The sequence below is a fragment of the Fructobacillus papyriferae genome, assembly GCF_018437225.1.
Classification (GTDB): Bacteria; Bacillota; Bacilli; order Lactobacillales; family Lactobacillaceae; genus Fructobacillus; species Fructobacillus papyriferae.
This window is the reverse complement of sequence record NZ_JAAMFI010000002.1, coordinates 226,007-318,648: the sequence shown is the minus strand read 5'-3', so window position 1 is coordinate 318,648 and position 92,642 is coordinate 226,007. Positions and strand designations below refer to the sequence as shown.

The window sequence follows — 92,642 nt, the reverse complement described above, 5'->3', positions numbered from 1 at the left end:
GTTCAAAGTTTTGTTCAGTTTTCAATGTGCGTACCCGATTGGGCAACTCATTTATCATAGCAGTTTAACCTCTTTCGGTCAACTACTTTTTTGAGTTTTTTTATCGCGCCTCGCAAGTTGCCTTGCTTAGCGCCGTCCCTCGTAAGGAACAATAATTAGTATACGGTCTTTGCTGCTTCAGGTCAATGCTTTTTTACAAGTTCTTCTTGAAAATATTCAAAGCCGAAGAAAAGCAAGATCTTTTGATGATTCGTTCACTACTTTCCATACAATCGCCGAATTATCGAACAAACTATTCGTCGAATGCCGTAAAGGTCGTTGGTTGAACCGTCATTAATAAGCGTTGGATTTCGTCCCCTGATTTGAAAACCAACCCTTTTGGCATATCCTGGATTACTTTATCAAAATCCGTTACATGAAAGGAATACAGTGGCGCGTGTCCTTCTTCTGGCAACTTGATCGTTTGCAGTTCACCCAATCGCCAAGAGTCAAAATCCGTTACCCCCAATTTGGCAAATGATTTCAAAATCATACCAAGCGATGTTTCCTCGTGATGTTGATGAACTTTGACTGCCAGAAATTGATCCTTTCCATCCTTTTCTTCTACCAAAAAGTAAGGCAAATCATCGCGATAAGCAATCACAGTTGCTGCAACCATTGTCATGACAACACTCCTTTATTAATCTTCCAATCCCAAGCGCTTTTTTGCTTCTCGTTTCCACCCCGGCATAGCCAAGGCAATCGGTTCAAAACCAAAAGTCAGATGGTAATTCGTCCAGAAACGACGTTTGACATTATTGTTCTTAATAATCGGCGTCTTCGCCAAATCCATTAGCGAAAGCTGCCGAACAGACAGCGATATCTTTTGGCTATACTGGTCGATATCTAAAATGATCGCCGTGACCTGTTGACCAACGGATAATTCATCTTCCAAGTTTTTAACAACACCTGACTTAAGTTCAGAAATGTGAATCAGCCCTTGCGTTTGCTCATCTAGTTTAACGAAGGCACCATAAGGTTGAATGCCAGTCACGACACCCGTCACCTTTTGTCCAATTTGATAAGTCATCTGCTTTTCCTTTCTACTCATTGCTAATAAAAAAGTCCCCGCCAAAGGCTAGAGGACTACTTGCTTAATCACAATGTCTTTTACTGGGCGATCAGCACGATCGGCTTTCGCGGAGGCAATCTGATCGACCACTTCCATGCCTTCGACAACTTGACCAAAAACCGTGTGCTTTCCGTCAAGCCAAGGTGTCCCACCCTGCTTCTTATAGAAGTTTGCAACTTCTTCTGAGTAGCGACCCAAATAAGGCTTCATCTGCATTGGAAAATGCTTATTTTGAACGATGAAGAACTGGGAACCGTTCGTGTTAGGTCCAGCATTGGCCATCGACAAAGCGCCACGAATGTTGAAGAGTTCTTTTGAAAACTCATCTTCAAAGGGCTTTTTCCAAATACTTTGTCCACCACGCCCCGTTCCTTCGGGATCGCCTGTTTGAATCATGAAATCATTGATCACTCGGTGGAAGATAACATTGTCATAATCCCCATTTTTAGCATGGGTCAAAAAGTTTTCAACAGCCTTCGGTGCTTGTTTTGGAAACAAAGCCAAAGCAATGTCTCCAACACTGGTTTTCAAAGTAGCTTTAACATCGTTTGGCCCGACAGCCAATTGTGGAAAGTCGCTCATCTTAGTCCTCAGTATCTTGTACAACCGGATTGATGACAACGTCACCAGCTTCGATTTCTTCCAACGCTTCGCCAACGGACTTAACGGAGTTAAATTTCACTTGCGTAGCAGGCATGCCAGCGTCCAATTCGCGGGCCCTTTTTGATGCTAATGCAATCAACTTATAACGTGAATCAACTTTTTCAAGTAATTTATCAACTGATGGGTAAAGTAACATGGTGTTCTCCTTTTTAATCCGTAATTTGGTCAATCACACGAGACACGCGGAGGCGTTCGGCAGTGATGATGGCCTTAATGCGATCAACCGCCTTTTCAACCACGTCATTTTCAACAGCGTAATTGTAGTTGATCATTTTCTTCAATTCGTCTTTGGCAGCAGCAACTCGCTTTTCGATAACGTCAGCTGAATCCGTTCCACGGCCTTCCAAACGCATACGCAAGTTCTTAATATCGGGCGGCGTCAAGAAAATGTAAACGCCCTCTGGCATCTTAGCTTTCACTTGCAAAGCACCCTGGACATCGATTTCCAAGAAAACATCCTTGCCCGAAGCAAGCGTTTCTTCGATGAATGAACGCGGCGTACCATAGTAATTGCCAACGTATTCCGCATACTCTAGCATATCACCTGCTTGGATCTTCTCTTCAAACTCCTCACGAGAAACAAAGAAATAATCCTTCCCGTTTTCTTCCCCTGTACGGGGCTTTCGCGTGGTTGCGGAGATGGAGTAACGGAAGTCAACGCCATCATCTTCAAAAATTGCCTTTCGAACCGTTCCCTTACCAACGCCTGACGGCCCTGACAAGACGATTAACAAGCCCCGTTCAGTCATATGCATCCTCTTTATCGTTTAATCTCTAATATAGATATCTTACCAGGAAAAAGGTCTTATTTCAATTATGAGATCCGGCCTGCTCCTTGAAGTCAAGGGTATTTTTGCAAATAACGCGTCACTGTTTTTAACAAAAGACAGTAGGCGAATAAAAAAGCGAAAAAAGAAAGGATGTTCCCTTTTTATTATTTGTGGATAAATGCCTTATTGGCGGTGTTTATCCACATTTTATAGCGAATGAGGCAAGAAAAGCACTTGCTTTTCAGAACATTTGTTCGTATACTAAAGTCAACAGATAAAGAGGAGGCGGTCTGATGCAAGTAAAGCTTTCAGCCCAACCACAAGTCAATTTCATGAACCAGTTCAAGCAAGGCTGGACGAAAATCAAGGAACACTTCGAGGTGGTCCCATTAAAAGAACAGCAAACGAGCACTGTCTTAATTACTCGTTTAGAAGAAGCTCTCCATAACGGACAACCAACGGCTGTTCAGATGAACTACGGCTTCGATCAAGAACGCATTCAAGACTTTTTCGGTGTGCTCTTCGAAGACCAAACCGGCGCCCTTTTGATCGATGATCAGATCAGCAAGCGCTGTCAGCTACTTTCACCTGCTCTACTTCGCCACATCGGTTAGTCATTTCGATATAGCGCATAAAAAGCCCCAACAACCTTTCCTCTTGGTTGTTGGGGCTTTTTCTTTTACTTTTCTGCACGCTTTGGTTCCTGCAGCAATTCTTCGACTCGTTGGTCGGACAATTGACCGAGAAGCTTATTAAGCGCCTGAATGTCGACAAAGTGGTCGAGACCAGATCCCTCAAGTTCAGCGATTCGAACCGTATCAACCGCTTTCTTTCGGTCTAAGAACTTGACGTAGCGCGCAATTTCGCCACCCAAGCCGTCTAGGGAATCCCATTTTGGTTGCCAGTAGTCCATCAAGTGCTTCTTGGCAAAGCTCGTCAGCAAATCGTTGGTCCACTCACGGTGTGTCACCTGGTACTGTTCAGCCAAGCCCTTGTGGAAGGACAAAAGCATCTGCACTTCTTGGTCGGATACCACGTCTTTGATCGCCGTCTTTTGGAAAGTTTCGACCATGCGCTTTCCAAAGGCGACTTCCTCTTCGATGGCCCCAGCAGATAACTTATCAGCCTTTGGCCCAACATCCTTACCTGACAGTTTTGGCTCAGTAACCGACAAGCCCTTATAGACTTCTTCGATGGTAGCCAAAGCAAAGTCGTCATCCTGCTCGTTTTGGTTTAAGAACTTGAATTGCAAGTCGTCGATGGCATTGCCTTCTGACATGACCTTGGCCACGTCTTGTCCCTGAAAGCGGAAGTAGTTGACGGCCAGAACTGTTCGAACAATCATTCGCCAAAAGTTTGGATCAAACGGCGTCGTCTGCAATGAGAAGCGGTCGGATACCGACGCTTCTTTGGCCAAGAAACTTTGAATGTCGTACAAGACCGGCATCAAGGTGATGAAGTAGCGCCAGTCTCGGTCGGCTGACTGCACCAGCGTAGCCTGCATGACTTCGTTCATTTTCACGATGACGTGCTTATCAGACGTGAAGTCCGAGAAATTCTGTTGGACCATTGTAGCAATCAAGTCATCCAAGAAAAAGGAAGCGACTTCGAAAGTTTCCTTCTGATAGCTGTGCTGCTTGGTCAAAAAGAAACGGGCCCGCAAGAAACCAGCAAATTCGTTGTAGTCAAATGGGGATAACTTCTTCTTTTCTTGGAACTTTTGCAAGCTCTTTTGCTTCTTAAACTTTTTGATTTGAGCTGATTTTCCTTGTTTCATGACAACTCCTTAAATACTTAAGTCCAGCAAATATTTGCCGTGGCCGAATTCCTTTAATTTAAACTGGAAGATCTGATCCTGCCGTTCTAAGTCTGGCGTTTTCACCGTCGCTTGACGGTCACCCTCTAACTCGGCGATTTCGATCGCTTGATTGATCGCTGACATCACTTCCGCAAAGGCTTTTGGGTCAGCAGAACTATAGAAAAGATCTGCATTTCCGTAAGTGTTCGAACGGCGCTGTAAGATCACCGACACTTTGAAGCGGTTGGCTTCAAAGACCAAGTGATTGTAGTTAAAGTCGCGGGCATAACCGAACAGTGCTGACAAATACTGGCCTGCTGGATATTTTTTCTCTGCCATAAGTCTCCTTTTGGGCGCTGCCCTTTTGATTAAAATTACTGAATAAAATACACTAATAAATCTTCCGCATTATTTCAACGTCACGATTGTGGCACCATCCCCACCCGCATTCGCGGAGGCAAAATGATAATCTTTTACGCGACGGTCTGAACGGAGGAACTGGGTCACGCCCTGCCGCAAGGCACCGGATCCCTTTCCGTGAATGATTTCAACAGAAGATAGGTTGGCCAAAACGACGGAATCGAGGTAGCGGTCCAAGTCAGCAAGTGCCGCTTCATAGCGTACACCACGCAAATCAAGCTTGGCCTGTACCCGACCGGTGTTGCCGGATCGAGCAGCGTTATTTTTAACCTTTTGGCGCTTTGTTTTCTGCTTTTCTTGCTGCGCTTTGGCGGTCGCTTCGGTCTTCTTCAAGTCGTCTTCGTCAACGAGCATCTTCAAGATGCCCATCTGGACTTCCCACTGACCGTTCTTGTGCTTTTTGACCAAGGTCCCCTGCTGGTTGTAAGACGAAACAACAACGTCATCCCCCTCATTCAACTCCTTGGCCCGCTTAGCCTTCTGCAAGACCTTGTTCTTTTCCAGCTTATCGGATTGCTGCAAAGAGGCAATCGCTTGCTTTTGTTTTTGCAAATCCTGTTCGGAAAGCTTGTTTTGCTGTCCACCAGCCAAGCGTTCCGAACGAATTTCTTTAATCAGCTTGTCTGCTTCACGCCGGGTTTTAGCAACCAGCTCGTTGGCCTGCTTTTTAGCAGCCAACATGAGTTTTGCCCGCTCTTTTTCAAGCTTGTCTTGTTTGTCGTCCAGCTGTTCTTGCTTATCGTCTACTTGCTTTTGTTCTTCTTGCAAATGCGCCCGTTCAGCCTTGACTGCCTGACGTTCGGAAACCAAATCCTTGATCATATCGTTTAACTGCTGATCTTCTGGATTAACCATCGTCTTTGCATCATTTAAAAGGGCTTGATCAAAGCCCAAACGTGACGCAATGGCCAGGGCATTTGACTGTCCTGGAACCCCGATCAAAAGCTGATAAGTGGGCTTGAGCGTTTCGACATCAAAAACCATCGAGGCGTTTTGTGTACCGGCACGTTCGTTTCCATAGAGTTTCAACTCCGGGTAGTGAGTCGTGGCAATCGTGTTGGCCCCAAGCGACTTCGTCCGGTCCAAAATAGCCATGGCCAACGCAGCCCCCTCGGAAGGGTCGGTCCCCGCTCCCAATTCATCGAAAATGACCAAACTGTTCTCATCCGTTTGACTCAAGATACCCTTGATATTTTCCATGTGTGAAGAGAAAGTCGATAAGTTCTGCTCAATCGATTGCTCATCTCCGATATCTGCAAAGATGTCGTCAAAGACCGTCACCGTTGATGGGCGACCAACCGTGATAAAAAGGCCGGACTGGGCAAGCAATTGCAAAAGCCCCAATGTTTTTATGGTAATCGTCTTACCACCGGTGTTTGGTCCCGTAATAATTAATGTCTGATAGTGTTCACCCAGCAGAATGTCATTTTTGACCGATTGCTCTTCGCCAATCAACGGGTGCCAGGCACGGTGCAAAGCCACCGTCTTATCCTTTGAAAGTTCGGGTGCCATGGCGTTTTGCGACTTAGCCAACAATGCCTTGGCGTTAATGAAGTCTAACCGTCCAAGGATGTCCGCATTCTGCAACAAATCCTCCCGGTGGTCAGCTAGCAAAACTGATAGTTCGGAAAGTACCCGATCCTCTTCGGCCAAAGCCAAGACGCGAACTTCAGACAAATCATTGGCCAGCTCAACAACGGCCTGTGGCTCAATGTAATAAGTCTGGCCGGACTGGCTTTGGTCATGAACGATACCTGGGATTTGATGGCGGTATTCGACCTTGACAGGCAAAACGTAGCGATCGGCTCGTTTCGTCACAATCGTTTCGGACAAATAACGAGCGGACTTGCCCCGGGTGTAGTTGGCCAATTGATCGCGGATAGCCGCTTCCTTGCCAGCCATTTGCCGGCGGAAAGAAGCGAGCGCAGACGATGCGGAGTCCAAAACTCTTCCTTGATCGTCGATTGTTTCTTGAACCTGCTTCGTCAGTTCTGGCAAAAGCACCAATTGATCGACCTTAGCCTGTAGAAGAGGCAAGGAACCCTGCATGTCGTCTGCTTGGATTCGCTGAAAGAAGTGGGCGATAGCAGCCGTTGCCTGTAAGACCTTAGCCAAGGATACAATTTCACTTCCGTTCAAAGAAGCTTGGATTTGCAAACGACGCGCCTGTTTTTGGATATCTTCCAAATTGGGCAGGGCTAAGCCACCGTGTAAGCGCAGGACCATTGCGGCCTCGGCCGTTTCCTGGAGCCACTCTGCCACTTCGTCATAGGAAGATGACGGCGTTAGCGTGTCAACCATTGCCTTTCCTTGAGCCGTTTGGACAAACGGTAGCAAGAGTTGCTTTACTTTTTCGTATTCAAGTGTTTGAAGAACTTTCTGATTCATAATACCTCAATATAGAATTAGAGCCACCATTGATAGATTTGGTTAGAAATGATGGGGAACTGATCCAAGTAGTGATTTAAGAATTGGTTTTCTGCAAATTGCCCTTGCAGCCAGGCGTTTGGAATGACGGACAAAATCTGCAAGCAAAAGAAAATCAGCACCAAGCCCAAGACCAGTGACAAAGCTGCCCCCAGTAATCCGTCTAATTTGCCCAACAAGGGAATGCGGCGCACAAAGTGAATTGAGCGCAGCAAGAAATGGCCAACAAAAGAGCCAAGCGCCAGGATCAAAGCAAAGGCCAGGCCGGATGCCAAAAAGCTCGTTCCGGAATTTGCCCAGGACGTTGGTACCGTTGGTCGGGCAAACTGGCCAGAGATGAAACCAGCAAAGACCGTCGAAAGCGGTTTTGACAAAACCAATGCGACGTAGAGCACCAAGCCCCACAACACAATGCGGGCCAGGCTTGTCGTAAAGCCCGTCTTATAACCCGAATGCACCATCAAAACCAAAAACAAAATGCCAATCCACATGAGTACCATGGGCGTCCTCCTCCAAAGTCGACAAGCTAAAAAGCTTGTCTCGAATACCGTCAATTATACCATTAAAACTGCTATAATTAAGGCATGCAAACTGTGATTTTACTGACAAAAGAAGGACTTTCAAAGGCCAAGGCAGCCTATGAAAATGACTTAGTCCCATGCAAGGCCAAAAGCGCCCTTTTTCAGGCGAAGAAAAACGGCGTAACGATTACAGCCTATCGATCTGGTAAGGTGCTTTTCCAAGGAGCCAATCATGATCGAGAGTCTTCTCGTTTTCAAGGATTTGAAAAACAGCGGACACCCGGCCCAAGCACGGTCACTTCGTCCAAAACAAAGAAGAAGCGCCCAACCCTTCCCCAAGGCTTTGCCGACTGGGGCGTGATTGGTTCTGATGAAGTCGGCGCCGGGGCTTACTTTGGTCCCCTAACAACAGCCGCTGTTTACGTGCCAAGAAACAAAGTCGATGAGCTCCGCCAAATGGGCTTTGCTGATTCCAAAAACTTGACCGACGATAAAATTGAACAGTTGGCCCCCTATATCATCAAAAACCTTCCCTACCACATCGTTAACTTAACACCAGACTTTTATAACCAAAAACAAGAAAGTGGGCAAAACGTGGTGGCCATGAAGGCCCTTTCCCACAATTTTACGCACAACCAGGTTTTGGCTAAACTAGACGGTTTGCCTCGACCCGACGCGATTTTAGTCGATCAGTTCGTTCAGGGATCGTCTTATTACCGTTACTTGACGAAAAACCAGCAAATTCGGCCTGACCTGCCCACTTACTTCATCACTAAAGGGGAGAGTGAGCACGTGGCCGTGGCCGCCGCTTCCGTTTTGGCTCGCTTCGTCGAGCTGAAAAGTATGCAAGAATTAAGTGCAGAAGCCGGTGTCACATTGCCTATCGGTGCAGGCAAAGAAGCAGATCGGACGGCAGCAAAACTAATGAAGCAAAAAAAGGATCTCAGGCACTTTGCCAAGTTACATTTTGCAAACACCAAAAAGGCCCAGGCACTCTTATAGTCTTCAGACAGATCTCGTTTATTTTCAAGGGCACCATCGCCATTTAAAAACACCGTTTCTTTTCGAAACGGTGTTTTTTTACTTGTTCAAATCGAGATCTTTTTCTTCGATCTCAATATCTTCATCTTCTTCGTCATCCATTTGGGCAACGGAGTCGGCCAGCGCTTCTTTTGACGAGCTGATGGAAGCTTTGGCTTGATCAACATATGGGGCAACCTTTTGGGAAGCTTTTTCCATCATGTCTTGTAGTTGTTCTTGGGCTTGACCCAACTTTTTCTTCAAGTTTTCTTGGTCTTTTTCAGATTTTGACAGCTTATAAACAGCTGAGGCACCAAAGGCAAAAAGAAATCCTGCCATTACTTTCGTGGGTGTTTTCATAATAAGTCCTTTCACTTGGCTTTTTTAGAAGACTTGCTAAAGAGCTTTGACAAAACGAGCGCAAATCCTGTCTTAGCAGCCGTTCCAAAGCCTGAAACGGAACTCGACGTCTTTCGTACTGATTGGTTCAAGTCAGAAATGGTGGCTGACAAATCGGCTGCTGCTTGCACCGTCACATCCAACGTCGCCATTTTGTCGTTAACATCATCCACTAAGAGGTTCGTGTTGGCAATTAGATCATTAGATGACCGAACCACCGTATCCAAATCACTAGTCAAAACGGAAACCGACCGAGTTAAACGAAGCAAGAAAATCGTGATTGCTAAAACCAAGAGCAAAAAGGCCAAAGCAAAAATTAAGAGTGAAATCTGTCCTACCGTCATACTTTCTCCAATCAGAATATTTATCGAATAATCATGTCTATTGTATCAAAATTCTAAAAGATTACCAATTTTTCCGACGCTCCAAAACATTTTATGATCCTTTTATTTTTTTGCCATTAAAAAAAGCCCGAACGGGCTTTTCTTAACGTGCATAATCGACCGCTCTTGTCTCTCTGACAACGGTCACTTTGACGTGGCCAGGGTATTCGAGCTGATCTTCCACTTCCGCCTTGATATCGTGAGCTAAGACTGTGGCCTGGATGTCTGAAACCTGGTCTGGTTCGACAATCACGCGCACTTCGCGTCCAGCTTGGATAGCGTAAGCGGATTTGACACCTTGGTAATCTCCGGCAATCTGTTCCAAGTCCGTCAATCGTTGAACATAATTTTCAAGCGATTCCGAACGAGCACCCGGACGTGCAGCGGAAATAGCATCCGCTGCCATCACAAGGTCAGCCAGTGGTGATGTTGGTTCCGTATCGCCGTGGTGGGCGGCGATCGCGTTAACGACATTAGGCTTTTCATGATATTTTTCTGCCATTCGAACGCCGAGCTCGACGTGAGAACCTTCGACTTCGGCATCGATGGCTTTTCCAATATCATGCAAGAGGCCGGCACGCTTTGCTTGCGCGACATCCATTTTAAATTCGGCAGCCATTAAGCCGGTTAGCTTAGCGACTTCCAAAGAGTGTTGTAAGACATTTTGTCCATAAGAAGTACGGTAATTCATCCGACCAACCAACTTAATTAAGTCAGGGTGCAAACCACGAATACCGAGTTCAAAGACCGCTTCTTCACCCTTTTGACGAATGTTTTCATCCATCTGACGACGAGCCTTTTCAACCGCTTCTTCAATTTTGGCAGGGTTAATTCGGCCATCTGCAATCAACGCTTCTAACGCGTTTTTAGCAATTTGACGGCGAAGAGGATCAAAACCAGACAAAACAACCGACTCCGGCGTGTCATCGATGATCAGATCAATGCCCGTTAAGGATTCAATGGTCCGGATATTCCGGCCTTCACGACCAATGATTCGTCCCTTCATGTCTTCACTTGGCAAATTGACAACAGAAACGGTGACGTCTGAAACCATGTCAGCAGCTGACCGCTGAATAGCAGCCACAATCAAATCGCGAGCCCGCTTTTCACCTTCGCTCTTAGCATCTTGTTCATATTCTTGAATCAAGGCAGCGCGTTCTTTTTCAAGTTGCGCCTTCGAGCTATCCAAGATGATCTCTTGGGCTTGGTCCTTGGTCAATTGACCAATTTCTTCCAGCTTTTGTTCCTGTTCAGCTAACTTCTGTTCAGCCGCCTCTTCTTTTTCAGCAGCAGAATCTAAACGATTCTGAAGCTTGGTCTCCTTCTTGATCAAAGAAGCATCACGTTCATTTAACGTGACGTCTTTTTTGTCCAAGGTCACCACGCGATCCTGAAGGCGTGATTCCTGATCTTCAACACGTTTTTGTCGATCAGACAGTGATTCTTCCACCTGATGTCGATATTCTTGGGCGTACCCTTTGGCATCGACCTCAGCGGACTTTTTGATACTTTTTGCTTCGTCTTGTGCTTGTTTTAAAATGTTTGTTGCCACCTGCTTAGCGTTATCTAAACGAATGCGATCAACGATCTTTTTCGTGAGATAACCACCAGCTAAGCCGGCTAGAAGAGCAAAGAGTGCTGAAATAACGATCATCAGCATATTCTTTTCCTTTCAGTCGTGAATTTTATTTAATTCACAGGTCTAGTATAGACAAATTAAGCGCATTGGTCAATTAGAGCGATCATTAAAAAAGTCCTAGATTTTAGCGATAAAAGCCATTCTCGTCGTCTTTTTAGCAATCTAAATTCCATTAATTTTTTTCTGTTGCTCTTCCTTTCATGTTGAAAGTTAAAAACGGGATCAGCCAAGGCAAAAGCCTCGGTCGATCCCGTTTTACTTACTTTTTGAACTGACGGTTTAAGTCCCGTTCCATGTCACGCTTCTTAATGGATTGGCGCTTATCATACTGCTTTTTCCCGCGCCCAACACCGATCAAAACTTTGGCAAAGCCCTGTTTTAGATATACTTTGAGTGGGACAACGGTCACCCCGCTCTCTTTGACAAGTGCTGCCAAATGATTGATTTGGCGCTTATGCAAGAGCAAGCGACGAGAGCGCAACGGATCAACGTTAAATTGATTGCCCTGCTCATAATTGGCAATATGAACATTATCAAGGGACGCTTGTCCGTTTTTAAAACTGACAAAACCATCTCCAATCGTGATTTGACCGGCACGAACGGACTTGATTTCCGTTCCTGTCAGCGCCATCCCCGCTTCAAAAGTCTCTTCGATTGCGTAATTAAAGCGCGCCTTTCGATTGGTTGCCAAGGCATCATCATGCGTTATTTTTTTCTTGGCCATGGCGGCTCCTTTCAATCGTGTCTTACTTCTGCTTCATTTGAAATGGATGCTTGTGATTTTGGTTGCTTTTACCCTTTTGGGGATTCGAACGGCCAGCTAGACCAGTTTTTTTAGGACGATGTGGGTGATTGGCCCCATTTTTGGCTTTTGAGGAGGCATTTGATCGATCGTTTTGCTTGTGGCGCTCGTTACCGCCACGACCATTACTACGCTTGTTGCCATTGCGACCACGATCCTTGCCCTTCCGATCGCGACCGAAACTACCGCGGCTTGGCTGCGGCACCTTAATGTCAGTCGTTGGCGCTTCTTCTGGATTAGTCAAAATAAAGTCGACCGTTGAATCCTTCTTGGAAGCACGAATCACCTTAATTTTCACCTTTTGTCCAATTTGGAAAATGTGGTGCTTGGAACGACCAATCAAGGCTGCGTGCTTCTCATCATAATCATAGTGATCATCGGTCAGGTTGGAGATGTGCACCAAACCTTCAACCGTGTTGTCCAAGGAAACGAAAAGGCCGAACTTAAGAGCCGCGTTAACAACCCCTTCGTATTCGTTTCCGACCTTGTCTTCCATGTACTCGGCCTTCTTCATGGCATCAACCAGACGTTCCGTATCGACCGCCCGTCGTTCACGAGTCGACGTGTCGATACCGATTTCATTCAATGAAGAGGCGTACTTTTCTTGCGCTTCCTTACCGTAACCATTTTCCGTATACCACTTGATCAAGCGGTGGACCGTCAAATCAGGGTAACGACGAATTGGTGATGTGAAGTGGGTATAGTACTCGGCACCCAGACCAAAGTGGCCCAGTGGTTCCGGCGAATACTTGGCTTGCTTCATAGCGCGAAGCATCATCGTTGAGATCATCTGTTCGGCCGGATCGTCCTTGACCTTCTTCATCAAGGTCTGCAGCATGATCGGCGTCACATTTGCCGGATCACCCTTGACTGGGTGACCCAAGGCCTTGGCAAATTCAAAGAAGGATTGGGCCCGTTCCTCATCCGGCGTTTCGTGAATACGGTAGAGGAATGGCACTTTCTTCTTATCGAAGTGCTCAGCCACTGTTTCGTTGGCAGCCAGCATGAAGGATTCGATCATCCGTTCAGCCGTTCCACGTTCACGAACAACCACGTCAACAGCCTTGCCGTTTTCATCCACAACAATGGAAGCTTCAGGCGTATCGAATTCGATCGCGCCGCGCTTTTCACGTTTCTTGGCCAAGATCTGATGCAAATCACCCATCGTGTCAAACATATCGGCTAAGCCGGCGTATTCTTCACGGGCCGCTTCGTCTCCAGCCAAAATTTCGTTGACTTTATCATAAGTCATCCGCGCATGTGATTCGATCACTGATTGGGCTAAGCGGTGCTTGACCACTTCGCCCTGTGGGTTGATTTCCATTTCAACAGACATCGCCAAACGAGTGACGTTTGGATTCAACGACGCAATTCCGTTCGACAACTTCTGTGGCAACATCGGAATAACACGATCCGTCAAATAAACGGAAGTTCCTCGGTTGTAGGCCTCTGCATCAATGGCCGTCCCCGGACGAACATAGTGCGAAACGTCTGCAATGTGCACCCCGAGATGATAGTTGCCATTATCTAATTTCCATGCCACAACGGCATCATCAATATCCTTCGTATCGGCCCCATCAATCGTGACTAAGGGTTGATCCGTAATGTCTTGCCGATCTTCCCATTCAGAAGGAAGCACTTCGTTTGGAATAGCGTCCGCTTCTTTCATCACCTCATCTGGGAAGTGATTGGGCACTTTTTTATTTTCAACAATCTGCATGATATCCATGCCAGGTTGGTTTTCATAACCCAGCACTTGAGTCACCGTGGCAACCAACTGCTTAGGATGAATGGCATCCGCATAGGATTGAACCTCGGCGACAACCACTTGACCATCGTGCAAATCTTCGTCGGCCGTCGAGGCATCCACAATCACCTGATAAGACAAGGCCTTCTTATCGGATAAACGAATTTGACCAAGGGTTCCTTGAAATGGCGTACTTGAGGTGTAAACGCCGACCAGCCGAGAATAGGCGTGTTCGAGAATTTCTTCAACTTTTCCTTCTGGTCCGCGGTCAGCCGATTGCGCTGGCTTAACCATTGAAACTCGGACTGTATCGCCCTGCATGGCCTGCAGGGTGTTATCTGGTCCAACGAAATAGTCGGGAAGGTTCTCATCGTAGCGAACAAAACCAAAGCCCTTGTCGTTGGCTTTAAATTCGCCGACGATGTCGCCCTTTTGCCCCTGGAATTGGTAGCTGTCCTGGTCGACTTTTTTGACAATCTGGTTATCGGCTAGATTTTCCAATACCCCGAGTACCTGTCGGTAGCCGGCTGCTCCTTCTAAACGCAGGCCGTCAGCGAGGTTTTGGGCGGAAAAGGCCTGCTTAGGGTTGGCTTTCAAGAAACCTTGGAGCTGTTCTTTTACTTGTTTTGTTTCCATGAATGATTCTTTCTAAAAAATGCTAATAAAAAATCAGTCTACAAAAAAGTAAACTGACCTTATTCATTAATGAGCGGCAATATACATCAGCACAAGGGCGATGATAAACCATAGTGCGCCAAGAACTGTCGTAATTCGACGCATAATGGCTTCGAAACCGCGAGACTTTCGTTCTGTAAATAAATCGGTTGCCCCACCAGACAAAGCTGATAGTGCATCTTGTTGTTTACTAGGCTGCATCATCACTGAAACGATCAGCAAGAAGCCAACGACTAGCAAGAGAATGGTTAAAATATTAGTCACAAGGACGCCTCCACTCGCAATTCATACTTATTAGTATAGCAAAGTTACCATTAATTTCCAAGAGACAAGCGGAACATCAAAACACCACCAGCAACCGCCACATTCAATGATTCAGCTGAACCAATGAGTGGAATATACAAGTTAGCCGTCGTCTGCTTGGCTAATTCAGGATCCAAACCTTGCCCTTCATTTCCAACAATCAAGGCCCCGGCTGACAAACCGTGGATGTCTTGATATGGCTTCGCCTCTTCGTTCAACTCCGATCCATAGACTGGCAGATCGTTATCCTTAAAGGCTTTAATCCAGTCATTGAGATCAGCTTGGAGTACTTCCAAATGGAAGTTCGACCCTTGCATGGCCCGAACGACCTTAGGGGCGAAAAGATCGGCTGTACCATTTCCCAATACCACCCCTTTGAAACCTGCAGCATCCGCCGTCCGGACCAAGGTCCCGACGTTTCCAGGATCCTGGATGGCATCCAAGAATAGCCAAAGGCCGTCATGCACATAAGAAGGGTCGAAGGTCTTTTCAGGCAAGGTCACTTCAGCAAAGATGCCTTGCGGCGTCTTTGATCCCGCAATGTGTGCCGCAACTTCTTTTGAAATTTCAAAGGCCGGTACGCCGTGTGGCACATCCGCTAAGTGTTCTTGCATTTGTTCTTCTGTCGCCATAATGGCGTGGAACTTGGCCTTAGCCTTAATCGCTTCTTGAACCAAGTGCCAGCCATCCAAAAGATAGGTCTTTTGATCTTGGCGGCCCTTCTTCGTGGCCAATTTGGCCCAGGCTTTCACCTTGTTATTTTGCTTTGATAAAATGCGTTCCATAGTACTTCTTTCTGAATTAAATTCGTCTTATGAGCGACGTTGCTTGCCTGCGTTACGGCCTGTCTTAGACCCTTCTTCTGTCACATCGCGCGGACGCAAATCTTCGGGACGAACACGTTTTTCTTCGGTTTTTGCTTGTGCTTGTTGCCCCATCGTTGCGGCGTTGTTGAGCAAATCATCAGCCGTCTTTTGAATGACGAAGTCGCGATCAACTTGGGCCTTTAACTTTTGATAGATCATATGTGTGATAAGCGCTTGGATGACCACAAAAAATCCACCGACCAAGAAGTAAAGTGCCAAAGCCCCGGAAGACACAATGGTGAAGCCAGCAATCACGACGGGCATCAACCACATCAAAGCTCCTGTCTGCTTCTTCTGAGCGGCTGGTACGTGCAACTGCGTCAAGTAAGACTGCAGGAGGTAAACGGCCAGCACCATGATTGAGAAAACGAGCTGTGGCGAAGACAGTTCAAAGCCAAAGAAAGTTGCCGTCTTCAGTCCGTTGGCATGGGCAATGGCGAGGTACAAACCAGAAAAGATCGGCATTTGAATCGCCATCGTCAGCCAGGAAATGCCACCGGTCATCGAGACATTATTTTCCCGATAAAGCGACATGGAGGCCATGGAAGCCGCTTGCTGTTCAGCTTGACTTTTGGCGGATTTAACCGCCGCTTGAACTTTTTCAAATTCCGGCCGCAACTTTTGCATCTTCAATTGCGAAATTGTTGTGTTTTTTGATTGGCTCACCATAATTGGCAGCAGAATCAAACGAATAATCGCTGTCAAAATAATAATTGCCCAGCCAATCGCGTTCACACCCCCGACAGCCTCGGCAAGTCGCAGCAAAGCCTCAATGATGGGCTTTGATACTAAGTTATAAATCCGCCCGTTAACACCAGTTCCACCTGTAAATAAGTAAATGTCAAAGAGAACAAAGGCAATCGTCGCGTAGCGTTTCAGTAATTTCATGTGGGCTCCTAAAAAGCTTTAGTTGTTTATCATTATAAGGAATGAAGTCACACCAATTATAGCAAGATTCACTCCAAGACGGGTCATGAATCTGTCAAATCAGACTGTTTTTCTTCTAAAACCTCTTCTTGGCTCGGATCAACTAAGGGAAAGCGCAGTCGAAACGAAGAGCCTGACCCTAAGGCTGATTCAACTTGTACCTGACCGCCGTAGGCCGCCACCATCTTTTTAACGATTGATAATCCAAGACCATTTCCGCCCGGTTGATGTACCCGTGCTTTATCCACCCGATAGAAACGATCAAAAATGCGATCCAAGTCATCATGAGCAATCCCTTGACCAAAGTCTTGAACACCAATTTCAACCCACGCACCTGCCTTGGCTAAGGCTAAATGAACTTCCTTTCGATCGGTTGAATATTTGATGGCATTATCGAGCAAAATAATCAAAAGTTGCTCCAAATGATCAGGACGGATGGCCACCTCGATTGGTTGACTGACTTCGCCGTCATAAGTCCAAGAAAATTCAGGGTGAACAATTTGAAAATCATGATACACCCGTTCCACAACCGCTGCCACTGATGTCGTAATCTGTTCCTTGTTGACAATCAGTTTTTCGGCACGGGTCAATTGAAGCATCTCATTGACGAGGACTTCCATTCGTTTGATTTCAGAAAGCGAAGAAGAAAGGGAATCCGCCAAAACTTCAGGATCATCCTTTCCCCAACGCGCCAACAAATTCAAATGTCCCTTCACGATGGTCACCGGTGTTCGCAATTCGTGTGAAACATCTGACACAAAATCTTGCTGGGACTGCACGAGATTTTGCACTTGGCCCATCGTTTGATTTAACAACTGGCCAAGTTCATCTAATTCCTGATTGTAGGCAGAAACGTCCACTCGTTTTTTGGTCATGGGATCCTCCTCAAAGGCCCCCATGACCTTGGTAATTCGCTTCACCGGCAGTAAAAACAATTGGGCTAAAAAGAAGGCTAAGAGTCCAATACCAAAGACCGCAAAGAGCAAAAAAGACCACCACCAATGGCCAATGGCCAAAAAGACTTGGTGCGTCAGATTCGAACCCTGAACGGCCATTAAGCCAAGGATAATACCGCAGGCAATTAGCAAAAAACCCACCGTCAAACCAAGCGATAAGATTGCCTGACTCTTTTTTAACGGTGAGTATTTTCGATTGTTTTCAGTTTTTTCTGTCATCCTAGCTCCGCATCACATAGCCCGTTCCACGGACCGTTTGGATATAAGAAGTCTTTGATTCAGGATCATCCAACTTATTACGTAGATAACGAATGTAGACGTCCACCACATTGGTTTCGATCTTGGTGTCAAAGCCCCAAACCTTCTTCAACAGCTTTTCTCGCGCCTGCACGACGTCGATGTTTTCAAGCAGGATCAAAAGTAGGTCGTATTCACGCTTTGTTAATGAAATAATCTGGTCATCGCGACGAACCGTCCGATTCTCTTTTTCTAATTTCAGATTTTTGAATGTAATCACGTTCAAAGAAGAGCCAGAAGGTTCTTTTTCGATATCAATTCGGCGCATCAACGACCGCACCCGAGCCAAAAGCTCTTCGATGGCAAATGGTTTAACAACATAATCATCCGCCCCGTAGTCCAGACCAGAAACACGGTCAATCACAGAATCGCGAGCCGTCATCATAATGATCGGTGTTTTCTTTTCTTCGCGCAAACGACGAGCCACTTCAAAGCCATTTAATTCAGGGAGCATCAGATCTAAGAGAATTAGATCAAAATCTTCATTTAAAGCCAAGTCAAGCCCTTCGCGACCGTTTTTGACGGTTTCCACCTGGAAATTTTCGTGTTCCAGTTCTAATTTGACAAATTTGGCCAAATTCTCTTCATCTTCAACAATTAAAATACGACTCATAATTTTCTCCGCTGGTAACAAGGCAAAAGAACTAAAGCAGTCACTCGTTACCCTTATAAATGAATATCTTTTAATGGTATTTTACCATAAGCTCGTTCATTATCTCATTTTTTAAAGAAATCGTCTAATTTGGCCAAACGAGGGTCCAATTTCTGATCTTTTTTGGCCCCTTCTTCTCCGGATGCTGCTTCATCAGGGTGTTCTTCCAAGAATTCGTCTTCCGAGATTACCTGCCAGTCTTTTCCTTCTGGCAAAGGCGCACCAGCCGCTTCTTCTTCCGTCAAAATCTGAAATGGCAAGGCTGCAACCAGGTTATCCAAAACCACCTGGTCCAAATCAATCGCATTGTCCTTCAAGGCAAAGACCGGCTCTTCCTCGTCGAATTGCGCGATCTTTTTCGGATCTTCCACAAAAGTTTCGTGGATGGTTACATCCGTTGACCAATCCACCGGCTCCAAGGAACGTGATGATGGCAACGTCAAATCAGCATGGTAGGAAGCTAAAAGCACATAGTCATCGTGGTCGTCTTGTTGTACAGAACCCGTGACTTTGATGGGTTTGGCAGACAAAATCAGATCGGAAAAGCGCTCTTGAATTCGGTCATTTAGATCCAACACTTCCTCGAAATGCAAGGGTTCGTTACGGAACTTTTGGAGTTGTTGCTTGGCAAACTTCATAACTAGTCATTCTCCTTCATATAGTGAATGGGCCGACGAGACAAATCTTGGCCCTCTTGACTGCCTGCTTGTCCGGCTAAGAGCTGCCAGATCAGACCGGCCTTGTAATCGAGTCGCAGGTTAGCCTTGGCCAAGCCCTGATCGACTCTTGAAATAATGGGCAAACGCGCCTTGCGCTTGACCTCAGACAGGTAAGCCTGCCCCTCATCGGTAAAACCGAGCAAACGAATGTAGGAATCCGCCATAGCGGCCTGCATTTGATCGACCTTAATGTTCAACAACGTGTAGAGCATCGTCCGTTGCATGCGGGCAAAGGTGTAGCGCTTGGACTTGACCGCCTTAATGAAGGACTGGTAGGACTGCGGCGCTTCCTTTGCCGTGGCTACACCAACTAACCGGTGTTCCAAGCCTTCGGCCATTTGGTAAACCTGACCCAACTGGCCCACCGTGTCCGTTAACAAACGGTAGCGCAACAAGTTGAAGAAGACGCCCTCGAAGGCCAAAGTGTTTGGCTTTTCCTTTAAGGCCTGCAAGGTATCAGCCGGCACGACGCCTTCAACGCGGTCCCACTTGCCCTTGTGCAGCGCGAGTCGGATGGAAGAAGCCGAAGCAATCGCTTGGTCGTCATCGATATCTTGGTCGTGGTAGGCGGCTGCCTTTCGAGCGATTGGGTGGAGTTTCATGTCCACACCGAGTTTCAAAACCGCCTTGGCATAAGAGAAGGCCAAAATATCGTTGGGATCTTCCAACTTGAAACCGGTCTTTTCTTCCAAATCAGCAGCGTAAGCCGCCGCATAGGTCTGCGTCTTATCCGCGCTTGCGCCTGCTTCTTGGATTTCTTCTGCTTGCTTAGCCAAATCCAAGAAATCGACTTCCGGATGCTCCGAGCCAAAGACCAGCTCATCGACGCCAAGGGCAGCCAAGATGCGAACCGCGCCTTCAGCAAAAAGGTGACCAGGCTGGACCGCCGAAAAAACGGGCAGCTCGACCATCAAGTCCGCCCCGTTGTGCAAGGCCAACTTGGTCCGTTCCCACTTGTCCAAAATGGCGGGTTCGCCCCGTTGCACGAAGTTTCCAGACATGACGACAACGGCCGCGTCAGCGCCCGTTACCCGTTTGGCTTCCTGCAAGTGGTAGGCGTGCCCATTGTGAAAAGGATTGTATTCCGCAATAATGCCAACTGCTTTCATCACTTTGCTCCTTTTTTACAAATGAAGAACCAACGACTGTCTGAGTCGTCCGCGTCCTTTTGACCAAAGTCCGCCTTGGCCAAAACGGATTCAAAGCCAACCGATTGGAGCATTTCCAAATACTGAGCCATTTCATAAGTCTTTTCATGGTGCACTTCGCGCACAAGCTTGAAGGCGTCGACGTCTTCTTGATACAAGAAGAACTTCAGATCGTGATCAACCGCGTTTTGCCCCTCTTCGACAAAGGCCGTCCACATGAAAATTTTATCCGGATCCTCGTCGTTGTTGTAGCAGAAGTCCAAGTAGTCCTCATTAACCATCTTTGGCGTAATCACGTCGAAGAGGAAGGTTCCCCCGTCTTCCAAGTGATCGTAAGCCTGCTTCAAGCCGGCCAAGAAGTCTTCTTTTTCTGGTAAATAATTAAAGGTATCGGCAAAGGACACAATGGCCGGATACTTTTCTTCCCAGTCAGAGAACTCGCGAATATCGGCCTGGAGCAAGCGCAAATCAACATCGGCAGCAGCCGCGTGCTCCTGAGCCAATTCCAACATTGGTGCAGACAAGTCCAGCAGGTCCATTTGGTAGCCTGCTTTAGCCAGCAAAACGGCTAAGCGACCAGCACCGCCACCCAAGTCGAGGACTTTGCCAGCTGATACTTGGGCTTTTACAAAAGCCGCCCAATCCTCGTACAGTTCCCCGTCAAATAGCTCGTCATAGAGCGAGGCAAAGGTCTGGTAAGGCTGTTCTTCTTCGGCCATGCTGGCCCCCTTTCTGGTAGAAAGGGCCACTTGGAATATCCCCAAATGGCCCACAATCAATTAATCGCTAATGTATTCGGACAAGTCGACCGGCTTGGCATCAAACCAGAGCTTGTCCAAGTGGTAAAAGTCACGGGATTCTTCGTCGAAGACGTGAACGATCACATCCCCCAAATCCAAGACCACCCAGTTCGCCTTTTCGAACCCTTCGATGTGGTCCACTGGATAACCAGCTGCGACAACTTCTTCCTTGACCTCTCGAGCAATCGCTTGAGCCTGACGACTCGATCCAGCCGAGGCCAGAACAAAGTAGTCTGCCAAAAGGGAAACTCCCTGCATGTCCAAGGCCGTCACGTTCTCACCGCGCTTATTATCAATGGCTTCTAAAACCGTTTTCAAGAGTCCTTTGCTTTCGTCAACCATGTTGGCTCCTTTTACTTCTTCAAATAATTTGCCCAATCATTATAGGCGTCAAATGTCTTTGGATAAATCACCTGACCCTTGTCAGCCAGGAAGGCTAAGGTGTGGCTCAATTGGTAGAAGACCCCTCGGTCAAGCGACTTCTCCGTAATGGCACGGGCTTCTTTGACACCAGGAAAATGCCGACCTTCTTCCAAGTAATCGGCCATAAAGACAACCTTGTCCAACGTCGTCATTTCATCGTGCAAACCACCGGTTGTGTGTAAACGAATGGCCTGCAGAATTTCAGGATCTTCAATTCCCAGTTCGTCTTTGACGAATTCTGCACCGACAACCCCGTGCCAAATGGGATTTCCCCACGCCTTCAATGACTTCGGCAACTTGGCTTCATCGATCTTTTCCAGGAAGTCTGCTTCTGAACGTTCCTTGGCATAGTCGTGCACCAGGCCGGCCAAAGCCGCCTGCTGCTCATCCAAGTTATTTTGTTTGGCGAGTTTGACCGCATAGTCCGAAACACGCAAGCAGTGCTCATAACGATGCGTGGAAAGGTGGGCTTTCACTTGCTTCTTGGCAGCTTGATAGATTTCTTCAAAATTCTCGGTCATGTTGGCTCTCCTTATGCTAATTTGTTGATTTCTAAGGAGTACTTCACGTACTTTGCATCCTTGGCTTCTTCGTACAAAAGCACCGTCTTACCAATGACTTGCGCCACCGTAATCGTCGATTCCTTTTCGATGAAGGCAGCCAAATCCTTGGCTGACCATTCAGAACCTTGTTGGACGTTGACTTTAACCAATTCGCGTTTGGCCAAGGCCTTTTTCACTTCAGCCAACCATTCCGCTGACGCACCAGCCTTTCCAATTGAAAAGATCGGGCTCAACGTATTGGCTTGTGAGCGCAAGTAGCGCTTTTGCTTTCCTGTTAATTGCATTAGATCATTGCCTTTCTCAAGAATACGGAAACGGCCTTCGGCGCATAGCCTTTAACTGTGACACCAGCTGGTAGGGTAATAAAACCAAGTCCAGCAATCACTAAATCGGCTGTCGTCTTAGTCGTGAATTCATGCCCAACAAGGCCTTGCTTGTCCTTTGGAACAGGTGCCAAGAGTTCGCCTCGGTGTTTCTCGTAAAAATCATCAGCACCAGCTAGCTTCGTCCGGTGCAAGTTCAAGTTGTTTTCAAAATAGAAGGTCGCAGAGGTCTTCTCGTCTGAGTGACTGGCAATCAAATCAAAGCGGGCCAAGCCGCCGATAAAGACCGTCTGTTCTGGATTCAGTTGATACGTCCGGGCCTTAATCTCGTTTTTTGGCAAAACGTATTTGAGGTCCTTGTCTGCTACTTGGTGAGCGTACTGATCCGCCTTAATGATTCCTGGCGTGTCGATCAAGGACTGGCCGTCGTCCAATGGGATGGCAATCTGATCCAAGGTCGTGCCTGGGAAACGAGAGGTCGTGATCAACTCCTGCACACCAGTTTTTGACTTGATGATTTGGTTGATCAAAGTCGACTTACCCACGTTAGTTGTTCCCACAACGTAGACGTCGCGATTTTGACGCAAATCATCAATCGTTGTCAAAAGCGCATCGAGGTTGGCGGGGTGAGCTGCAGACGTCAGCGCCACGTCAACCGGCTTAATGCCCTGCTCCTTCAATTGACCACGAACCCAGTCCTTGATTTTGTTTGGCTTCAATGACTTTGGTAGCAAGTCCACCTTATTTCCCACCACAAAGATCGGATTGCCCTCGCCAACAAAGCGGGGAAGCCCAGGAATTGTCGAACCAGAAAAATCGAACAGATCCAAAACGTAGACAATTAAGGCCTTCGAGTCAGACACTTGGTGCAAGAGTTTGATAAAGTCGTCATCCGTCAACGAAACCGGTTGGATTTCGTTGTAGTGACGAAGGCGAAAGCAGCGTTGGCAGAGCAGCTGATCAGAATTCAGCTGCTTTTGTAAGGCTGACATGGGCAGATAACCCGCCTCTTCTTTGTCACTACATTGCATCAAAGCCCCGCAACCGATGCAGTATAGCCCTTCTTGCAAGGCTTCTTGCACCGCTTCTTTTGTTGCCGGAGTTGGTTGTTTTTCTACCATATAGGCTTAATCTTCCTTTGCTTGGACGGCTTTTTCAAAGGAGTCATAAAAGACCGGGCCATCCTTTTTATAAATCATTTTCTTTGCTTGGTTTTCGATAAAGCGATTCAGCCAAGTCTGCCACATGTCAGATTCGATCAAGCGCTTCACTAAGACCGAAGGCACCCCTGCCAGATGAGAGGCCCAAACATCCGTTAACATTTGATCGCCGACCATCAAGACGTCATCTTTGTTCAGATCGCGGTCGTGTAGCACTTTCAAAATGCCACGTGGGAGTGGTTTCAAAGACCAGGCTACGTAATCAACATCCAAGCCGCCAACCGCCTTTTTCACGCGGTCCCAAGTATTGTTCGATACCACGATCACGTCAATCCCAGAAGCCTTGGTCTCCTTCAACCATTCATGAAGTTCAGGAGTCCCTTCCGGATTATTCCAAGCCAAAAGCGTGTTGTCCAGATCAGTCAAGACAGCTTTGATACCGTTTTTCTTTAGCTCGTCAACGGATAAATCATAAACCGATTGAACGCAGTATGTGGGTTTTAAAAAGTTTAGGACCATGGCGTTTACTCACTTCATTCTTTATGTCCATTATATCATGGATAAGTCATCTTCTTAGACAAAAAAGGACCCCAGCGGGGCCCTTTTATTTGAAAAATTCAGATTAATACCAACCGTTTGATTGGAAATGTGAAATGGCATTCGCCACCGTACCATAACGGGCAGCGATATAGCCTTGCATCGCCTGCAGTTGGACGGCGTAATTGCCGACATAGTCTTGTCCGGCTGCATACGTGGCGTAAGCAGAAGGTGACAATTGTCCGATTCCATAGAATGAACCGTTTGACGCATTCACGTTACCAGATGATTCGCGTTGGATCAACCAGTTGATATCACCGGTAGCTTCCGTGACGGTTTGAACAGGGGCGCTCACCGTCGTCACTTGGGCAGCTGTCGTGTTATCGTTTGATGATGACGTATCAGCAGAAGTATCTTCTTGCGTGTCTTCTGCTTGCGCATCGTCGTTAGAAGCCACTTCTTGGTTGGCAGCTGAAGTTTCTAAGCTCTTAATGTTGTCCAATGATGAAACAGCCGTCTTAACTGTCTGACCATTGACAGAACCAGAAACCTTAACGGCCTGGTCAGTCGTTGATTTTGAATTATTAAATTGTGAGTTGACAGCAGTTAGTGCAAGACCAACGACTGCAACGCTTGTAAGTAAAATTTTATTAAACATCATGTCTTTTATTATTCCGGAACAAGATTACATGAACATTAAAGTCATGTAAATTCTTTTTAACATTCCGAAAATAACATTCAAACCTCCGTTGAATTCCGTGAAAACAACCGCGAAGAGCGGGCGTTTGCTTGGTGTTGTTCGTTATTTCCTGTTATTTAACCAGTAGTAGACCGGTAAACCTAATAATACTATGATAACGGAAATCAACACACCATGCAAATCGTTCATTAATTCGGACACTTCAACATAGAGTGAACCAAGAATGGCGATGATGGGAATCACTGGATATAAGGGCATCGAAAAGTCGCGCTTTTCCCCTTTGGGGTCACGGCGACGCAAAATGAAGGCGCCGATAAAGGCCAAGATGTAAAAGAGGAAGGTGATAAAAACAGCATAATCCGTCAGCTGGTTAGGATCCGTCACCCACATCATCAGATAACCAATCCCAATCATCAACCAGATGGCCGCATTAGGGGTCTTAGAAGAAGCATGTAACTTGGCAAAGGTCTTGGCAAATGGGAATTCGCCCTGTTGGGCCATCGCATACAAGACTCGTGGAAAGGAAAGCACCTTGCCATTCAATGTACCAAGCAAAGACACCAACACAGCAAGCGAAAGCAAGCGACCACCAAAAAGACCAAAGGCAGCTTCGGCGACGTGAACCGTTGCTTGTTCCCCATAGGCAACAATCTGATTAGCGCCCAACGACGAGAAGGTCCCGTAAGAAACGCCAACATAGGCGACGATTACAACTAACAAGCCATAGACGATGGCTTTTGGTAACGTCTTTTGCGGATTTTTGATTTCACCCGAGATGTTGGCCAAGGTCACCCAGCCATCATAGGCGAAAAGCGTGGCCAAGACAGCCACACCAAAACCGCCACCATGTGAAGAAACGGTGTGAACCGTTTGTCCGAGCGCATCATTTTGACCGAAGAAAAGGCCAAAAATCGTCAAGCCTACAATCGGCAACAACTTAATCGTGGTGGTAAGCACTTGGAAGAAAGCGGAATTTTTGTTTGGCAGTGAATTTAACAAGCCAATCAAACCAAGACCAACCATCCCCACAGGAATCGACCACATTTTTGGTAGGTTAAAAAGCGCGGTGAAAAGCAAGCCAAAATATGAGGCAATCGCCCCCATCATGGCAGGCCCATAGAAAACAACCTGCATCCAACCTGACAAAAAGCCGATCGTCTTTCCATAAAGCTTAGTCAGATACAAGTACAAGCCACCGGTTTCTGTCATCTGTGAACCAACTTCGGCAACCGTCATGCCCGCTGTTAATGTCAAAACACCACCAGCTAGCCAAGCCAAAAGAGCCATCGATGTCGAACCGGCCGTTTGCAAAATCGCTCCTTGTTTGAAGAAAATACCGGAACCAATGATCGTTCCAATCACCAAGGCAAGCGATGACCAGAGGCCAAACCCGCGATTCAGTTCTTCCTTTTCCATACGTCAACCTCCTTCAAAAAGTCCATAATACGATCTATTTTACCATGCTTTGAAGCAAAAAAAGCGATTCGAAGAAAAAGTTCACTACGGCCATTGGCTGAAACGCCAGGCTTTCCTCCGCTAATCCTTTTAAGACCAGAGGGGCAGTGCTTGAACCAATTGGCAAATCAATGCGAAAACGGTCCCTAACAGCCATCTATTCAGCCATCAAAAAAAGCACCGATCGACGACCGATGCTTTCATTATCTGTTATGTTGCCGACTGCTGCTGTTCACGTTGCAGATCGCGTGCCATAATTTCCTTTAAGTATTTAGCCGTATATGACGCCGTACTCCTTGACACCTTCTCAGGCGTTCCGGTCGCGATAATTTGGCCACCTAAAGCACCACCTTCAGGGCCAAGATCAATCAACCAATCGGCTGATTTGATCACGTCCAAGTTGTGCTCGATGACCGTGACGGTGTTCCCGTTATCGACCAAACGGTTCAACACTTCGAGCAGACGCTCGATATCATCTGTGTGCAGACCGGTCGTCGGCTCATCCAAAATGTAGATGGTCTTGCCGTTCGTGCGACGGTGCAATTCTGAAGCTAACTTCATCCGCTGGGCTTCACCACCAGACAAAGTCGTAGCAGACTGTCCGAGTTTCACATAGCCTAACCCGACATCGACCATCGTCTGCAAACGACGGGCAATTTTAGGAATGGGAGAAAAGAAATCAAGCGCTTCGTCAGCCGTCATGTCTAAGACATCTGAAATCGTCTTTCCCTTATAGGTCACTTCGAGTGTCTCAGAGTTATAACGTGTGCCATGACAAACCTCACAATCGACGTAGACATCGGGCAAAAAATTCATCTCAATCTTAATGACCCCATCCCCGCGACAGTTTTCACAGCGACCGCCCTTGGTATTAAAAGAAAAGCGGCCCTTAGCATAGCCACGCAACTTAGCCTCATTGGTTTGGGCAAAAAGGGTCCGGATGTCATCGAAAACGCCCGTGTAGGTTGCGGGGTTCGAACGCGGTGTCCGACCGATGGGTGACTGATCAATGTCAACGACTTGCTCAACGTTTTCAACACCCTCAATTTTTCGATAAGCCCCGGGCTTGTTCGAATTCTTGTTCAGCTTTTGTTTCAAGGCCCGCTTTAAAATCGTGTTGACCAAAGTCGACTTTCCAGAACCAGAAACGCCGGTAACCGCCACGAATTTACCAAGCGGGAACTTAGCCGTCACGTTCTTCAAATTGTTTTCTTTGGCTCCTCGAATGACGATTTCTTCGCCATTACCCTTGCGGCGGGACTTGGGTACCGGAATAAACTTCTTACCTGAAAGATACTGTCCGGTTAATGACTTCGGATTAGCCATGACCTCTTGTGGCGTGCCCGCAGCCATGATCTGACCTCCCAGGTTTCCAGCACCAGGACCCACATCGATCAAGTAGTCGGCTGCGTTCATCGTATCCTCGTCGTGTTCGACAACCACTAAGGTGTTGCCAAGATCACGCATCGCTTGCATCGAAGCTAAGAGCTTATCATTATCCCGCTGGTGCAGCCCAATCGATGGCTCATCTAAGACGTAGAGTACACCGGACAAATTCGCCCCAATCTGCGTGGCCAAACGGATTCGCTGCGATTCACCACCAGACAAAGTAGCAGCAGAACGCGACAAAGTTAAGTAGTCTAAACCAACAGACTGCAAAAAGCCCAAGCGATCCTCGATTTCCTTTAAGATTGGCTGGGCAATTTCTTTATCTTGTTGACCCAAAGTTAATCCAGCAAAGAAGTCGATCTCATCGTTAACAGGCAAATTCGAGACGTCTCCGATGTTTTGACCGCCAACTTTAATCGATAAGGCGGCCTTGTTCAGGCGGTACCCATGACAGGCTGGACAAGTCAGTTTGGTCATGTATTGGGCCATGACGTCACGCGTGAAATCCGAATTTGTTTCTTTGTAACGGCGAGCAATATTGTTCATTACGCCTTCGAATGGCTGATCCACATCACGAACACCACCAAAGTCCGAATTAAAGTGAAAATGAAAGTTTTGATCACCAGAGCCATACAAGATCATTTCCTGCTGCTCTTTTTTCAAGTCCTTAAAGGGCTTGTCCATCGGAATCTTGAACTGCTCACAAAATTGCTCGAGCAAAGCTGGGTAGTAGTTCGACGAAATGGGATGCCAAGGCGCAATCGCCCCATCTTTTAAAGTCAAGGAGTCGTCTGGGATAACCAAGTCGATGTCGACTTCCTGATTAGCCCCCAGTCCCTGACAGACCGGGCAAGCCCCATCTGGCGCATTGAAAGAAAAGAGCCGCGGCTCCAAACGACCTGGACGAAAGTCCTTCAACTCCCCCAAATAATGGTCGGACATCCGAATTGCTTCCTGCTTGTCCTCCCCTTCTCGTGCAACTGGCTCTAAGACGACCAGGCCATTGGCCAATCCCGTAGCGGCTTCGATGGAATCAAAAAGCCGCGAACGCGAACCATCGCGCAAGACGACACGGTCGACCATGATCGAGATATCGTGGAATTGATTGCGTTCGAGTGAAAGCTCGTCTTGCTCATCCAATTCGACAATTTCGCCATCCACTTTAGCCCGCAGGTAGCCTTGCTTTTGCATCTTTTCGAAGGTCTTTTGGTGACTCCCCTTCTTATGTTCAATGATCGGCGCAAAAACTTGCAGCCGAGTGCCCTCAGTTAATGTGTGTTGGACATAATCGACCATTTGATCAATCGTTTGGACGATCTTTGTCCCGTCGGCTGGGTCATCTGGCTTTCCCACCCTGGCAAACAGCAAACGGAAGTAGTCCGCAATTTCGGTCACCGTACCAACCGTCGAACGGGGGTTATTGGACGTCGTCTTCTGATCAATCGAAATAGCAGGCGATAACCCGTCAATTGAATCAACGTCTGGCTTATCCATTTGTCCCAAAAACTGCCGAGCGTATGCGGAGAGCGATTCGACGTAACGGCGCTGTCCTTCGGCATAAAGCGTATCAAAAGCCAAAGAAGACTTTCCTGAACCCGATAACCCGGTGACAACCGTCAGCGAGTCTTTTGGAATATCAACGTCAATGTTTTTTAAGTTATGAGCGCGAGCGCCCCGAATTTCAATGTTTTTCTTAGCCATGTTTTCCTCTACTTGCTAAAAAGCCCATCCCTGGGCTTTTTCGTTCGATTGCAAAGCGACCGGTGCGATTAGCGCCCTGCCTGCTTTTTTAATTTCATGATATTATCGCGAACCTTGGCAGCCGTTTCAAAGTCCAATTCCTTAGCAGCGGCCCGCATTTGGGCAGCCAAGTTTTCCAAGATATCAGTCTGATCAGACTTAGGCAAGTCGGCAAAGTCGATTTCGGTCATATCAACCGCTTCGGCTTCCTCGGTCGGCTTCGTGGACGAGATCAAATCACGAATTTCCTTCTTGATAGTCTGCGGTGTGATGCCGTGTTCCTTGTTATAAGCCATTTGAATTTCACGACGACGGGCCGTCTCATCGATGGCTTCCTGCATCGCCTTGGTCGTCTTATCGGCATACATGATCACATGACCGTCCGCGTTACGGGCGGCACGACCAATTGTTTGGATCAAAGAACGAGGGTTACGCAAAAAGCCTTCTTTGTCGGCATCCAAGATCGCCACTAGGGACGTTTCCGGCACGTCGATTCCCTCACGAAGCAAGTTGATGCCGACCAAGACATCGTATTTGCCAAGGCGGAGCTCACGGATAATCTTGGTCCGCTCCAGAGTCTTGATATCCGAGTGCAAATAAGCCACCTTGATCCCGACATCCTTCAGGTAATCGGTCAGATCCTCAGACATTCGTTTAGTCAAAGTCGTGATGAAAACGCGTTCGTTTTTCTCGATGCGCTTATTAATCTCACCCACCAAATCATCAATTTGTCCCATGACTGGTCGAACTTCGATTTCTGGATCGAGCAGACCAGTTGGTCGGATGATTTGTTCAACGACGTCTTTTTTCGGTACGCGTTCGAGTTCGTAATCACCCGGTGTGGCCGACATGTAAATAATTTGGTTCACGTGATCTTCGAATTCAGGCAGTTGTAATGGCCGGTTGTCTAAGGCCGATGGCAGACGGAAACCATAGTCAACTAAAGTCTGCTTGCGGGCCCGGTCCCCGTTATACATCCCGCGTACTTGTGGCATCGTCACGTGACTTTCATCCACGACAATCAAGAAATCATCTGGGAAGAAGTCCAAAAGGGTAAAGGGCGCTTCGCCTTCTTTGCGGCCATCCATCCAACGGGAATAATTTTCAATTCCCGGTGTAAAGCCCATTTCTTGAAGCATGGCCAAATCGTATTCGGTTCGCTGACGGAGGCGCTGCGCTTCGAGCAACTTGCCTTCTTTTTCCAGCTCCTTTAGCCGTTCGTCCATTTCCTCTCGGATGCCGACCAAGGCTTCTTTCATCCGTTCATCATCGGTCATAAAGTGCTTAGCCGGATAGATGGAAACAAAATCCTTTTCGGCCATAATCTGGCCAGTCAAGGCATTAATTTGCCGGATGCGATCGATCTCGTCTCCAAAGAATTCGACGCGCAGTGCCAGTTCGTCTTGTGACGATGGGAAAATTTCGATCACATCACCGCGAACACGGAATGTGCCACGCTGAAAATCAATGTCATTACGGGCAAATTGGACATCCACCAAGTCGTGCATCAGCTGATTTCGTCCGTATTCGTTGCCCACGCGTAAATTAATGACGTGATTTTGATACTGATGGGGATCCCCCAAACCAAAGATAGAGGAAACTGAGGCCACGACGATCGTATCATTTCTTTCGAAAAGAGAAGCCGTCGCAGAGTTTCGCAACTGGTCGATTTCGTCATTGATGGCCGAATCTTTTTCGATGAAGGTATCAGAAGAAGGCACATAGGCTTCCGGCTGGTAATAGTCATAGTATGAAACGAAGTATTCAACGGCATTATTTGGAAAGAATTCCTTCAACTCTGAGTAGAGTTGTCCTGCCAAGGTTTTGTTATGGGACAAAACCAGGGTTGGTTTGTTATTTTGGGCAATGACATTTGAAATCGTAAAGGTTTTTCCGGTACCGGTTGCCCCCAAAAGCACCTGTTCTTTCACACCCTCTTTTAGGCCTTTCACCAGCTTGTTGATCGCCTTCGGCTGGTCACCAGTGGGCTTGTATTTCGAGACAACTTGAAACTTTCCATCCTTTTTCTCTGCCTCAACCATGGCGGCCTCCTTTTTTGTATCGTGACATGTGTTCAATCTATTATAACAAATGAGACAAAAAACGAACAGATGTTCTATAAGACACATCTGTTCGTTTCAATGAACCCTCAACCGTCCTACTTTAATTCAGGAGCGCTCGTTTCATATTGGTCAACCGTACTTTGCTCGTTGTTCTTAGCAAAAAGCGAGGTTGGGTTTGATTTTTGGTTTTGCTTCAAGGTCTTAAGAGCCGATGCTTTTTGGTAATCATACTGTGATTTATCAACAGTATACGCATTCAGTCGGTTCTTATCGAAACGAAGCAAATCACCCGTGATCACCTTATCAGAATAAGACAATGATTTGTCAGCATAAGCCTGAACACGTTTGGCCGTTGCCTTTAAAGCCGGATTAGCATTCATCGACAACTGTTGGCCCGTCTGCGTGTCGTAATATTCGTTTCGATACTTGGTATAGCGTGGCGTGACCCAGTCTCCGTTTCGGAAGATAACGGTTTGTTGGTTCTGCTGGGAGAGCAAATCATGGCCGAAAAGCGTCAGGCCATCGGTTGAAACACCAAGCAAGTGCAAAAGCGTTGGCATCATGTCGATTTCACCACCATACGTGTGGTTAATGCCTCCCTGAAGACCAGTTCCATGAATCATAAAGGGCACTTTTTGGAAGTTGGCCAAATCATAATTGTTAACCGATTCCTTACCAAGTAATTTGGCAATGGCGTCCTTGTGGTTTTCAGAAATACCGTAGTGATCCCCATAAAGAACAAAGGTCGACTTATCGTACAGGCCAGTCTTCTTCAGGTAATTCATGAGTTCTCCGAACGCCTCATCGAGGTAGTGGGCCGTTTGCACGTAGCCATCAACCGTCGAATCCCCTGTTTGTGTGGCTGGGAAGTCGATGTTTTCCTTATCCAAAGTGTAGGGATAGTGGTTCGTTACGGTAATCAACTTCGCATAGAAGGGCTGAGGTAACTGTTCGATGTATTGGGCCGAGTCCTTCAAGAAAATCTTATCCTTCAACCCGTAGCCAACCGAATAGTTGGCTTTGTCAGAATTTGGATAATAGTTCTTCGAGAAGAAGTAGTTATAACCAAAGGACTTGTAGGTGTTGTTTCGGTTCCAAAAGGTCGAGACATCCCCGTGGAAGGCCGCTGACGTATAGCCCTGCTGACCCAAGATGCCCGGCATGGATTCAAAGGTGTTGGAGGTCCCGTACTTTGTCATGGCTGAACCCGTTGATAGCCCATACAAGGAGTTTTCCTGCATCATTTCGGCATCGGATGTCTTCCCCTGACCAACCTGGTTATAGAAGTTATCAAAGGACAACGTATTTTGGTCGTGATAAAAAGCGTTTAAGTTTGGCGTGACTTCCTGACCATCAACCTTGTAATCCAAGAGGAATTGTTGGAAGGACTCCAAGTGGATAACAAAGACGTTTTTGCCCTTTTGTGTGCCGTAATAAGAAGTGTTAGCCGGCACATTATTTTCATTCAAGAAGTTCTGAACGTTCTTTAAGTCCTGCGCCGTTGCTTCTTTACGAGAATCGGACTGCTTCTTGGTTTGAAAGGCGTTAAAGGCTGCATATTCATTCAAACCCATGTATTTGACAATGTAGTTGTTGTCAAAAGAACGCGTCAGCAAGCCCGAACGATCAACGGAAGCGATACCAAAGTTCACCAACATCAAGGCTAGGCCCAAAGCAGTGGTTAATAAGGCATAACGCTTTTTTAAGCCGGCCTTTTGAATGGGCCAAAACTTGAACAAGAGCAAAACCGCCAAGACGATCAAATCAAGATAGACCAAAAAATCAGTTGGCTTGATGATGGCGGCAATCGACTTGCTCAAATTATTGCCCGTCGACGAACCGGAACCAAGAATACCAAAGGACAAAAAGTCCGAGAATTCGCGATAGTACAAAATATTTGCAAAGAGCCAAACCGTCTGAATGAGGTTAAACAACCAGACCAAAAAATAAGCTAACCGCCCCCGGAAGTAAAACGCGATTCCGAGCAAAATGATCGCCGTCGGAATTGGGTTTACAGCTAACAAAAAGAGTTGAATGGGACCGCTTGCCCCAAGGGAAAAGTTAAAAAAGTAGTTCAGGTAGGTCTTGAACCAGACCAAAATCAGGTTCAGGACAAAAAAGCCCGTCAAACTGCGCCACCAAGGCCCTGTCTTTTTCATCGACGACCAGGTCAACTGATCTTTAACCGAGCTCATGAAATTTTTCAGCATCATTCATTCCTCATAAAAACTGACCTAGAAGGTCAGCTGTACATCACGAAGCAAATCGTAAATCTCAATGGCGACCAAGTCAACATCGTCAAAGTGGTAGTGCTTTTTCAACCGGTGGTCCAAGAGATCCCATTCTTGATTTTCTTGGTCATAGGTCACCTGAAGCAACTCCAGACCGTAAAGATCAAAACGACGTTTTTGAAAACGGCCATCCTTTGCCTTTTCCATGGCAAACAGACGCTTCAAAATATCTTGTAATTGACTCTTTTCTTCAGACATGGCGCCCTTCTTTTTGTTCCTTTGTCGGAATGACATAGGCCAAAATTCCGGCAAAAAGACAGAAATAGTAAGTAATCAAGCGCCAGATCAAAATCACTAAGATCAAGGTCGCTGGATTTTTAACAAATGGCGTAAAGAGGAGCTGGAAAGAAAGCTCCGCTCCACCAACGCCACCAGGGATTGGAAAAAGCGAGATAACCATGACAATCATGATATTCATGGCAATAATTAGAAAAGGATTGACACTCACATAACCAAAGGCGCGAATCACAAAGTATGGGACCACGTATAAGGCGATTAGTTGCAAGCCGGTATAAGCCGTGGCAACCGCTAAAGCGCGACTCGATTTAATCACCCGTTTGGATTCCTCATGAAAGCTTACAATCTTTTGGTGCGCCTTTTCTTGCATTTGCTGCAGATTGTCACCTTTATAGATCCCTTTGATTAATTTAGCACCAAGGTCGACGACTTTCAAGGACAAAGCCGGCCAGAACATTACCAATAAAATCCCGATGATCACAACAGCGTGGATACCAATGGCAAATGGAATAAAGGTGGCAAAAGCTGGGTTGACATTTTCATAGATAAAATCTTCGGCAGCGAAGTAACCGATGATAAAGAACAAGACCACCACGATTTGATAGACCAAAAACTTCATCAAAATAACGGACAACGCCCGTGAGGCCGGCATCTTTCCACGAGTTAAAGCGTAGAGCTGAGCTGGCTGCCCGCCCGTTGCAAAAGGTGTCAGGCCGACCCCTAACTGGTTCAGCAAAGGAACGCGCAGCAAGGTGCCCCAGGACGTCTCACGGCGGTCCTCTTGACTCAGCAAGGCGTGCGTGGCAAAGGCCTCAAGCAAAAGGGATAAGACCATCATCAAAAAGCCGATCAACAAAAAGCGCCAATCCAAAACTTTAAGCGCGGCTTCCAATTGCTTGCCGCGACCCGCTAATTCATTTGTGAGGTAATAAATGACCAGGCCCGTCATTAAAAGGACGATCAGCGCAGACAATTGATTCCGACGTGACATAAAGAGGCTCCTTAAGCGTTTTGATCAGTGAAGTGAATCCCCACTGTTCCGTTTTCGTTCAAAGGTAAAGTCTTTTCATCGAGTACTGCCCGGTAGACGTGGTTCAGAATTTCACCAATGCGATGCAAATCGCGATCCTTGGCGACTTCATAGCCCGCTTTTGTCAGATCCGGACGATTTCCCGCTAAGATCGCATCCATTTGCTGATCAAAGTCGTCCAAGTCAGTGGCTTTATAGCAGTTTTTTTGATCATAAAGCCAGCCGTCATAGACCGGAATATCTCGTACCAAAAGTTTTTGCTTAGAGGCCAAGGCCTCCAAGACAACGATTCCTTCCGTTTCTTCATAAGAAGGATATAAGAACAGGTCAGCGCCAGCAAAAGCGCCTTTAATAATGTCTCCCGTGATGTAGCCTGGGAAACTCAAGTTTTTAGGATGATCTTCGATGGCTTTTCGAACCTTGGCCGGTACGATAGCCAAGTTGGTGTGGCCAAACCAGATAAAGGTCACTTCGGGATGGCGCTTGGCCAGCTCAATAAAATCAAAGAGTCCCTTTCGTTCGAAGAAAAGACCGACGGCCATCACCACCTGCTGGTTGGCTTTAATTCCAAAGTATTCCTTATAGGCCTGAATTTTTGATTCGTCTGGCGCGTATTTCGTCAGATCAATCCCGTTTGAAACCGGATAGATTGGCTGGGTTAAGCCATAATTTTCTAACAACGACTTGGAGTATGGCGTTGGCGTAATTAAGGCATCAGCCTGCCGGTACAAAGCCACCAGGTACTTCTTGTACAAGGGGGCCAGCAGATTCGATCCGAAGAAAGAATTACGGAAATCTTCATAAGTTGAGTGAGCATGGTAGACCACTTTTTTTCCAAGACGGTGGGCCTTTTTGACCATGTGCATCGACCGCACCCCATACGTGTTGATGTGGAGTACGTCATAGTCCTCACACTTTGGATCAGTTGTCACCGTTACATCGGCCACTGGACCAAGCGCCGCTTGCTGCAAGCGAAGCGCCCGGCCAATACCCGATTGGGCAATCCATTTTTGATTTTCAAAGTATAATAGGACTTTCAACGTCAATTTCTCCTAAAGGGATTTCGTAAAAGACGCTTGATATAGCCAATTTCATCATCATTTAGCTGATCAGAGTCGTCTTCGGTTTCATCTTGTTCGTAGTTATGGATGATCGTTTCGTAGAAATCAAAGACACGCTTACCAAAGGTTGTGGCATCAACGTTTTTCACCGCTTGCTTGCGGATTTCCTCGTCTTCTTTCGAAAATGGTCGCTTTAGATAGCTTTCCACCGCATCCCGAAATTCATCATAATCATCCACTAATTGACCGATGGCTGGGTCTTTTACTAACTGATCCAAATAAGGCGAATGGATCGCCACAAAAGGTCGATCAGAAGCCAGCGCCTCGATAAAAGTCAACCCTTGCGTCTCCGAATCTGATGACGAGACAAAGACTGTGGCCAAGCGGTAATAGTCCGCCACCTGATCGTGGTCCACCATTCCAACAAAGGTAATCGAGTCCTGCAATTCGAGATCCTCGACTTGTTCTTGCAAAGACTTTTTGGCCGGACCATCCCCTGCAATCACCAAGCGGGCATTGGGCACGGTTTCTAAAATCTCAGAAAAAGCCGAGATGGTCATGGCGATGTTCTTTTCAAAAGCCAAGCGGCCAAGTGATAAGACAACGGGCGCATCCTTTGCAATGCCATATTTGGCATGCAAATCTTCTTTACCATCCCCAAGCTCTTTAACCGCTACACCAGTCGGAATAACTGGAATGGGAATGTCATCAACGCCATAAGAAAGCAAGCTCTCCTTGACACGTTCAGAAGGCGCAATCACACCATTCATTGACTTCAGATAGGCTTTCACCAAATGGGAGACAGCTGATGGCCGAAGTAAGATGCCTTTGGCCACGTAGTGCGTGTAATCTTCATACATCGTGTGGTAGGTGTGAATCGCCGGAATCTTTAAACGGCGGGCCACATACTTACCGATTAGACCTAAGGAGAATTCCGTTTGCGTATGAACGATGTCCAAATCGACTTCCTTGGCGATCTCGACGGCTCGAATCAAGCCACGGAAGGTCAAGCGACGGTCCTTAAAGCCAAAGTATGGCAAAGAAGAGAAGCGGAAAATCCGCTCCTCTTTTTCATCCTTTGAAACCTTAGGATCCGTGGTCGTGAAAATGTAGACTTCGTGCCCCTGTTCTTCCAAGGCGTCTTTTAAAGTTTTAATGGACGTTGCTACGCCAGAGACCTGTGGAAAATAGGTATCCGTAAATAAACCAATCTTCATTCTTTGCCTCCATTGCTTCCGATTTTGAAGCATAATGCCAATATTATACCATTTTTGCCTTCTTCAGCCAAAGCTGCTCTGCTGAATTAAAAGACCATTTGATTGTAATAGAGCTCTGCATAGAACCCATTTTGATCAAGCAGTTCCTGATGCGACCCCTTTTCAATGACTTGTCCATCCTTTAAGACAACGATCTGATCGGCTGACAGAATGGTCTTCAAACGGTGGGCAATGACAAAGGAAGTACGGTTTCTCATCACGTTTTCCATGGCTGTTTGAATTTTTGCTTCCGTCACCGTATCAACATTGGCGGTCGCCTCATCCAAAATCAACAGATCCGGATTGGTCAAAATTGTGCGCGCAATCGACAGAAGCTGTTTTTGACCGGTTGAAAAAAGCGTGTCCGCTCCCTTGACCATCGTGTCATACCCATCGGGCAGTGACATGATGAAATCGTGAATATTGGCCTGCTTTGCAGCCGCCTCCACTTCTTCTTTTGTCGCATCAGGCTTACCATAAGCAATATTGTCCCGAATTGATTTAGAGAAAATAACAGATTCTTGCAAAACGATCCCCACGCGGCGGCGCAACGAAGCTAAGTCAAAATCGGTCAGCGGCGTGTCATCGTAAGTAATGCTACCGGCATCCAAATCGTAGAAACGGTTTAATAGATTCATCACCGTTGTCTTTCCTGAACCCGTTGGCCCAACCAAGGCCACCATCCGGCCTTTTTTTACATCAATTGACACGTCTTTTAAAATTGGCCGTCCTGGATGATATGAAAAGTCGACGTTTTTTAGACGTACCCCTTCTTGTAAGGCGCCTGCTTCTTTATTTCCCGTGTTCACCTCATTTGGTTTAGCCAAAACATTAGCGATCCGGTTAGCGCCGGTAATCGCCAGTTGGAGAGGATTGTAAATGGCCGTCAATTGTGAAATGGGCTGGAAATACTGCTGTGAATACGTGACAAAGACCACGATTAAGGATAGGCCAGAAGCCTTATCCATGCCGTTATGCAAGACCAGCCAAGAACCAAAGAAAATCACAATAGCCAAATTCAAGAGCGAAAAGCCCTGCATCAACGGCGAAAGCAAACCCGAATAAAATTGACCTTTTTGACTAGCCGACCGAACTTTTTCGTTATATGGGGCAAAATTTTGAATCGACTCTTGTTGTCGCCCTTCAGCCAAAAGAACAGCCTGACCAGCCAATTGTTCGTTGATATAACCGTTCAGGTCCCCTGTTGCTTGCTGTTGTTGCTCAATTTGCTGACGGGCCTGATTCACAATGATCAAAGCCACAATGATCGCAATGGGTGATAGAGCCATCGTCACCAAAGCCATCGTCAATGACTTGCTTAACATCATCCAAATAATTCCCAAGAAAAGCAAACCCTGGGAAAAAATTTGGAAAACCGCATTGTTCATCGCGTTAAAAACGTTATCTAGATCCGAGGTAAAAAGTGACAAGATCTTGCCGTCCTGGTGTGAATCAAAATAACGGATCGTCTTTTTTTGCAGATTAGCGAATAGGCCAAAACGCATCTGTCCAACAGCATCTGAGGAGACGCGCGAAACAATAAAGCCTGACAGAACCAAACCAAGTTCTGAAAGCAGGTAAAAGAGCACCATGCTCCAGACTGCTTGGTAAAAATCAGAAAGTGTCGCGTGAGCACCGGGTGTCATCAAAGCCGTCAAGTAATTTGTCAACTGAGCAACCGCATCCCCCATATACAAAGGGGCCTTGATCTGCGCATAGGTTCCAAGTAGGATACAAAAAGCCGCCACGGTCAAGCCTTTCCAGTATGGCTTTAGATAGGCTAAAAAGTAAGCAACCGCCTGCTTCAATTTATTCATGGTTGCCCTCCTTTCCCTTTTGGCTGTTAAAGATTTCTTGGTAAAAGGGACTCTTTAAAAGCAATTCTTCGTGGGTCCCCGATCCAACAATACGTCCTTCATCTAGGACCAAAATTTGGTCGGCGTGAATGATCGAGGTAATCTTTTCAGCAATAATCACTTTAGTTGTCTGAACAAAATCCGTTGCCAAGACCTCTTGGACGCGCTTTTCCGAACGGGCGTCCAAAGCGGATGTCGCATCATCTAGGATCAACAAACGCGGCTTTTTTACTAGGGCACGAGCCAAGGATAGCCGTTGTTTTTGACCACCAGATAGATTAGCGGAACGCTCTGAGATCTCATGCTTTAAGCCATCCGGGTAAGCTGAGACAAAATCAGCTGCCTGAGCGGCCTCGACTGCAGAAAGCAGCTCTTCTTCACTGGCATCTTGCTTGCCCATCTTTAAATTCTGCTCAATCGTTCCAGAGAAAAGCACCGGTTTTTGCATCACGATGCCAACGTTTTGATGCCAGACAGCAGCTTTCAACTTGTGGATATCCTGTCCGTCAATCGTGATTTTTCCACCATCGTCGCCTTGATAGAGTCGCGCAAGCAAAAGAGCCAAAGTAGACTTTCCTGAACCAGTCGAACCGACAATGCCCAGTGTTTGACCAGCTGACAGCGTAAAGGAAAGATCCTGTAAGACCGGCTTTTTAGCATTGGGATAAGTAAAGGAGAGCTTGTTAACAGAAAGCTTATCCGTTAAAAATGTAGGGGTTTTTAAATCAACTTTGTCCGTCTGATCGGTTTCTGAATCCGTTTTTTCCTCTAGCACCGCACGAATCCGCTTCAGTGACACAAAACCGCGAGAAGCAAAAGTCGAGATCATACCAAGCATTAACAACGCCATCAAGATTTGATTCAAATACGTGATAAAGGGGGTAATCTTTGCCAATTGATCCGGTGCTTCTTTGATCGTTGTCGAGATCAAAAGCAAGGCCCCGGCGATGGCGGCATATGAAATCAACATGAAAATCGGAAACATTAGATTAAAGAGATAACCGATCGTTCGATTGACAGTCGTTAGGTCATCCGTGTTTTTACCAAAGGTCGCTTCTTCTTGCCCCTGCTGATTAAAAGACTTAACAACGCGGACACCCGCCAAGTTTTCCTGAGCCAAGGTATTGTTTTGATCAATTAATTTTTGAATTTTTCCAAATGAACGGCCCATCATGGCAAAAAGACGTTTGGATGAGAAAACAATACAGAGAATCATCAAGAAAATAATCCACCAAAGCGATGGTAAGGTCCAGATCGCTAAAATAATGGCCCCAATAAAGAGAATTGGCACGCGAATCACCATCTGCAACGCTTGCATCACCAATTGCTGCACTTGGTTAATATCGTTTGTCAGGCGAACAACCAGATTCGCTGACGAATAATCTTGAACCTGCTGTAAGGAAAAGGATTGAATTTTCTGATATTCGGCTAAGCGAATATCAGCAGCAACACTTTGCGAGACTTGCGAAGCAAAGTATGTCCCCGTGATACCAGAAATAATCCCAACAAGGGCAAAGAAAAGCAAAAAGAAGCCATTTTGCAAAATCACTTGCTGGTCATCTTTAATAATGGCGTTCATCATTTTTTCCAAAAACTGGGGTTGAACCAGCGTTGAAGCGGCCATCAAAACGACGGCCAAAAGAGTGACGCTCACCTTTTTCCAGTATGGTTTTGCGTAGGTTACAAGTAATCCCATCATCCACTTCCTATCCACATTGTTTTAAAAAAAGCCCTCAAAAAGGGCCTCACATTTGATTCTTACCTTAAAAAGGAAAAAACACCTTGTGCTCAACAGCATAACACCATTTTTAGCATCGATAAACGGCCGATTTAACACATGCGCAGCCATTCGTTTTAATCGTCTTTGATCAAAACGACTTTGGCATCGCTCTTTTTTTGTTATCAAAGTAGCGGTCTTTTAGTCTCTGCCCCGATTATAGCATAGGTCCTTTATTTTTTTGGCCAACAAAAAAAGTCCCGCATGACTGCGGAACGATAAGCGCCAAAAGGTAAATTAATCTTCCTTCTTTTCGTCAGCGGTTTCAACTGGCTTTGCTGCTTCTTCATTCTTAACTGAACGGATAGCTGTCAACTCGAAGGTCAAAATAACGCCTTCGCAATCCAAATCAACGGTCTTTGCTTCTTCGTTGACACGATCAACCTTGGCGTGCAAACCACCAATGGTCACCACATCAGAACCCTTTACCATTTGGTTCTTCATTTCAGCTTGACGAGCTTGTTGCTTCTTTTGAGTCCGTGACATCCACCAAATCATGGCGACGACAACGATAATTGGCAAGATTAAACTTTGCATGGGGTTACTTCCTTCTTTTTGATATTTGTTACATTGTACCAGATTTTAGAACAAACGGGCATTCTTTTTGTTATAACCGTATTTTTCTAAGACTTCCTCACGGAATTCAAGCAACCGGTCCTCTTCGATCGCCGTGCGCATTTCTTCCATTAAATGAAGAAGATAACGCAAGTTGTGCTCCGATGCGATCTGCTCGCCAAGACGCTCGTTGGCATTAAAGAGGTGGTGGAGATAAGAGCGCGACAGGTTCTGGTAAGGACTGTAGTTTGGCAGATCGTATTGAGCCAAATTGCCAAACTGCTGCTTTCTAATCGGATTATCCGAGTAATAAGTCAAATCCGGATCAATCGGTGAAAAGTCCTTCTTATACTTCGCGTTCTTAATGACCACCCGTCCCTTGGAAGTCATCAGCGTTCCTTTTCGACCAATACGAGTTGGCAGCACGCAATCGAACATGTCGATGCCGCGAATGACGCCATCAATCAGGGAATCCGGTGCGGCCACGCCCATCAAATAACGGGGTTTGTCATCTGGCAACAGCGGGACGGTAAAGTCTAAGACACGGTTCATTTCCTTCTTAGATTCACCAACGGAAAGGCCACCAACGGCATAGCCTGGTAAATCCAAGTCAACCAAGCCCTTAGCGGATTCTGTCCGCAAATCGCGGAAACCAGCCCCCTGAACAATGCCGAAAAGGGCTTGTGAATCTGGTTTTTTGTGGGCGACTTTGGCTCGTTCAGCCCAGCGAAGCGACCGTTGCATCGACTCTTTGACATAGTCGTAGGTCTCAAAGTACGGGATGGCCTCGTCCAATTGCATCATCACATCAGAACCGAGGTTGTTTTGAATACGCATCGCCACTTCAGGTGACAAGAACATCTTGTCGCCATTCACATGGTTTTTGAATGTCACGCCTTCTTCTTTTAATTTCCGGGCATCAGACAAGGAAAAGACCTGAAAGCCCCCCGAATCGGTCAGAAGCGCCTGGTCCCAGCCCATGTACTGGTGCAACCCGCCAGCTTCTGCGATCAATTCATCTCCAGGTCGTACCCACAGATGATAGGTATTTGCCAAAATAAACTGGGACCCAATTTCCTTTAACGTTCGAGTATTAACCCCTTTAACCGCCCCTTGTGTACCGACAGGCATAAACATCGGCGTTTCATAGACCCCGTGAGGCGTGTGAAGGCGGCCACGACGGGCCCCCGTATCTTTTTCCGTATGAAGATGTTCGTACCAAACGGCTGGTTTTTTCTCAGTCATGCTCCACCTACTTGCTTCATTTACTTCTTCTTATTGTATCACGGACTGGCCATTTAAATGATCACTCAGTTGTAACGGACTAAAATCCGCGTTATGATAAGCAAAGATTAAACTCCATCGAATGGAAAGGAAGCGCAACATGGAACAAAATTATATCGCCCGAATGCGCCAAAAAGTCGGTCACGAAGGCATGATCTTCAATTCAGCCTTTGGTGTTCTTTGGAATAAAGAACACGACGCCATTTTGCTTGAAAAACGTGGCGACAGCAAAGTTGGCTACGGCTTTCCTGGCGGCTTTTTGGAATATGGTGAGTCACCAATGCAGGCCGTTGTCCGGGAATTCAAAGAAGAAACAAATTTGAATGTCGAAGTCGTTCGCCTGCTTGGCATGGCCACTCATGTGAACCCTAAAAACTCTTGGGGCGATGCACAAGAAACCATTTCAATGGGCTTTGAGGTTCGCCTGGTCGAAGGTGAGGATGCCAGCGCCTTAAAAGCTGACGGCGACGAAACGTTGGCCGTCCAATTCGTAGCAGTTAACCCCCGGCCACAGATGTTTGTTCCCGCTGCCCAAAACACGTTAGAACGCATTTTGACATGGAACGAAGAAAATGATCAACCTTGGTTGCGTGAAGCTGCCAAAAACGAGGATTAAGCCCGCATCAAACCGCCTTGGCTCAGAAGGACCAAGGCGGTTTTTATTAAACATATTTACAAATAATGTATAAAATTTAAAATATTTGCTTTTATTTTAAAATTCTGATAAACTAAATGCATCAAAGAGCGTGGCAGAACTCCTAATTTTCTGTCGCTACTAGTGCCCATCATGTGATTCACTCTTTATTGATTTTCATTCGATGACTGTCGAAAGTAGTCACACTTCAATGAATCTTTCTAGACTTTGGATTCGAATTGATCAGCCTTCCAAAACTTCCTAAAATTTTTGATCCATGATCCGTGCCTAGCGAAACACAATGCTTGATTTATCGCCACGCTTTCTGAAAAAAACGGTCGCTTCTTTTCGACCGTTTTTTGTTTTGTCTGCCATTGACTGGTACACTAATAAAAAGCGGTGAGTTCACCTCCTTTTCTTATAAAAGTGGACCTTCACCCTGTTATCTCAAACGAATCGAGTCACCACATGCTGATTATTTTTTATGGTTTTTTAATTGGTTGCTTTGTCACCCTAATCGGTGGTGGCGGTGCCACCTTTTACCTTGGCGTTTTGACCTCTTCTCTGGCCATGTCAACCGAGATGGCCGTCCCCACTTCCCTCTTCATTGCCGTCTTCGCCCTCTTTTCGGGTTTCTTAACCCAGTTAAAATTAAAAAACGTCGAGATTCGGGTCGGCAATCGCCTGATCTTAGCCGCCATCCCCGGCATTTTAATCGGGACTTACCTTTCCCGCTTCATTCCGGCTGCACTCTATCAACATGCCGTTGGTGTTATCTTAACCATCATGGGTTGCATCGTTTTATATAAGAACGTTTTTGCTAAGAAACAGGAAAAGAAGACGAATTCAAAAGCCAATGTCGCCCTGCTCTTTGGCCTGATTTCTGGCTTAATGGTTGGTTTTGGGGGACTTTCGGGTGGTTCGGCAACGGTTGCGGGTCTTTCCATTATCGGCCTACCAGCCGTTAAGGCCGCCGGCACAACGACTTACATCCTCTGGGTTCTAGCTGTGGTTGGCTTAATCAGTCACTTGGTTGCCGGTTCCCCCATTTCCTGGACAGCCGGACTCTTCTTAATGTTAGGTGGGGTGATTGGTTCAATCTTAACGCCTCTGGTTCTCCGCCTCTTTGATCAAAAGAAATTGAACAAGGTCCTCTCGCCTTTGCTTGGCCTCGTGATTATCTACTTCGGATTAAATTTGATTTTTTAATAAAAAAGCCACTAACTTGATCGTTAGTGGCTTTTATTTAACATTATGAAGCGTTTTATGAGTATTTGATTAAAATTTACTTGTCATTTCTTCATTTTCGTGTTTTAATAAAAACAACTTCAGGAAAGGAATTTTGAACATGACATCAATCGACTTAAACATGATGAACCGTTATTACGGCTTTTATTACTTTAGATAGCACGTCCGAATCAGATGCGGACGTGCCGATACGTTCGCATCTAGGTAGTAAAAGTCATTTTTAACTTGGCTGACTAGGTGCCCCCTAGTCAGCGATTGATGAATGTTGTTTGAAATTTTTTCCGACACATTTCTTAGGCCGACTAGGTTTTCCTAGTCGGTTTTTTTTATTTCCAAAAGGAGTCCTCATGAAAGAATCCAACCCCCGCTTAAAAATCGGTCTCTTCTTCAACTACTTTGTCCATGGCTGCGGCCTGATCATTCTCACGCAAAACCTTGGTCAACTTGCCAACAACTGGCATTCCTCCATCGCCAGCGCCTCCTTTGTTCTTTCCGGCATTGGCATCGGTCGTCTGGCTGCTTATCTTTCCATGGGCTTTCTATCCGATCGAATCGGCCGCAAACAAATTCTTCTCTTTGGGATGCTGTCCTACCTCCTCTTCTTTTTAGCCAGTCCGATTAATCAAAGCATCCCCCTGGCTTATGGTCTTTCCATCCTAGCCGGGATCGCCAATTCCGCTTTGGATTCAGCCACTTACCCGATTCTTTCAGAATTAAGAGGTCATCAAAAGGCCAACTCAGTCAGTCTAAAAGCCTTTATGTCTTCTGCAGAATTCATTCTTCCGGTTATCGTCCTAACAGCCAACCGAGCAAATTGGTGGTTCGGCCTTTCCTTCCTCTTTCCAGCAGTCATTTTGCTGGTCAACATCCTAAACGTCGCCCTGCTGCCTTTCCCAAAGTCGGTTAAAAAAGCCGCCACAAAGGTCAAAAAAATTACCTTGACCAAGGGCAAAAAAGCCCTCGTCACCGGTGCTTTACTCATCTACGGTTACACCTCCATGGCCGTCATGATTTGGTTCACCCAGTGGATATCCATCTTTGCCAAGAACATCGGCTTTACCGACACCACGGCCCACTTACTGCTGTCCCTATACAGCCTTGGTTCCATCACCGGTGTGCTGCTGGCTATCGTCTTACTGCGGGTGCAAGTCATTGCAAGACGCCTTTTCTTAGTACAAAACGCCCTGTCTTTTATCAGCATGTCAATCGTCGCCCTTTCAAAAACGGAAGGCCTCTCGATGCTTGCCTGCTTCACCTTCGGCTTCTCGGCAGCCGCCGGCTTGATGCAAATGGCCTTAAGCACCCTACTGAGCCTCTATCCTGAAAAGAAGGGCTTGCTAACCGGTCTCTTCTTCTCATTTGGTTCACTCGCCTCCTTTACGGTCCCTCTAATCACCGGGATTCTAGTTCGCATGAAAGACGTCAACCTCATGGCTGGCGATATTCTCATTGCCCTAATTGGCCTGGTCGTTGCCGTCCTTTTGCAGCAGCTACTGCCTCAACAAGGCGCCTCTTTGAAGGAGGCCAGAAAAAGAATCGACCAAATCGATGACAAGCTTTTAGCCTTATTGGAAGAGCGCTTTACCGCAGTGGAAGAGGTCATCGCATTTAAGAAGGAAAAGGCCTTAGCAGTTGAAGATCTCAATCGTGAAAAAAAGGTTCTTGAAAAAGTTGCTAGGCAAACAAAGAATCGGGCGCTTGTTCCTTACAACCAAGCCATCTGGCAGGCCATGATGGACCAATCAAAAACATACCAAGCAACCAAACAAAAAAATTAACTAAACGGACAAATAAAGGAGCTTTATTATGATGAACTACATTACCGCAGGCGAATCACACGGACCAGAACTTTCCGGTATTTTAACAGGCATTCCCGCCGGCCTTCAATTAGACATTGACGAAATCAACGCCGCCCTTTCCGCCCGTCAGGGTGGCTACGGCCGGGGTAACCGTCAAAAGATTGAACATGACCAAGTCATCATTACCGGGGGTGTTCGTCACGGCGTGACTTTGGGCTCACCGATTGCCTTGACGATTAAAAACCGTGACCACGCCCAGTGGTCGAAGATCATGGACCCCGTTACGCCTGCAAACGCTGAAAACACGCTGCGTGCTGTTTCCCGTCCACGGCCCGGCCATGCCGACCTTGTTGGTGGCATGAAGTACGGCCATCGGGACATGCGCAACGTCTTGGAACGCTCATCCGCCCGTGAAACGGCCATGCGTGTGGCGATTGGAAACATCTGTAAGCAGGTTCTAAAAGCACTTGACATCAAGATTGTCGGACACGTCGAATCAATCGGCGGCATTCAGGCCGCAGGCGACTTGACCACTGACGTTGCCACAATCGAACAAGCCATCCAAAAAAACGACCTCCGAATCTTGGACCAAAGTAAGGTCGAAGAAATCCACGACCGGATTGACCAGGCCAAGCGCGATGGTGACACCCTTGGTGGTGTCATTCGTGTCGTTGCCGAAAACCTGCCAGCCGGTCTCGGTTCCTACGTCTCATGGGACACGAAGTTAGATGCCAAAGTCGCAGCCGCCGTCATGGGTGTCAACGCCATGAAGGGTGTTGAAATCGGTGACGGTTTCGAAAACGCCGTTCGTTCTGGATCACAGGTTATGGACGAAATCGACTGGGAAGAAGGCAAGGGATTCTCCCGGAATTCCGACCACTTGGGTGGCTTTGAGGGTGGGATGACAAACGGGATGCCCGTTATCGTCAAGGCAGCTATGAAGCCAATCCCAACCCTCTACAAGCCTTTACAGTCAGCAGACATCAACTCAAAGGAAATCAAGAAGGCAACGGTGGAGCGTTCCGATACGACCGCCATCGTTCCTGCCTCAATCGTGATTGAATCCGTTGTCGCAATCGAATTGGCCAAGGCCATTTGCGAGACTTTCGACGGGTCACAAATCGACCGCTTGAAGAAGCAAGTGGCCGACTACCGCGAAGAGCTCAAGAACTTCTAAGGAGTGCTTATGACTACCCCGACTTTAAAAGGAACTATCCAGGTCCCTGGTGACAAATCCATCTCCCACCGCGCCATCATCTTTGGATCCATTGCCGAAGGACAGACCACCGTTTCAAACTTTCTTCGCTCAAACGACTGCTTGGCAACCCTTCAGGCCTTTCGCCAAATGGGTGTCCACATAAAAGAAGACGGCAACAGCCTGACTATCGACGGTGTCGGCATGCTGGGCTTACAGGAAAGTCAAGAACCCCTGGACATGCAAAACTCCGGTACATCAACAAGACTCATGGCCGGCCTCTTGGCAGGACAGCACTTCGACAGTCACATGGTCGGTGATGCCTCGCTTTCAAAGCGCCCCATGGGCCGTGTCATCACGCCCCTTTCGGAAATGAACGGAACGCTTGTTGCCACCGACGGCCACCTGCCAATGGATATCTACGGTGAGGTCCTTCACGGCATTCACTACCGCCTACCCATCGCCTCTGCCCAGGTCAAGTCCGCCATCATCCTGGCAGCCTTGACGGCACAGTCCGATACAACTATCGAAGAGCCCCTTCCTTCCCGAGACCACAGCGAAACAATGCTCAAGCTCTTCTCCCCTGAGTCCATCGACAAGGAAGACGGCTTGATTACCATCCACCCTGACCACCCACTAAAGGCCCAACACGTCGAAGTGCCCGCTGACATCTCATCAGCCGCCTTCTTCCTGGTTGCCGGTGCCATCGTGCCTGGTTCTGAAATTACCATCGAACGAGTTGGCCTCAACCCAACCCGTGACGGGATTATCCGTGTCCTCGAACAAATGGGCGCCGACCTCACCATCGACCGCATCGACCAGCCAGGTGAGCCAATGGCTAACCTGACCATCAAGGCCGGACCACTCAAGACCTTCCACATCGAAGAAGCTGACATCCCCGCCTTGGTCGACGAAGTGCCTATCCTGGCATTGCTTGCAACTGCTGTCGACGGCGTTTCGACCATCTCTGGTGCCGCCGAGCTCCGCGTCAAGGAATCCGACCGACTGGCCGCCATTGCCTCTGAATTGGGCAAGCTTGGTGCTTCCATCGAAGAAAAGCCAGACGGTCTCATCATCACCGGTGGTAAGCCCCTGACTGTTCAAGACGAGCAGGTCGACTCATTCGGTGATCATCGCATTGCCATGACACTAAAAGTCGCCTCCCTCCTCTTAGACAAGGAGATCACCATCAAAGACGAAGACTGCATGGCCGTCTCATACCCAACTTTTTCAACTGATTTGAATACACTCATAAGGAAATAACCATGACCACTGTCTTTATCGACGGACTAGGGCTGATTGGCGCTAGTCTGGCAACCTTCATCAAGGAAAACAATCCCAATACACGCATTGTCGGCAATGACCTGAACCCAGAAAACCTGGCCTATCTGCAAGAGCAGGGTCTCCTTGATGCAAGCTGCCCCTTTGAAGACGGTGCCAAAGAGGCCGACGTCATCATCCTAGCCTCCCCCGTCGCTGTCATTTGTCAGCGTCTAAAAGAGCTAGCAGACCTCCCCCTAAAAGACGGCGTGCTGGTCTCAGACGTTGGTTCTTCCAAAGTCCAAATCGAACAAAGTGCTCAGGCACTGATTAAAAAGGGTGTCGCCTTCTTGGCCGGACACCCCATGGCCGGTTCCCACTTAACGGGTGCTAAAAACGTCGATACCAATCGACTGGTTAATCACAGCTACTTCTTGATTCAAGAAAACACTAGTCAAGAACAGATGGCAACCTTCAAGGAACTGCTATCCGCAGCAAACTTTGACTTTCGGATTGTCGATGCCGCCAGCCACGACCAAATCGTGGCCGCCTCTTCCCATCTGCCACACATGGTTGCCTTTGCCCTGGCCTCAACGGTTAACAAAGCCCGCGAGGCCTCCTCAGTTGACTGGGGAAAGCCCGCTGCTGGTTTTCTCGATGCCACCCGTATCGCCAAAGCTGACGCCACCATGTGGACCAGTATCTTCTTGTCCAACCCCAAGCAGATTTTGTCGGAACTCGATGACTTTGAACAAGAAATCGGCCGTTTAAAGCAGGCCATTCAAGACAAAAACGCTGACGAACTATTTGACGATTTGAAGGCTGCTCAGGCGGCCCGCCTCCGAATGGAAAAGGAGTAAGACATGCAAAACCCCATCCTAATCGGCTTCATGGGCGCCGGAAAGACAACCGTCGGTAACGCCCTTGCCAAAGTCTTAGACCAACCCTTCTGTGATCTCGATGACGCCATCGAAGAATACCTTGGCCAAAGTATCCCCTCTTACTTTGAAGAAAAGGGCGAAGCGGCCTTCCGACAAGTGGAAAAAGAGCTCTTAGCTAAGCACTTATCCACGGATAACGTCTTAGCCACTGGTGGTGGAACGGCCTGCCAGAAAGCAAATCAGGCCCTCTTAATCGCTGATCAACGCCCCGTCGTTTGGCTTTTGGCCTCTGATGATACAACCCTTCAGAACCTTTCCGGCGAGGACTGGGACAAGCGTCCCATCCTAGCTGATAAAACTGATGAAGACTTGGCCAAGCTCAAGGCTTCTCGTAAGCGTTTCTACCAAGACACAGCCGACATTATCGTCCAGGTCGACCAAAAGAATCCCGAAACCATCGCAGAAGAAATCATCGACAAGATTCAAACGGCCGAATAAAAAAGAAAGGAATCGCACATGGTAACAATTCACACCCTTGGTCCAAAAGAAACCGACTCCAATCTTGTTGCAAGCAAGCTCGAAGCAGAAGACCCAAACTATCAAGGCCTAAGTATTCAGCTCCACTTCGACTTTGCCACCATTTATGCCAATCTGGACAAGTACCAGGGCGACTACTTCCTAGTTCCCGTGGGTTATCAAGGGCCTGCTGGTGACACCTGGACCAGTCAGCACTACGCCAACTGGCAAAAGCTTTCAATTCAAAAAACCTGGGCCAGCCCCACCATGGAAATGCTTCTGGTCGAAAACAGCGAGCAAAAAAACGGCAAAGCCGTCAGCCACAAAACCACCACTGCCCTGCTGAAAGACTTTGCCGATCGAAAGCAAATAACTCTTGCTATCGACTACGTGCCAGCAAAACCAGTCGCTGCTAATTGCTTTCTAAATGGCGACTATCAATACGCCATCTTCAGCCAAAACGCTGAAGCAGACCTTAAAGCAACCCATCACATTATGGAACGTTTTCAGCCCGAAATGATCTGGTGTCTCTATCAAATCAAATAAAAAAAGCGAACGCTCATGCGTTCGCTTTTTTAACGACGTCTTCTAACTAACCAAAGAACAAGAATAATCAAGAGGAGCAGGCCAAAGAAACCAAAAAACGAGGCCAGTTCAGCGCCAATATGCCAACCAATGCTCCAAAAGATGGCCCGTGAGACAAAGCGGCCAAAGGAAGAACCAAAACCACCACTATGCCGATTGAAGGAGCGACCAGTTGTCCGACGCGATGTCCGCATCGGCCGAACACCGCCGCGGCTACCACGCAATAAAACCAGTTGGAATAATTCTGCCATCATTTGTCTCCTTTAAAAAGCAATGCTAGTGTCACTATATCAAAAAAAGCCGCTCCAAGAGCGACTTTTTAATTAACCGATTACAATTCTTGCTCAAAATCAGCTGGCTTGTAAAGCTTCAACATCTTAGAGAAGATCAGTTGTGCCAAGATACCGGCAATGATTGGAATGATAAACCAAGCAAGAACAGCGATCAACGGTGAAATGAAGTGTGACATCACCGTTGAAGGGATAGCAGCATCTTGAATCACTGACTGCAAAGGTGAAACCATACCGATATAACCGAAACCAGCCGTAGTGGCCGTTCCTTGGATATCAAAGAGCGCAACCGGAATACCTGACAAGGCAGCGGCAAACATGAATGGTAGTAATGTGACCGGCTTCTTGAAGACGGATGGCATCATTCCCTTCATGGCACCCAAGAAGATGGCAACCGTGGTTCCCTTCTTGTTGACTGACCATGAATTAATCAACAAAACAACCGTCGTTGCCACGATTCCCATACCAGCGGCACCAGAACCGATTCCAGTCAAGTTAATGGCCAAAGCAATCCCAACCGTTGAGACAGGCGTCACAATAATCACTGCAAAGGCCATGGCAATCAAAATGGCCATTGGTACGGGAGCCAACTTGGTAAAGGATTCAACCATGTCACCAATCCAAGTCGTCAACTTACCAACCGTTGGGGCAATTTCCTTACCAAGCAAACCAACCCCACCACCAATCAAGATTGGGGACAAGATGATGGCAACGGAACCAAAGCCATTCAAATAACGAGAAACCAACCAGATCACCAAGACCGCAATAGCCGCGACCAACATCGCGTTGATCACGTCACCAGCACCGGCCGCCATGTAAAGACGGGTTGGTGCTGCCAAAGTCTTATGGGTTAGTGGGTTGACCGTACCGGCCTTTGCCATTCCCCAGGTAACCGAATTGGAAGCCATCATCGTGGCCAAGGCAACAACACCGGTATCCAAAACCTTCATCTTGAAGTTCATGGCAACCGCCATTCCGATCAAGAAAGGAATCATGGAGGTAAAGAGTGTTAGGATGGCTGAAAAATCAGCCCCCCAAGCCGTATTGCCCATTCCAGAATACTGGATGATGTATTTCATCACAGCCGATGGCAATACACCGATCAAAATTCCGTTTGCAGATCCAGACAAAACTTTGAAAAAGAAATCCTTCAAGTGCAGGTTTTCTTTTCCAGAAAAGACAGGCAATGGCTTGCTTTCTGGCATTACATTTTCTGACATTTTTCTCTCTCCTAAAGAAAAGACCCCAAGATTTCGCTTGGAGTCAAAGCTCGCAATTAGTACTTAACAGCGATGGCAGGGGTTTCACCCTTTGCAAATGAAACAGCTGCATCAAAGGATTGGTGAACCATTTCAGAAACAGCCTTCGTCGTGTAGAACGCGATGTGTGGCGTAACCAAAACATTGTCACGAGCAATCAAATCAGCAATCTTTGCATCAGGGAATTCCTTACCTGACCAGTCCTTGTTAAAGAGACCAACTTCGTTTTCGTAAACGTCCATGGCGAAGTCAGAAATCTTTCCTGAGTTCAAACCATCGATCACCGCGTCGATGTCCATCAAGTTACCACGGGCAACGTTGACGATGACAACGCCATCCTTCATCTTGGCGATGGAGTCCTTGTTGATCATGTGATCGTTTTCAGGAACACCAGGTACGTACAATGAAATGGCATCGGCTTGTGCGTACAAGTCATCCAATGAATCAACGTACAACCCTTCCTTTTGCAATTCAGGGTTTGGGAACTTATCATAGGCGATCACTTTTGCGCCAAATCCCTTCAAGATGTTGATCGCAACACGACCAATGTGACCAGTACCAATGATACCAACCGTTTGCATACGCATTTCACGACCGATAGTTGGTGCCCAACGCAAATCGTGCTTAGCAACCTTAGCATCCATTGGCTTCGTACGACGAAGCAAACGTGACAATTGGATCATTGAGTGTTCCGCAATGGCGTTTGGTGAATATACTGGGACGTTTGAAATGTTCATGCCCAATTCCTTGGCAGCGTCGAAATCGATGTTATCGGTTCCAACGTTACGAAGTGACATGTTCTTGACACCGGCTGCTGCCAATGCTTCCAACGTTTCCTTCGTGTAGTCCAACTGTTGGTATACAACAGCTGAATCAGCACCCTTGGCCATTGCAGCCGTTTCAGGCGTCAACAATTGGTCAGTGTAGTCCACTTCAACTTCGGGGTTGTTGGCTTCCCAATCCTTCAAAGCTGGTTTTTCATCTTCACGAATTCCGTAAGCAAAAACTTTCATAATTCGTCCTCCAATATTTTTCTATATGTTCATTATACTTCAAACAGTAGGCCTATGCCAGATTTCGTGCTTATTTCTTCAAAGTAATTGGCTTTTGGCCGGCCTTTTCCATGATGCCATCGATCAGCCCGTATTCTAGCGTTTCTTCTGCAGACATCCAGTAATCTCGCTCCGTATCGCGGGCAATCGTTTTCAGATCCTTACCGGAATTATCTGAAAGGATTTGGTTCAGTTTGTGACGAGTTTTCGTTAATTGTTCGGCAATAATCGCCATGTCCGATTGTTGCGTACCGCCGGCTGCGCCACCCATTGGTTGGTGGATCAAGTACTCAGCGTTTGGCAACATGAAACGGTGACCTTTTTCACCTGATGAAGCGATAATCGTCCCCATCGAAGCGGCCAAGCCCATCACAATGGTCGTCACCGGTGCCTTAATAAAGTTCATGGCATCCACAATCGACAGGCCGGCAGTCACCGAACCCCCTGGCGAGTTGATGTACATGGAAATTTCCTTATCCGGATCTTGCGCTTCCAAAAAGAGCAATTGGGCAACGATTGACGTCGCCATGCTGTCTTCGACCTCGCCTTGAACCAAAATAATCCGGTCCTTTAATAGTCGTGATGGCAAATCATAGGACTCACGTCCATTTGCCGTTTGTTCAATAACACCTGGCCACATAGTAAACTCCTTTTATCTCTTTAGTACTCTATTGTAACGCAAAAGCCCATTCTTCTAAAAGAAAAAAAGGGTTGCCCCTTTTACATTTGATCGGCATCAAAGGTACCTTCTTCAATTTGTTTAGCCAATTCCTTTAGCTTGCGCATGCGGTGGTTAGCCCCTGATTTGGAAATTTCCAAATAATCCCCAATCTCGGTCAGAGAGGAATCCGGGTGTTCCAGCCGCGCTCTTGCAAAGTCCGCCAATTTTGCTGGCAGTTCGTCCAAGTCACCAATTTCGCCTTGGATCGTTAAAATCGTTTGGACTTGGCTATTGGCCGCATCCGCTACTTTTTGCAAATTCGCCATATCCGCGTTCATCATCCGGTTGGCAGAATTGCGCATGTCTTTTGCCAAACGCAAATCTTCAAAGTGCAGCATGGTCGCCGTCGCCCCAATCAGCTTCATGAATTCGACAATCTTATCCGAACGCTTCATGTAAATGACATAGTGTTTGGAACGATTGATCATTTTGGCTGGCATTAAGAAGTCTTGAATCAAGTCAAGCAACTGTTCTGCCAAGCCCTCTTGGCCTGTCGAAATCTCGAGATGATAGTTGGATTTATCAGGCGAATTCACCGAGCCAGAAGCCAAGAAAGCCCCCCGCAAAAAAGCCGCCCGCTTGTCTTCAGTATTTAATAGCCAATCGGGCACCGATTGATCAATACCAAATGGATCCACGCCAAGATCGTCAAGAATTTCTTCAACCGCCGAATGCAAGACAACCGTCACCACCTTATGCTCCGATAAGGCGAACTGTTGCTTGACGTTGTAATCGACTTCAGCTTTTGGATAGGATTGGCGAATCAACGAAAAGATACGTCTGGCAATGGCCGGGTTATCCGTTTGAACGCGGACTTCTTGTTTTAAGCCTAACGTCGTCACCCCGTTCATTTGAAGCAAGGCGGCCAATTCTGGCTTGGCCGCTTCATCTGACACGATTCGCCCCGTTAATTCTTTTTTTACATCAGCAGCAAAAGACATTCTTACCCCTCCAAGAGCGAGAAGATGAGGTCAGCCACTTTTTGCCCATCGTGAAAGGCCCCAGCATCGCGAAGCAACAGGAAGTCACGCGATACTACCTCGGCTCCCTCCTTCTCGATAGCTTTCGGATCCTGCTTAACCTGTGTTGAAATTTCACCCCAGCGTTGATAATCAACGAAATCGGCAGGAACTTGGCTCTGGTTAGTCAACACCGCATCAATCATTTTTTTGCCAAGATGCCGATTCAAAACCGCCAGGTGTTCGGCGTCAGTATAGGCGTCCGTTTCCCCTTTTTGGGTCATGATATTGGCAATGTAGACCTGCTTTGCCGGTGTGGCCTGGAGTGCTTCTTTAATTCCCGGCACGACAATGTTTGGCAGGATGGAGGTAAAAAGCGAACCAGGTCCATAGACAATCATATCCGCTGACAAAATGGCATCGACAGCTTCAGGGTTAGCCGTTATTTTTTGCCCCTTTGTCGAAGGGCTAACCCAAACGTGATCGAGTGCTTGGTGGGCCGCCGTAATGGCAGCTTCACCAGATAATTTTTGACCGTCAGTCGTCTCCGCTTGTAAAATCAATGGTTCTTTTGCAACCGGATAAACTTGACCCTTAATCTTCAAATATTTGGCGAGACGAGTAATCGCTTCTGAGACATCCCCCGTCATTTCCGTAAGCGCTGCAATCAGCAAATTACCAACCGCATGCTTCGCTAAAAAATCATCCTTTGTCTGAAAACGGTATTGGAAAAGGGCCAACAATTCTTGGTCAGCTGTGGACATCGCCACCATAATGTTTCGAATATCCCCAGGTGGAATGATGTTAACATAGTCGCGCAATAAACCAGACGATCCACCATCGTCTGCGACCGTTACAATGGCCGTTAGATCAACCTCTTGCTTAACCAATGGCTTAATAATGACGGGTAATCCCGAACCGCCACCGATCATCACGATTTTTGCAGGCATCCTATGGCCCCTTTCTGTAAACTACTTTCTTAGTTTACCATTTTTCATGCATCAGTCGAATGGTCAAGGCCTTTTTTTGCTTAACTTTTTTCTGCAAGTGGTCCCTCTTCTTCAGCCATTGACCAGTAGGCTTTTTTGGTGACCACAAAAGAATCAATCAAGGGCAGTCCCAATCGCTCCCCTAAGTCGACCAAGCGGCTAGTAAACGCCCGATCTTCTTCAGATGGCTGCACGTTTCCAGAAGGATGGTTGTGCGCCATAATCATGGCATAGGCATTTTGTTGCAGCGCGCGTTGAAAAATTTCTCTAGGTGACGTTGAAACCTCAGTCAATGTTCCAACAAAGACAACTTCCCAGCTAATCAAATCGAGCTGCGTGTCCAGCAAAGCCAAAAAGACCTGTTCTTGCTTCAATGCGCCCAACTCCGCTTGCGCGAAACGGCCAAAAGTCTCGGAATGCCTGGCCGAAATCAAATGTCCTTTCTGGTGTTTTTCCATCAAATAACCAGCAAAAAGGGCATGCAACAGGGCGGTGTTCACGCGTTTATTCTCCGAAAGAAAAGCGCTTTTTGTTTTTTCGTCTAGGGCGTTAAAATCATAGCCCGCTGGAAAGTGCAGGAAAAAGCGTGCGGTTTCCCGTGCAGCATCTTCTCCCAATGCTTCGTAATATGAAAAAACCTGCTCTTTCATGTCATCATCTCCTTTACAGAGTGATACGAAAAAACAGGTTCTTTTTAACAATATTTTTTTATTATTTTAGGGTAGGCCCTTAACGGAAAAATCGTTATTGTTGATCCGTCTTGTGCCATTCGACTTCTTGATTAACTGGAATGGAATGAGCAACCGGATTGGACTTTTTAATGACAGAAAACGACATCAAAGCCGCCCCGATAATCAAGACAGCGTCCATGATGTAGGTCACACGGATTCCAAGTCCAGTTCCCTTCGTCATATCAGCGGCATTGTTTTGGAAAATGGAAACAATGCAGGCAGCCAAGGCAATACCGACCGCGGCAGAGTAGTTCTGCATGGCGGCAAAAATCGAGTTGGCAGCATTGTGATAGACGCGATCCATGTTGGAAATCGTGTTTGTCATGTTGTTTCCGTTGAAGAATCCAATTCCTGTTTGCATGAGGGCAAAGCCAATCATGAAAAGGACGAAGCCAAATGGCAGGATGGCCATCCAGAAGCATCCGAGAATCAGGAAGAAGACCCCCAAGCCGTTTGGCAACTTTGCGCCATAACGGTCGTACAAAGCACCGGAGACGATGGCCATCAAGGCCTGTAGCAATGCGCCTGGGAAAAGCGCGATTCCAGCCATTGAGGAGTTCTCGTGCAAGACCACTTGCAAGCCCATTGGAATGACATAGTTAAAGGTCAGGTTGATCATCTGAATGATGAATCCTGAGAACACCGCCAAACGAAACATTGGTCGCGCAAACATCGATGGGGCCAAAAGTGGTTCGGCTTCCTTACGAGCATAAAAGTAGTAACCCAGGATACCAAAGACAAAGGCCGAAAGGGCAATCAAGCTCGTGACGTTAAAGAGGCCGTCTGTCGCCAAGCGGTCGATGGTGATCAAACCACCGATGAAGAAGGCAGAAAGCAACAACCAACCAATGAGGTCGAACTTGACATGTTTCGTTTCAACCGTTGTCGTGATGGTCATCCATCCAAGAATCAAGGCAAAAAGCTGAACGGGCACAACCACCCAAAAGATCATGTGCCAGCCAAAGGCGTCTGTCAGAAAACCACCGAAGGCAGGTCCAAGAGCTGGTGAGAACGAAACGATCAAGGATGCCAAACCAACCATCGTTCCACGACGGTTCATGGGTACCTGCTCGAAGATGACGTTGTTCATCAAGGGTAATCCAACTCCGGCACCGACACCTTGCAGCAGGCGGCCAAACAAGATGATTGGGAATTGGTTGGAAACAGCGTCAATCAGGATTCCAAGAAGTGAAATCAGACCAGCAGCCAAGAACTGCGTGCGGTTCTTGAAGCGGTCTTTCAACCAAGATGACATGATAATGACCATCGTCGTCAGCAAAATCACGCCCGACGTCAGCCATTGAACCGTTGACGAACTCACGTGCAATTCGCTCATCAAAACTGGAAAGGAAACGTTCAAAGCCGTTTCCAACATGATGTCCGTAAAGGCGATTAGGGCAATCGAAAGAATGCTCAAAATCAGCTTTGGACTCAGAACTTTTTCTTCGTCTGACATAGATGCCTCCTAACATCAGCTATAAAATATAAGGACCCGGTGAAAACCAAGGCTTTTCCTTGCTGTTTAGCGTATTCTAAGACCTGGTCCAGCCTATCAAAAGCCAGGTTTATGAGACCCGCTTTTTGATAGTCCTCTTTGGCTAGTGCCGGGCGTCCAGGAAGGCCCATGTATGAAAGGGTGACCAGCTCGATCCGTTCGTCTTTGGCCAATGGCTTTAGCCCCGAAATCAACTCTTTGTCGGCAAGGCCGGCAACACAGAGAATGACTTGCTCTTTAACGTTCTGGTCAACAGTCTGCTGCAGGGCTTTCAATCCGGCCGGGTTGTGCGCCCCGTCGAGATAGACCGTCGGCCTTGTTTCATTTTCGGCCCACACTTTCTCAAAGCGCCCCGGCAAAAAGGCCCTGTCTAGCCCAGTCTGAATCACTTCAGGCGTCGTGTTTGGATCGAGCGCTAAATAGGCCGCAACCGCCGTCTGCAGATTATCTTCTTGAAAAGAGCCGTGAAGAGCAGAACGGTAAAACTGCCCGTCTTGCCTTCGCCCATTTTTTGGGCCCGCCAGAATCAAGGGGGCCTCTTTCAACGCCGCCTCCTCTTCCAAAACCCGCTTTGCGGGACCCGAAATGCGAGGACCAAGAACGACCGGCTTTTCATCCTTGATGATCCCAGCCTTTTGCTTGGCAATGGAAAAAAGGCTATCACCAAGCATGGCCTGATGGTCAAGGGCAATACTGGTCACCACCGAAACAGCGGTCGACTGCAACAAGTTCGTTGAGTCGAAGCGTCCTCCGATGCCGACCTCAATGACGGCGAGGTCAAGTTCTTCTTCTGCGAAGTAGCAAAACATGATGGCAGTGACGGCCTCAAACTCCGTTGGGACAAGTTCACCGCCCGAATCGGCAGTGACCTGGGCAGCCGCTGCAGAAACCCGCTTGGTGTACCGGGCCAAATCAGAATCCGAGATATCCTCACCATTGATCTGAAAGCGGTCGTTGAAGCGGACAATGTAGGGAGAAGTGAACAGACCAACACGTTTGCCAGCCGCTTGCCCGATGGCAGAAAGCATCGTCGCAGTGGAACCCTTCCCGTTTGTTCCAGTGACGTGAAAGGATGGTGGCAACAGCGTTTCTGGGTGCCCTAATGTTTTCAGGAGGGCTGCCATTCGAGCCATGGAGTTCTTTTTTCCACCCTTTGGCCGACCGTGAATATAAGCAAGTGCTTCTGTTACATTCATTGCCACTCCTTTTCGCTTCGTTTACTTTCATTATAAACAAAAAAAGCATCTGATAACAGACACTTTTCTAAATTTCGTCTAACTTTTTTCGATTTAGCCCTTTTCGCGAACCGTAAAGTCGCGCTTACGACCTTGACCATTGCCACGACGTTCGTTCGAACGGTGGTTATTGCCCTTGTAGCCACCACCGTTTGAGCGACGTTCGCCATCACGACGACCACGGTAGCCACCGCCACCATTACCACGACGATCACCGTCACGGCGGCCACGATAGCCACCACCGTTACCACGACGGTTTCCGCCACGATAACCACCGCGAGAACCGCCCTTACCACCCTTACGGCGTGGCAAAGGACGTTCCCGTGACAAGGTTACGGGAGCGTTTTGCTTTTCCAAGCCAGCAACGGAAGCCAAAAGTCCAGCTGCCAATTGTTCTGGCGTGAACTGGCTCATCAAGGCTGCCACTTGAGCTTGCATTTCTTCAGGGTTCGTTTTTGACATCAACGCTGCCGCTTCGTCCAATGACCCGTTGATTCGGCCCAAGCGTGCTTCTTGCAACGTGGCTGGTTGCAAAGGCGTCATGCGCTTCTTCGTCAAATCTTCGATGGCACGCAAGTAGTCCATTTCGTTTGGGGCAACGATCGTCACAGAAGTACCTTCGGCACCGGCACGACCCGTACGACCGATACGGTGCACGTATGATTCAGGGTCTTGTGGAATATCGAAGTTATAAACGTGGGAAACGTCCTTCACGTCCAAACCACGAGCCGCCACGTCGGTTGCAACCAGCAAGTTGATTTCGTGTGACTTGAATTGGTCCAAGACACGGGAACGCATTTGCTGTGTCAAATCACCGTGCAACCCTGCGGCCTTGTAGCCACGTGCTTCCAAACCGCGGGCCAACTCTTCGACACGACGCTTCGTCCGACCAAAGACAATGCCCAAAAATGGTTCTTGAATATCGATGGTACGCGTCAAGGCATCGAACTTTTCTTCGTGACGACAGCGGATGAAGAATTGTTCAACCAAATCAGTCGTCAACTGCTTGGCTTCAATCTTCACCATTTCAGGATCCGTCATGAACTTCACCCCAATGCGGCGGATTGATTCAGGCATCGTTGCTGAGAAGAGCAAAGTCTGACGGGAATCAGGCACTTGAGCAATGATCGCTTCGATGTCATCCAAGAAGCCCATGTTCAACATCTCATCGGCTTCATCCAAAACAAGAGTCTTGACACCTTGCAGCTTAGCCGTCTTCCGGTTGATGTGATCGAGCAAACGACCAGGCGTCCCAACCAAGATTTGTGGCTTTGACTTCAGGCCTTGAATCTGGCGACGAATATCTGAGCCACCAAAGACCACTTGCACATTCACGTGCTTGTCTGAGCCCAACTTCTTCAATTCATCAGCCGTTTGGATAGCCAATTCACGCGTTGGGGAAATGATCACGGCTTGGATGTTAGGGTTATCCAAGTCGATGTGTTCCAAAATTGGCAAACCAAAGGCAGCCGTCTTCCCAGTTCCCGTCTGGGCCTGGCCGATGACGTCTTTACCGGCCAAAGTCAACGGAATCGTTTTCTCCTGGATTGGTGTCGCCTCCACGTAACCGTGGGCTTGGATGGATTGCAAAATGGCTTTTGATAAGCCGAGTTCTTCAAACTTCAAAATTTTCTCCTTTGAAAGCACGTTCGAGCGCGCCTAAAGACCAATTGGTCTACTTCTATGATAACGCGCTCCCTGCGCGTTTTAAAGGCCAAGCAGTTTATAGTCTAGCTGGGCTGACTGATTTTTTTGGGGGCTGCTCATTTGGCACGCCTATGGTGCTTGCTCACCCGTCAATTCCGTAAAGAACTGTTGGCCAAGCTTTTGAAAGGAATGGTCACTATCGTACTGGTTCGACAGCAAGATGACAGCATCTTGCCCATTGTGACTCAACACGACGTTCGATTCGTAGCCCGAGATAATCCCGTGTCCTTCATAAACCGACCCATAGCCGTAGAGACCAGCCGCATAGTGGGCCGGCAGACGTTGCTCGAGCAAGCTTTGGTGGTGCTTAATGAGCTTATCTGAAAAGAACTTCTGGTACAGCAAGTAGAGTTGCCCAGTGGTCATCGACACATTGCCAGTCCCTGTCTCCCGCTGGTATTCAACAGGCGTAATATCTCGCTCAGTCTCAGATCCAAAGGTGTAGGCTTTGGCAAAGGCGGTTGTTTTCTTAAAATCAGGGTAGAAAAGAATACCTAAATCGGCTTTCTTATTAAACAAGTCATTAACCAAAGTCTGATAACTCTTACCCGTGACCTTCATTAAAATTCCGGCCAAAAGGCGGTAATTAACGGGTTGATAGGTCCAGCCACTGCCCGTTCCAAGAACACCACCTGAACTCTCGGTGTTTTCTGCTGAGAAATCAACGTTATCCTGTTCAGAAGTATACTGATCGGGTTGCTTACTTTGCTTTAAATCAGATGTCATCGTGAGCAGGTCGCGAACCGTAATTTGATCGGCATTTGGCACCATTGGATAATAGTTTTGAAGCGGACTATCGTATGATAGTTTTCCCTTTTCGACCTGCTGGCCAATTAAGATAGCGGTTAGGATTTTAGCCGTGGAAGCCACTGGAAAAGTCGTCTTCGGCTGATTTTTACGATCCTTTAAAACATCTGCTTGACCATAACCCTGACTAAGCTTAATTTGACCATTTTTTACAACTAAAGCCGTTCCGGAAAAACGTTGTTTTTTTAACTCTTCATCGAGCTTTTCAACCGTCTTGTTCTGCGCAGTGACCTTTTTGCTCAAGTCATTTTTAGTCAAAACTGCTGTTGTTGCCTTCTTTTTGGCACTGACTTTATCAGGTTTAGCCGCCCCCATGACGGTTAAGGTTACTATTGATAAAAGCAATAAAGAAATAACAGAAAAATAAAAAACAGGACGATGATACCAAGAAAGCTTAATTTTCTCAGGAAATAAATCCGTCCGTTTAAGCATGGTCCACCGGCTTTCCGATGAGCGAAGCCAGCACCTTTTCTAAATGAATCCCGTGTGACGCCTTCAAGAAGACAAGGTCCTCTTCACTTAATTCAGCTTTTAGATCAGTGATCAGCTCGAGAAGCTGATCCGACTGATACCCCTTAACATTGAGAGCCGGCGCTTTTTCTTTCAAAACCGGCAGCAAGTTGTCCACCATGAGCGGCCCAACCAACTTCACCTCTTTTGGCTTCGTTTTCAAAATAGAAGAAGCTAAATCCGCGTGCAAGGCCGGTCCCTGCTCACCCAATTCGAGCATGTCACCCAACACAATCATTGGCTCCTTGACGCCATCTTTTGCAATCGCTGCTAACACTTCCTTTGTTGCAGTCGGGTTGGCATTATAGACATCAGAGATGATCTTGGCACCATTTGTCGCCGTTAGGATTTCTGTTCGATTTTTCGTTAAATCAAAATGTGCCAAAGCACTTGCCATAGTCTTCAACGTCAAGCCACATGCCTGACCGACCATAATCGCAGCTTCTGCATTCTTAACATTATAGCGGCCAAGCATGGGAATTGCAAACTGCTGGCCCGCTTCGGTCCAGACCGTTTCTGACAAGGACTCCTTTATGTCTGAAGGAACCGGACCAAAGGTTTTTGTATTCGCAGGCAAATTCTTTGCTTTTGTCAGCAAGTCCTCGTCTGCTGGAATCAAGAAGAGACCGTCTTTTTTCAAGCCAGCCGTAATTTCAAGTTTCGCTTTGGCAATGTTCGCCCGGGTCTTGAAGAATTCCAAGTGAGCCTCGCCAATCATCGTGATGACGGCGATATCTGGTTGGGCTAGAGTTGACAAAGCGGTCAACTGACCGGGACGGTCCATCCCCATTTCTAAGACCAAGATTTCCGTCTCTTCTGGCATCGACAAGATGGTGACGGGCAGGCCGATTTCGTTGTTGAAGTTGGCCGGCGTCTTGAAGGTCTTGTATTGTTCGGACAAAATGGAAGCGACCATGTCCTTAGTCGTTGTCTTCCCATTAGAACCAGTGATGGCGACCACCTTGGGGGCCACTTCCTTCAAATAGTACTGGCTTAATTCTTGCAAGCCAGTCAAGGAATCGGGCACGACAACGGCCGAAACGGCTGCAGGCAGCACGTGGCCCTCTTGGGCCAAAACAGCCTTGGCGCCCTTATCCATGGCCATTTGGATGTAGTCGTGACCATCGTTTTCACCAACTAGGGCGACAAAAAGGTCGCCTGGTTGAACTTTTCGTGAGTCGAAGGTAACCCCTTCAACTACTGTCTTCTCATCGCCCTGAAGGACGCCATTTGTGGCAATCGCCAACTCTGCTAAGGTGAGCTTCATGAATCATTCCTTTTTGCATTATCAAAGTATTGACAGTGAGTTAAAAAATTTTTGTTATTCTGCCAAATCGGCTCGAACATCTCACTCCATTTTACCTCTTTTTTTGCAGAACCGTCACCGTTTCAATGTGGGCAGTTTGGGGAAACTGGTCGACTGGCACGACCGGGCCGGCAATTTCGTAGCCGACTTGGTCAAATAAGGCACAATCACGGGCGGCCGTCAAAGGGTTACAAGAGACGTAGACCACGCGATCCGGCCCCATTAGGGCCGCTTTTTTGATCAACTCTTCGGTCAAGCCTCGGCGAGGCGGATCGACAAAGACGACGTCGGGGCGTACCCCTTCTTCCTCCCATTCGACAAATTGCTCTGGCGCGTCCTTTAAAATATAGGTTGCGTTCTCAATACCGTTTAAGGCCAGATTTTTCTGCGCGTCCGCCACTGCACCGGGGACAACCTCGACGCCGATGACTTCTTTTACCCGGTCGGCAACGGACATCCCAATCGTCCCGATTCCAGCATAAGCGTCGACGACCAGGTCCGACTTTTTTAGCTGGGCCAAATCGGCCGCCGTCTGGTAGAGCTTTTCAGTCATGACTGGATTGACCTGATAAAAGGAATTCGGCCCAATCAAGAAGCGCTTACCGAGCAAGGAATCCTCGATTTGGTCTTTTCCATAAAGGGTCTCGTTGTCCGCAGACAGCTGAACGTAGTCCTTTTTGGGTGCCTTGTTTAAAATCAGAGAAGTCAGATCAGGCAGAGCAGTGACAATGGCCTCGACGACTTCGTCTTGCTTTGGCAGGATCGGGTCGTTTGATACCAGCACCACCATCAGTTGCTTGGAATAGTAACCCCGGCGCACCATAATGTAGCGCACCGCCCCTTCATCCGTATCTGGATCATAAGCAGAAATGGCCAGTTTTTCCAAGATGTTTCGAACAATCACAATGACTTCATCAAGCCGCTTGTCGTTAACAAAGTAATCCGTCATTGGCACTAGCTCGTGAGTCCCGCGTTGATAGAAGCCGGAAAGCAGCTGGCCATCCTGCCACTTAACGGGCACAACCGTCTTGTTACGGTAATAGGAAGGGACTTTTTCATCCATTGTGACTGGTTCAGCTACGTCCACCAAAAGCCCAGCCGCTTCAAAGTTATCCTTGACTAGCGAGCGCTTCCAGTCCTTTTGTGCCGGGTAAGCCCAATTGACCAAAGGAGCTGTTCCAGCTTCTAGCAAATAGTCCCGATCAGCAGCGATGCGCGCCGGATTTTTCTTATCCCAAGACACAATTCGACCATAAGACGAGAGCTTATCGACCTGAATGATTTCAACTTGGACCACTTCATGAAACATGGCATTGGCTATGTAGATTGGGTAGGTTTTTTGCTCGTTGGCCCAGGCCAACCCCATGCCGTTTTGGCGAATTTTGGCTATTTCGACCTGGACGATCTCATGTAATTTGACGGGTGGTGTGGTTTTGGCCATGCCGCTGCTCCCCTTTCTCCTGACACTTCGAAAAATAAAAAGCGTCCACCAGGGTGGACGCTTTTTAAAAAGAACTTACTTGTTCTTGAAACCGAAGTCCGCAAACTTCTTGTTGAACTTGTCAACGGCACCATCAGCCTGAGTAAACTTCTGCTTACCAGTGTAGAATGGGTGTGAGTCTGACGTGATGTCCATACGCAATGATGGGTATTCTTGGCCGTCAAATTCTACCGTCGTGTCCGTTTCAACAGTTGAAGCTGACAAGAACTTCTTACCAGTTGCGGCATCGATGAAGACAACTGGGCGGTAATTTGGGTGGATATCTGCTTTCATGACTAATCTCCTTAGCGCCCTGACTATTCATAGCCAGAGTCAGTTATTAACTGTATAAGTGTAGCACGCTCAAATCATTTTGACAAGAACTTATGGCATCAAATTGATCAGATCGACCCCTTCGATTTGAAGGTCAACACCAAGACCACGCAACTTTTCAGCCAAACGATCATAACCTCGCAAAATATGCGAGGCGTTGTCGATCACCGTCTGGCCATCGGCCATGATGGCAGCGATGACCAAGGCAGCACCGGCACGAATCTCAGCAGCTTCTACTGTGGTCCCAACCAAGCGTTCGGAATGGTTGACCTTAATCTCACCTGGATTCAACGAGGACAGTTCCGCCCCCATCCGCCGTAATTCGGCGATGTGACGAATCCGTTTTGGATAGATGGTTTCGATAATCGTCGACTCTCCCTCCGCCAAGAAGAGCAAGGGCGTAATCGGCTGCTGCAAATCCGTGGCAAAGCCGGGATAAGGCATCGTTTTGATGGCCACCGGCTTCAACGGACGAGATGGGCCGATATAGATCGAATCTTCGCCGATTTGCATATCGACACCCATTTCGATCAATTTAGATGTATAGGACTCCAAATGTTCCGGAATGACGTTTTGAATCGTCACGCCGTCCCCAAAAGCTGCCGCCATGGACATGTAAGTCCCGGCCTCAATGCGATCTGGGATAACCGTGTGTGTGTTTTGCGCCTTAAGCGACTCGACACCCGTGATGCGAATGGTATCCGTACCAGCACCACGAATGTTGGCCCCCATGTTATTCAAGAAGGTCGCGATATCGATGATTTCGGGCTCTTTGGCCACGTTTTCGATAATCGTCTGTCCTTCGGCCCGAACAGCTGCCAAAATGATGTTGATCGTGGCCCCCACTGAAACCGTGTCAAGGGCGATGCGCGCCCCCTTTAATCCATTTTCACTCGCATCGATATGAATCACATCGTCTTTTTCCGTGACAGTGGCACCCAAGGCTTCAAAACCCTTGATGTGCTGGTCGATCGGACGAGACCCCAGGTTATCCCCACCCGGGAACGTCACCGTCGCCCGGCCAAAACGACCAAGCAATGCCCCCATAAAGTAATAAGAGGCACGCAAGGACTTGATGGCCGTTGCGGGCAATGGGGCTTCTTTGATTGTCGTTGGATCAATCGTCAAATCACCATCATGAAAGTTCGAGTGAACGTTCATCGCGGCAAGAATATATTGTAAGTTTTTAACGTCCAAAATCTGTGGCACATTGTCAAAATGAACCGGCGTATCCGCTAAAATGGCTGCTGGAATCAGCGCCACCGTTGAGTTTTTGGCACCACCGATGGTCACTTGACCAGCGACTTTGTGGCCACCATTAATAATAATTTTTGCCATAAGGCGAATCCTACTTAGCTATCGTTTTACTTCGATTATACGGGGTTTCTGACACCCTGACAATTACAATTATCGAATTTCTGCACCGAATTGTGTCGCCAACGCTTCCGTGACTTTCGAAAAGTCCTTTGTGACCTTTTCTTCGACCAAGGTATCGTTTTGATCTTGATAAGTCAGCTGGTAAGCCAGCGACTTCTTTCCTTCAGGCGTTCCCTTACCCGTGTACAAATCAAAGAAGGTAACGTCCTTTAGGTACTTGCCAGAAGTCTTTTGAATCAAATCCAAGACGTCTTGGTTCGACAAGTCGTCATCGACCAAAATAGCCAAGTCACGCGTGATCTGTGGGTAACGAGAAATTGGTTGGTAGGTGTTGTCACCCTTTGCCACCAGTAAAATCTCTTCCAAATTCAATTCAAAGGCAAAGATCGTCGGCAACTTCTGCTTGGCCACAAACTCTGGGTGCACCTGGCCCAAATAACCCAAGTAAATGTCACCCGAATAGATATCCGCGGTTTGGCCTGGGTGCATGTTGTCATGGCCTTTTTCCGCTTTAAAGGTCACATTTTGAACGCCAATATTTTCCAAGTAACGCTCAACACGGCCCTTCAACGCAAAGAAGTCGGCCTCACGAGCTGAAACGCCAGCCTGCCAAGTCGATTCGGCAATCGAGCCGACCAAAACAGCCGCCAAATGCTCTTCTTCGACCGGTTGCTTACCAGCGTTGTCGTTCAAGAAGACGCGGCCTTGTTCGTACAAAGCGATGTCTTTTACTGAGCGGGCCACGTTGTAGGCTACGTCGTCAATCAAGCCAGAAATTAAGTTCTGACGAGCCGTCGTCCGATCGGATGACATGGGGTAATCCAAGGCCAAAACCGGATGGTTTTGCCCGATGTTAAAGGCCGTTGACTTTTCTGGTGTCATCAAGGCATAGGAAATGGCTTGGTCGAAGCCAAGCGCTTGCATGAGCTTTCGTGATGCCCGAATCTTCTTTTGCCGAGCCGTCAAGTCGCCCGCCGTCGATTGACCATCAATCAAAGCCGTTGGCAACTTGTCATAGCCGTATAAGCGTCCGACTTCTTCGACCAAGTCAGCTGGAATCCGCAAGTCCGTGCGGCGTCCTGGAATCGTGGCCGTCAACTGATCAGCCTTCAAATCAACCGTCAAGCCCAACTTTTCCAGCAAGGCCATGACTTCTTCGTCGGTCAAAGTCGTTCCCAACACTTGGTTGAAACGGGCAACCGGCATCGAAATCGTCACCGTCTCGTCTTCGACAAAGCCAGCTTCGGCCTGGCCAGCGGCCAATTGGCCGGAAGCGGCCTTTGCCACCGCATTAGCAGCTGAAGCCAAAGCCGTCTTCGTATTCGTCAAATCAATGCCACGTTCCAAACGGAAAGAGGATTCCGAGCGCAAGGCGTGACGACGAGCAGCTTGACGAATCATGCTTGGGTTGTACTGACCAGCGACCAGCAAGACATTCTTGGTCTCATCCGTCACTGCAAATTCTGGATCTTGTGCAATGCCAGCCAAAGCGATCACTTGCTTGCCAGCAACCAAAACGACGTCTTGTCCCGCGCGCAAGGCAATCACTTCTTCGCCATTGCCTTGACCGAGCACTTCCCCTTCTTCTGCCAAACGAATCGTCAAAGCTTTGTCAGCCAGGCGATCCAAATCAAAGGCAGCCAGTGGCTGTCCGGTCGCAAGCAACCAGTAGTGCATCGCGTCCAAGACGTTATTTTGAGCTTTGATGCCAGAAGTCCAAAGGCGACGCTGGGTCGCCAAGTCACTTGGTGCAACGGTCACACCGTTGACAACAGACATGGCCACACCGCTTGCCAGTTGCCCATCTTTGATGGCAAGAGACACTTGATCATCCGCCAAAAAGGCAGCGGCTTTTGCCCCTTTATCAACGACTTCTTGGACGCTTTGGCCGGTCATCGCAGCCATTTCATAGGCCATACCACGCATTGACAACAGATCCGCCCGGTTCGGCGTCAAATCCGTGTCGATCATTGGATCTTTCAGACCCAAGACTTCCAAAGCATCGTCGCCCGGCTTGACGTCGGCATCGTCAGCAAAGACGTAGATCCCGTCTTCGATTGGCTGTGGGCATACCGCGTCCGGCAAGCCGATTTCCTGCAAAGCCGAGAGCATGCCGTAAGACACTTCGCCACGGAGCTTGGCCTTTGAAATCTTAACCAACTTGCCCGTTTGCCGATCGATGATGTGCGAACCAACCGTCGCCAAAATCACCAACTGCCCTTCGGCCACGTTGGGTGCTCCGGTTACGATTTGGATGTGTTCCTTGCCATCAAAGACCTGAGTGATGTGCAGGTGGTCAGAATCTTGGTGATCCTTAACTTCGTCGACCCGAACAACGACCAAACCGTCTTGCTTGGCAGCGGCTTGGCCGACTTCTTCGACTTCCACAGCCGTCAATTCGATCTGCTGAGCCAGATCCAAGACAGCCTGTTCAGACAAATCCAAACCAGGCGTTAAGTATTCATTTAACCATTTTAAATTCGTCTTCATCATTCGTTACCTCGCTCGTTAAATTGCGCTAAGAAACGCGTGTCGTTCAGGTAGAACTGGCGGATATCTTCGACGCCATACTTTAGCATGGCGAAACGATCCGGTCCCAGGCCAAAGGCAAAGGCCGTGTATTCTTCAGGATCGATGCCATCCATCTTCAAAACGTTCGGGTGGGTCATTCCAGCACCGAGCACTTCGATCCATTTGATATCTTCTGGCTTCGTGTCAGGCGTGACCTCATTCCAAGAAACATCGACTTCAACAGATGGCTCCGTGAATGGGAAGTAGGAAGGCCGGAGGCGAATCTGGTGCTTTTCGCCAAAGAGCTCTTGCATGATCGACAAAAGCGTCCCCTTCAAATCCGCCATGGTGATGTTCTTCCCAACAACCAATCCTTCAACTTGGTGGAACTGGTGGGAGTGCGTGGCATCGTCGGTGTCGCGACGGTAAACCTTACCGGGCGCAATCATCTTGAGCGGTCCCTTGGAGAAGTCGTGCTTCTCCATCACGCGCGACTGCACGGGGGAAGTCTGCGTTCGCAGCAAGATTTCCGGTGTGATGTAGAACGTATCCTGCATATCACGGGCTGGGTGATCCTTTGGCAGGTTCTCCCGTTCGAAGTTGTACTCGTCCGTTTCAACTTCGGGCGAGTCGGTTGGATCGTCGATGATTTGGTAACCGAGGCCCAAGAAGTGCGTCTCGATTTCGTCCATAATCTGTTGCAAAACGTGGGGGGCACCGAGCTTAGGCTTGGCACCTGGCAAGGTCACGTCCAAGCTTTCCGCCGCCAGCTTTTCTTCCAAAGCCTGGGCAGCTTGCGCCGCCTTCTTTTCTTCGATCTTTTCTTGGATAGCCGTGCGGACCTGGTTTCCCACTTGGCCGACTTCCTTCTTTTGCTCAACGGGCAGGTCCTTCATGGCCTTCAAAGCGCCCGTGATTTTCCCTTTCTTACCCAAATAAGTCACGCGGACGGCTTCCACGTCGACGTCTGGCTTATCCAATTCAGCCGTTGCTTCTTGCAAAAAGCCTTGTAATTCTTCAACTAATGTCATCTTTGCCCTCTTTTATCCAAATAAAAAAGTCCCTTGTCATCTTCCGATGTCAAGGGACGAAACGATTGCCGCGGTACCACCCAAGTTCTAGTAAAACTAGCGCTTAAAGCCGGTAACGGTGGCCGCCGTTGACGATTAAATCAAGGTTTTTTTCGGACTGAAATTCAAGTGCTTTTGTTAACGGGCTCCCACTCTCCCCGCTCGCTTGATAACAGCCCACACTTTACTAGGTCCGAACTTTCTACTTCAGTATAGCAGAGTTTAAAAGGAGAAACTAGGGAGAAAAACGGCGCTTTCTTGCAAATTCAAGGCCCTATGGTAAACTCTTAGCAGATAACTCATAGGAGACTTTCAAAATGAAACAATCACTTTTTTCAAACGCCGTCGGGAGCCTGGTCTACTTCTTGATCATCCACCTTCTTTTCAAGATGAACACACTGCCAAAAGACCTCTTTTCAAGTATTATTTTCTTCGTTCTCATGATGTTGATTAGCTGGTTCATCCAAAAGCGGGCAGTGAAGAAGGAAGATTAGGTTTTATATTCGAAATGGGAATAACCTTCTGCTCATTGCCAAAAATTCTGGTATAATAAAGACAAGAAAAGGAACCGGCGCGTCAACACCGATTCCCCTAGCGAAACCATAAAAATGGTGGCTAGCCTTAATTAGTTAGTAAATAACCAATCGCGACTCAGCTAAAGTGGGCGATTGGTTATTTTTTTGTGTTCATCTTTTCGACGAGCACAATGACAAGCTTAATCAACTCAACAACGAGCATTGAGAAGAGAAGGATAATCGAGATTGCGCTTTCTGTTGACACAAAGGCATTTCCTTTCCTAGGATAATGAGAGTTATGGGTTTATTCATCGACCCCACCTCCTTTCCAGGATAGCCACCATCTTCACTTTTTCGCTACAAATATTATAGCATATAAAATATCTATGAACGGCTTTATACCAACGTTTATAGAGGATGTTTTATTAGACAAATCCGCCAATTTTTTCTCTTTTTAGGCAAATAAAAAGCGTCCATTTCTGGACGCTTTTTGTATTCTTTTTAATTCACTTGATTCTTCGTTCCCTTGCCTGCCAAAACATCAATGATGTTTTTGGCAGCCGTGGCTGCGATTTCTTCTTTAGCTTCAAGAGAACCACCGGCAACGTGTGGCAACACGTAAGTGTTGTCCATGTGCAGCAATTCGTTGTCAGGAGAGATTGGTTCCTTTTCGACAACGTCCAGACCGGCCGCGGCGATTTCGCCCGCCTTCAAAGCGATAATCAGCGCTTCTTCGTCAACAACCGGTCCACGACCAACGTTGACCAAGACAGCGGACTGCTTCATCTTCTTAAAGGCCGTTTCACCAATCAGCTTGGTTGTAGCAGGCGTTGCTGGCAAAGTTGAGACAACAAAGTCGGCCTTCTCGAAGATCTCGTCCAGATCAGCCATGCGACCGTTTGGCACATCCTTATCGTGACGGGCGTAGGCCAAAACTTTGACACCAAAGCCAGACAACAATTCCGCCACTTGACGGCCAATGTGGCCAAAGCCAAGAATACCGACAACCTTATGAGACACTTGCACGCCAGGATGTCCAGCAGCATAAGACTTGGCTTTTTCATCGCTAATGCCGCGCTTGTCCGTGTCGTAAAGACGACCGGCCATCAGCATCAAAGCAACGGCCGTTTCGGCCACGGCAGTGGCGTTGGCACCCGGCGTGTTGGCGACCACGATGCCGCGCTCCTTGGCAGCCTCCAAATCCACGTTGTCATAACCGACACCGTGGCGGGCAATGACCTTGAGATTTGGATAACGGTCCATGACCGCCCCATCAATCTTGTACATCATCAGCAGGATGCCGACGACATCCGGATCACCAGCAAAATCATCGGCCTTTGCTTGCGGATTCGAAACCACTTCGTAGCCCGCTTCTTGCAATTCCTTAATGGCGCTATCGTCAATGCCATCAAATACCAAAATCTTTTGTGTCATGAGAACTCCCTCCAATTCCGTTGTAACGCAAATCGCTTACTTTTTCAAAAGTCCCTCAAGTTGCGTCAAGCGCTCTTCGAAGACCGCAAAGGCCGCATCCAAATAATCGCCCTTTTCCATGTCGACGCCGGCCTTACGCATGACGTCCAGTGGGTTTTCAGAAGAACCCGCCTTCAAATAATCCTTATAGGATTCCGCTTGGCCGTCGTTCAAGATTCCCTGGGCCAAAGACGTTGCCGCCGCTTCACCGGTGGCGTACTGGTAGACGTAGAAGTTGTAATAGAAGTGCGGAATCCGCGTCCACTCGTAGGCGATTTCGGGATCGGCCACGACATCCTTTCCGTAGAACTTCTGGTTCAACTGACCGTAGAAGTCCGCCATGACGTCGGCCGTCAACGGTTGGCCGGCTGCGTCTTGCTCGTGAATCCAAGCTTCGAACTCGGCGAACTGCGTTTGACGGAAGACCGTGCCCTTGAAGCCGTCCAGGTACTGGTTCAGGATGAAGGCCTTGACCTTGCCGTCGTCCGTTTGCTTCAAGAGGTAATCCGTCAGCAAGCTCTCGTTGGTCGTCGAAGCGATTTCGGCCAAGAAGATTGGGTAGTCGCCATAGTAGTAAGGCTGGTTGTGACGGGTCAAATACGAGTGTACCGTGTGGCCCATTTCGTGGACAAGGGTGTATACGTTGTCCAGAGTGTCTTGCCAATTTAACAAAATGTAAGGATTGGTATCGTAAGCACCACCAGAATAGGCCCCCGAACGCTTCCCGTTGTTCTCGACCACGTCGATCCAGCGTTCGGCAAAGGCCTTTTTGACGATTGCCAAATAGTCCTCGCCCAATGGCGCCAAAGCGGCCAAGGCGATTTCCTGGGCCTTTTCATAGGTGACTGGGAAGTCGACGTCGTCGACTAATGACACGTACAAATCATAGTTGTGAATGTCGCCCTGATTGAGCACTTCCTTGCGCAAAGCCACGTAGCGGTGCAAGAGGTCAAGGTGGGCGTCCACCTTTTCCTGCAGCGTCTTGTAGACGGCAACCGGAATCTGGTTAGCGGATACGGCTGCTTCTTGGGCTGACTGGTAGTGGCGCACCTTGGCCAAGAAGTTGTGCTTTTTGACCGTGGCCGAAAGCGTCGAGGCGAAGGTGTTCTGCAACGCCATGTAGGCGTCATAAAGTGACTGGAAAGCTTCCTGACGCTGAGCCGGATTCTTGGAACGGAGCATGATGGCGTAGAGGCCGTTAGTCAATTCCTTGATCTCGCCGTTTTCATCCATCACGTCGCCAAAGTCGATGTCGGCGTTATCCAAGACAGAGAAGGTCTGCTCAGCTGAAGACATCACCGTCGATGCTCCCGCCAAAAGCGCTTCCTGATCAGCTGGCAGCGTGTGGGCCTTTTCGCTCAACAAAACGTCGAAAAAGTGAGCGTATGGCTGCAAGGCTTCTTCTTTCAGATAGCCGGCCAAGACGTCTTCATCGATGGCCAACACTTCCGGTTGGAAGAAGGCCGTAGCGGCTGAGACTTGCGCCAGCAAATCTTGGACCTGCGCGTTCATTCCGGCATAGGTTGAATTCGCTGTGTCCTGGTCGAATTTTTGGTGGGCGTAGACGAAGAGCTTTTCAAAGGCCCGTTCAATACGCAAGTCCTCTTCCAATCCCGCCAAAAGCATTTCGGCAGAATCGGCCAAATGTCCCTTGTAGTCTGCCAATTTAGGCAATTCCGCCTGCAATTGTTCGAAGGCTTTCTGGTAGGCCTGATCCGATTCGAAGACAGTCGAAAGGTCCCAGGTCAATTCTTCTGGTAATTCATCTCGTGTGATTTGTGCCATGCGCCACACCCCTTTGTACTTTTCTCCAGTTTACCATAGCAAGGCTTATTTTTTGAAAGGAAGCCCCCCTTTTATGAAAATCCTCTCACTTTTCTCAACCGCCATCCCCGAAAGCTTCATTTCTTTCAATAAATCGTCTAAGACGAATCCGGCGGCCTCGTATCCTGAGTAAAAACAGCGGCTCAGCCGCGCCTCCAGCTGGCTGCGAAAAAGCCCTTTTGTCCCAGCTTTTTCCAGCAACAACAAAACCGTCAAGCGATACTGCCAATTGGCAATCATCATCCCGAAAGCATGACCATTTAGGCAAATAGCAGGCATTTGATCAACCCGCCGACCCTGTTCGTACAAATAAGAAACTAGCTTCTCATCGACTTGCTTTCGGGCCATCAATAAGGACAGCTTGGTCCGCTGCCGTTGCTCGTCCAAAACCTTAAAAGAGAGCTCCTGACCTTGGACTGCTTTCTTCTCAAAGACCTTGGCCCAATCCGGCAGTTCACTCCGCTTCAAGCAAAGCGGGTCCTGCAAAGCCGTCTTCTTGGACGAGCGCTTACGGAAGTCGGCCCGCACAAAGCCAGTCTCCTGCACAAAACCCTGTTCTCCTGGCAAATAATACCATAGCCGCTCGGCCAGCCAGAAGCGACAAATCGTGGCAGTCGACAGATGCTTGCGATAATAGTTAGGGCCGAGAATCCACCAAACGCGGATACCGACACGGGCGTACCCCGCATTTCGTTTTGCCAAATCCGCCTTTGAAATTGGCGAACACTGGTACTCGATGGCCACCTGGTTGCCAGGCCGTCCCACCAACAAATCAGGTCGCTGATCGATGGCAGCCAAGACTGGCTCGATTTGTATCGGCACCTTTTCCTTAAAGTAGGCGTAAATCGCCAACTTACCGGCTAAATGATCGGCTGACTCGCCTTCTGAAAAACCGACACAGTCTTTTTTAGACACATGAGCAAAATGGGCGACCTTTTCGCCCCCATGTTTCAAGCGCACCGGTCCGCGGCAACCTGGGCAAAGATAAATTTCGTTCTTCTTGGCCTTTTCAGCCAAACAATAGTCATTTCGAATTGTCGTTGCAATTAACATAAAAAACACCTCACTCGTCTAATGACACGAGTGAGGTGTTTTAAATTCTTCATTCTTAGGCAATCTTTTTCTTCAGCCAGTTGGAGAACCAAGTAAGCAAAGTAATCACAATGAGGTAAATTGCCGCGATAATTGCCCAAACGCGGAATCCCTGTGAGTTACGAGCAACGATTAACGTTCCCGTCTGCGTCAATTCCAAAATACCGATAGCAGACAAGATCGACGTATCCTTCAAGGTAATGATGAACTGGTTAACAAAGGATGGCACCGTGATCTTCAAACCTTGTGGCACGATCACCTTCCAAATAGCCTGTCGATGGGTCAAACCAAGCGAGCGCGCCGCTTCCATTTGCCCTACATCGACGGATTCAAAACCACCCCGGACAAAGGCGCCAGTGTAGGCTCCTTCGTTTAAGATCAAGGTCAATAAGCCCGCCGTGAAGGCTGGAATTTTCATGCCAATCACACCAGGCAACCCGATATAGATGAAGAAGGCCAACACCATTAATGGCAAACCGCGGAAGGCGTAGATGATGGTTGTTGACAAACCGCGAAGAAACTTCCATTCCGAAATTCCCATGATTCCAAGCAAGAGTCCCCAGAGGGAAGCTAAGACAATTCCTGCGATAGTCAGGATCGCCGTTTGCAAGAGTCCTTCCCAGAAAGCGTGCTGGTTGGATTTCAAAATTCCCCAAGTCGTCTTGTTGTCTTTTTCAGAACCAACAAAAGTGGACTGGCTGGCGTTCAAGTATTTATTGATGATCTTGTCGTAAGTACCATCTTTTTTCATAGCGGCCAAGGTCGTGTTAAATTGCGACAGTAACTGCGCGTTTTCGCCCTTTTTAACGAAAAAGCCAACACCCCCGGCATTCCCCAAATCCTTGGGGTTTCTTACCTGCAACTTCACCCCGTTTTTGATGGCGTATTGGATGACCGGATAATCCTCAAAAGTAGCCGCAGTGTTGCCGTTGACCACGTCGTTATACATCGTATCCGTATCATTAAAGTACTTTACCTTAAAGCCGTACTTGTCCTTCAAGGATGCCCCGTAGTTGGCTGCCGCTGTACCTGTCTTCAAGGCCACCGTCTTTCCTTTCAAGTCATCTAAGGACTTGATGGACGAGTTTGGCTTTGTAATCCAGGCCACACCCGATTGGTAGTATGGCGTTGAGACGTCATAGACTTCCTTACGGGAGTCATTGATCATCATACCGGCGATAATTCCATCGGCTTGACCGTTTGCAACCATTTGAGCGGCGGCGTTAAAGGACATTGGCTTCAACGTATACGTAAAGTTATTCCGCTTTGCGACTTCCTTAAGAATATCCATGTCGATTCCAACGTACTGATTATTCTTATCTTGAAAGTCAAAGGGTGCGTAAGTCGCATCCGTTGAAATCACGTAGTTGGGTTTTGAGGCTGCATCGACGCTTGTTCCTGCCATAAAAGTGGCGAAGAACAAGGCGACCAAGGCAGCCAAAAGCGGTTTGATCCGTTTTTTGACCATGGTCATTCTTCCTCTCAAATATCTAGAAGAACTTAGGCTTGCATGACCTTCGATAAGAAGGTCTGCAACCGCTCGTTCTTCGGTGCTGTAAAGATCTGCTCAGGCTTGCCGGATTCTTGAATCTTTCCTGATTCGAAGAAAACCACTCGGTCGGCCACTTGCTTGGCAAAGCCCATCTCGTGGGTCACGATAATCATCGTCATCCCCATCTTGGCTAAGCGCTTCATCACGTCCAAAACATCGCCAACTACTTCGGGATCCAAAGCAGACGTTGGCTCATCAAAAAGCATGATATCAGGATCCATGGCCAAAGCACGCGCAATCGCAATTCGCTGCTTTTGACCACCTGAAAGGGAGGAAACCGGAGCGTCCGCCTTATCAGGCAAGCCAACGGTTTCAAGCAATTCCATTGCCTTCTTTTCAGCTTCTTGCTTAGTCATTTTCCCAAGCTGAACAGGCGCTAAGGTAATGTTATCGATGACCGAATAATTATTGAATAGATTGAAATTCTGGAAAACCATTCCGATATTTTCACGAACCTTATTAATATTCGTATTCGGATTGGAAATGTCATAGCCGTCCACATCGATCACACCTGAATCAGGCTTTTCCAATTGGTTTAGCATCCGCAAGAACGTCGACTTACCGGAACCAGAAGGGCCGATCATCACGACCACTTCATTATCCATGACGTCCAGGGAAATATCGCGCAAGACATGGTTGTCACCATATGACTTGTTGACCTTGTCAACGTGTACTTTCACTTGTTTCTCTTCACTCATGCGTTTGTCCTTTTTTCAACCTTGTTACTGAGTAGAGTCAGTAACGTTATTACTACTAAGTATATCATAGCCACTAGGGTCCAGACACGGAAACCTTGCGAGTTTCGGGTCACGATCAGCGTCCCAGTTTGCGTTAATTCAAGAATTCCGATGGCGGAAAGTAATGACGTGTCCTTTAAGGTGATGATGAACTGGTTAATAAAGGATGGCACCATCAACTTCAGCCCCTGTGGAATGATGACCCGCCGCATGGCCTGACTGTGGGAAAGTCCTAAAGACCTGGCCGCTTCCATCTGACCGTTGTCAACCGAGTTAAAGCCACCACGGACAAAGGCCGCCGTATAGGCTCCTTCATTCAAGACCAAAGTCAAGATACCAGCCGTCCAGGCAGAAATTTTGGTGCCGGTAACGGCGGGAATTCCAATGTATAAGAAGAAAGCCAAAACCAGCATTGGCATGCCACGGAAAAGGTAAATCACAGCTGTGGAAAGGCCGCGAAGCAGGGCGTTTTTTGACACACCCAAAATCCCAAGGAAAAGGCCCCATAGAGAAGCCAAAACAATGCCGACTACCGTCAGGTACATCGTTTGCTTCAACCCTGACAAAAAGGCTGTGTGATTACTCTTCAAAATGCCCCACAGACTGCTGTTATCCTTGGCTGAACCGGTAAAAGTTGAGGCCTTGGCCGACAGGTACTTGTTAACGATTTTGTCGTAAGTACCATTCTTCTTAATCGTTGCCAAGCCCTTGTTAAAGTCGGCCAAAAGCGCTTGGTTTTCACCCTTCTTCACCGCAAAGCCCAAATCCCCAGCTGCAAAAGGCGCCTTGGCGTTTTGGACTTTTAAGGCCGTGCCGTTCTTAATGGTATACTGCAACACGGGCAAGTCAGCAAAGGTAGCGACCGAATTGCCATTGATGACATCACGATAGACCGTGTCAGAATCAGAGAAATAGGTAATCTTAAAGCCATACTGGTCTTTGATTGATTCGGCGTATTCAGCGCCGGCCGTCCCTGTCTTTAAAGCCACGGTCTTGCCCTTCAAATCGGACAATGACTTGATCTTTGAATCCTTGGCTGTTGCCCAGGCAATTCCCGTTTTATAATAGGGATCGGAAAAGTCGTAGACGGCCTTTCGTTCGTTTGTAATTGTCGTGCCGGCGATCACACCGTCTGCTTGAGAAGAAGCAACTGACTGCATGGCCGCGTTAAAGGCCATTGGCTTTACCGTCACGGTAAAGCCGGCGGCTTTGGCAATCGCCTTCAACAAGTCCTGATCAATCCCAATGTATTGATTGTTCTTGTCTTGAAAGTCAAAGGGCGCATAGGTTGCGTCCGATGTCACGATGTAATGTTTTTCAGCCGCGTTAACGCTGCCAAAAGACATCCCCAACAAAGCCAGGCTGGTTAGCATCGCCAACAAAGCTGCTATGATTCCTTTTTTCATCATCTTTCCTCCTGCTCGATAGTTTCAGTCTAGCAGTCGGGTGATATCTGATGAAAAATCGCGTTAATTATTCTAACATTACTTTAATAATTGGTCTAGTCCCACTGTAAAAAGAGAGAAGCATGAATTATATCACACACACAATTGAGCCCTGGATGCCTGAAGGCGCATTAAAAGCAAAAGCAGATGTCGCCACCATTGCCATGAATAACGGGTGGACACGCCTCCCAATCGAACGCTACAACGACGTCCGTTTTTCTGACATAGATCGTCAGAAAAAAATTGCCACATTTTTGTCGGATGTCCGACCAGGCGACACCATTGTCCACCAGTTTCCAACCTACATGTCCGAAGACTTTGAAAAAAGTTTCCAGCAAAAGATCAAAGAAAAAGGCGCCCACTACGTGCTCTTCATTCACGACTTTGAGCCACTGCGGGTCAGTCGAGAAAACGCTTGGGAATGGTCGCTTGCAGAACAAGCTGGTCTCATTGTGGCACACAGCCAAAAAATGATCACCGCTTTGCGTCAACATGGGGTATCAACTGCTGCTATCACCCTCGACCTTTTCGATTACCTTGGAAAAGGACCAACATCTTTCCCCGCTTTTTCAAAAAGCATCAATTACGCGGGCACCTGGCAAAAAGCCCCCTGGTTAAAAAACTATCAGGGACCTGCACTCAAACTATTTGGTTCCAGGCCCAAACGCTGGAAGGAGGTCACCCTTCCTGACAGCGTCGACTGGGTTGGCTCCTTCTCACCAGAAGACATCCCCCTAGTTTTAAAATCTGGCTTCGGTCTCCTCTGGGATTCAGACTACGAGGATAAGCTTTTTCAGTCCTACACAAAGGTCAACGCCCCGCACAAAGCTTCCCTCTATCTAAAAGCCGGCCTGCCCCTGATTGTTTGGTCAAAATCTGGCTTAGCCGATTTGGTCAGGACGGAACAAATTGGTTTCACGATCGACAAGCTGACTGATCTTAATGAAAAATTAGCGGCTTTGACCAAAAGCGACTACGAAACTTATCAGAAAAATCTACTGGTTCTTCGAGAGCGTATCGACAACGGCTTTTATACCAGCACTGCACTGGACAAAATCGTCTGCTTTTTTGACTAGCCAAGCCCGTTCGTTCTTGGTAAACTACTTGCTGGGGAGTCCGTCAGACGGGCTGAGAGGGTAATGTGATTACCGACCCATGAACCTGATACGGATCATGCCGTCGTAGGAAATTTTCCACGCTTTAATGGACGTCTTTTCAGGCGTCCTTTTTTGTGGAAAAGTCTGAGAAAAGGAGGCTTTTTTCGGCATGGCACTGTCAGTTTCCACTGTCAAAACCACTCTAAGACCAAAGGAGTCGCCAAATGAAACAGTCCCCTTCCCTTAAAAAGATGTTCGTCACCGCACTCTTAGCGGCGCTGGCCTATGTCTTAAACACCGTCGTGGTCTTTCCGGCCATGGCCCCCTTCCAACACTTCGTCAACGTGCTGACCGTTTACCCGCTTGGCCTGTTAACCATTTTGCTCACCAAAAAGACCAGCCTAATCGACAAGCTGAAGAGCAAAATGAATGCTTAAAGAAAAAAGCCCGGACAGCAATTTCTAGGCTTTGCTAGTATTAATAAAAAATAAACAGATTGAGAAACAACCAAAAATTAACAGTGATTTCAATACCGAGAAAACACCTCGTCACTGCTTGTTAACCAGCCCTTTCATAACTTCCTGATGAATTTCTTTGATTACCTTCTGACGATTTAGCGTTTTTGCATCAATCAGGTTAACGAGTACCGAATCGCTTTAACAATTTTGCGAAGCAAGGCGTTCAGGACATCTGCAACAGATAAACCATCCGAAGCCACTACTGCAGCTGTTTCATCCAATAATTGCGGATTCGTTTGAAAACTAAAGCATTGATTATCGTCCATTTTCGTCCCCCAGAAAAATCTTTTAACTACTTTGATAATGGACGATACTGAAAGAGAAACTTGAAAAGTGAATCTTTTCTGTCAATTATGACAAAAGCCATGCATAGCATGCATAGAAGGAAGAAAAAATTTTACAACTCCTAATCTACACAGCGTAATTACTTTTAGTCATGTGGTCTTCTGTTTTAATCAAGGTACTTGTTGAGCTAACATTAATTAAATGGCATAAACGGTTAGGTCATAAGAACTAATCACATGTGCCTCAGTTGATTGTCGGGACTTTTTAATAAAAAAAGACACCGTTCAGGAACGGTGTCTGCAAGAAGTTTTGACCCTCTTTTAAGCTCTATACTTGTAGTATATATTCTTAACAAATGGAAAAAAGGAATAAGCAACCATCCATATTTATTTTTGGTTGCAGGAGCTGATTTATTTATTTTTTCTTTCTTTTCGAATGAGTAGTTCTTTACGTAAATCTCGTATCCCAATATCTAAAACAATAAAAAAAGCTAATATTAAAAATAATAAATTAGATGTTTTTAAATAAATAAGATCGAAAAAAATTTGGAACCCCCATTCAACATTTTTATTCCAGTTTAAGAACATGATTTTTTAATGTCACTGAAATTCAGTATTAAATCAGCAAGCGCTCTTCCTGCTCCAGTTAAAGCAGCACTTCTTTCTGCTTTGGTTGAAGCAAAAATAATTAATTTTGCAGCAGTATAAGTTCCACCAAGTTCTTTGATTAGTCGTTGAGCTTTTAACAACTTACCCCAAGGAAGATTTTGAGCAACAACTTTTCCAATAGCCCAAGAGCAACTCCAAGCATCTCGATAAAGAAGTTCTTGATCTTCTTTATTAGCAACTAGCTCACCTAAATCAATATTTTGTTCAGGGTCACTGTAAGAGTTTTCTGGAATTTCTTCAATAACAGAGAATATCCGAACTAATGAGTCTTCATCAATCGATTTAAATCCTTTTTTCCATGTATATAAATCGTTAGCAGTAGCTTGGTTAGTGTCAGCGTTTGCATATACTGAAGTGATTGGGGCTAATGCAGATATAAACATAATCCCAATAAAAATTTTACTTAATAGTTTAGTCATGTTTCTCTCCTATTGATTGTGAATTAATAAGCAATAAGTATACTATCACATAATTTGGAATACATGCAACCTTAATTAGAAAATGGAACAAAAATATCAATTATTTTTTTAATTTTATTTCCATAAAAGTTTATTTCACAAAAGAAAAATGGCTTTAGAAAGGCTTTATGATAGCTAGACCAATTTTTTTGGTCAAGTTGAGCAAGTCCCTTTTAACAAAAGGAAAAGCAGACCCCGTTTACTGGGACCTGCTTTTTTTGCTTTCAATAAGGCACATTATGTTAATTAGTTATTGGTTACTGTTTGTCTTATTGCTTTTTCACATTCTGTGAACAGATAAGTAGGAATATCAAAAACAACCATAAAATCTTTTATATTTATTTGTTCTACACTTTTACTCTCGATGTAGTAAGGCAGTAATAAATTTATAGATATTATTTGTGCGTTATGTTCGTAATCATTTTTCATTAAGGTACCGTTACTTATATAAGCTTCTTGTTTATTGCATGTTAATAGATGACCAATTTCATGTGCCAATATAAAGGGTAATTGATTTTTCCGGTACCAGTTACCATTCATTATTATTGACTTTGATTGGATATCAGCTACTGAAGAGGTATGAGGATCTAGATCATATGTCCATTCAATATGATAGCCCTTTTTTCTTGCGTAATCACTTAAATCATTGACTATTTCTAGCAATACGTAATCTCCTTAAAATTTCAATGATGGTTTCTTTATCTTCATCGGAAATCGGTTTACCCTCGAACATCATAATTGTATTTAAATCTTCTAAATTAGCTGTTTTAGCATTTCCATTATCTAAAAGATAGTCCGTTGTCACATTGAAGAAGTTGGCTACTTTTTTCAGTTTATCTAAATTGGCATTGTTATCCCATTTTTGGATAGTACCATTTGGAAAACCAAGTTTTTTCTCTAATTCTCTAATAGAAATTTTTCTCTCTTTTGCAATTACTTTGACTTTTTCATAAATAGACATGTTAACTCCCTTTTTGTAGAAAATAACTCTATAAAATATTTGACTTATAGAAAAATAATCTATACAATCAAAGTGTACTGTCTTGATTGTAGAACATTTTTCTATGTTTTTTCAATTTAAGATATTACACTCAGACAGCGCTGTCAATATGATTTATGGAGGTGAGAATTCATACTGAATTTTATTAAAACGTTATATACGGCTTTAATTAAAAGTAATTTTAGTTTTGGTATAGAGAATGATACAGATATTGTTACGTCAGAAAAGACAAAGAAGTTTAGTTTTAAAAGTGAAGCTAATATTGAAAAGAAAGAATAGGAGTAATATTTATTAAATTAAGTCAAAATGGAATCAATATGCTAAAGGCATATGAATCGCTAAGATTAAAGGCATATTATGATGCAGTCAATGTTTTAACGATTGGTTATGGGCACACTAATTCAGCACCGTCTGGAAAACAGCATCCAGTATATGTTGGACAGAAAATTTCAGAAAAAGAAGCAGAATCTATTTTTTATGATGATGTAGAACCATTCGAAGAGAGTGTTAATAGTCTGGTTAAGTATCCAATCAATCAAAATCAATTCGATGCATTAGTATCATTCACTTTTAATTTAGATGTAGTTGCTTTTCAGCAAAGTGATCTATTATCATACATTAATCAAGGAAATTTATCTGCAGCAGCAGGAGAATTTACAAAGTATTGTCATGATGGGTCAGGTCGAGTTCTCCAAGGTTTACTTACTCGTCGTCAAAAAGAAAAGAATTTATTTATGTCCAGTTCCGACGAGGAAGCAGCTGATCACACAGATAATATTAATCGTATGATTGGTTGGATGGAACAAAAAATGAATCAGGGCGTTACTTACAGCATGGAAAATAGAAATGGACCTACTTCTTACGATTGTTCTAGTGCTGTGTTTCATGCACTCGCTGCTGGTGGTTTCATAAATCAAGGAATCAATGGAAATACTGAATCTGAATTTGGAGTGTTAGAAAATAACGGATGGTCCACAGTTCCTGCTGATGGTAGTGGGAACATTCCTGCTAAACGTGGAGACATTTTTATTTGGGGTAAGCGTGGTGCTTCATCAGGTGCATTTGGTCATACCGGTATTTTTTATGATCATAATGACAATATCATTAATTGCAATTACGCTCACAATGGAATTTCTATTAATGATCATGATGCTATGTGGATTGCAGATGGGAAGCCACCAGTTGCTATCTATCGATATACTGGTTCAGGTTCACTAGATGCTACGACATCTGATGACGTAGCATCTGGTTCTTCAGATGCTACGACATCTGATGACGTAGCATCTGGTTCTTCAGATGCTAGCGGTCTTATTCCTCTATCGGGAGTATTTACACCAGATCGATCACTGGAAGTAAGCCGAGATACTGACCCAGCGAGTCCAGCAGTTGCCACCTACGATGCGGGTGAACAGATTCCCTATGATAGTTATATTTTAACTAATGGCTATGCATGGATTAGTTACGTATCTTCATCTGGAAAACGTTCTTACGTTGCAGTAGGACCAGATGATGGACAAACGGGTACTACTTGGGGAATTGGATTTTTTGACGGAGGGTCTTCCTCTTCTTCAGATGCTAGTGGTCTTATTCCTCTATCGGGAGTATTTACACCAGATCGATCACTGGAAGTAAGCCGAGATACTGACCCAGCGAGTCCAGCAGTTGCCACCTACGATGCGGGTGAACAGATTCCCTATGATAGTTATATTTTAACTAATGGCTATGCATGGATTAGTTACGTATCTTCATCTGGAAAACGTTCTTACGTTGCAGTAGGACCAGACGATGGACAAACGGGTACTACTTGGGGAACTGGATTTATGTAAGAACCTATAATAAAAGGGGAAGTGCGCTTTATGATGGCGCACTTTTTTGTTACCCTTTAACTTATAGGAGAGGCTAAAATGACAAAAAAACTAGTTGTTACAGTGTTTGGAACCATAATATTAATAGTAACCGTTATAGTGACAATATCGTACATCAATGCAAATAATAAGCATAAATCCAACAATGACTCTTTAAAACAAATGAATCAGAATAAAAAAACAAAAGACGACGTCAAAAATAAATCTGATGATTCTAAAACAGCATCTGATTATAAAAAAAATATATATAGCGGTTCTAGTAATTCATCTAATTATAGAAAAAATGGATCAGACACATCTAGTTCATCGTCAAATTATAGAGAAAATAATACAGGACAAGATAACTCACAAAAGGGTTCTGAAATTGGACCACAGATGCCTTCGGGGAAAGATATTCCATCGAATGAAAATGAAACAAAATATAAAAATATAGTTGTTCCATATACTGGTAATGCTAATGACCAACAGGTTTTCAATGGAGAAGATGCATTGAAGCAACTGAAAGTTCAAGAAGGTTTATTAGGTGATCAAAATCTCATTTATGATGTTTTTGCGGACGATAGGGGCTTTTATTTAACTAGAGTTAGAGATCAGACAATAATTAAACAAGGAGGAGATGGCTCTGTTGGAATTTACAGAGTTTATCCAACAGGGGTAGTTTCCTTACAATAAGATATATTCCGATATGAATTTCAATCATCATTAATATCTATGAAAGTGCTTTTTAGTAGACATTTATGTTGTTAATTTTTGTCAATGATATACTGTCAATATGGACAGTATATCATTGACAGTTTACAATCATTTGAGAGTTTAACAGCCCTTGCAAAAGAGCTGAAAATAAGTCGCCAAACACTTTATAAAAGGCTTAATAAAAACAATTTAAAGGGTCGTCTTTCTTTTACAAAAGAAGAGCTTTCGTTGTTAAAAAAACGTCAAGTTAAAAGTGTCAATGCTGACAATCAAACAAACGGCAGCAGCTATCACAAAACCCTTATTTTTCATCCAAAACTCCTCTTCACTCATTTCTCTATCGTTGACGATACACGTTCCAGACAAAAATGTCATCGCTTATTCGCCCACCTCACTAAAAAGTCCTGCAGGAACTTTCCTGCAGGATTTTTGCTTATTTTTCAATGGATTGAGCGGGTTGCTTCGAAAACTTATCCGTCTTCATGGCAAAGAGCACAATGAGAGCAATCGTCAGGATAATGTTCACTACAGAAGCCGGATCAGAAATGGCGCTGACAGACGATTCAGCCATGAAATTGGTAATGACTTCCAAGACAACCAGGCTGTACCACCAGGGGGACAGGCCCGTGTCAACCAAGCGGCGGTAGGCCAAGGAAAGGGTTGGCAAAATGGTAGCCAAGAGGTAAATCAAAAGCGCCAAAACCGAAAGGCCCATGACAATGAAGACACCGGCCGATACTTTCTTCACATCTTGACTGCTAAAGAAGGCAACCAAGAAGGGACCGAAACCAACCACCATCAAGATAACATAGACCAGTGCGTTGACGAGCGTTGCCCACCAAAAGTCCGAACGCGAGGAACGGCCCTTAAAGTTGACATAGTTTTTCCAAAATTTTCCGTAAGCTTTTAACATTTTCTCTCCCTATAAATTTCTGAACGAATAACCATAGTTTATCATGGCCGACGGTCGAGTAACTAGCCAAAAAAGCAGCAAAAAAGGGCCGGACAATTTGTCCGGCCCAATCCACTGTTTAAGCACCAAAAATCTTGGTAACTTGTGCTTGAATTTTATTCAAGAATGTCTCCTGATCTTTTTCAGACTGTGCAAAGGCGGCTTCATCAATTGACTGATCCTTTTCGTTCAAGGCATCGGCCATCATCTTGGTTGCTTCGGCATAATCGGCGTATGCCTTGGCCAAGGTTTTGTGGACACCCATGAAACGCACCGGCACTTGAACAGCTGCCAAAGTCTTGGCGTTTGCTTGGTAGGCAGAGACGGCGTCATCGAATTCGGCCTTGATTTCACCAAATTCAGCTTTGGCCATGTCTTTTACTTTGCCAGCTTCCTTAGCCTCGTCCAACTTAACGAAGAAGGGCGATACATGATCGGCCGTTTCCTGCGTGTTGGTCAACACGTCTTGCAAAGTCGTCACGTAGTACTGCATTTGTTTTGGGTTAAATTTTGCCAATGTCTTATCCTCGATTAAAAAATGTTCGTTGCACCCATTTTACCAGCTCGACGATCACAATGATAGCAAGAGAAGCGACAATCACCACGAACCACTGGTAAGGATCCAAGTTCGTCACGTGGAAGATCGGGTTCAGTGGCTTAATGACCACAACGGCCATCATCGCTAGCAAGGAGAAGAGCAAGGCGCCGTTGAAGAATTGGTTTTTAAAGGCTGACCCATTCAACTGGGACTGGTAAACCGACTTCACGTTAATCGCATTAAACATTTGCATCAATCCAAGGGTCATGAAGGCCATCGTCAAGGCATCCCCGTGAACCAAAGCCGTTCCGGAATGATCCGGGAAAGCCAGCGCAAAAGCGTAAACCGACAACACAATGATCGCTTGCAACATTCCCTGCCAAACGATGGCTGGTCCAACACCGCCGGACAGGAAGTTGGCTGTCTTCCCGCGGGGACTTTGCTGCATGATGTTCTTTTGCGCCGGTTCAAGACCTAAGGCGATGGCTGGCATGGTATCGGTCACCAGGTTAATCCACAAGATCATGACTGGGGCTAATACCTCCCAGCCGAGAAGTGTCATTGTAAAGATGGCAATCACTTCGGCCAGGTTAGAGGCCAGCAGGTACTGCAAGGCCTTTTGGATGTTAGCAAAGACTTTTCGTCCTTCCTTAACGGCGGTCACAATCGTCGAGAAGTTATCATCGGCCAGCACCATGTCAGCGGCCTCCTTTGAAACTTCCGTTCCAGTGATTCCCATGGCAACCCCGATGTCGGCCGCCTTTAAGGCTGGCGCGTCGTTGACACCGTCACCGGTCATGGCCACGACTTTGCCCTTCTGCTGCCAAGCTTGGACAATCCGAACCTTGTGGGCAGGAGCGACACGGGCATAGACTTTGACGTCTTCGACACGTTGTTCGAACTGTTCATCGGATAGTTCATCCAAGCCAGCGCCGGTCAACACCGTCTTTGTCCGATCATCTGCTTCATCTAAGATACCCAAACGACCCGCAATTGCTGCCGCCGTTTGTGGATGGTCACCAGTAATCATCATCGGACGGATACCGGCCGCCTTGGCTTGGGCAACCGAGTCCTTAACTTCCGGACGCTCCGGATCAATCATGGCAACAAAGCCAATCAGGGTCAGATTTGTTTCCATTTCCTCGGACTTGGCCTCTTCGGGCAACGTCTCAAGTGACTTTTCCGAAAAGGCCAGAACACGGAGGGCCTGATCAGCTAAGTGACCGTTCACCTCTTGGAAATGAGCCAAGTCTTCTTCTGTAAAGGGACGTACCTGTCCGTTCTCCAAAACATGACTCACTCGGGACAAAACGGAATCCGGCGCGCCCTTCACCGTTACCCGATAAGTATCATCTGCTTCATAAATCGTTGTCATCAGCTTCCGCTCGGAATCGAATGGAATTTCTTGCAAGCGCTCTTGGCCACGCAAAACTTCTAGACGTTCTGGCCGGTACTTTTCGTTAAAGTCAATCAGGGCCGTTTCGGTTGGGTCACCGACTAAGCCTTCTGCCGTCAGCTGACTGTCGTTATTTAAGGTCATGATATCGCCAAGAATGCCAGCGGCTTTTGATAAGTCTTCCTTATCAAAAGGGTTTTCCGCAGACAAATCAACAATCTGTCCGTTCAAAACGACTTTTTCCACCGTCATTTTGTTTTGCGTCAACGTTCCGGTCTTATCTGAACCGATGATGTCGGTTGATCCCAGAGTCTCAACAGCTGGCAACTTACGCACCAAAGCCGCCTTCTTGGCCATCCGGGCCGTCCCCAAGGCCAAGGTAATCGTCACGATGGCCGGCAAACCTTCCGGAATGGCCGCCACGGCCAAGGAAATGGCCGTCAAAACCAAGTCAATGATTGGCATATTTTGCGTGAAGTAACCAATCACAAAAGTCAGGGCAGCAATAGCCAGAATCAAATAAGTTAGGACCTTCGACAAAGACTTCAGGTTTTCTTGCAGCGGTGTCTTGGTTTCGTCTTGGCCCTGCAAAGCACCAGCGATTTGACCAACTTCGGTGGCCATTCCAGTTGCCACTACAACCCCAAGCGCGCGTCCGTAGACGACGTGTGCATTCATGAAGGCCAAATTATCTTGGTCACCCAAAGGCAATTTATCAGCCGTCAAAGTCTTGTCCGTCTTTTCAACGGGAACCGACTCTCCGGTCAGGGCAGCTTCTTCAACGCGCAGGTTTGACACATCAACCAAACGCAAATCCGCCGGCACCACATCACCAGCTTCTAAAGAAATCAAATCCCCTTTCACCAGTTCGGTAGCAGGTACTTGTTCAGGTTGACCATCGCGAATGACGGTCGCCTTTGGCGTCGCCATTTTCTTCAAAGCATCGATAGCATTTTCGGACTTGGATTCCTGAAAAACACCAAAGATGGCGTTAATGACCACGATGGCCAAAATGAAAAACGCATCGGTCTGTTCACCGGTCAAAGCGGCAATGAAAGCAGCGGCTAGCAAGATCCCGATCATCAAGTCCTTAAACTGATCCACAAATTTAGAAAATAAGGACTTCTTTTTCTTAGCTGTCAGCGCGTTTGGCCCGTCAACAGCTAATCTTTCTGCTGCCTGTTCTTTACTCAACCCAGTCTTCAAGTCACTTTGGAATTCTTCCACTATTTGTTGTTGATCCACTTGATAAAACGGTTTTTTCAACGTTCTTTCTCCTTATAATGTTCTTCCTGATAAAGAAAAAGAGACCTATGAAAGTAGGAAAAGTCCTACTCACATAAGTCTCGCTGTTTAATGCTGAGCCGGCGCCTTGGCGCGATAAAAGGTGTGATCACCTCGGTTTGACGGTACTCAGCAACGACTAGGTCGCCAGTTACTCCCTCAGGAATGAGTTGTTACCATTATTATATCAGCTGCTTTCAAAAAGGCAACGCCCCCACTTCTAATTATTCAAAAAAATCATATTATTTAAAAGTCGATTGACCGCCCAGTCAGCTTATTGTACTATTAAGAAGTACAAACAAGGAGGAAGCATCCATGAATGTTTTTGTTATTGGCGCCACTGGAATGGCAGGTTCGGCCATTGTTAAAGAGGCCCGCCGACAGGGCCTTGAGGTCATCGCCAACGGGCGTAACCTCGACAAATTAAAGGAAATCAAGGGAGATGATCAAGGTATTAATATCCTTCAAAAAGACGCCTTTCAATTGACCGAAAAGGACTTGCAACAGGCGGACAGCATCATTGATGCCTTTGCCATTGAACCCGACCAAGCCTATCGGCAGGTTGATTTGGCGGCCAAGCTAGTCGCCCTCTTACGCGATCAAAAGACCCGGGTCGGCTTTATCCTCGGTGCTGGCAGCCTCTATGCAGACGATTCAAAGACCAGCCTAGTCTACGATGCCATCAAGGCCGATGACAGCAGCAAGCCCTGGCGTGCCATTCCTGAAAACCAGCTCTACGAACTGGATTTCTTAAAAAACGTGCATAACGTGAACTGGTTCGGGATCTCACCTGCCATCAGCTTCCTACCTGGTGAAAAATCTGAAAAGATTCTCTATGGAACAGACGTCGTACTCACCAATGATGCCGGCAAGTCCGAAACAACGGCCGGCACAATGGCCGTTGCCGTGGTCGCTGAACTTCTGAAGCCAGAACACCAACAAAGCCGTTTCACGGTTGCTAATGGCTAAACTATTTCCAAAGAAAAGCAAAAAGTCCCGAGATTTTTTCTCGGGACTTTTTGATTTCAATGTTCGGCAGTGTAATCTTTCCTCCATCCCCAACCCTTTTTAATCTTAATTTCATTTTTCTGTTGACATAAATGAAATGGAACTGTATGATTATCACCAAGATATCAAATACAAAACAAGTTGATCAGGAAAGTACCTGCTAAGCAAAGCCTAGAGAGCAACCGGTTGGTGAAAGGTTGCGTGCGTGCAGTAGGGAAAATGACCTGTGATTGGCAACTGTCACTCGGTTTACCGATAGCAGTTGACGGATTGGCCTCTGTTACCAAGGCACACCATTCGGTTAGGATCATTCTCCGCGGCCCGATGGTTAGTGAGTCGTGTCGGGGTAACTCGATACAAAAACCTCAGAATGGTAACGCGAAAGTCGCTTCTGTTTTTTCCACGTGGAAACAGAGGCGGCTTTTTTTGTTACCAAAAACATTTCAGGAGAACAACACATGTCAAAGAAAAAATGGATTATTTCAGGAATCGCCGTCGTCGCTGTCGCATCAGCCGCCTTCTTCAGCTTTGGGTCACACGGCTCATCGGAGGATAAGACCATCACGGTTGGTCGCATGGCTTCAACAAAAGACGATGATGCCATCTGGGATGCTGTTAAGAAGCAAGCCAAGGACGAATACGGCATCAACGTGAAGTACAAGATCTTCACGGACTATTCACAGCCTAACAAGGCCTTGACGAGTGGTGACATCGACGTCAACGCCTTCCAGCACTACGCCTTTTTGGACGCTTACAACAAGAAGAACAACACGGACATCAAGGCCATTGGTAAGACGGTGATCTCCCCAATCCACCTTTACTCAAACACTTACAAGTCCGTTTCTGACTTTACGGATGGCGACACGATTGTCGTACCAAACGATCCATCAAACGAAAGTCGTGCTTTGAAGGTTCTGAAGTACGCCGGTTTGATCGACTTGAAGGACGGCCAAGACCTGGTAACGGTAAAGGACATCACGAAGAACCCTAAGAACTTGACGATTAAGGAATTGTCAGCCGACCAAACGGCCCGCGCCATCAACGACGTTCAGGGTGCCGTGGTTAACGGAACTTACGCCTCAACCGCACACTTGACGGACAAGCAATCAATCTTTACGGAACCATTTAACAAGGATTCCGAAAAGTGGGTCAACATCATCGCGGCCAACAAGAAGGACGCCAACAAGAAGCTTTACAAGGAATTTGTGAAGGCTTACCAGTCTGACGCTGTGAAGAAGGCCATCAAGAAGTCAAACGGTGACCGTTCAATCCCAGCCTGGGACCGTTCATTCAACTAAAACGAAAGGAATAATCACGTGGGAATCTCCCACGTACATATAGATAAGAAAGAAAGGAACCCAAAACATGACAAAGGCCAGAGAAACCTACCTCAATTTACTAAAAGAACTCGTTGCCATCCCCTCGGTATCCGCTAAGCGCGAACACTTACCAGAAGCAGCCGACCGCATTGCTAAGGCCTTAAGCGACCTTGGTGGAAGAACCACGGTCGATGACAGCTACTTTGCCCCATTGGTGATTAGCCACTTTA

At 46.9% G+C, this 92,642-nt stretch carries 90 protein-coding genes and 1 riboswitch (1 of these 91 cut by a window edge); of the genes, 19 read left to right on the top strand and 71 right to left on the bottom strand.

What is annotated here, in order from left to right:
* Window positions 1-292 precede the first annotated feature (292 nt).
* The 5 genes from G6R27_RS05280 to gmk are packed head-to-tail and all read right to left on the bottom strand — an operon-like array spanning window position 293 to window position 2,523.
* On the bottom strand, window positions 293-664 hold the full coding sequence (locus tag G6R27_RS05280; protein WP_213820021.1) for a hypothetical protein: 372 nt from the start codon (window positions 662-664) through the stop codon (window positions 293-295).
* Window positions 665-679: 15 nt separating this feature from the next.
* Entirely contained in the window at window positions 680-1,069 is a 390-nt protein-coding gene (locus G6R27_RS05275) for a CvfD/Ygs/GSP13 family RNA-binding post-transcriptional regulator (protein ID WP_213820020.1), read from the bottom strand.
* Between the two features lie 48 nt (window positions 1,070-1,117).
* Window positions 1,118-1,693 carry a peptidylprolyl isomerase gene (locus G6R27_RS05270; protein WP_213820019.1) on the bottom strand — a complete coding sequence of 192 codons (576 nt, stop codon included), beginning with the start codon at window positions 1,691-1,693 and terminating at the stop codon, window positions 1,118-1,120.
* A 1-nt stretch (window position 1,694) separates the two neighbouring features.
* Window positions 1,695-1,910, bottom strand: coding sequence for a DNA-directed RNA polymerase subunit omega (gene rpoZ, locus G6R27_RS05265; protein ID WP_213820018.1), 216 nt, complete (start codon window positions 1,908-1,910; stop codon window positions 1,695-1,697).
* Window positions 1,911-1,923: 13 nt separating this feature from the next.
* On the bottom strand, window positions 1,924-2,523 hold the full coding sequence (gene gmk / locus G6R27_RS05260) for a guanylate kinase (RefSeq protein WP_213820017.1): 600 nt from the start codon (window positions 2,521-2,523) through the stop codon (window positions 1,924-1,926).
* 314 nt (window positions 2,524-2,837) lie between these two features.
* On the opposite strand from gmk, the gene G6R27_RS05255 reads away from it, so the two are divergent.
* Window positions 2,838-3,158, top strand: a complete 321-nt coding sequence (locus G6R27_RS05255; RefSeq protein ID WP_213820016.1) for a hypothetical protein — start codon at window positions 2,838-2,840, stop codon at window positions 3,156-3,158.
* Window positions 3,159-3,223: 65 nt separating this feature from the next.
* Here the strand turns inward: G6R27_RS05255 and G6R27_RS05250 are convergent, their stop codons facing one another.
* From G6R27_RS05250 to G6R27_RS05235, 4 genes are all read right to left on the bottom strand, one after another.
* Window positions 3,224-4,321: a metaphase chromosome protein 1 gene (locus G6R27_RS05250; RefSeq protein WP_213820015.1), complete on the bottom strand. Its 1,098-nt coding sequence runs from the start codon at window positions 4,319-4,321 to the stop codon at window positions 3,224-3,226.
* 9 nt (window positions 4,322-4,330) lie between these two features.
* Window positions 4,331-4,681, bottom strand: coding sequence for a hypothetical protein (locus G6R27_RS05245; RefSeq protein WP_213820014.1), 351 nt, complete (start codon window positions 4,679-4,681; stop codon window positions 4,331-4,333).
* A 69-nt stretch (window positions 4,682-4,750) separates the two neighbouring features.
* Window positions 4,751-7,150: an endonuclease MutS2 gene (locus G6R27_RS05240; protein ID WP_213820013.1), complete on the bottom strand. Its 2,400-nt coding sequence runs from the start codon at window positions 7,148-7,150 to the stop codon at window positions 4,751-4,753.
* 17 nt (window positions 7,151-7,167) lie between these two features.
* Window positions 7,168-7,689 carry a CvpA family protein gene (locus G6R27_RS05235; protein ID WP_213820012.1) on the bottom strand — a complete coding sequence of 174 codons (522 nt, stop codon included), beginning with the start codon at window positions 7,687-7,689 and terminating at the stop codon, window positions 7,168-7,170.
* A gap of 84 nt (window positions 7,690-7,773) precedes the next feature.
* On the opposite strand from G6R27_RS05235, the gene rnhC reads away from it, so the two are divergent.
* Complete coding sequence (gene rnhC, locus G6R27_RS05230; protein ID WP_213820011.1) at window positions 7,774-8,712, top strand: ribonuclease HIII; 939 nt, start codon at window positions 7,774-7,776, stop codon at window positions 8,710-8,712.
* Window positions 8,713-8,790: 78 nt separating this feature from the next.
* On the opposite strand, the gene G6R27_RS05225 is transcribed toward rnhC, so the two are convergent.
* From G6R27_RS05225 to tgt, 31 genes are all read right to left on the bottom strand, one after another.
* A complete protein-coding gene (locus tag G6R27_RS05225) occupies window positions 8,791-9,090 on the bottom strand; it encodes a hypothetical protein (protein ID WP_213820010.1) in 300 nt (99 codons plus the stop codon).
* Window positions 9,091-9,101: 11 nt separating this feature from the next.
* The gene (locus G6R27_RS05220) at window positions 9,102-9,473 is read right to left on the bottom strand and encodes a DUF948 domain-containing protein (protein WP_213820009.1); all 372 of its coding nucleotides are present in this window, start codon (window positions 9,471-9,473) and stop codon (window positions 9,102-9,104) included.
* A 142-nt stretch (window positions 9,474-9,615) separates the two neighbouring features.
* Window positions 9,616-11,172 carry a ribonuclease Y gene (gene rny, locus G6R27_RS05215; RefSeq protein ID WP_213820008.1) on the bottom strand — a complete coding sequence of 519 codons (1,557 nt, stop codon included), beginning with the start codon at window positions 11,170-11,172 and terminating at the stop codon, window positions 9,616-9,618.
* A gap of 238 nt (window positions 11,173-11,410) precedes the next feature.
* Window positions 11,411-11,875, bottom strand: coding sequence for an SsrA-binding protein SmpB (smpB, locus tag G6R27_RS05210; protein ID WP_213820007.1), 465 nt, complete (start codon window positions 11,873-11,875; stop codon window positions 11,411-11,413).
* A 22-nt stretch (window positions 11,876-11,897) separates the two neighbouring features.
* The gene (rnr, locus tag G6R27_RS05205) at window positions 11,898-14,336 is read right to left on the bottom strand and encodes a ribonuclease R (protein WP_230791157.1); all 2,439 of its coding nucleotides are present in this window, start codon (window positions 14,334-14,336) and stop codon (window positions 11,898-11,900) included.
* Between the two features lie 66 nt (window positions 14,337-14,402).
* On the bottom strand, window positions 14,403-14,639 hold the full coding sequence (secG, locus tag G6R27_RS05200) for a preprotein translocase subunit SecG (protein WP_213820006.1): 237 nt from the start codon (window positions 14,637-14,639) through the stop codon (window positions 14,403-14,405).
* Between the two features lie 50 nt (window positions 14,640-14,689).
* Window positions 14,690-15,463 carry a TrmH family RNA methyltransferase gene (locus tag G6R27_RS05195; RefSeq protein WP_213820005.1) on the bottom strand — a complete coding sequence of 258 codons (774 nt, stop codon included), beginning with the start codon at window positions 15,461-15,463 and terminating at the stop codon, window positions 14,690-14,692.
* A gap of 27 nt (window positions 15,464-15,490) precedes the next feature.
* Window positions 15,491-16,432 (bottom strand): membrane protein insertase YidC, encoded by a 942-nt coding sequence (yidC, locus tag G6R27_RS05190; protein WP_213820004.1) that lies wholly within the window; start codon window positions 16,430-16,432, stop codon window positions 15,491-15,493.
* An 83-nt stretch (window positions 16,433-16,515) separates the two neighbouring features.
* Window positions 16,516-17,646 (bottom strand): sensor histidine kinase, encoded by a 1,131-nt coding sequence (locus tag G6R27_RS05185; RefSeq protein WP_213820003.1) that lies wholly within the window; start codon window positions 17,644-17,646, stop codon window positions 16,516-16,518.
* A gap of 1 nt (window position 17,647) precedes the next feature.
* Window positions 17,648-18,337 carry a response regulator transcription factor gene (locus G6R27_RS05180; protein WP_213820002.1) on the bottom strand — a complete coding sequence of 230 codons (690 nt, stop codon included), beginning with the start codon at window positions 18,335-18,337 and terminating at the stop codon, window positions 17,648-17,650.
* 104 nt (window positions 18,338-18,441) lie between these two features.
* A complete protein-coding gene (locus G6R27_RS05175; RefSeq protein WP_213820001.1) occupies window positions 18,442-19,014 on the bottom strand; it encodes a YceD family protein in 573 nt (190 codons plus the stop codon).
* A 2-nt stretch (window positions 19,015-19,016) separates the two neighbouring features.
* Window positions 19,017-20,204, bottom strand: coding sequence for a nucleotidyltransferase (locus tag G6R27_RS05170; protein ID WP_213820000.1), 1,188 nt, complete (start codon window positions 20,202-20,204; stop codon window positions 19,017-19,019).
* A complete protein-coding gene (locus tag G6R27_RS05165; protein ID WP_213819999.1) occupies window positions 20,204-20,962 on the bottom strand; it encodes a class I SAM-dependent DNA methyltransferase in 759 nt (252 codons plus the stop codon). Before G6R27_RS05165 ends, G6R27_RS05170 begins: the two co-directional genes overlap by 1 nt.
* A 60-nt stretch (window positions 20,963-21,022) precedes the next feature.
* Window positions 21,023-21,385, bottom strand: coding sequence for a ribosome silencing factor (rsfS, locus tag G6R27_RS05160; RefSeq protein WP_213819998.1), 363 nt, complete (start codon window positions 21,383-21,385; stop codon window positions 21,023-21,025).
* 11 nt (window positions 21,386-21,396) lie between these two features.
* Window positions 21,397-21,987, bottom strand: coding sequence for a bis(5'-nucleosyl)-tetraphosphatase (symmetrical) YqeK (yqeK, locus tag G6R27_RS05155; protein ID WP_213819997.1), 591 nt, complete (start codon window positions 21,985-21,987; stop codon window positions 21,397-21,399).
* Window positions 21,988-21,998: 11 nt separating this feature from the next.
* On the bottom strand, window positions 21,999-22,313 hold the full coding sequence (gene yhbY, locus G6R27_RS05150; protein ID WP_213819996.1) for a ribosome assembly RNA-binding protein YhbY: 315 nt from the start codon (window positions 22,311-22,313) through the stop codon (window positions 21,999-22,001).
* The gene (gene yqeH, locus G6R27_RS05145) at window positions 22,313-23,473 is read right to left on the bottom strand and encodes a ribosome biogenesis GTPase YqeH (protein WP_213819995.1); all 1,161 of its coding nucleotides are present in this window, start codon (window positions 23,471-23,473) and stop codon (window positions 22,313-22,315) included. The genes yhbY and yqeH overlap by 1 nt, the downstream gene beginning before the upstream one ends.
* A 6-nt stretch (window positions 23,474-23,479) precedes the next feature.
* Window positions 23,480-24,031, bottom strand: a complete 552-nt coding sequence (locus tag G6R27_RS05140) for a YqeG family HAD IIIA-type phosphatase (RefSeq protein ID WP_213819994.1) — start codon at window positions 24,029-24,031, stop codon at window positions 23,480-23,482.
* 103 nt (window positions 24,032-24,134) lie between these two features.
* Window positions 24,135-24,710: an aggregation-promoting factor C-terminal-like domain-containing protein gene (locus G6R27_RS05135; protein ID WP_213819993.1), complete on the bottom strand. Its 576-nt coding sequence runs from the start codon at window positions 24,708-24,710 to the stop codon at window positions 24,135-24,137.
* A 141-nt stretch (window positions 24,711-24,851) separates the two neighbouring features.
* The gene (locus G6R27_RS05130) at window positions 24,852-26,165 is read right to left on the bottom strand and encodes an APC family permease (protein ID WP_213819992.1); all 1,314 of its coding nucleotides are present in this window, start codon (window positions 26,163-26,165) and stop codon (window positions 24,852-24,854) included.
* A 249-nt stretch (window positions 26,166-26,414) separates the two neighbouring features.
* Window positions 26,415-29,294, bottom strand: coding sequence for an excinuclease ABC subunit UvrA (uvrA, locus tag G6R27_RS05125; RefSeq protein WP_213819991.1), 2,880 nt, complete (start codon window positions 29,292-29,294; stop codon window positions 26,415-26,417).
* Between the two features lie 68 nt (window positions 29,295-29,362).
* Entirely contained in the window at window positions 29,363-31,375 is a 2,013-nt protein-coding gene (uvrB, locus tag G6R27_RS05120; RefSeq protein WP_213819990.1) for an excinuclease ABC subunit UvrB, read from the bottom strand.
* 116 nt (window positions 31,376-31,491) lie between these two features.
* Window positions 31,492-33,606: an LTA synthase family protein gene (locus G6R27_RS05115; protein ID WP_213820036.1), complete on the bottom strand. Its 2,115-nt coding sequence runs from the start codon at window positions 33,604-33,606 to the stop codon at window positions 31,492-31,494.
* Between the two features lie 24 nt (window positions 33,607-33,630).
* Entirely contained in the window at window positions 33,631-33,885 is a 255-nt protein-coding gene (locus tag G6R27_RS05110) for a DUF1797 family protein (RefSeq protein WP_213819989.1), read from the bottom strand.
* Window positions 33,878-34,915 carry a lysylphosphatidylglycerol synthase transmembrane domain-containing protein gene (locus tag G6R27_RS05105; RefSeq protein WP_213819988.1) on the bottom strand — a complete coding sequence of 346 codons (1,038 nt, stop codon included), beginning with the start codon at window positions 34,913-34,915 and terminating at the stop codon, window positions 33,878-33,880. Before G6R27_RS05105 ends, G6R27_RS05110 begins: the two co-directional genes overlap by 8 nt.
* An 11-nt stretch (window positions 34,916-34,926) precedes the next feature.
* Window positions 34,927-35,994 (bottom strand): LTA glycolipid anchor biosynthesis glycosyltransferase, IagA/BgsA family, encoded by a 1,068-nt coding sequence (locus G6R27_RS05100; protein WP_213819987.1) that lies wholly within the window; start codon window positions 35,992-35,994, stop codon window positions 34,927-34,929.
* Between the two features lie 2 nt (window positions 35,995-35,996).
* Window positions 35,997-37,232: a glycosyltransferase family 4 protein gene (locus G6R27_RS05095; RefSeq protein ID WP_213819986.1), complete on the bottom strand. Its 1,236-nt coding sequence runs from the start codon at window positions 37,230-37,232 to the stop codon at window positions 35,997-35,999.
* 86 nt (window positions 37,233-37,318) lie between these two features.
* Window positions 37,319-39,088: an ABC transporter ATP-binding protein gene (locus G6R27_RS05090; RefSeq protein ID WP_213819985.1), complete on the bottom strand. Its 1,770-nt coding sequence runs from the start codon at window positions 39,086-39,088 to the stop codon at window positions 37,319-37,321.
* Window positions 39,081-40,823, bottom strand: a complete 1,743-nt coding sequence (locus tag G6R27_RS05085; protein WP_213819984.1) for an ABC transporter ATP-binding protein — start codon at window positions 40,821-40,823, stop codon at window positions 39,081-39,083. Before G6R27_RS05085 ends, G6R27_RS05090 begins: the two co-directional genes overlap by 8 nt.
* A 318-nt stretch (window positions 40,824-41,141) precedes the next feature.
* Window positions 41,142-41,441 carry a preprotein translocase subunit YajC gene (gene yajC, locus G6R27_RS05080; protein WP_213819983.1) on the bottom strand — a complete coding sequence of 100 codons (300 nt, stop codon included), beginning with the start codon at window positions 41,439-41,441 and terminating at the stop codon, window positions 41,142-41,144.
* Window positions 41,442-41,486: 45 nt separating this feature from the next.
* Entirely contained in the window at window positions 41,487-42,704 is a 1,218-nt protein-coding gene (gene tgt / locus G6R27_RS05075; RefSeq protein WP_213819982.1) for a tRNA guanosine(34) transglycosylase Tgt, read from the bottom strand.
* A gap of 139 nt (window positions 42,705-42,843) precedes the next feature.
* Between tgt and G6R27_RS05070 the strand changes: the two genes are divergently transcribed.
* From G6R27_RS05070 to G6R27_RS05035, 8 genes are all read left to right on the top strand, one after another.
* Window positions 42,844-43,359 (top strand): NUDIX domain-containing protein, encoded by a 516-nt coding sequence (locus tag G6R27_RS05070; protein ID WP_213819981.1) that lies wholly within the window; start codon window positions 42,844-42,846, stop codon window positions 43,357-43,359.
* A gap of 486 nt (window positions 43,360-43,845) precedes the next feature.
* Entirely contained in the window at window positions 43,846-44,586 is a 741-nt protein-coding gene (locus tag G6R27_RS05065) for a sulfite exporter TauE/SafE family protein (RefSeq protein ID WP_213819980.1), read from the top strand.
* Between the two features lie 386 nt (window positions 44,587-44,972).
* Window positions 44,973-46,403, top strand: coding sequence for an MFS transporter (locus G6R27_RS05060; protein WP_213819979.1), 1,431 nt, complete (start codon window positions 44,973-44,975; stop codon window positions 46,401-46,403).
* Window positions 46,404-46,431: 28 nt separating this feature from the next.
* The gene (gene aroC / locus G6R27_RS05055; RefSeq protein ID WP_213819978.1) at window positions 46,432-47,601 is read left to right on the top strand and encodes a chorismate synthase; all 1,170 of its coding nucleotides are present in this window, start codon (window positions 46,432-46,434) and stop codon (window positions 47,599-47,601) included.
* A 9-nt stretch (window positions 47,602-47,610) separates the two neighbouring features.
* Complete coding sequence (aroA, locus tag G6R27_RS05050; RefSeq protein WP_213819977.1) at window positions 47,611-48,882, top strand: 3-phosphoshikimate 1-carboxyvinyltransferase; 1,272 nt, start codon at window positions 47,611-47,613, stop codon at window positions 48,880-48,882.
* 2 nt (window positions 48,883-48,884) lie between these two features.
* The gene (locus tag G6R27_RS05045; protein WP_213819976.1) at window positions 48,885-49,739 is read left to right on the top strand and encodes a prephenate dehydrogenase; all 855 of its coding nucleotides are present in this window, start codon (window positions 48,885-48,887) and stop codon (window positions 49,737-49,739) included.
* A gap of 3 nt (window positions 49,740-49,742) precedes the next feature.
* Window positions 49,743-50,258: a shikimate kinase gene (locus tag G6R27_RS05040; protein WP_213819975.1), complete on the top strand. Its 516-nt coding sequence runs from the start codon at window positions 49,743-49,745 to the stop codon at window positions 50,256-50,258.
* 18 nt (window positions 50,259-50,276) lie between these two features.
* Window positions 50,277-50,822 (top strand): hypothetical protein, encoded by a 546-nt coding sequence (locus tag G6R27_RS05035; protein ID WP_213819974.1) that lies wholly within the window; start codon window positions 50,277-50,279, stop codon window positions 50,820-50,822.
* A gap of 29 nt (window positions 50,823-50,851) precedes the next feature.
* Here the strand turns inward: G6R27_RS05035 and G6R27_RS05030 are convergent, their stop codons facing one another.
* From G6R27_RS05030 to pheS, 17 genes are all read right to left on the bottom strand, one after another.
* A complete protein-coding gene (locus G6R27_RS05030) occupies window positions 50,852-51,112 on the bottom strand; it encodes a hypothetical protein (RefSeq protein ID WP_213819973.1) in 261 nt (86 codons plus the stop codon).
* Between the two features lie 80 nt (window positions 51,113-51,192).
* Window positions 51,193-52,371 carry a PTS sugar transporter subunit IIC gene (locus G6R27_RS05025; RefSeq protein ID WP_213819972.1) on the bottom strand — a complete coding sequence of 393 codons (1,179 nt, stop codon included), beginning with the start codon at window positions 52,369-52,371 and terminating at the stop codon, window positions 51,193-51,195.
* A 56-nt stretch (window positions 52,372-52,427) separates the two neighbouring features.
* The gene (locus tag G6R27_RS05020; protein WP_213819971.1) at window positions 52,428-53,423 is read right to left on the bottom strand and encodes a D-2-hydroxyacid dehydrogenase; all 996 of its coding nucleotides are present in this window, start codon (window positions 53,421-53,423) and stop codon (window positions 52,428-52,430) included.
* A 70-nt stretch (window positions 53,424-53,493) separates the two neighbouring features.
* Window positions 53,494-54,102 carry an ATP-dependent Clp protease proteolytic subunit gene (locus G6R27_RS05015; protein ID WP_213819970.1) on the bottom strand — a complete coding sequence of 203 codons (609 nt, stop codon included), beginning with the start codon at window positions 54,100-54,102 and terminating at the stop codon, window positions 53,494-53,496.
* Window positions 54,103-54,182: 80 nt separating this feature from the next.
* Window positions 54,183-55,124 carry a DNA-binding protein WhiA gene (whiA, locus tag G6R27_RS05010; RefSeq protein WP_213819969.1) on the bottom strand — a complete coding sequence of 314 codons (942 nt, stop codon included), beginning with the start codon at window positions 55,122-55,124 and terminating at the stop codon, window positions 54,183-54,185.
* 2 nt (window positions 55,125-55,126) lie between these two features.
* Window positions 55,127-56,092, bottom strand: a complete 966-nt coding sequence (locus tag G6R27_RS05005; protein WP_213819968.1) for a gluconeogenesis factor YvcK family protein — start codon at window positions 56,090-56,092, stop codon at window positions 55,127-55,129.
* An 80-nt stretch (window positions 56,093-56,172) separates the two neighbouring features.
* Window positions 56,173-56,781 (bottom strand): JAB domain-containing protein, encoded by a 609-nt coding sequence (locus G6R27_RS05000; protein WP_213819967.1) that lies wholly within the window; start codon window positions 56,779-56,781, stop codon window positions 56,173-56,175.
* Window positions 56,782-56,875: 94 nt separating this feature from the next.
* On the bottom strand, window positions 56,876-58,318 hold the full coding sequence (locus G6R27_RS04995; RefSeq protein WP_213819966.1) for an MFS transporter: 1,443 nt from the start codon (window positions 58,316-58,318) through the stop codon (window positions 56,876-56,878).
* Window positions 58,294-59,553 carry a bifunctional folylpolyglutamate synthase/dihydrofolate synthase gene (locus tag G6R27_RS04990; protein ID WP_213819965.1) on the bottom strand — a complete coding sequence of 420 codons (1,260 nt, stop codon included), beginning with the start codon at window positions 59,551-59,553 and terminating at the stop codon, window positions 58,294-58,296. The genes G6R27_RS04995 and G6R27_RS04990 overlap by 25 nt, the downstream gene beginning before the upstream one ends.
* Before the next feature lie 93 nt (window positions 59,554-59,646).
* Window positions 59,647-61,218, bottom strand: coding sequence for a degradosome RNA helicase CshA (cshA, locus tag G6R27_RS04985; RefSeq protein ID WP_238480086.1), 1,572 nt, complete (start codon window positions 61,216-61,218; stop codon window positions 59,647-59,649).
* Window positions 61,219-61,368: 150 nt separating this feature from the next.
* Window positions 61,369-62,421 (bottom strand): serine hydrolase domain-containing protein, encoded by a 1,053-nt coding sequence (locus G6R27_RS04980; RefSeq protein ID WP_213819964.1) that lies wholly within the window; start codon window positions 62,419-62,421, stop codon window positions 61,369-61,371.
* Between the two features lie 109 nt (window positions 62,422-62,530).
* Window positions 62,531-63,883, bottom strand: a complete 1,353-nt coding sequence (locus tag G6R27_RS04975) for a UDP-N-acetylmuramoyl-tripeptide--D-alanyl-D-alanine ligase (RefSeq protein WP_213819963.1) — start codon at window positions 63,881-63,883, stop codon at window positions 62,531-62,533.
* Window positions 63,884-63,974: 91 nt separating this feature from the next.
* Window positions 63,975-65,363 carry a 23S rRNA (uracil(1939)-C(5))-methyltransferase RlmD gene (gene rlmD, locus G6R27_RS04970; RefSeq protein WP_213819962.1) on the bottom strand — a complete coding sequence of 463 codons (1,389 nt, stop codon included), beginning with the start codon at window positions 65,361-65,363 and terminating at the stop codon, window positions 63,975-63,977.
* A 75-nt stretch (window positions 65,364-65,438) separates the two neighbouring features.
* Entirely contained in the window at window positions 65,439-65,696 is a 258-nt protein-coding gene (locus G6R27_RS04965; RefSeq protein ID WP_213819961.1) for a type B 50S ribosomal protein L31, read from the bottom strand.
* Between the two features lie 90 nt (window positions 65,697-65,786).
* Window positions 65,787-67,073 (bottom strand): UDP-N-acetylglucosamine 1-carboxyvinyltransferase, encoded by a 1,287-nt coding sequence (locus tag G6R27_RS04960; RefSeq protein ID WP_213819960.1) that lies wholly within the window; start codon window positions 67,071-67,073, stop codon window positions 65,787-65,789.
* A gap of 69 nt (window positions 67,074-67,142) precedes the next feature.
* A complete protein-coding gene (gene pheT, locus G6R27_RS04955) occupies window positions 67,143-69,605 on the bottom strand; it encodes a phenylalanine--tRNA ligase subunit beta (RefSeq protein ID WP_230791160.1) in 2,463 nt (820 codons plus the stop codon).
* Entirely contained in the window at window positions 69,602-70,654 is a 1,053-nt protein-coding gene (pheS, locus tag G6R27_RS04950; RefSeq protein ID WP_213819959.1) for a phenylalanine--tRNA ligase subunit alpha, read from the bottom strand. The genes pheT and pheS overlap by 4 nt, the downstream gene beginning before the upstream one ends.
* Before the next feature lie 356 nt (window positions 70,655-71,010).
* Here pheS and G6R27_RS04945 point away from each other — a divergent pair, with 356 nt between their 5' ends.
* Complete coding sequence (locus G6R27_RS04945; protein WP_213819958.1) at window positions 71,011-71,187, top strand: hypothetical protein; 177 nt, start codon at window positions 71,011-71,013, stop codon at window positions 71,185-71,187.
* Window positions 71,188-71,365: 178 nt separating this feature from the next.
* Here the strand turns inward: G6R27_RS04945 and G6R27_RS06365 are convergent, their stop codons facing one another.
* The 7 genes from G6R27_RS06365 to G6R27_RS04915 all read right to left on the bottom strand — a co-directional run bounded on the left by G6R27_RS06365 (window position 71,366) and on the right by G6R27_RS04915 (window position 79,259).
* Window positions 71,366-71,473, bottom strand: a complete 108-nt coding sequence (locus tag G6R27_RS06365) for a putative holin-like toxin (RefSeq protein ID WP_230791162.1) — start codon at window positions 71,471-71,473, stop codon at window positions 71,366-71,368.
* A 236-nt stretch (window positions 71,474-71,709) separates the two neighbouring features.
* On the bottom strand, window positions 71,710-72,642 hold the full coding sequence (locus G6R27_RS04940) for an NAD(P)-dependent oxidoreductase (protein WP_213819957.1): 933 nt from the start codon (window positions 72,640-72,642) through the stop codon (window positions 71,710-71,712).
* Between the two features lie 36 nt (window positions 72,643-72,678).
* Window positions 72,679-74,466, bottom strand: coding sequence for an oligoendopeptidase F (gene pepF / locus G6R27_RS04935; protein ID WP_213819956.1), 1,788 nt, complete (start codon window positions 74,464-74,466; stop codon window positions 72,679-72,681).
* A gap of 45 nt (window positions 74,467-74,511) precedes the next feature.
* On the bottom strand, window positions 74,512-75,558 hold the full coding sequence (locus tag G6R27_RS04930; RefSeq protein WP_213819955.1) for a competence protein CoiA: 1,047 nt from the start codon (window positions 75,556-75,558) through the stop codon (window positions 74,512-74,514).
* A gap of 55 nt (window positions 75,559-75,613) precedes the next feature.
* The gene (locus G6R27_RS04925) at window positions 75,614-77,071 is read right to left on the bottom strand and encodes an ABC transporter substrate-binding protein/permease (protein WP_420798190.1); all 1,458 of its coding nucleotides are present in this window, start codon (window positions 77,069-77,071) and stop codon (window positions 75,614-75,616) included.
* Window positions 77,072-77,097: 26 nt separating this feature from the next.
* Window positions 77,098-77,847, bottom strand: a complete 750-nt coding sequence (locus G6R27_RS04920; RefSeq protein WP_213819953.1) for an amino acid ABC transporter ATP-binding protein — start codon at window positions 77,845-77,847, stop codon at window positions 77,098-77,100.
* On the bottom strand, window positions 77,844-79,259 hold the full coding sequence (locus tag G6R27_RS04915; RefSeq protein ID WP_420798193.1) for an ABC transporter substrate-binding protein/permease: 1,416 nt from the start codon (window positions 79,257-79,259) through the stop codon (window positions 77,844-77,846). Before G6R27_RS04915 ends, G6R27_RS04920 begins: the two co-directional genes overlap by 4 nt.
* 155 nt (window positions 79,260-79,414) lie before the next feature.
* On the opposite strand from G6R27_RS04915, the gene G6R27_RS04910 reads away from it, so the two are divergent.
* Both G6R27_RS04910 and G6R27_RS04905 read left to right on the top strand, forming a co-directional pair.
* Window positions 79,415-80,407: a sugar transferase gene (locus tag G6R27_RS04910; protein ID WP_213819952.1), complete on the top strand. Its 993-nt coding sequence runs from the start codon at window positions 79,415-79,417 to the stop codon at window positions 80,405-80,407.
* Between the two features lie 22 nt (window positions 80,408-80,429).
* Window positions 80,430-80,536, top strand: a riboswitch (TPP riboswitch).
* Between the two features lie 116 nt (window positions 80,537-80,652).
* Window positions 80,653-80,865 (top strand): hypothetical protein, encoded by a 213-nt coding sequence (locus G6R27_RS04905; protein ID WP_213819951.1) that lies wholly within the window; start codon window positions 80,653-80,655, stop codon window positions 80,863-80,865.
* A 194-nt stretch (window positions 80,866-81,059) separates the two neighbouring features.
* Here the strand turns inward: G6R27_RS04905 and G6R27_RS04900 are convergent, their stop codons facing one another.
* The 4 genes from G6R27_RS04900 to G6R27_RS04885 form a co-directional block, all read right to left on the bottom strand.
* Window positions 81,060-81,212 (bottom strand): hypothetical protein, encoded by a 153-nt coding sequence (locus tag G6R27_RS04900; protein WP_213819950.1) that lies wholly within the window; start codon window positions 81,210-81,212, stop codon window positions 81,060-81,062.
* Window positions 81,213-81,808: 596 nt separating this feature from the next.
* Entirely contained in the window at window positions 81,809-82,318 is a 510-nt protein-coding gene (locus tag G6R27_RS04895) for a hypothetical protein (RefSeq protein ID WP_213819949.1), read from the bottom strand.
* Window positions 82,319-82,603: 285 nt separating this feature from the next.
* A complete protein-coding gene (locus tag G6R27_RS04890) occupies window positions 82,604-83,020 on the bottom strand; it encodes an ImmA/IrrE family metallo-endopeptidase (RefSeq protein WP_213819948.1) in 417 nt (138 codons plus the stop codon).
* Entirely contained in the window at window positions 83,001-83,318 is a 318-nt protein-coding gene (locus G6R27_RS04885) for a helix-turn-helix domain-containing protein (protein WP_213819947.1), read from the bottom strand. Before G6R27_RS04885 ends, G6R27_RS04890 begins: the two co-directional genes overlap by 20 nt.
* Window positions 83,319-83,674: 356 nt before the next feature.
* Between G6R27_RS04885 and G6R27_RS04880 the strand changes: the two genes are divergently transcribed.
* The 3 genes from G6R27_RS04880 to G6R27_RS06415 all read left to right on the top strand — a co-directional run bounded on the left by G6R27_RS04880 (window position 83,675) and on the right by G6R27_RS06415 (window position 86,416).
* Complete coding sequence (locus tag G6R27_RS04880) at window positions 83,675-85,183, top strand: peptidoglycan amidohydrolase family protein (RefSeq protein WP_213819946.1); 1,509 nt, start codon at window positions 83,675-83,677, stop codon at window positions 85,181-85,183.
* A gap of 78 nt (window positions 85,184-85,261) precedes the next feature.
* Window positions 85,262-85,894: a hypothetical protein gene (locus G6R27_RS04875; RefSeq protein WP_213819945.1), complete on the top strand. Its 633-nt coding sequence runs from the start codon at window positions 85,262-85,264 to the stop codon at window positions 85,892-85,894.
* Between the two features lie 84 nt (window positions 85,895-85,978).
* Window positions 85,979-86,416, top strand: coding sequence for a helix-turn-helix domain-containing protein (locus G6R27_RS06415; protein WP_420798192.1), 438 nt, complete (start codon window positions 85,979-85,981; stop codon window positions 86,414-86,416).
* On the opposite strand, the gene G6R27_RS04865 is transcribed toward G6R27_RS06415, so the two are convergent.
* The 3 genes from G6R27_RS04865 to G6R27_RS04855 form a co-directional block, all read right to left on the bottom strand.
* Window positions 86,349-86,828: a DUF805 domain-containing protein gene (locus G6R27_RS04865; RefSeq protein ID WP_213819943.1), complete on the bottom strand. Its 480-nt coding sequence runs from the start codon at window positions 86,826-86,828 to the stop codon at window positions 86,349-86,351. The two genes, G6R27_RS06415 and G6R27_RS04865, sit on opposite strands and share 68 nt — an antisense overlap.
* A gap of 118 nt (window positions 86,829-86,946) precedes the next feature.
* A complete protein-coding gene (locus tag G6R27_RS04860) occupies window positions 86,947-87,384 on the bottom strand; it encodes a chemotaxis protein (RefSeq protein ID WP_213819942.1) in 438 nt (145 codons plus the stop codon).
* A 4-nt stretch (window positions 87,385-87,388) separates the two neighbouring features.
* A complete protein-coding gene (locus G6R27_RS04855) occupies window positions 87,389-90,067 on the bottom strand; it encodes a cation-translocating P-type ATPase (protein WP_213819941.1) in 2,679 nt (892 codons plus the stop codon).
* Window positions 90,068-90,400: 333 nt separating this feature from the next.
* Here G6R27_RS04855 and G6R27_RS04850 point away from each other — a divergent pair, with 333 nt between their 5' ends.
* From G6R27_RS04850 to G6R27_RS04840, 3 genes are all read left to right on the top strand, one after another.
* Window positions 90,401-91,054: an NAD-dependent epimerase/dehydratase family protein gene (locus G6R27_RS04850; RefSeq protein WP_213819940.1), complete on the top strand. Its 654-nt coding sequence runs from the start codon at window positions 90,401-90,403 to the stop codon at window positions 91,052-91,054.
* Window positions 91,055-91,551: 497 nt separating this feature from the next.
* A complete protein-coding gene (locus tag G6R27_RS04845; RefSeq protein ID WP_213819939.1) occupies window positions 91,552-92,391 on the top strand; it encodes a MetQ/NlpA family ABC transporter substrate-binding protein in 840 nt (279 codons plus the stop codon).
* A gap of 67 nt (window positions 92,392-92,458) precedes the next feature.
* On the top strand, window positions 92,459-92,642 hold the beginning of the coding sequence (locus G6R27_RS04840; protein WP_213819938.1) for a M20/M25/M40 family metallo-hydrolase. 1,148 nt of this gene lie beyond the right edge of the window; 184 of the gene's 1,332 nt are visible here — the first part of the coding sequence; the start codon lies at window positions 92,459-92,461; its stop codon lies off the right edge, out of view.

Excerpts from the sequence above, each read along its gene's own strand:
- G6R27_RS05280 (WP_213820021.1), bottom strand. The coding sequence starts at position 664 with ATGACAATGGTTGCAGCAACTGTGATTGCTTATCGCGATGATTTGCCT.
- G6R27_RS05275 (WP_213820020.1), bottom strand. The coding sequence starts at position 1,069 with ATGACTTATCAAATTGGACAAAAGGTGACGGGTGTCGTGACTGGCATT.
- G6R27_RS05270 (WP_213820019.1), bottom strand. The coding sequence starts at position 1,693 with ATGAGCGACTTTCCACAATTGGCTGTCGGGCCAAACGATGTTAAAGCT.
- rpoZ (WP_213820018.1), bottom strand. The coding sequence starts at position 1,910 with ATGTTACTTTACCCATCAGTTGATAAATTACTTGAAAAAGTTGATTCA.
- gmk (WP_213820017.1), bottom strand. The coding sequence starts at position 2,523 with ATGACTGAACGGGGCTTGTTAATCGTCTTGTCAGGGCCGTCAGGCGTT.
- G6R27_RS05255 (WP_213820016.1), top strand. The coding sequence starts at position 2,838 with ATGCAAGTAAAGCTTTCAGCCCAACCACAAGTCAATTTCATGAACCAG.
- G6R27_RS05250 (WP_213820015.1), bottom strand. The coding sequence starts at position 4,321 with ATGAAACAAGGAAAATCAGCTCAAATCAAAAAGTTTAAGAAGCAAAAG.
- G6R27_RS05245 (WP_213820014.1), bottom strand. The coding sequence starts at position 4,681 with ATGGCAGAGAAAAAATATCCAGCAGGCCAGTATTTGTCAGCACTGTTC.
- G6R27_RS05240 (WP_213820013.1), bottom strand. The coding sequence starts at position 7,150 with ATGAATCAGAAAGTTCTTCAAACACTTGAATACGAAAAAGTAAAGCAA.
- G6R27_RS05235 (WP_213820012.1), bottom strand. The coding sequence starts at position 7,689 with ATGGTACTCATGTGGATTGGCATTTTGTTTTTGGTTTTGATGGTGCAT.
- rnhC (WP_213820011.1), top strand. The coding sequence starts at position 7,774 with ATGCAAACTGTGATTTTACTGACAAAAGAAGGACTTTCAAAGGCCAAG.
- G6R27_RS05225 (WP_213820010.1), bottom strand. The coding sequence starts at position 9,090 with ATGAAAACACCCACGAAAGTAATGGCAGGATTTCTTTTTGCCTTTGGT.
- G6R27_RS05220 (WP_213820009.1), bottom strand. The coding sequence starts at position 9,473 with ATGACGGTAGGACAGATTTCACTCTTAATTTTTGCTTTGGCCTTTTTG.
- rny (WP_213820008.1), bottom strand. The coding sequence starts at position 11,172 with ATGCTGATGATCGTTATTTCAGCACTCTTTGCTCTTCTAGCCGGCTTA.
- smpB (WP_213820007.1), bottom strand. The coding sequence starts at position 11,875 with ATGGCCAAGAAAAAAATAACGCATGATGATGCCTTGGCAACCAATCGA.
- rnr (WP_230791157.1), bottom strand. The coding sequence starts at position 14,336 with ATGGAAACAAAACAAGTAAAAGAACAGCTCCAAGGTTTCTTGAAAGCC.
- G6R27_RS05195 (WP_213820005.1), bottom strand. The coding sequence starts at position 15,463 with ATGGAACGCATTTTATCAAAGCAAAATAACAAGGTGAAAGCCTGGGCC.
- yidC (WP_213820004.1), bottom strand. The coding sequence starts at position 16,432 with ATGAAATTACTGAAACGCTACGCGACGATTGCCTTTGTTCTCTTTGAC.
- G6R27_RS05185 (WP_213820003.1), bottom strand. The coding sequence starts at position 17,646 with ATGACAGAAAAAACTGAAAACAATCGAAAATACTCACCGTTAAAAAAG.
- G6R27_RS05180 (WP_213820002.1), bottom strand. The coding sequence starts at position 18,337 with ATGAGTCGTATTTTAATTGTTGAAGATGAAGAGAATTTGGCCAAATTT.
- G6R27_RS05175 (WP_213820001.1), bottom strand. The coding sequence starts at position 19,014 with ATGAAGTTTGCCAAGCAACAACTCCAAAAGTTCCGTAACGAACCCTTG.
- G6R27_RS05170 (WP_213820000.1), bottom strand. The coding sequence starts at position 20,204 with ATGAAAGCAGTTGGCATTATTGCGGAATACAATCCTTTTCACAATGGG.
- G6R27_RS05165 (WP_213819999.1), bottom strand. The coding sequence starts at position 20,962 with ATGGCCGAAGAAGAACAGCCTTACCAGACCTTTGCCTCGCTCTATGAC.
- rsfS (WP_213819998.1), bottom strand. The coding sequence starts at position 21,385 with ATGGTTGACGAAAGCAAAGGACTCTTGAAAACGGTTTTAGAAGCCATT.
- yqeK (WP_213819997.1), bottom strand. The coding sequence starts at position 21,987 with ATGACCGAGAATTTTGAAGAAATCTATCAAGCTGCCAAGAAGCAAGTG.
- yhbY (WP_213819996.1), bottom strand. The coding sequence starts at position 22,313 with ATGCAATTAACAGGAAAGCAAAAGCGCTACTTGCGCTCACAAGCCAAT.
- yqeH (WP_213819995.1), bottom strand. The coding sequence starts at position 23,473 with ATGGTAGAAAAACAACCAACTCCGGCAACAAAAGAAGCGGTGCAAGAA.
- G6R27_RS05140 (WP_213819994.1), bottom strand. The coding sequence starts at position 24,031 with ATGGTCCTAAACTTTTTAAAACCCACATACTGCGTTCAATCGGTTTAT.
- G6R27_RS05135 (WP_213819993.1), bottom strand. The coding sequence starts at position 24,710 with ATGATGTTTAATAAAATTTTACTTACAAGCGTTGCAGTCGTTGGTCTT.
- G6R27_RS05130 (WP_213819992.1), bottom strand. The coding sequence starts at position 26,165 with ATGGAAAAGGAAGAACTGAATCGCGGGTTTGGCCTCTGGTCATCGCTT.
- uvrA (WP_213819991.1), bottom strand. The coding sequence starts at position 29,294 with ATGGCTAAGAAAAACATTGAAATTCGGGGCGCTCGCGCTCATAACTTA.
- uvrB (WP_213819990.1), bottom strand. The coding sequence starts at position 31,375 with ATGGTTGAGGCAGAGAAAAAGGATGGAAAGTTTCAAGTTGTCTCGAAA.
- G6R27_RS05115 (WP_213820036.1), bottom strand. The coding sequence starts at position 33,606 with ATGCTGAAAAATTTCATGAGCTCGGTTAAAGATCAGTTGACCTGGTCG.
- G6R27_RS05110 (WP_213819989.1), bottom strand. The coding sequence starts at position 33,885 with ATGTCTGAAGAAAAGAGTCAATTACAAGATATTTTGAAGCGTCTGTTT.
- G6R27_RS05105 (WP_213819988.1), bottom strand. The coding sequence starts at position 34,915 with ATGTCACGTCGGAATCAATTGTCTGCGCTGATCGTCCTTTTAATGACG.
- G6R27_RS05095 (WP_213819986.1), bottom strand. The coding sequence starts at position 37,232 with ATGAAGATTGGTTTATTTACGGATACCTATTTTCCACAGGTCTCTGGC.
- G6R27_RS05090 (WP_213819985.1), bottom strand. The coding sequence starts at position 39,088 with ATGAATAAATTGAAGCAGGCGGTTGCTTACTTTTTAGCCTATCTAAAG.
- G6R27_RS05085 (WP_213819984.1), bottom strand. The coding sequence starts at position 40,823 with ATGGGATTACTTGTAACCTACGCAAAACCATACTGGAAAAAGGTGAGC.
- yajC (WP_213819983.1), bottom strand. The coding sequence starts at position 41,441 with ATGCAAAGTTTAATCTTGCCAATTATCGTTGTCGTCGCCATGATTTGG.
- tgt (WP_213819982.1), bottom strand. The coding sequence starts at position 42,704 with ATGACTGAGAAAAAACCAGCCGTTTGGTACGAACATCTTCATACGGAA.
- G6R27_RS05070 (WP_213819981.1), top strand. The coding sequence starts at position 42,844 with ATGGAACAAAATTATATCGCCCGAATGCGCCAAAAAGTCGGTCACGAA.
- G6R27_RS05065 (WP_213819980.1), top strand. The coding sequence starts at position 43,846 with ATGCTGATTATTTTTTATGGTTTTTTAATTGGTTGCTTTGTCACCCTA.
- G6R27_RS05060 (WP_213819979.1), top strand. The coding sequence starts at position 44,973 with ATGAAAGAATCCAACCCCCGCTTAAAAATCGGTCTCTTCTTCAACTAC.
- aroC (WP_213819978.1), top strand. The coding sequence starts at position 46,432 with ATGATGAACTACATTACCGCAGGCGAATCACACGGACCAGAACTTTCC.
- aroA (WP_213819977.1), top strand. The coding sequence starts at position 47,611 with ATGACTACCCCGACTTTAAAAGGAACTATCCAGGTCCCTGGTGACAAA.
- G6R27_RS05045 (WP_213819976.1), top strand. The coding sequence starts at position 48,885 with ATGACCACTGTCTTTATCGACGGACTAGGGCTGATTGGCGCTAGTCTG.
- G6R27_RS05040 (WP_213819975.1), top strand. The coding sequence starts at position 49,743 with ATGCAAAACCCCATCCTAATCGGCTTCATGGGCGCCGGAAAGACAACC.
- G6R27_RS05035 (WP_213819974.1), top strand. The coding sequence starts at position 50,277 with ATGGTAACAATTCACACCCTTGGTCCAAAAGAAACCGACTCCAATCTT.
- G6R27_RS05030 (WP_213819973.1), bottom strand. The coding sequence starts at position 51,112 with ATGGCAGAATTATTCCAACTGGTTTTATTGCGTGGTAGCCGCGGCGGT.
- G6R27_RS05025 (WP_213819972.1), bottom strand. The coding sequence starts at position 52,371 with ATGTCAGAAAATGTAATGCCAGAAAGCAAGCCATTGCCTGTCTTTTCT.
- G6R27_RS05020 (WP_213819971.1), bottom strand. The coding sequence starts at position 53,423 with ATGAAAGTTTTTGCTTACGGAATTCGTGAAGATGAAAAACCAGCTTTG.
- G6R27_RS05015 (WP_213819970.1), bottom strand. The coding sequence starts at position 54,102 with ATGTGGCCAGGTGTTATTGAACAAACGGCAAATGGACGTGAGTCCTAT.
- whiA (WP_213819969.1), bottom strand. The coding sequence starts at position 55,124 with ATGTCTTTTGCTGCTGATGTAAAAAAAGAATTAACGGGGCGAATCGTG.
- G6R27_RS05005 (WP_213819968.1), bottom strand. The coding sequence starts at position 56,092 with ATGCCTGCAAAAATCGTGATGATCGGTGGCGGTTCGGGATTACCCGTC.
- G6R27_RS05000 (WP_213819967.1), bottom strand. The coding sequence starts at position 56,781 with ATGAAAGAGCAGGTTTTTTCATATTACGAAGCATTGGGAGAAGATGCT.
- G6R27_RS04995 (WP_213819966.1), bottom strand. The coding sequence starts at position 58,318 with ATGTCAGACGAAGAAAAAGTTCTGAGTCCAAAGCTGATTTTGAGCATT.
- G6R27_RS04990 (WP_213819965.1), bottom strand. The coding sequence starts at position 59,553 with ATGAATGTAACAGAAGCACTTGCTTATATTCACGGTCGGCCAAAGGGT.
- G6R27_RS04980 (WP_213819964.1), bottom strand. The coding sequence starts at position 62,421 with ATGGGGGCGGCTAAACCTGATAAAGTCAGTGCCAAAAAGAAGGCAACA.
- G6R27_RS04975 (WP_213819963.1), bottom strand. The coding sequence starts at position 63,883 with ATGAAGCTCACCTTAGCAGAGTTGGCGATTGCCACAAATGGCGTCCTT.
- rlmD (WP_213819962.1), bottom strand. The coding sequence starts at position 65,363 with ATGGCCAAAACCACACCACCCGTCAAATTACATGAGATCGTCCAGGTC.
- G6R27_RS04965 (WP_213819961.1), bottom strand. The coding sequence starts at position 65,696 with ATGAAAGCAGATATCCACCCAAATTACCGCCCAGTTGTCTTCATCGAT.
- G6R27_RS04960 (WP_213819960.1), bottom strand. The coding sequence starts at position 67,073 with ATGGCAAAAATTATTATTAATGGTGGCCACAAAGTCGCTGGTCAAGTG.
- pheT (WP_230791160.1), bottom strand. The coding sequence starts at position 69,605 with ATGATGAAGACGAATTTAAAATGGTTAAATGAATACTTAACGCCTGGT.
- pheS (WP_213819959.1), bottom strand. The coding sequence starts at position 70,654 with ATGACATTAGTTGAAGAATTACAAGGCTTTTTGCAAGAAGCAACGGCT.
- G6R27_RS04945 (WP_213819958.1), top strand. The coding sequence starts at position 71,011 with ATGAAACAATCACTTTTTTCAAACGCCGTCGGGAGCCTGGTCTACTTC.
- G6R27_RS04940 (WP_213819957.1), bottom strand. The coding sequence starts at position 72,642 with ATGACACAAAAGATTTTGGTATTTGATGGCATTGACGATAGCGCCATT.
- pepF (WP_213819956.1), bottom strand. The coding sequence starts at position 74,466 with ATGGCACAAATCACACGAGATGAATTACCAGAAGAATTGACCTGGGAC.
- G6R27_RS04930 (WP_213819955.1), bottom strand. The coding sequence starts at position 75,558 with ATGTTAATTGCAACGACAATTCGAAATGACTATTGTTTGGCTGAAAAG.
- G6R27_RS04925 (WP_420798190.1), bottom strand. The coding sequence starts at position 77,071 with ATGACCATGGTCAAAAAACGGATCAAACCGCTTTTGGCTGCCTTGGTC.
- G6R27_RS04920 (WP_213819953.1), bottom strand. The coding sequence starts at position 77,847 with ATGAGTGAAGAGAAACAAGTGAAAGTACACGTTGACAAGGTCAACAAG.
- G6R27_RS04915 (WP_420798193.1), bottom strand. The coding sequence starts at position 79,259 with ATGCTAACCAGCCTGGCTTTGTTGGGGATGTCTTTTGGCAGCGTTAAC.
- G6R27_RS04910 (WP_213819952.1), top strand. The coding sequence starts at position 79,415 with ATGAATTATATCACACACACAATTGAGCCCTGGATGCCTGAAGGCGCA.
- G6R27_RS04905 (WP_213819951.1), top strand. The coding sequence starts at position 80,653 with ATGAAACAGTCCCCTTCCCTTAAAAAGATGTTCGTCACCGCACTCTTA.
- G6R27_RS04900 (WP_213819950.1), bottom strand. The coding sequence starts at position 81,212 with ATGGACGATAATCAATGCTTTAGTTTTCAAACGAATCCGCAATTATTG.
- G6R27_RS04895 (WP_213819949.1), bottom strand. The coding sequence starts at position 82,318 with ATGACTAAACTATTAAGTAAAATTTTTATTGGGATTATGTTTATATCT.
- G6R27_RS04885 (WP_213819947.1), bottom strand. The coding sequence starts at position 83,318 with ATGTCTATTTATGAAAAAGTCAAAGTAATTGCAAAAGAGAGAAAAATT.
- G6R27_RS04880 (WP_213819946.1), top strand. The coding sequence starts at position 83,675 with ATGCTAAAGGCATATGAATCGCTAAGATTAAAGGCATATTATGATGCA.
- G6R27_RS04875 (WP_213819945.1), top strand. The coding sequence starts at position 85,262 with ATGACAAAAAAACTAGTTGTTACAGTGTTTGGAACCATAATATTAATA.
- G6R27_RS06415 (WP_420798192.1), top strand. The coding sequence starts at position 85,979 with ATGATATACTGTCAATATGGACAGTATATCATTGACAGTTTACAATCA.
- G6R27_RS04865 (WP_213819943.1), bottom strand. The coding sequence starts at position 86,828 with ATGTTAAAAGCTTACGGAAAATTTTGGAAAAACTATGTCAACTTTAAG.
- G6R27_RS04850 (WP_213819940.1), top strand. The coding sequence starts at position 90,401 with ATGAATGTTTTTGTTATTGGCGCCACTGGAATGGCAGGTTCGGCCATT.
- G6R27_RS04845 (WP_213819939.1), top strand. The coding sequence starts at position 91,552 with ATGTCAAAGAAAAAATGGATTATTTCAGGAATCGCCGTCGTCGCTGTC.